The organism is Arthrobacter sp. zg.Y820 (assembly GCF_030125555.1).
GTDB lineage: Bacteria > Actinomycetota > Actinomycetes > Actinomycetales > Micrococcaceae > Arthrobacter_B.
Genome location: NZ_JASKLX010000012.1, coordinates 173015 through 287231, shown reverse-complemented (window position 1 = coordinate 287231; position 114217 = coordinate 173015). Strand labels below are relative to the sequence as shown.

The 114217-nt window shown below is 67.4% G+C and carries 100 protein-coding genes, 4 tRNA genes, 1 pseudogene and 1 riboswitch (2 of these 106 cut by a window edge); of the genes and pseudogenes, 20 read left to right on the top strand and 85 right to left on the bottom strand.

Translation table 11 applies throughout. From position 1 onward, the window contains the following. The 7 genes from QNN99_RS15105 to truB form a co-directional block, all read right to left on the bottom strand. A protein-coding gene (locus QNN99_RS15105) for a polyribonucleotide nucleotidyltransferase (protein WP_229967547.1) crosses the window boundary here: on the bottom strand, positions 1 to 1612 show its 5' portion. It extends 614 nt beyond the left edge of the window; only the first 1612 of its 2226 coding nucleotides appear in the window; the start codon lies at positions 1610 to 1612; its stop codon lies off the left edge, out of view. A 327-nt stretch (positions 1613 to 1939) separates the two neighbouring features. Then, on the bottom strand, positions 1940 to 2209 hold the full coding sequence (rpsO, locus tag QNN99_RS15100) for a 30S ribosomal protein S15 (RefSeq protein WP_229967546.1): 270 nt from the start codon (positions 2207 to 2209) through the stop codon (positions 1940 to 1942). 135 nt (positions 2210 to 2344) lie between these two features. Continuing rightward, positions 2345 to 3334: a bifunctional riboflavin kinase/FAD synthetase gene (locus QNN99_RS15095; RefSeq protein WP_229967543.1), complete on the bottom strand. Its 990-nt coding sequence runs from the start codon at positions 3332 to 3334 to the stop codon at positions 2345 to 2347. A 114-nt stretch (positions 3335 to 3448) separates the two neighbouring features. Then, a complete protein-coding gene (locus tag QNN99_RS15090) occupies positions 3449 to 4162 on the bottom strand; it encodes a DUF4345 family protein (protein ID WP_229967541.1) in 714 nt (237 codons plus the stop codon). A gap of 137 nt (positions 4163 to 4299) precedes the next feature. Further along, a complete protein-coding gene (locus QNN99_RS15085) occupies positions 4300 to 4749 on the bottom strand; it encodes a hypothetical protein (protein WP_229967591.1) in 450 nt (149 codons plus the stop codon). 2 nt (positions 4750 to 4751) lie between these two features. Then, a complete protein-coding gene (locus tag QNN99_RS15080; protein WP_229967539.1) occupies positions 4752 to 5126 on the bottom strand; it encodes a hypothetical protein in 375 nt (124 codons plus the stop codon). After that, the gene (truB, locus tag QNN99_RS15075; protein WP_442860540.1) at positions 5127 to 6077 is read right to left on the bottom strand and encodes a tRNA pseudouridine(55) synthase TruB; all 951 of its coding nucleotides are present in this window, start codon (positions 6075 to 6077) and stop codon (positions 5127 to 5129) included. Positions 6078 to 6271: 194 nt separating this feature from the next. Here truB and QNN99_RS15070 point away from each other — a divergent pair, with 194 nt between their 5' ends. Next, the gene (locus QNN99_RS15070; protein WP_229967535.1) at positions 6272 to 7444 is read left to right on the top strand and encodes a pyridoxal phosphate-dependent aminotransferase; all 1173 of its coding nucleotides are present in this window, start codon (positions 6272 to 6274) and stop codon (positions 7442 to 7444) included. 220 nt (positions 7445 to 7664) lie between these two features. Then, positions 7665 to 8942 carry a ScyD/ScyE family protein gene (locus tag QNN99_RS15065; protein WP_229967533.1) on the top strand — a complete coding sequence of 426 codons (1278 nt, stop codon included), beginning with the start codon at positions 7665 to 7667 and terminating at the stop codon, positions 8940 to 8942. An 82-nt stretch (positions 8943 to 9024) separates the two neighbouring features. Here the strand turns inward: QNN99_RS15065 and rbfA are convergent, their stop codons facing one another. From rbfA to rimP, 5 genes are all read right to left on the bottom strand, one after another. Then, a complete protein-coding gene (gene rbfA, locus QNN99_RS15060) occupies positions 9025 to 9495 on the bottom strand; it encodes a 30S ribosome-binding factor RbfA (protein WP_229967531.1) in 471 nt (156 codons plus the stop codon). A 204-nt stretch (positions 9496 to 9699) separates the two neighbouring features. After that, a complete protein-coding gene (infB, locus tag QNN99_RS15055) occupies positions 9700 to 12663 on the bottom strand; it encodes a translation initiation factor IF-2 (RefSeq protein ID WP_229967529.1) in 2964 nt (987 codons plus the stop codon). A 129-nt stretch (positions 12664 to 12792) separates the two neighbouring features. Continuing rightward, the gene (locus QNN99_RS15050; RefSeq protein WP_269439239.1) at positions 12793 to 13170 is read right to left on the bottom strand and encodes a YlxR family protein; all 378 of its coding nucleotides are present in this window, start codon (positions 13168 to 13170) and stop codon (positions 12793 to 12795) included. A gap of 49 nt (positions 13171 to 13219) precedes the next feature. Continuing rightward, a complete protein-coding gene (gene nusA, locus QNN99_RS15045; protein WP_229967527.1) occupies positions 13220 to 14191 on the bottom strand; it encodes a transcription termination factor NusA in 972 nt (323 codons plus the stop codon). Beyond that, entirely contained in the window at positions 14192 to 14821 is a 630-nt protein-coding gene (gene rimP, locus QNN99_RS15040) for a ribosome maturation factor RimP (protein WP_331461792.1), read from the bottom strand. An 87-nt stretch (positions 14822 to 14908) separates the two neighbouring features. Here rimP and QNN99_RS15035 point away from each other — a divergent pair, with 87 nt between their 5' ends. Together QNN99_RS15035 and QNN99_RS15030 are read left to right on the top strand one after the other, a co-directional pair. Beyond that, the gene (locus QNN99_RS15035; protein ID WP_269439231.1) at positions 14909 to 16156 is read left to right on the top strand and encodes a DUF4439 domain-containing protein; all 1248 of its coding nucleotides are present in this window, start codon (positions 14909 to 14911) and stop codon (positions 16154 to 16156) included. A 9-nt stretch (positions 16157 to 16165) separates the two neighbouring features. Then, positions 16166 to 17131, top strand: coding sequence for an aminoglycoside phosphotransferase family protein (locus QNN99_RS15030; protein ID WP_229967525.1), 966 nt, complete (start codon positions 16166 to 16168; stop codon positions 17129 to 17131). 36 nt (positions 17132 to 17167) lie between these two features. Here QNN99_RS15030 and QNN99_RS15025 read toward each other — a convergent pair whose 3' ends face one another. The 17 genes from QNN99_RS15025 to QNN99_RS14945 all read right to left on the bottom strand — a co-directional run bounded on the left by QNN99_RS15025 (position 17168) and on the right by QNN99_RS14945 (position 35366). Next, positions 17168 to 17965 carry a sulfite exporter TauE/SafE family protein gene (locus QNN99_RS15025; RefSeq protein WP_229967523.1) on the bottom strand — a complete coding sequence of 266 codons (798 nt, stop codon included), beginning with the start codon at positions 17963 to 17965 and terminating at the stop codon, positions 17168 to 17170. Between the two features lie 6 nt (positions 17966 to 17971). Continuing rightward, complete coding sequence (locus QNN99_RS15020; RefSeq protein ID WP_229967514.1) at positions 17972 to 19771, bottom strand: proline--tRNA ligase; 1800 nt, start codon at positions 19769 to 19771, stop codon at positions 17972 to 17974. A 144-nt stretch (positions 19772 to 19915) separates the two neighbouring features. Beyond that, a complete protein-coding gene (locus QNN99_RS15015) occupies positions 19916 to 20821 on the bottom strand; it encodes a GNAT family N-acetyltransferase (RefSeq protein WP_331461791.1) in 906 nt (301 codons plus the stop codon). Next, positions 20796 to 21962, bottom strand: a complete 1167-nt coding sequence (gene ispG / locus QNN99_RS15010; RefSeq protein WP_229967512.1) for a flavodoxin-dependent (E)-4-hydroxy-3-methylbut-2-enyl-diphosphate synthase — start codon at positions 21960 to 21962, stop codon at positions 20796 to 20798. The genes QNN99_RS15015 and ispG overlap by 26 nt, the downstream gene beginning before the upstream one ends. Before the next feature lie 110 nt (positions 21963 to 22072). Then, positions 22073 to 22363, bottom strand: coding sequence for a YciI family protein (locus QNN99_RS15005; RefSeq protein WP_229967510.1), 291 nt, complete (start codon positions 22361 to 22363; stop codon positions 22073 to 22075). Between the two features lie 25 nt (positions 22364 to 22388). Next, positions 22389 to 22892 carry a hypothetical protein gene (locus tag QNN99_RS15000; RefSeq protein WP_229967508.1) on the bottom strand — a complete coding sequence of 168 codons (504 nt, stop codon included), beginning with the start codon at positions 22890 to 22892 and terminating at the stop codon, positions 22389 to 22391. Further along, positions 22892 to 23509 carry a SatD family protein gene (locus QNN99_RS14995; RefSeq protein ID WP_229967506.1) on the bottom strand — a complete coding sequence of 206 codons (618 nt, stop codon included), beginning with the start codon at positions 23507 to 23509 and terminating at the stop codon, positions 22892 to 22894. Before QNN99_RS14995 ends, QNN99_RS15000 begins: the two co-directional genes overlap by 1 nt. 114 nt (positions 23510 to 23623) lie before the next feature. Beyond that, on the bottom strand, positions 23624 to 24970 hold the full coding sequence (locus QNN99_RS14990; protein ID WP_229967499.1) for a M50 family metallopeptidase: 1347 nt from the start codon (positions 24968 to 24970) through the stop codon (positions 23624 to 23626). Between the two features lie 40 nt (positions 24971 to 25010). After that, complete coding sequence (gene dxr, locus QNN99_RS14985) at positions 25011 to 26258, bottom strand: 1-deoxy-D-xylulose-5-phosphate reductoisomerase (protein WP_229967497.1); 1248 nt, start codon at positions 26256 to 26258, stop codon at positions 25011 to 25013. A gap of 524 nt (positions 26259 to 26782) precedes the next feature. Beyond that, a complete protein-coding gene (locus tag QNN99_RS14980) occupies positions 26783 to 27457 on the bottom strand; it encodes an SDR family oxidoreductase (protein ID WP_229967495.1) in 675 nt (224 codons plus the stop codon). 106 nt (positions 27458 to 27563) lie between these two features. After that, the gene (locus QNN99_RS14975) at positions 27564 to 28361 is read right to left on the bottom strand and encodes an HpcH/HpaI aldolase/citrate lyase family protein (protein ID WP_229967585.1); all 798 of its coding nucleotides are present in this window, start codon (positions 28359 to 28361) and stop codon (positions 27564 to 27566) included. 53 nt (positions 28362 to 28414) lie between these two features. Continuing rightward, the gene (locus tag QNN99_RS14970) at positions 28415 to 28900 is read right to left on the bottom strand and encodes a MaoC family dehydratase (RefSeq protein WP_229967584.1); all 486 of its coding nucleotides are present in this window, start codon (positions 28898 to 28900) and stop codon (positions 28415 to 28417) included. Between the two features lie 31 nt (positions 28901 to 28931). Then, entirely contained in the window at positions 28932 to 29573 is a 642-nt protein-coding gene (locus QNN99_RS14965; protein WP_229967493.1) for a CoA transferase subunit B, read from the bottom strand. A gap of 1 nt (position 29574) precedes the next feature. Further along, positions 29575 to 30372, bottom strand: coding sequence for a CoA transferase subunit A (locus QNN99_RS14960; protein WP_229967491.1), 798 nt, complete (start codon positions 30370 to 30372; stop codon positions 29575 to 29577). A gap of 99 nt (positions 30373 to 30471) precedes the next feature. After that, on the bottom strand, positions 30472 to 31647 hold the full coding sequence (locus tag QNN99_RS14955; RefSeq protein ID WP_229967488.1) for an acyl-CoA dehydrogenase family protein: 1176 nt from the start codon (positions 31645 to 31647) through the stop codon (positions 30472 to 30474). Next, entirely contained in the window at positions 31634 to 33754 is a 2121-nt protein-coding gene (locus tag QNN99_RS14950) for an acetyl/propionyl/methylcrotonyl-CoA carboxylase subunit alpha (protein WP_229967486.1), read from the bottom strand. The genes QNN99_RS14955 and QNN99_RS14950 overlap by 14 nt, the downstream gene beginning before the upstream one ends. Positions 33755 to 33761: 7 nt before the next feature. Next, positions 33762 to 35366: a carboxyl transferase domain-containing protein gene (locus QNN99_RS14945; protein ID WP_229967484.1), complete on the bottom strand. Its 1605-nt coding sequence runs from the start codon at positions 35364 to 35366 to the stop codon at positions 33762 to 33764. Positions 35367 to 35518: 152 nt separating this feature from the next. Between QNN99_RS14945 and QNN99_RS14940 the strand changes: the two genes are divergently transcribed. Both QNN99_RS14940 and QNN99_RS14935 read left to right on the top strand, forming a co-directional pair. Next, complete coding sequence (locus QNN99_RS14940) at positions 35519 to 36172, top strand: TetR/AcrR family transcriptional regulator (protein ID WP_269439230.1); 654 nt, start codon at positions 35519 to 35521, stop codon at positions 36170 to 36172. A gap of 37 nt (positions 36173 to 36209) precedes the next feature. Next, positions 36210 to 36677: a GNAT family N-acetyltransferase gene (locus QNN99_RS14935; protein WP_229967482.1), complete on the top strand. Its 468-nt coding sequence runs from the start codon at positions 36210 to 36212 to the stop codon at positions 36675 to 36677. A gap of 68 nt (positions 36678 to 36745) precedes the next feature. Here QNN99_RS14935 and QNN99_RS14930 read toward each other — a convergent pair whose 3' ends face one another. The 3 genes from QNN99_RS14930 to pdhA are packed head-to-tail and all read right to left on the bottom strand — an operon-like array spanning position 36746 to position 40517. Then, a complete protein-coding gene (locus QNN99_RS14930) occupies positions 36746 to 38260 on the bottom strand; it encodes a dihydrolipoamide acetyltransferase family protein (protein WP_229967480.1) in 1515 nt (504 codons plus the stop codon). Then, positions 38257 to 39303, bottom strand: coding sequence for an alpha-ketoacid dehydrogenase subunit beta (locus tag QNN99_RS14925; protein WP_229967478.1), 1047 nt, complete (start codon positions 39301 to 39303; stop codon positions 38257 to 38259). Before QNN99_RS14925 ends, QNN99_RS14930 begins: the two co-directional genes overlap by 4 nt. Continuing rightward, positions 39300 to 40517: a pyruvate dehydrogenase (acetyl-transferring) E1 component subunit alpha gene (gene pdhA, locus QNN99_RS14920; protein WP_442860535.1), complete on the bottom strand. Its 1218-nt coding sequence runs from the start codon at positions 40515 to 40517 to the stop codon at positions 39300 to 39302. Before pdhA ends, QNN99_RS14925 begins: the two co-directional genes overlap by 4 nt. A gap of 166 nt (positions 40518 to 40683) precedes the next feature. On the opposite strand from pdhA, the gene QNN99_RS14915 reads away from it, so the two are divergent. Then, complete coding sequence (locus tag QNN99_RS14915) at positions 40684 to 41163, top strand: Lrp/AsnC family transcriptional regulator (RefSeq protein ID WP_229967476.1); 480 nt, start codon at positions 40684 to 40686, stop codon at positions 41161 to 41163. Positions 41164 to 41251: 88 nt separating this feature from the next. Here QNN99_RS14915 and QNN99_RS14910 read toward each other — a convergent pair whose 3' ends face one another. After that, on the bottom strand, positions 41252 to 42880 hold the full coding sequence (locus QNN99_RS14910) for a monocarboxylic acid transporter (RefSeq protein ID WP_229967474.1): 1629 nt from the start codon (positions 42878 to 42880) through the stop codon (positions 41252 to 41254). Further along, positions 42877 to 43251, bottom strand: coding sequence for a DUF485 domain-containing protein (locus tag QNN99_RS14905; RefSeq protein ID WP_229967472.1), 375 nt, complete (start codon positions 43249 to 43251; stop codon positions 42877 to 42879). Before QNN99_RS14905 ends, QNN99_RS14910 begins: the two co-directional genes overlap by 4 nt. Positions 43252 to 43470: 219 nt before the next feature. Between QNN99_RS14905 and QNN99_RS14900 the strand changes: the two genes are divergently transcribed. The 4 genes from QNN99_RS14900 to QNN99_RS14885 are packed head-to-tail and all read left to right on the top strand — an operon-like array spanning position 43471 to position 47364. Further along, entirely contained in the window at positions 43471 to 44676 is a 1206-nt protein-coding gene (locus QNN99_RS14900; RefSeq protein ID WP_229967470.1) for a sensor histidine kinase, read from the top strand. Between the two features lie 19 nt (positions 44677 to 44695). Then, a complete protein-coding gene (locus QNN99_RS14895; protein ID WP_229967467.1) occupies positions 44696 to 45454 on the top strand; it encodes a LytR/AlgR family response regulator transcription factor in 759 nt (252 codons plus the stop codon). Continuing rightward, entirely contained in the window at positions 45451 to 45882 is a 432-nt protein-coding gene (locus tag QNN99_RS14890; RefSeq protein WP_229967465.1) for a DUF485 domain-containing protein, read from the top strand. The genes QNN99_RS14895 and QNN99_RS14890 overlap by 4 nt, the downstream gene beginning before the upstream one ends. 15 nt (positions 45883 to 45897) lie before the next feature. Continuing rightward, on the top strand, positions 45898 to 47364 hold the full coding sequence (locus tag QNN99_RS14885) for a sodium/solute symporter (RefSeq protein WP_229967463.1): 1467 nt from the start codon (positions 45898 to 45900) through the stop codon (positions 47362 to 47364). A 50-nt stretch (positions 47365 to 47414) separates the two neighbouring features. Here QNN99_RS14885 and QNN99_RS14880 read toward each other — a convergent pair whose 3' ends face one another. From QNN99_RS14880 to rpsB, 6 genes are all read right to left on the bottom strand, one after another. Next, positions 47415 to 47993 carry a DivIVA domain-containing protein gene (locus QNN99_RS14880; protein ID WP_229967462.1) on the bottom strand — a complete coding sequence of 193 codons (579 nt, stop codon included), beginning with the start codon at positions 47991 to 47993 and terminating at the stop codon, positions 47415 to 47417. Between the two features lie 161 nt (positions 47994 to 48154). Then, a complete protein-coding gene (locus QNN99_RS14875) occupies positions 48155 to 49057 on the bottom strand; it encodes a phosphatidate cytidylyltransferase (protein WP_229967460.1) in 903 nt (300 codons plus the stop codon). Between the two features lie 74 nt (positions 49058 to 49131). Beyond that, a complete protein-coding gene (gene frr / locus QNN99_RS14870) occupies positions 49132 to 49689 on the bottom strand; it encodes a ribosome recycling factor (RefSeq protein WP_229967458.1) in 558 nt (185 codons plus the stop codon). A gap of 282 nt (positions 49690 to 49971) precedes the next feature. Next, a complete protein-coding gene (gene pyrH / locus QNN99_RS14865; protein ID WP_229967456.1) occupies positions 49972 to 50703 on the bottom strand; it encodes a UMP kinase in 732 nt (243 codons plus the stop codon). Between the two features lie 138 nt (positions 50704 to 50841). After that, a complete protein-coding gene (gene tsf, locus QNN99_RS14860; RefSeq protein ID WP_229967454.1) occupies positions 50842 to 51681 on the bottom strand; it encodes a translation elongation factor Ts in 840 nt (279 codons plus the stop codon). Between the two features lie 135 nt (positions 51682 to 51816). Next, positions 51817 to 52707, bottom strand: a complete 891-nt coding sequence (gene rpsB, locus QNN99_RS14855; protein ID WP_229967452.1) for a 30S ribosomal protein S2 — start codon at positions 52705 to 52707, stop codon at positions 51817 to 51819. Between the two features lie 429 nt (positions 52708 to 53136). On the opposite strand from rpsB, the gene QNN99_RS14850 reads away from it, so the two are divergent. Beyond that, on the top strand, positions 53137 to 53760 hold the full coding sequence (locus tag QNN99_RS14850) for a murein hydrolase activator EnvC family protein (protein WP_229967443.1): 624 nt from the start codon (positions 53137 to 53139) through the stop codon (positions 53758 to 53760). A 161-nt stretch (positions 53761 to 53921) separates the two neighbouring features. Here QNN99_RS14850 and QNN99_RS14845 read toward each other — a convergent pair whose 3' ends face one another. The 18 genes and pseudogenes from QNN99_RS14845 to QNN99_RS14760 all read right to left on the bottom strand — a co-directional run bounded on the left by QNN99_RS14845 (position 53922) and on the right by QNN99_RS14760 (position 77306). Beyond that, positions 53922 to 55106, bottom strand: coding sequence for an acyl-CoA dehydrogenase family protein (locus tag QNN99_RS14845; protein ID WP_229967441.1), 1185 nt, complete (start codon positions 55104 to 55106; stop codon positions 53922 to 53924). A 534-nt stretch (positions 55107 to 55640) separates the two neighbouring features. Next, positions 55641 to 55714: transfer RNA gene (locus QNN99_RS14840), tRNA-Ile, on the bottom strand. 143 nt (positions 55715 to 55857) lie between these two features. Then, complete coding sequence (locus tag QNN99_RS14835; protein ID WP_229967439.1) at positions 55858 to 57054, bottom strand: glycosyltransferase; 1197 nt, start codon at positions 57052 to 57054, stop codon at positions 55858 to 55860. Then, positions 57051 to 57992: a DMT family transporter gene (locus tag QNN99_RS14830; protein WP_229967437.1), complete on the bottom strand. Its 942-nt coding sequence runs from the start codon at positions 57990 to 57992 to the stop codon at positions 57051 to 57053. Before QNN99_RS14830 ends, QNN99_RS14835 begins: the two co-directional genes overlap by 4 nt. Beyond that, positions 57992 to 58612 (bottom strand): CDP-alcohol phosphatidyltransferase family protein, encoded by a 621-nt coding sequence (locus QNN99_RS14825; protein WP_229967435.1) that lies wholly within the window; start codon positions 58610 to 58612, stop codon positions 57992 to 57994. The genes QNN99_RS14830 and QNN99_RS14825 overlap by 1 nt, the downstream gene beginning before the upstream one ends. A gap of 31 nt (positions 58613 to 58643) precedes the next feature. Beyond that, positions 58644 to 59435, bottom strand: a complete 792-nt coding sequence (locus QNN99_RS14820; RefSeq protein WP_229967433.1) for a phage holin family protein — start codon at positions 59433 to 59435, stop codon at positions 58644 to 58646. Between the two features lie 98 nt (positions 59436 to 59533). Next, complete coding sequence (locus tag QNN99_RS14815; protein ID WP_229967431.1) at positions 59534 to 60970, bottom strand: sugar porter family MFS transporter; 1437 nt, start codon at positions 60968 to 60970, stop codon at positions 59534 to 59536. A 406-nt stretch (positions 60971 to 61376) separates the two neighbouring features. After that, positions 61377 to 61449 (bottom strand) — tRNA-Asn (locus tag QNN99_RS14810). A 333-nt stretch (positions 61450 to 61782) separates the two neighbouring features. Continuing rightward, a tRNA-Asn gene (locus QNN99_RS14805) sits at positions 61783 to 61855 on the bottom strand. An 85-nt stretch (positions 61856 to 61940) separates the two neighbouring features. Then, complete coding sequence (gene dnaG / locus QNN99_RS14800) at positions 61941 to 64016, bottom strand: DNA primase (protein ID WP_229967429.1); 2076 nt, start codon at positions 64014 to 64016, stop codon at positions 61941 to 61943. Positions 64017 to 64128: 112 nt separating this feature from the next. Next, a complete protein-coding gene (locus QNN99_RS14795) occupies positions 64129 to 67107 on the bottom strand; it encodes a thioester domain-containing protein (RefSeq protein WP_229967427.1) in 2979 nt (992 codons plus the stop codon). 229 nt (positions 67108 to 67336) lie between these two features. Next, on the bottom strand, positions 67337 to 68620 hold the full coding sequence (locus tag QNN99_RS14790) for a deoxyguanosinetriphosphate triphosphohydrolase (protein WP_229967425.1): 1284 nt from the start codon (positions 68618 to 68620) through the stop codon (positions 67337 to 67339). A gap of 6 nt (positions 68621 to 68626) precedes the next feature. Further along, on the bottom strand, positions 68627 to 69799 hold the full coding sequence (dusB, locus tag QNN99_RS14785; RefSeq protein ID WP_229967423.1) for a tRNA dihydrouridine synthase DusB: 1173 nt from the start codon (positions 69797 to 69799) through the stop codon (positions 68627 to 68629). A 681-nt stretch (positions 69800 to 70480) separates the two neighbouring features. Continuing rightward, positions 70481 to 71997, bottom strand: a pseudogene (locus tag QNN99_RS14780) (YibE/F family protein). An 814-nt stretch (positions 71998 to 72811) separates the two neighbouring features. Next, complete coding sequence (locus QNN99_RS14775; RefSeq protein WP_229967421.1) at positions 72812 to 73720, bottom strand: GNAT family N-acetyltransferase; 909 nt, start codon at positions 73718 to 73720, stop codon at positions 72812 to 72814. Then, entirely contained in the window at positions 73720 to 75108 is a 1389-nt protein-coding gene (locus QNN99_RS14770; RefSeq protein WP_229967420.1) for a glycine--tRNA ligase, read from the bottom strand. The genes QNN99_RS14775 and QNN99_RS14770 overlap by 1 nt, the downstream gene beginning before the upstream one ends. A gap of 154 nt (positions 75109 to 75262) precedes the next feature. Continuing rightward, positions 75263 to 76225, bottom strand: a complete 963-nt coding sequence (locus QNN99_RS14765) for a DMT family transporter (RefSeq protein WP_229967577.1) — start codon at positions 76223 to 76225, stop codon at positions 75263 to 75265. Between the two features lie 109 nt (positions 76226 to 76334). Beyond that, positions 76335 to 77306 (bottom strand): DMT family transporter, encoded by a 972-nt coding sequence (locus QNN99_RS14760; protein ID WP_229967417.1) that lies wholly within the window; start codon positions 77304 to 77306, stop codon positions 76335 to 76337. Positions 77307 to 77376: 70 nt separating this feature from the next. Here QNN99_RS14760 and QNN99_RS14755 point away from each other — a divergent pair, with 70 nt between their 5' ends. After that, entirely contained in the window at positions 77377 to 77607 is a 231-nt protein-coding gene (locus tag QNN99_RS14755) for an RNA-binding S4 domain-containing protein (RefSeq protein ID WP_229967416.1), read from the top strand. Positions 77608 to 77650: 43 nt separating this feature from the next. Here the strand turns inward: QNN99_RS14755 and QNN99_RS14750 are convergent, their stop codons facing one another. Then, a complete protein-coding gene (locus tag QNN99_RS14750; protein ID WP_229967414.1) occupies positions 77651 to 78301 on the bottom strand; it encodes an alpha/beta hydrolase in 651 nt (216 codons plus the stop codon). 164 nt (positions 78302 to 78465) lie between these two features. Between QNN99_RS14750 and QNN99_RS14745 the strand changes: the two genes are divergently transcribed. Further along, on the top strand, positions 78466 to 79311 hold the full coding sequence (locus tag QNN99_RS14745; RefSeq protein ID WP_442860539.1) for an SGNH/GDSL hydrolase family protein: 846 nt from the start codon (positions 78466 to 78468) through the stop codon (positions 79309 to 79311). Positions 79312 to 79475: 164 nt separating this feature from the next. On the opposite strand, the gene QNN99_RS14740 is transcribed toward QNN99_RS14745, so the two are convergent. From QNN99_RS14740 to QNN99_RS14720, 5 genes are all read right to left on the bottom strand, one after another. Next, positions 79476 to 80021, bottom strand: coding sequence for a hypothetical protein (locus QNN99_RS14740; RefSeq protein ID WP_229967412.1), 546 nt, complete (start codon positions 80019 to 80021; stop codon positions 79476 to 79478). A 433-nt stretch (positions 80022 to 80454) separates the two neighbouring features. Further along, positions 80455 to 80551, bottom strand: a tRNA-OTHER gene (locus QNN99_RS14735). A 106-nt stretch (positions 80552 to 80657) separates the two neighbouring features. Continuing rightward, on the bottom strand, positions 80658 to 81194 hold the full coding sequence (locus QNN99_RS14730) for an SRPBCC family protein (protein WP_229967410.1): 537 nt from the start codon (positions 81192 to 81194) through the stop codon (positions 80658 to 80660). A 73-nt stretch (positions 81195 to 81267) separates the two neighbouring features. After that, positions 81268 to 82395 carry a homoserine O-acetyltransferase MetX gene (gene metX / locus QNN99_RS14725; RefSeq protein WP_442860538.1) on the bottom strand — a complete coding sequence of 376 codons (1128 nt, stop codon included), beginning with the start codon at positions 82393 to 82395 and terminating at the stop codon, positions 81268 to 81270. A 74-nt stretch (positions 82396 to 82469) separates the two neighbouring features. Further along, entirely contained in the window at positions 82470 to 83786 is a 1317-nt protein-coding gene (locus QNN99_RS14720; protein ID WP_229967408.1) for a bifunctional o-acetylhomoserine/o-acetylserine sulfhydrylase, read from the bottom strand. 67 nt (positions 83787 to 83853) lie between these two features. Beyond that, positions 83854 to 83969, bottom strand: a riboswitch (SAM riboswitch). Positions 83970 to 84219: 250 nt separating this feature from the next. Here QNN99_RS14720 and QNN99_RS14715 point away from each other — a divergent pair. Continuing rightward, positions 84220 to 84870, top strand: coding sequence for a VOC family protein (locus tag QNN99_RS14715; protein WP_229967572.1), 651 nt, complete (start codon positions 84220 to 84222; stop codon positions 84868 to 84870). A gap of 357 nt (positions 84871 to 85227) precedes the next feature. Further along, a complete protein-coding gene (locus QNN99_RS14710) occupies positions 85228 to 85923 on the top strand; it encodes a putative endonuclease domain-containing protein (protein ID WP_229967407.1) in 696 nt (231 codons plus the stop codon). Positions 85924 to 86027: 104 nt separating this feature from the next. On the opposite strand, the gene QNN99_RS14705 is transcribed toward QNN99_RS14710, so the two are convergent. From QNN99_RS14705 to hutU, 8 genes are all read right to left on the bottom strand, one after another. Further along, positions 86028 to 88025: a glycoside hydrolase family 2 protein gene (locus QNN99_RS14705; protein WP_229967405.1), complete on the bottom strand. Its 1998-nt coding sequence runs from the start codon at positions 88023 to 88025 to the stop codon at positions 86028 to 86030. Beyond that, positions 88022 to 88663 carry a GNAT family N-acetyltransferase gene (locus QNN99_RS14700; RefSeq protein WP_229967403.1) on the bottom strand — a complete coding sequence of 214 codons (642 nt, stop codon included), beginning with the start codon at positions 88661 to 88663 and terminating at the stop codon, positions 88022 to 88024. The genes QNN99_RS14705 and QNN99_RS14700 overlap by 4 nt, the downstream gene beginning before the upstream one ends. 49 nt (positions 88664 to 88712) lie before the next feature. Then, entirely contained in the window at positions 88713 to 89501 is a 789-nt protein-coding gene (locus tag QNN99_RS14695) for a CPBP family intramembrane glutamic endopeptidase (RefSeq protein WP_229967401.1), read from the bottom strand. 33 nt (positions 89502 to 89534) lie between these two features. Next, positions 89535 to 90101 carry a dihydrofolate reductase family protein gene (locus QNN99_RS14690; protein ID WP_229967399.1) on the bottom strand — a complete coding sequence of 189 codons (567 nt, stop codon included), beginning with the start codon at positions 90099 to 90101 and terminating at the stop codon, positions 89535 to 89537. Between the two features lie 109 nt (positions 90102 to 90210). Next, positions 90211 to 91476, bottom strand: a complete 1266-nt coding sequence (locus tag QNN99_RS14685; RefSeq protein ID WP_229967397.1) for an amidohydrolase family protein — start codon at positions 91474 to 91476, stop codon at positions 90211 to 90213. Further along, entirely contained in the window at positions 91473 to 92861 is a 1389-nt protein-coding gene (locus QNN99_RS14680) for a formimidoylglutamate deiminase (protein WP_229967395.1), read from the bottom strand. The genes QNN99_RS14685 and QNN99_RS14680 overlap by 4 nt, the downstream gene beginning before the upstream one ends. Further along, positions 92858 to 94138: an allantoate amidohydrolase gene (locus QNN99_RS14675; protein ID WP_229967393.1), complete on the bottom strand. Its 1281-nt coding sequence runs from the start codon at positions 94136 to 94138 to the stop codon at positions 92858 to 92860. The genes QNN99_RS14680 and QNN99_RS14675 overlap by 4 nt, the downstream gene beginning before the upstream one ends. Positions 94139 to 94165: 27 nt before the next feature. Then, the gene (gene hutU / locus QNN99_RS14670) at positions 94166 to 95872 is read right to left on the bottom strand and encodes a urocanate hydratase (RefSeq protein WP_229967391.1); all 1707 of its coding nucleotides are present in this window, start codon (positions 95870 to 95872) and stop codon (positions 94166 to 94168) included. Positions 95873 to 96032: 160 nt separating this feature from the next. Here hutU and hutH point away from each other — a divergent pair, with 160 nt between their 5' ends. Beyond that, positions 96033 to 97607, top strand: coding sequence for a histidine ammonia-lyase (gene hutH / locus QNN99_RS14665; protein WP_442860534.1), 1575 nt, complete (start codon positions 96033 to 96035; stop codon positions 97605 to 97607). A gap of 4 nt (positions 97608 to 97611) precedes the next feature. Further along, on the top strand, positions 97612 to 97941 hold the full coding sequence (locus QNN99_RS14660) for an acylphosphatase (RefSeq protein WP_229967387.1): 330 nt from the start codon (positions 97612 to 97614) through the stop codon (positions 97939 to 97941). A 44-nt stretch (positions 97942 to 97985) separates the two neighbouring features. On the opposite strand, the gene QNN99_RS14655 is transcribed toward QNN99_RS14660, so the two are convergent. The 8 genes from QNN99_RS14655 to gatC form a co-directional block, all read right to left on the bottom strand. Next, positions 97986 to 98534, bottom strand: a complete 549-nt coding sequence (locus QNN99_RS14655) for a GNAT family N-acetyltransferase (protein ID WP_229967385.1) — start codon at positions 98532 to 98534, stop codon at positions 97986 to 97988. Between the two features lie 70 nt (positions 98535 to 98604). Further along, the gene (locus QNN99_RS14650) at positions 98605 to 99927 is read right to left on the bottom strand and encodes an alpha-amylase family protein (protein WP_229967383.1); all 1323 of its coding nucleotides are present in this window, start codon (positions 99925 to 99927) and stop codon (positions 98605 to 98607) included. A gap of 417 nt (positions 99928 to 100344) precedes the next feature. After that, positions 100345 to 101088, bottom strand: coding sequence for a hypothetical protein (locus QNN99_RS14645; protein WP_229967380.1), 744 nt, complete (start codon positions 101086 to 101088; stop codon positions 100345 to 100347). A gap of 252 nt (positions 101089 to 101340) precedes the next feature. Then, positions 101341 to 102486: an NAD(P)/FAD-dependent oxidoreductase gene (locus QNN99_RS14640; protein WP_229967379.1), complete on the bottom strand. Its 1146-nt coding sequence runs from the start codon at positions 102484 to 102486 to the stop codon at positions 101341 to 101343. A 31-nt stretch (positions 102487 to 102517) separates the two neighbouring features. Further along, on the bottom strand, positions 102518 to 103420 hold the full coding sequence (locus tag QNN99_RS14635) for an aminoglycoside phosphotransferase family protein (RefSeq protein ID WP_229967377.1): 903 nt from the start codon (positions 103418 to 103420) through the stop codon (positions 102518 to 102520). Positions 103421 to 103552: 132 nt separating this feature from the next. Further along, entirely contained in the window at positions 103553 to 105070 is a 1518-nt protein-coding gene (gatB, locus tag QNN99_RS14630; RefSeq protein WP_229967375.1) for an Asp-tRNA(Asn)/Glu-tRNA(Gln) amidotransferase subunit GatB, read from the bottom strand. Further along, positions 105070 to 106572 carry an Asp-tRNA(Asn)/Glu-tRNA(Gln) amidotransferase subunit GatA gene (gatA, locus tag QNN99_RS14625; protein WP_229967373.1) on the bottom strand — a complete coding sequence of 501 codons (1503 nt, stop codon included), beginning with the start codon at positions 106570 to 106572 and terminating at the stop codon, positions 105070 to 105072. Before gatA ends, gatB begins: the two co-directional genes overlap by 1 nt. A gap of 8 nt (positions 106573 to 106580) precedes the next feature. After that, a complete protein-coding gene (gene gatC / locus QNN99_RS14620; RefSeq protein ID WP_152221910.1) occupies positions 106581 to 106877 on the bottom strand; it encodes an Asp-tRNA(Asn)/Glu-tRNA(Gln) amidotransferase subunit GatC in 297 nt (98 codons plus the stop codon). Between the two features lie 591 nt (positions 106878 to 107468). On the opposite strand from gatC, the gene QNN99_RS14615 reads away from it, so the two are divergent. Beyond that, on the top strand, positions 107469 to 108095 hold the full coding sequence (locus QNN99_RS14615; protein ID WP_229967361.1) for a chloramphenicol phosphotransferase CPT family protein: 627 nt from the start codon (positions 107469 to 107471) through the stop codon (positions 108093 to 108095). Here QNN99_RS14615 and QNN99_RS14610 read toward each other — a convergent pair. Then, positions 108092 to 108586 (bottom strand): GNAT family N-acetyltransferase, encoded by a 495-nt coding sequence (locus tag QNN99_RS14610; protein ID WP_229967359.1) that lies wholly within the window; start codon positions 108584 to 108586, stop codon positions 108092 to 108094. The two genes, QNN99_RS14615 and QNN99_RS14610, sit on opposite strands and share 4 nt — an antisense overlap. A gap of 160 nt (positions 108587 to 108746) precedes the next feature. Next, positions 108747 to 109193, bottom strand: a complete 447-nt coding sequence (locus QNN99_RS14605; protein WP_229967357.1) for a TraR/DksA family transcriptional regulator — start codon at positions 109191 to 109193, stop codon at positions 108747 to 108749. Positions 109194 to 109392: 199 nt separating this feature from the next. Between QNN99_RS14605 and QNN99_RS14600 the strand changes: the two genes are divergently transcribed. Further along, complete coding sequence (locus QNN99_RS14600; RefSeq protein ID WP_229967355.1) at positions 109393 to 110154, top strand: class I SAM-dependent methyltransferase; 762 nt, start codon at positions 109393 to 109395, stop codon at positions 110152 to 110154. A 34-nt stretch (positions 110155 to 110188) separates the two neighbouring features. Here the strand turns inward: QNN99_RS14600 and QNN99_RS14595 are convergent, their stop codons facing one another. From QNN99_RS14595 to QNN99_RS14585, 3 genes are all read right to left on the bottom strand, one after another. Continuing rightward, positions 110189 to 110998: an inositol monophosphatase family protein gene (locus QNN99_RS14595; protein WP_229967353.1), complete on the bottom strand. Its 810-nt coding sequence runs from the start codon at positions 110996 to 110998 to the stop codon at positions 110189 to 110191. Further along, positions 110995 to 113157 (bottom strand): NAD-dependent DNA ligase LigA, encoded by a 2163-nt coding sequence (ligA, locus tag QNN99_RS14590; protein WP_442860537.1) that lies wholly within the window; start codon positions 113155 to 113157, stop codon positions 110995 to 110997. Before ligA ends, QNN99_RS14595 begins: the two co-directional genes overlap by 4 nt. Before the next feature lie 246 nt (positions 113158 to 113403). Further along, positions 113404 to 114217 carry the 3' portion of a hypothetical protein gene (locus QNN99_RS14585; protein WP_229967351.1) on the bottom strand. 71 nt of this gene lie beyond the right edge of the window, so 814 of the gene's 885 nt are visible here — the last part of the coding sequence; the start codon falls outside the window, past its right edge — the gene reads right to left on this strand; its stop codon occupies positions 113404 to 113406.

The window sequence follows — 114217 nt, the reverse complement described above, 5'->3', positions numbered from 1 at the left end:
TGTCCAGCTGGATGGCCGTGACGAACTCGGAGGTACCGGCAACCTTGAAGTCCATGTCGCCGAAGGCATCTTCGGCGCCAAGGATGTCGGTCAGGGCGGCGTAGCGGGTTTCGCCGTCAACCTGGTCGGAGACCAGGCCCATGGCGATGCCGGCAACCGGAGCGCGCAGCGGAACACCGGCGTTGAGCATGGACAGCGTCGAGGCGCAGACCGAACCCATCGAGGTGGAGCCGTTGGAGCTCAGGGCCTCGGAGACCTGGCGGATGGCGTACGGGAATTCTTCGCGCGTCGGCAGCACCGGCATGAGCGCACGCTCGGCCAGGGCGCCGTGGCCGATTTCGCGGCGCTTGGGCGAACCCACGCGGCCGGTTTCACCGGTGGAGTACGGCGGGAAGTTGTAGTTGTGCATGTAGCGCTTGCGCGTTACCGGCGACAGCGAGTCAATCTGCTGTTCCATCTTCAGCATGTTCAGCGTGGTGACGCCCAGGATCTGGGTTTCGCCGCGCTCGAAGATGGCCGAACCGTGCACGCGGGGCAGAACCTCCACCTCGGCGGTCAGCTGGCGGATGTCCGTCAGGCCGCGGCCGTCGATGCGGACCTGGTCCTTCAGGATGCGCTGGCGCACAACCTGCTTGGTGACGGAGCGGAAGGCTGCGGAGAGTTCCTTCTCGCGGCCTTCGAACTTCTCGGCGAGCGAAGCGGTGACTTCGTCCTTGAGTTCGTCGGCGGCAATGTCGCGCTCCTGCTTGTCAGCGATCGAGAAGACCTTGGCCAGCTTGTCAGCGGCTGCGGCTTCCACGGCTTCGTAGACGTCGTCCTGGTAGTCCAGGAAGATCGGGAACTCGACGGTCGGCTTGGCGGCGCGGGCTGCCAGGTCGGCCTGTGCCTCGCACAGGGCCTTGATGAACGGCTTCGAGGCTTCGAGGCCTTCAGCAACAACCTCTTCGGTCGGGGCGGTGGCGCCCTCGTCCTTGATCAGGTTCCAGGCGGCGTCGGTGGCTTCTGCTTCCACCATCATGATGGCGACGTCGTCACCGGCAATGCGGCCGGCAACCACCATGGAGAAGACTGCGCGCTCCAGCTCGGAGTGCTTCGGGAAGGCAACCCACTGGTCGTCGATCAGGGCAACGCGGACGCCGCCGATCGGACCGGAGAACGGCAGGCCGCTCAGCTGGGTGGACATGGAGGAAGCGTTGATCGCGACGACGTCGTACAGCACGTCGGGGTTGATCGCCAGGACGGTGACCACGATCTGGACCTCGTTGCGCAGGCCCTTGACGAAGGCGGGGCGCAGCGGGCGGTCCATCAGGCGGCAGGCCAGGATGGCTTCGGTGGACGGGCGGCCTTCGCGGCGGAAGAACGAGCCCGGGATGCGGCCGGCGGCGTACATGCGCTCTTCGACGTCGACGGTCAGCGGGAAGAAGTCAAAGCCTTCGCGCGGGGACTTGCCGGCGGACGTTGCCGACAGCAGGACGGTGTCATCGTCGATGTAGACAGTGGCTGCGCCTGCAGCCTGCTGGGCCAAGCGGCCGGTTTCGAAGCGGATGACGCGCTGGCCGTACTTGCCGTTGTCAATGACGGCTTCTGCGAACTGAATTTCGGGACCCTCCATAGAGAGTCACCTCCGTTTCTTCGTTGGCGGAGGCATCCAGCATCGTTCCAATAAACGCGAGCACCGCTGTGAAGCGGTTCGGTTCAACACCCGGTCTTCGATCGAGGTCCACGGGCACAAACTCCCGGGGACCACTACCGAGGACCGCGAATGCTGCGATGCTGGCTGACTCCTGTTGATGTTTCTTCGGTGCTGCGGTGCTGCTGTTTACTGCTGTGCCGCGGATGTACCGCAAAGGCGGGTGCGCTTCCGGTCCAAGCCGGTGTCCATGCCCGCCTGAAAAAGGGCGGCTCCCCGCGAGAACGCAGGGGCCACCCTCTTCAAAGACTACTTGCGCAGGCCGAGGCGCTCGATGAGCTCGCGGTAGCGGGTGATGTCAGTCTCTTTGAGGTACGAAAGCATACGACGACGGCGACCAACCAGGGCCATCAGGCCGCGGCGGGTGTGGTGGTCATGCTTGTGCGTCTTCAGGTGTTCGGTCAGGTCGAGGATGCGGCGTGACAGCACAGCAACCTGAACCTCGGGCGAACCGGTGTCGCCTTCGGCCCGAGCGAACGCCGTGATGATTTCCTGCTTGACTACGGGGTCAAGTGCCAATGTAACTCTCCTACAGTTGTGCCGTGAGGCCCGAGTCAGCAGTTCGCTGCCGGGAATCTTGGCGCCGGCGGGACGAATCCGAACCGGCACAAAGAAATTCAGCCGCCACGGACCGCAGCCGAATTTGATTTCAGTTTACCTGTCCGCGCCGCTATCTGTCGAAAGGACGTCGCGGGTGCGCGCCACGTCAAGGCCCATCTGCGTAATCAGGGCTTCGGGCCCGGTATAGGCCACCATGCCGCGGAGCCGTTCCACGAACTCCACCACCACCTGCTGGCCGTAGAGGTCGAAGTCGGTGATCTTCTCGTTCGGGCGGTCGATCACGTGGGCCTCCACCTGCCGGCTGACGCCGTCGAACGTGGGATTGGACCCCACGGAGATGGCTGCCGGCCAGCGGGTGCCGGCTTCATCGACCAGCCATCCGGCATAGATTCCGTCAGCGGGGACCAGGCCGCTGGCGTCGGGGGCCAGGTTGGCGGTGGGAAAGCCCAGCTCGCGGCCGCGGGCGGCGCCGTGGACAACCTCGCCGCGCATGCGGTGGGTGCGCCCGAGCAGGCGCGCCGCGGTGCGCACGTCTCCGCTGCGCAGGGCCTCCCGGATCCAGGTCGAGGAGCAGCGGCGCCCCTCGGGAGCGGCGGGGTCGTCGGGCAGGGCGCCGAAGTCCTCGACGGCCTGCACCTCAAAGCCCAGCTGCCGGCCCAGTTCCCGCATGGTCTGGAGATCCCCGGCGTTGCCGCGGCCGAAGCGCACGTCGTGGCCGATGACGACGGCGCAGACCCGCAGTCCCTCCACGAAGACCCGGCGCACGAATTCCTCGGGGGTCAGCGCGGCGAGCTGCAGGTCGTAGTGCATCATGAGCAGCCCGTCCAAGCCGGTGGCCGCCAGGGCTTCGCGGCGGTCCAGCTGTCCCATGATGAGCTCGGGAGCCGCCTCGGGGCGGTGCACTTGGGCCGGATGCGGATCGAAGGAAATGGCCACCGCTGCCGCGTCCTTCTCGCGTGCCACCTTCACGAGGCGGTCCAGCACATGCTGGTGCCCCAGGTGGACGCCGTCGAAGTTGCCGATCGTGACTACTGTCGGACCGATGCCGGCAGGAACCTCCGCCAGGCCATTCCAGTAGTACACACAGGCTCCTTATAACAGGTGGTTCGGGTCGCGGCGGTGCCGCTGGTGGGCCGGAACAGCGCATGGCTGCTACCGGACCTAACTATTATGGCCGAAAATGCTGCCGGGAAAGACTCAGCCCTGCGTGCCGCCTGCAGCGGCACCGTCAGCGCGGCCGGCGGTGCCCTCACTGTATTCACGCTTCAGCTCGCTGGTCTTGGCAATGAACCGGTGCCAGACCAGCAGGGCCGGCGGGAAGGCCAGCTCCAGGATCATCAGGATGATCATGGTGTAGTGGGGCGTTCCGCTGAAGGCCCAGGACAGCACGCGTCCGATACCGCCGAGGAAGACCATCAGGCAGACCAGCCACAGCATGTTGGCCCACTGGAACTTCACCGCGATGGCGATGAACGCCGCCCCCACGCCGACCATCATGGCCGAGAAGAACCGGAACTGGGATTCCAGCGACGCGTTGATTTCGCCTCCGCCGGTATCCGCCACACCGGCCGTTCCGGTGGCGAGGTAGTAAACACCCACGCCGGCCACCAGGATGCCCACGCCAATGACGACGGCGCGGAAGACGCCCCAGTCATCGCTGCTCTTGTAGGGCTTGGCCTTGGGCTTGGACTGCTTGCCGCTTCGGCCCGTGGCGCCCGCCTGCTTGGCTGCGGGCGGAATATTCAGCTTCTCCGTCGGCCGGACGCTCTGTCCGGCCGCGGGGACGTTCGGTTTCCTCGCCGCGGCAGGCTGCTCCCCGGGTGCCAAGGAGGACTGCGTGGGCGGCTGGGCGGGCTGCGCCGGGCCATTCCCGCCCTGGTGCTCGCTGGGTGTTGAAGCCGGGTTGCTCATTAGTTCCCCCTGAAGGAATGGAAAACCTGCTTGGTGTGATGCATTCTCCTGCCATCGTCTCACGCAGCGCAGCGTCGGAGCGCACGCTGCCGCCGGCGGGTTTGGCGCCCGCCGCGGGGCTCCCCCGGAGTGGAAGCCTAGGAGCGTGCGGCATCCCCACGGTGGCGGTAGAGCCACCACAGTCCCAGCGCCGGCAGGAGCAGCGGAACATAGCCGTAGCCGGACCCGAAGCCGGACCAGACCGTGTCATCGGGCAGGAGGCCGGGGTTGACCAGGCCGAGGATGCCCACGGCCAGCACGCCCAGCATCTCGATGCTCACTGCAGCGACCGACACCAGATAGGCCCGCGGCCCGGACCTTGCCAGCCCGACCGTGGCGACAATGTAGACCACTGCCGCAAAAGCGGACAGCAGATAGGCCACCGGCGCGTGGTCGAACTTGGTGGCAATCTGGAAGCCCGCGCGTGCGGTGGCGGCCAGGGCGAAAACAGCATAAACGGCCACCAGCAGCCGGCCGGGTCCGGCGTTGCGGGCCGCCGGCTGGGCGGCCGCTGATCCGGCGGGATTGCCGTGCTCGGGGGTGTTCATGTTCACGCGGGGGTTACTCCGTCCCAGATCTGTTCCATTCGGAACAGCATGACAAATACAGTGATGCCCACGGCACCAAGAACCAGGTTGCTCCAGCGGCTGCGGTCCATCAGCGACCACCAGATGGCACCGACGGGAATGATCAGGGCCGTGAAGAGGTAGCCCCAGAACTCCCAGAGTTCACCCGCCACGCCTTCCCCGCCCACCTGGCGGATGACACCTGCCACGCCGTAGACCAGCAGGAACAGCTCCACGGCGGCAACGGACAGGATGGTGAGGTCGTTGGGGCCGTGCTTCAGGATGGCCGCCCCGAAGCACAGCACCACGGAGACGGCGCAGACCAGGGTGCCAACGATGAACAGCGGATCGACAACCACTTAGGCGGCCTCGTTCCCCGGTGCGAAGACCAGCAGGGCCTTGGCGTAGGCGGCCGGGAAGTCCGCCCCGGCCGGGCCGCGGTTTTCCAGCAGCGCGACCAGCGTTCCGCCGGGGGCAAAGGCAGCCACGGGCGCACCGGCGGCTGCTTCCCCGATGTCCGACGGCGGCACCCGGCGGCCGTGCGAAAGATCCGTCGCTTCCGCAGCACTGAGCTCACGGACCGGGAACAGGGCCCGGGCGGCGTCGTCGAGGTCCAAGACCCGCAGGTCCGCGGCCAACTGTTCCAGGGTCGCTGCCTGCTGCACGCTGTACGGGCCCACGCAGGTGCGCCGGAGCGCAGTCAGGTGCCCGCCCACACCCAGGGCGGCACCGAGGTCCCGGGCCAGGGCGCGAATGTAGGTGCCCGAGGAACACTCAACGGTCACATCGATGTCGCGCAGCTTGCCGCCGCTCTCCCGGCGGATGCCGTGAACCTCAAAGCGGGAGACCGTCACGGGGCGGGACGGAAGGATGACCTCTCCCCCGGCACGCACGCGGGCGTAGGAGCGCTCGCCGTTGACCTTGATGGCACTGACGCTGCTGGGCACCTGCTGGATGTCCCCGGTCAGGTCCGCGACGGCGGCCATGATCTCTTCGTCGGTTACCGCGGCGGCGATGGTCTCGGCGGTGATTTCGCCTTCGGCGTCGTCAGTGACGGTGGACTGGCCCAGCCTGATGGTGGCCTCGTACGTCTTGGAAGTACCCACAATGTAGGTCAGGAGCCGGGTGGCCTTGTTGATGCCGACCACCAGCACTCCGGTGGCCATCGGGTCCAGTGTTCCCGCATGCCCCACTTTTCGGGTTCCCGCTAGTTTCCGCAGGCGGCCAACCACATCGTGGCTGGTCCATCCCTGCGGCTTGTCCACAATAATCAGCCCTGAACGGACCTGCCCGGAATTCACGCCTTTCAGTATATGCGGCCCTGGCCTGCGGTTCCTGACACCCGGCCAGCCGGCGGGCTTGTCTGCGGACCTGCCGGCGGGTTGGCCGGCGGACCTGCCGTCGGGTTCTCCCCGGGTTCTCCCCGGGTCGCGCCGGTCATCGCGGGTCGCAGCGGGTCGCAGCGGGTCGCCCCGGGTGCCGCGGCGGCGATAGCATGCGGGGTATGCCTGAGCTCTCGCCCCATGTCCGGAATGCCGCTGCCAACCAGATCCGCGAAATCACCCAGGCAGCGTGGGCCCAGCCCGGCTCGATCGTGCTCAGCATCGGCGAGCCGGGATTCCCCACCCCGCCCCACATCCTCGAGGCAGCGCAGGCCACGCTGGGCCGGGATGAGACCGGTTACACGCCCAATGCCGGTATCGCCCCGCTGCGTGCCGCGTTTGCCGACCGCATCAGCCGGCAGACCGGCGTCGAGGTGGCTCCGGGCCGGGCGTTTGTCACCGCCGGCGCGCAGCAGGGCCTGCACCTGGCCATGAGCATGCTTCTGGATGCCGGCGACGAAATCCTGATTCCGAATCCCGGCTACCCCACGTTTGCCATGACTGCCCGGCTGCTTCACGCCGAGCCGGTGGAGTATCCGCTCTATCCCGAACACGACTTCCAGCCGCGCATCGCGGACATCGAGGCCCTGATCACCGACCGGACCCGGGTCCTGCTCCTGAACTCGCCTTCCAATCCCCTGGGCGCCGTGTTTGGCCCGGACCTGGTCCGCGACCTGGTGGAGCTGGCCCGCCGCCGGGACCTGTGGATCGTTTCGGACGAATGCTATGAGGCCTTCACCTACGATGTCCCCCATGTGAGCCCGCTGGCCCACGACGGCGCCGACGGCGGGGACCGGGTGATCGTTTCGGTCACCCTGTCGAAGACGTACGGCCTGACCGGACTGCGGATCGGCGCCCTGATCACCCCCGCCGGCCTGGAAACCCAGATGAGCACGGTGATGGAATCGATCGTCTCCTGCGTGGCGTCGCCGTCGCAGTATGCCGCCCTGGCCGCCCTGACCGGACCTCAGGACTATGTCAGCGCTGCTGCCGCCCACTATCGCGTCAACCGGGATGCGGCGGCGGCCGTGCTGGATCAAAAGAACATTCCGTACCTGAAGGCACAGGGGGCGTTCTACCTCTGGGCTGACCTGTCCCACGCCACTGAGGGCCACGTCAGGGCGTGGACGCAGAAGTTCCTCGCGGAGCAGGGTGTCGCCGTGGCGCCGGGCACCGCGTTCGGTTCCATCGGCGAAGGCTGGGTTCGGATCGCCCTGTGCGGGGACACCGCAGACCTGGTCACGGGGCTGGAACGTTTTCCGGAGCGCGCGTCCGGTGCAGCAGCCTGCCGGTGACCTACCCGCGGCCGGCCTCGGCCACCACGCCCCCGTTTGGGCGGGATACTCAGTACTCGGATGCACCCCGCTGGGACCGCCCAGCGGCGCATCAGCCTGACGTTTACCCGTGGAAACCCCGGCCGTAGGCTGTGAGGGCTTCCCCCGGGGGCGTGGCTGGGAACCGCGGAGGCGTGGAGGCAAGTCTCGCATTGCACCCCATCAATGCTGAGGAGTCACCGTGAAAAGAACATCCCCCGCCCTCGCCGCCCTGGCCGCTGTCGCGGCCCTGGGCCTGGCCGCCTCGCCTGCTTCCGCCGGCGGCCGGCACCCCGCCCCACCCGACGCACCCCCGACCGCAGGAAAGGTCACCACCGTCGCCGAAGGACTGGTGGGACCCCTGAGTCTGGCTGTGGGCCGCGGACCAACGATCGACGTGGCGCAGTCCTTCGCCGGAGTGCTTACCCGGATCGGGCGGGACGGCAGCACCGAAACGCTTGACGCCGGGCCGCTGGGATACGGCTACGGCGGTGTGTCACGCTCCCGCGGCACCACGTACTACACCGCCAGCATCGGAGCTATGACCCATGACCCGACGCAGAATTTCACCCAGCTGAAGTCCGTCGACCGGTACGGAAGCGTGGAAACGGTGGCCGACATCGCCACCTACGAGTACACGGAAAACCCGGACGGCATCAACACCTATGGGTTCCAGGGCCTCGATCCTGCCTGCGCGGCACAGCTGCCGCCCACCGGCCTCTTCTCCAACAGCTACACCGGTTTGAAGGACTCAAACCCCTACGCGACCCTCCCCTCCGGGCGCGGAAGCGTCCTGGTCTCCGATGCCGGGATGAACGCCGTTATTGAAGTGGATCTGGCGGACGGGAGCATTTCCACGCTGGCGGTCCTGCCGCCCATCCCGGTGACGGTGACAGCCGAGGAGGCCCTCCGGGTAGGTCTCCCGGCCTGCACCGTGGGCAACACGTACAACGTGGAACCGGTTCCGACAGGCCTCGAAGCCGGACCCGGCGGGGATCTGCTGGTCGCGTCGCTGCCGGGCGGCGTGCCGGGAGCGGGGCTGGCCCAGGGCTCGGTGTTCAGGGTGGATCCCGACGACGGCAGCTCGGAACTGGTGGCCACCGGTTTCAGCGGCACCACCGGGATGGCGGTGAATGACAACGGAGACATTTTCGTGGCCGAGCTGTTCGGCAACCGGATCTCCGTGATTCCGGCCGGAACCAACACACCCGAGCTGTTCCTCGAAGTTAACCAGCCCGGCGATCTGGCGCTGCGGGGATCCGCCCTCTACGCGACTGTGGACGTTCTGGCCGGGGCACCTGCGGAGGAAGGGGCAGCGCCCCCGGCTGCCGCTCCGCCGGCTGAGCCGGCCCCCACCTCAGGCAGCGTTGTCCGGATCGAGCTCAACGACAACTGCCGCGACGACCACCGCGGCCACGGCGGCCACAAGGGCCGCGGCCATCACCACGGCGGAACGTTCGACAACGGATCCCGGGACTGACCCGGAATTAACAGCCAAGAGGGACGGCTCCTTTTCGGAACCGTCCCTCTTGGCAACTACTGGTTGGACTGCTGGCTGAGACCTACTTGGCGTCGGAGCCGGAAGCGGCTTCGTCGTCGTCCTCATCGTCGAAGTCCTCGTCCTTGCGGTACGGGTCGGCGTCGCCGGCGTACGTGGCGCCTTCCTTGAGGGCTTCAAGCTCAGCGTCGCGCTTCTTGGCGGCGCGGATGAGTTCCTCGAGGTGGCTGGCGTTCACGGGAATTTCGTCGGGAACGAATTCCAGCGTGGGCGTCAGGCGCACGGTGATGTTCTTGCCGACCTCGGCGCGCAGGACTCCGCGTGCGGACTCCAGGGCGGCCTTGGTGTCGGCCTGCTGGGCTTCGTCGCCGAAGACCGTGTAGTACACCGTGGCGTGCTGCAGGTCGTTGGTGACGCGTGCGTCGGTGAGGGTCACAAACCCCAGCCGGGGATCCTTGATCCGCCGTTCCAGCGCCTGGGCAACTACAACCTTGATTCGGTCAGCGAGCTTCGCAGCGCGTGCTGGATCTGCCATTACCTCTCCTTAACTAAATTTTGGGGATCGTACAACGACGGCGGCGCAGGCCGGCACATCGTGTTACGTCAGGGTCCGGGGCCGGTGCCTGCACTGCAGGACCGGCCGCCGGAGGGGCCGAAGCGAAGGGGCCGGCAACATGCAGGTGCCGGCCCTCCCGCTTGGAGTGGGGCCGCCGGAAACCGACGGCCCCACCGGGTACTGCTAGACGCGCGGCTTTTCGCGCATTTCGAACGTCTCGATGATGTCGCCCGTGTTGACGTCGTTGAACGAGCCCAGGCCGATACCGCACTCGAAGTCCGTGCGGACCTCGGTGGCGTCGTCCTTGAACCGCTTGAGCGACTCAACGGTGAGGTTGTCACCGATGACCTTGCCGTCACGGGTGACCCGTGCCTTGGCGTTGCGTCGGATGACACCGGAGCGAACGATCGAGCCGGCGATGTTTCCGAACTTGGAGGAACGGAAGACTTCGCGGACCTCGGCGGTGCCGAGCTGGACTTCTTCGTACTCGGGCTTGAGCATGCCCTTGAGGGCGAGCTCAATGTCATCAATTGCTGCGTAGATGACCGAGTAGAAGCGCATGTCCACGCCTTCGCGCTCTGCCAGGTCGGCAACGCGCTCGGCCGGCTTGACGTTGAAGCCGATGATGACGGCGTTGTCCACCGTCGCCAGGTTGACGTCGTTCTGCGTGATGGCACCGACGCCGCGGTGGATGACGCGCAGCTGCACGCCTTCGCCAACGTCGATCTTGAGCAGCGAGTCTTCCAGGGCTTCAACGGCACCGGAAACGTCACCCTTGAGGATGAGGTTAAGGGTGTCAACCTTGCCGTCAGCAACGGCCTGGTCGAAGTCCTCGAGGCTGATGCGCTTGCGGCGCTTCGCCAGGGCGGCGTTGCGGTCCGCAGCTTCACGCTTCTCAGCGATCTGGCGGGCGGTGCGCTCGTCGTCGGTCACGAAGAACGTGTCACCGGCGCGGGGAACGTTGGACAGACCCAGCACCTGGACCGGACGGGAAGGTCCGGCCTCGGAGACGGTTTCGCCGTTCTCGTTGAACATTGCGCGGACGCGGCCGTGGGCCGTACCGGCAACGATCGTGTCGCCGACCTTCAGCGTTCCGGACTGGACCAGGACGGTGGCAACTGCACCGCGGCCCTTGTCCAGGTTGGCTTCGATCGCGATACCGCGGGCGTCCTTGTTCGGGTTGGCGCGCATGTCCAGGGCTGCGTCTGCGGTAAGCAGCACGGCCTCGAGCAGGGCGTCAATGTTGAGGTTCTGACGGGCAGAGACCTCCACGAACATGGTGTCGCCACCGTATTCCTCGGGAACCAGACCGTATTCGGTCAGCTGGCCGCGGACCTTCTCCGGGTTGGCGCCTTCCTTGTCGATCTTGTTCACTGCGACCACGATCGGCACATTGGCTGCCTGGGCGTGGTTCAGCGCTTCAATCGTCTGCGGCATGACGCCGTCGTCGGCTGCGACAACCAGGACCGCGATGTCGGTCACCTTGGCACCACGTGCACGCATGGCGGTGAACGCCTCGTGGCCCGGGGTGTCAATGAAGGTGATCGGACGCGTGGTGCCCTCGTGGTCGAACTGGATCTGGTAGGCACCGATGTGCTGGGTGATGCCGCCGGCTTCACCTTCAACCACCTTGGTGTTGCGGATGGCATCCAGCAGACGCGTCTTACCGTGGTCAACGTGACCCATGATGGTGACTACCGGAGGACGTGCCTCGAGGTCGTCGTCGCCTTCGGCTTCCAGCTCGGCATCGAAGTCGATGTCGAACGTGCTCAGCAGTTCGCGCTCTTCGTCTTCCGGCGAGACAACCTGGATCTTGTAACCCAGTTCGGCGCCCAGGATGTCGAACGTGCCTTCATCCAGGGACTGCGTGGCCGTTGCCATTTCACCGAGGTGGAACAGAACGGTCACCAGTGCTGCCGGGTTGGCCTCAATCTTGTCGGCGAAGTCCGTGATGGACGCGCCGCGGCGCAGACGGACAACAGTGTTGCCGTCGCCGCGGGGTACCGAAACGCCACCCAGCGACGGAGCTGACATCTGCTCCAGTTCCTGACGCTTTGCACGCTTCGACTTGCGCTGCTTGCCGCGTCCTGCGCCGCCCTTGCCGAAAGCACCGGCAGTGCCGCCGCGTCCGCGGCCGCCCTTGCCGAAGCCGCCGCCAACGGGTGCGCCGCCGCCTGCACCGGGTGCTCCGCCGGGTGCGCCGCCGGGGCCCCTGCGGGGTCCTCCGCCGGCACCGCCGCGGGCCGGGGCTGCCGGCCGCTCGGTGCGGTTGGGCATCATGCCCGGTGTGGGACGAGGACCGCCGGGACCGGCGGGTCGTGCCGATGCCGGACGCGGTGCGCCCGGACGGGGTGCACCGGGGCGCGGAGCGCCCGGACGCGGACCGCCGGAGCCGGCTGCCGGACGGGGACCGCCGGCGCCTGCTGCTGCGGGACGTTCGGTGTTCTCGTCACGGCGTCCCGGACGGGGCATGCCCTGGGACGGTGCAAACGGGTTGTTGCCGGGACGCGGTGCGCCCTGGCCCCGCTCGCCTTCGCCGCGGCCACGGGGACGCGGCATGCCCTGGGAAGGCGCGAAGGGGTTGTTGCCCGGACGGGGGCTTCCGGCGCCGGGACGCGGAGCGCCCGGACGGGGAGCATTTCCGCGGCTGCCGCTTTCGGCGGAAGCAGCGGGCTTTTCGGCTTCGGCAGCCTTGGGGGCCGGACGCGCGCCGGGCTTGGCGCCCGACGGTGCAGCCGGCTTGTCAGCGGCCGGGGCCGGAGACGTTTCTGCGGCGGGTGCCGGAGCAGCCGGAGCAGCCGGAGCCGTCGGCTTCTCTGCAGCGGGCGCCGGAGCGGCCGGAGCTGCTGCGACGGGTGCTGCCGGTGCCGGGGTCGGGGTCGGTGCCGACGCCGTCGGTGCTGCGGGGGCAGCGGACGGGCGCGGTCCGGGGGTTCCGGCCGGCTTGGACGCCGGCTTGGAATCCGTCGTGGATTCGGGCTTGGATTCGGACGCCGGGAAGGCGCCACGAAGTTTCTTGACTACGGGTGCCTCAATCGTTGATGAGGCGGAACGGACGAATTCGCCCAGTTCCTGCAGTTTTGCAACTGCATCCTTCGAGGTGATGCCGAGCTCTTTGGCGAGCTCGTGTACGCGGACCTTGGCCACATTTCTCCTGTCTCGGTCCGCACCGAGCCAGGTACGAACCGTCTATTTCCTGCGGGCTTCCACTGCAGTCACAGCAGAGCCCTTCACAGAGCACAAAGTACTCATCGCTGGGTACTCATCGGGTTTCCATCAGATTTCTGACCCGCTTCCAGGTTGGACGGTTTCGAGTCTGCTCCCGGTCGGAGCATCCTCAAGAGCCTTGAACCAAGCCTCCGCGTCTGTGGTGTCCACCTGACCCCGAAAGGCCCGGTGAAACGCACGTCGCCGAAGCGCTGCTGCAAAGCATGCTGTCCCGCGGTGCACCCAGGCACCGCGGCCAGACATACGGCGGTGTTCGTCGACCTGAACGGCAATACTGCCTTCAGTGACCACAGCTACCAGCCGCATCAGAACAGCCTGGTCATCCGTTTTCCTGCACCCAATGCATGTCCTCAGCGGGACATGAGCTGCAGCGCCTGAGGCTGCAGGGGACGAAAGGAAAGCGGACGGCGACCCGGCCTCATTCATTCTAACGCGTTTCTCTCCCTGTGCCGCATCCACCCAAAGACCCGGCTGCTTAGGCAGTCTTGGCGTCGGAAACGATATCGATCCGCCACCCTGTCAGCTTGGCTGCCAGACGGGCATTCTGCCCCTCCTTGCCGATTGCCAGCGACAGCTGGTAATCGGGAACGACAACCTGAGCCGACCGGGTGTCTTCGTCGGTGATGGTAACGGAATTCACGCGCGACGGCGACAGGGCGTTGGCGATGAAGGTGGCCGGATCCTCGCTGAAATCCACGATGTCAATCTTCTCATCGTGAAGCTCGGTCATGACCGCGCGGACACGCGAGCCCATCTCGCCGATGCAGGCACCCTTGGCGTTGATGCCGGAGATGTTGCCCTTGACGGCGATCTTGGTCCGGTGGCCGGCTTCACGGGCCAGCGCCACAATCTCGACACTGCCGTCGGCAATCTCGGGAACTTCCAGTTCGAAGAGCTTCCGGACCAGGCCCGGGTGGGACCGGGACAGCGTGATGGACGGGCCCTTGAAGCCGCGGCGCACGTCAACGACGAAGGCGCGCAGCCGGGAACCGTGGGTGTACTTCTCGCCCGGGACCTGCTCCGTGGGAGGCAGCAATGCCTCCACGGCGCCGAGGTTGACCTGGATCATGTGCGGGTTGTTGCCCTGCTGGATCTGGCCGGAGACGATTTCTCCCTCACGGCCCTTGAACTCGCCAACGATGGCGTCATCTTCGACGTCGCGCAGCCGCTGCAGGATAATCTGGCGGGCCGTGCTCGCGGCAATGCGGCCGAAACCGGTGGGGGTGTCGTCGAACTCGCCCACGGCCTCGCCGTCGTCGTCCAGTTCAGTGGCCCAAATGGTGACGTGCCCATTCTTGCGGTCCAGCTCTGCGCGGGCCTTGTCCTGTGCACCGGCGGTCTTGTGATAAGCCACCAGAAGCGCCTGCTCAATGGTCGGAATCAGCAGATCCAGGGGGATCTCCCGTTCGCGTTCCAGCAGCCTCAGCGCACTCATATCTATTTCCATCTAGGCCTCCTCAGCTGTGGTTTTTTCATCACTGTCGGCGACGCCGTCCAGTGGTTCGTCGTCAAGATGCGCGAATTCGACTTCGACGCGCCCCTTGCGGATGTTGCTAAAGGGCAGCGTGGTCTGCTCGCCCTGCTTCGCCTTCATGCCTTTTTTGACCGGCAGTTCCGGGATGAACGTGATGCCGTCGTCCTCAACGGAGACCAGGCGGCCTTTGACGTCGTCGCCGGTCAGGACGTTGACGCTGACCATGCGGCCGACGTTGCGGCGCCAGTGGCGCGGCTCCGTCAGCGGGCGCGACACACCCGGAGAGGAAACCTCCAGGCTGTACGGACGGCCGTCGTCGTGCGGGTCTGAATCCATCGCCTCGGAAAGCGCATGCGCGACGTCGGAGATGCGGTCGAGGCTGACGCCGCCCGCTTCTCCTTCGGGAAGGTCCACGATGACGTGTACGGTGCGGTTGGCACCGGCCATTTTGATCTCGATGTCCTCGAGGAAAAGCTGCTGCTGTTCAACCGTGGGAGCAAGGAAGTTTTTGAGCCGCTGGGTTTCAGCGGCAATCTCTGCGTGCATGGCCTTCTTGCGGTAATCCGATGACGTGTCTTTTTTGGGGCTGGGCCGAACCGCCATAGGTGCCTCCCACTAGATGATGTTGTACCTACTAGCGTACCGACTTTCCTGAGTCCCATCGGCATCGCAGCAGACGAGGGCCCGTTCATGGCATCATCGGATGTAGTGAAAAAGCCCCCGTCCCGCAGAACGCCCGCGGCCGGCCGCGCCGGACGGGCGATGGCGGTCCTGGGCGGCGTGAGGCGTACCACTCTGTTGCTGGTCCTGGCCGCAGTGGTATTGAGCCTGGGGCTGGTCGCCGGAAACGGTGCCGGCGATGACCGGCCGGCCAGTTACTCGGAAATCGCCCAGACCGACGCGCGGGCAGCGTCCCTTGAACTTGCCCGGCAGGCCGGCGAGCTGGCTAATGCCGAAGGCACCGGCAGGCTGGCTGCCGAACTCACCCGGCAGGCCGATGTCCTGGCTGAACAGTCAGCGCTCCTGATCCGCCCCGGCAGCCTCCGCCGCGGCGTCCCGCCGTTTGAGGTCCCCACCGCCGACGCCGGTCCCGCCTCGGGCGCCTCCGGCGCTGACGGCACTTCCGGCACTTCCCCCACCGACGCTGGGTATGCCGCCCGGTATGTCCAGTCGATGGCTGCAGCTGCCCACGCCAGTCTGGACGCCGCCATGCGCGCCGATGCCGGAACGGCGCGGCTGCTGGCGGCCACCGGTGCCACCCAGCAGGTCCTCGCGGTCCGCGCCGCCGTCGCCGCCGGCCTGAACCCGCCGCAGGCTTGGGAGCCGGTCGCGCCGGCCGGCTCCGACGCCCGCTGCGTGCCGGAGACCTCGGCCACCGACTCCGGACTGACGGGTGCGCCGTCTTCCGCCCCGTCGGGCGCGGCCTCCTCCGTCCCTTCGGGTGCGGCCTCCTCCGTCCCGTCGGGTGCGGCCTCCGGCACCGGCGGATCCGCCCCGGATGCCGCGGCGGCGCTGAAGGGCGCGATCGACGCGGAATACGGTGCGGCGTACGCCTACGAGGTCGCCATGGCCCGCGCCTCCGGCGTTTCCGCCCGCACTGAACTGGACGAAGCCCGGGACAGTCATCTGGCCGCCGGCGCCCAGGGGGTGCTGCTGCTGCCCGAGGTCTGCCTCCCGGCACTGACCCGTGCCCCGGCGTACTCCCTGCCGCCGTCGTTCCAGCAGGATCCCTCCGGTGCCCTTGAAGACCTTGAGACGTCCCTGCCCGCCGTTTACGCGGACCTCGCGGCGCTGGGAAGCGGAGCTGTCCGCGCCTGGGCGGTGGAGCGGCTGGCTGAGCTGAGCACCGAGCTGTACACCGGCCAGCGCGCTGTTCCGGCAGCACCCGGACTCGGGCTTGAGACCGAGGGGCTGCCGCGGTCCCCCGGCACCGCTTAGCCTGTACTCATGCCCCAACTCCCCCTGACCATTCCCGAGGCACTCCACCAGCGGTACAGCCGCGACCGTTCCGGCCGGACCTGGCTGGCCGCCCTGCCGCTGCTCGTGGCAGAGGCCATGGAGCGCTGGGACCTGGCCCTTGATCTGCCCGCGGACACCGGCCTCTGGTCCGGACACGGTGCGCTGGTCCTGCCGGTCATGTCCGCCTCGGGTGCGGCTGTGCTGAAGGTCGCCTATCCGCACGACGAAGCCCTGACCGAACCTGCCGCCCTGGGCCTGTGGGCCGGGCACGGCGCCGTGCAGCTGTACGCCAGCCATACCGACAGCGGAACCCTGCTGCTGGAACGGCTGAACGCCGACCGGAGCCTCTGTGACGTCCCGATGGACGCCGCCGTCGAGGTGTGGGGCGGGCTGGTGCGCAGGCTCTCGCTGCCGGCCGCCGACTCCCCCGCCTGGGCCGGTGTCCCCTCGCTCGCCGAACGGACGGAGCAGCTGTCCGACGAGCTGCCGGCCGACTGGGAAGAGCTGGGCCGGCCCTGCGAACGGCGTCTGCTCGAGGCGGCGCTGGAGGTCTGCCAGACGCGCGGAGCGGTGGGTCGGCGCAGCAACAACGACGTCCTGGTCCATACCGACCTGCATTTCGGCAACATTCTCTACCGCGGCAGGGACGGCGACGGCGGTTCTTCCGAGGCCTGCGGGTTTGTGGCCATCGACCCGCAGGCGATGGTTGGGGAAGCCGAGTTCGCCGCAGCCCCGATGCTCTGGAACCGGACCGAGGAGCTGGGCAGCGTCCGGCCGGAGGCGGCGCTGCGCGGGCGGCTGGCCCGGCTCTGCGCCGCGGGCGGCCTGGACCCCGAGGCCGCCCGTCAGTGGAGCGTCCTGCGGGAAGTCGCCAATGCCCTGGAGTACACCCGGGCGGGACAGCGGAAGAATGCGGCACGCTCGGTCTGGGTGGCGACAGCGATCGCGGGCTGACCGGTTCCCCTGCCATTGCGGGAGAAAGAGACAGGCTCAGCCCCGGATGTTCTCCACCCACACGTCGTAGCCAAGCTTGCAGATCAGGGCTCCAACCACCACCAGGAACACCACGCGGATGAACTTGCTGCCCTGCTTCACGGCCATCCGCGCGCCGATGTAGCCGCCGATCATGTTGGCGAAGCCCAGGATCAGCCCGATCCCCCACAGCAGCGCGCCGTTCGGCAGGAAGAACGCCAGCGCGCCGAGGTTGGTGGCCATGTTCACGATCTTGGCCTTGGCGCTGGCCGCGAGGAAGTTGTAGCCGAGGAAGGTGACCATGGAGATGATCAGGAAGGAGCCGGTTCCCGGACCGATCAGCCCGTCATAGAACCCGATCACCAGGCCGATGCCCGCGGCCGTCCCGTAGTGCCGGCGGCCCTGGTGGCGCAGCTTGGTCAGCTCACCGACCGTCGGCTGGGTCGCGGTGAACACCGCCACGACAATCAGCGCCACCACGATGATCGGCTTGAACACCGAGGACGGCAGCGACGTCGCGAGCACCGCTCCCCCGAAGCTGCCCGCCAGTGCGACGCCGGCCATGGGCAGGGCGGTGCGCAGGTCCGGATGTGCGCGCCGGTAGTAGGTGATGGCGCTGGTGGTGGTGCCGAAGATGGACCCCATCTTGTTCGTCGCCAGCGCCTGCACCGGCGTGATCCCCGGAATCAGCAGCAGGGCCGGCAGCTGCAGCAGCCCGCCGCCGCCCACCACCGCGTCCACCCAGCCGGCGGCCAGGCCCGCCACCACCACAAGGAGGATGGTGGCGAGCTGAATCTCCTCGAGACCGGAGATCACTGGGTGCTACAGCGCTGCTGCGCCGCGCACGTACTCCACCGCTTCCGCCACCGGCACGTTTTCGGCAACGCCGCTGGCGCGGTCCTTGACCTCGACGACGCCGTCGGCCAGGCCGCGGCCGACCACGAGGATCGTCGGCACGCCGATGAGCTCGGCGTCGCCGAACTTCACGCCGGGTGAGACCTTGGGACGGTCGTCATAGATGACTTCCAGTCCGGCGGCTTCGAGGTCCTCGGACAGCTTGGCTGCCGCTGCGAAGATCTCCTCGCCGCGGCCGGTGGCCACCACGTGGACATCGGCCGGGGCGACGGCGCGCGGCCAGACAATGCCCTTCTCGTCGTGGTTGGACTCGGCCAGCGCCGCGACCGCGCGGGTGACGCCCACGCCGTAGGAGCCCATGGTCACCGTGACGAGCTTGCCGTTCTTGTCCAGGACCTTCACGCCCAGGGCCTCGGCGTACTTGCGGCCAAGCTGGAAGATGTGGCCCATTTCGATGCCGCGGGCGGCTTCGAGCGGACCGGATCCGTCCGGAGCTTCGTCGCCCTCGCGCACCTCGACGGCTTCAATGACGCCGTCCCAGGTGAAGTCGCGGCCGGCAACGAGGCCGATCACGTGTTTGCCCGGGGCGTTCGCACCGGTGATCCAGCTGGTGCCGGAGACCACGCGGGGGTCCACCAGGTACAGCAGGCCGGTGGCGGATTCGGTGCCCAGCACCGGCTCGTCAACGGACAGGCCCGGGCCAATGTAGCCCTTGACCAGGCCGGGGTGCTTCTTGATGTCTTCGTCGGTGGCGGCGTCGACTTCCAGTTCGCCGCCGATCTCCACGTGGGCGGCGATGTTGGCTTCGATGCGCTTGAGGTCCACGGCGCGGTCGCCGGGAACGCCGACGACGACGATCCGGCGTTCGCCGGTGGGCAGCGTGACGGCCAGGACGACGTTCTTCAGCGTGTCAGCGGCGGTCCATTCCCCGGATTCGCGGGCAAAGCGGGCATTGACGTCGGCGACCAGGGTGTCGATCGTCGGGGTGTCCGGGGTGTCCACGACCTTCGCTTCGGGAGCGCCGGCGAAGTCGATCTCGGCGGGCGGAACGGTGCTGACGGCTTCCACATTGGCCGCATAACCGCCGGCGGAACGCACGTAAGTGTCCTCGCCGACCGGCGTCGGATGCAGGAACTCTTCGCTCTTGGAGCCGCCCATGGCGCCGGAGACTGCCGATACCACAACGATCTCCAGGCCGAGGCGCTCGAAGATGCGCAGGTAGGCGCCGCGGTGCGCCTGGTAGCTGGCCTCCAGGCCGTCGTCGTCGATGTCGAAGGAGTAGGAGTCCTTCATGATGAATTCGCGGCCGCGCAGCAGGCCGGCGCGCGGCCGGGCCTCGTCGCGGTACTTGTTCTGGATCTGGAACAGCGAGACCGGCAGGTCCTTGTACGAGTTGTACAGGTCCTTGACCAGCAGCGCGAACATTTCCTCGTGCGTGGGGGCCAGCAGGTAGTCGTTGCCCTTGCGGTCCTGCAGGCGGAACAGGTTGTCGCCGTACTCGGTCCAGCGGTTGGTGGCCTCGTAGGGTTCACGCGGCAGCAGGGCCGGGAAGTGCACTTCCTGGGCGCCGATGGCTGCCATTTCCTCGCGGATAATGGTCTCGACCTTGCCCAGGACGCGCAGCCCCAGGGGCAGCCAGGAATAGATCCCGGGGGCGGCACGGCGGATGTACCCGGCACGCACCAGCAGGCGGTGGCTGGCGACGTCGGCGTCGGAGGGGTCTTCGCGCAAAGTGCGCAGGAAAAGAGTGGAGAGTCGAAGGACCACGCTGGGTATCCGTTTCTGCAGCCGGGGCTGCATTCAAGCTGGGACAAAAGGGAAATAACGCTCCCCTCTAATCTAGCGCGTGCTGCCGCTGCCGCCGGACAGGTTGAGGGTGCCTGCTGCTGAGGCGGTTGCCGTCACAGGAAGTCAGAACAGGATGGTGGCGAAGGTGCCCACCTGCTCGAAGCCCACGGTTTCGTAGGTGGCCCGCGCCGGGGCGTTGTAGGAATTGACGTACAGGCTGACCACCGGGGCAACCTGCCGGGCAGCCTCCACTACGGCTGACATGTACGGGGCGCTGAGGCCGCGGCCGCGGTACGCCGGGTTCATCCAGACGCCCTGGATCTGGACGGCGCTGCTGGAAACGGTGCCGAGCTCGGCCTTGAACACCACCTGGCCGGAGGCGTCGAAGTCCACCAGGGACTGCTGCCGGGCGATCAGGGATTTGACCCGCTGCCGGTAGTGGTGGCTGCCGCCCGAGACGGGCGAGTACCCCACCTCCTCCTCGAACATGGCGGCGCAGGCGGGCAGCAGGACGTCGAGTTCCGAGGGCTGGGCGTAACGCAGCCCGGGAGCCGGCTGCACCTGAGAAACCCCGGTCATCTGCAGCAGCGGCTGGTCGCTGCGCACGTCAAAGGGCTGGGGGCTGGAGTACTGCAGCTGGGACCAGATGGACAGCACTGCCTCGGCGGGTCCGAAAATGGACGAGTAGCGGCGTCCGGACCGTGCCAGGTAAGCGCCGATTTCCGGGCCGGTGTCCGCCGTGACGCCCACGGGCACCACATTGACCCCGGCCCAGCAGGCGGCGGTGAGTTCCCCGCCGTCGAAAACGCCGACGACCCGCCCGCCGGCCGGCGTGGGCGCAGCGCTGCGGGTCGTCTCGAGCTGGGAGAGCAGGAAGATATTGGCAACCGGGTCAGCCTCGGCCAGGGCCCAGAGGGCAGCCGTGTCTTCCGCGTCCAGGACGCGGAGCGTCCCGGAATGGCCGCCGCGGACATCCTGCCCGCTGCGTGAAGTGGCGCCGGTCCTAGCCGACAGTAACCATGGGGCCACCCGTGCCAGCATTTTCGCCATCGGACTCCCCCATACTTTCTGCGATCTTCATAGCCTCTTCAATGAGGGTCTCAACGATCTGGTCTTCGGGAACAGTCTTAATGACCTCTCCCTTCACAAAGATCTGGCCTTTGCCGTTGCCGGAGGCCACGCCGAGGTCAGCTTCACGGGCTTCACCGGGTCCGTTGACGACGCAGCCCATGACGGCGACGCGAAGCGGAACGTCCATGCCTTCGAGCCCGGCGGTTACCTGCTCTGCGAGAGTGTACACGTCAACCTGCGCGCGGCCGCAGGAGGGGCAGGACACAATTTCCAGCTTGCGCGGCCGCAGGTTCAGCGACTGCAGGATCTGGTTGCCCACCTTGATTTCCTCCACGGGAGGAGCGGACAGCGAGACGCGGATGGTATCGCCGATGCCCTTCGCCAGCAGCGCACCGAAGGCGGTGGCGGACTTGATGGTCCCCTGGAACGCCGGACCGGCTTCGGTGACGCCCAGGTGCAGCGGCCAGTCCCCGCGTTCGGCGAGGAGCTCGTAGGCGCGGACCATGACCACGGGGTCGTTGTGCTTCACGGAGATCTTGAAGTCATGGAAGTCGTGTTCCTCGAACAGGGACGCTTCCCAGACAGCGGATTCCACCAGGGCCTCGGGGGTGGCCTTGCCGTATTTGGCGAGCAGGCGCGGATCCAGCGACCCGGCGTTGACGCCGATCCGGATGGAGGTGCCGTGGTCCTTGGCGGCCTGCGCGATTTCCTTGATCTGGTCGTCGAACTTCCGGATGTTGCCCGGGTTCACCCGGACCGCGGCGCAGCCGGCCTCAATAGCGGCGAAGACGTACTTCGGCTGGAAGTGGATGTCAGCGATCACGGGGATCTGCGACTTCTTGGCGATGATCGGCAGCGCTGCTGCGTCATCGGCACTGGGGCAGGCCACCCGGACAATGTCGCAGCCGGAGGCCGTCAGCTCGGCAATCTGCTGCAGGGTGGCGTTGATGTCCGTGGTGGGCGTGGTCGTCATGGACTGGACGCTGATGGGGAAATCGGATCCAACCCCCACTGACCCCACTTTGATCTGGCGGGTTTTGCGCCGCGGTGCAAGGGTGGGCGGCGGTGCTGCTGGCATTCCAAGGTTGACCGAGGTCAAAACGTCCTCCATGTGCCTTATCGGCAGTTATTCGGCTAAAGCGCACTGCGGATGCGCTAATCCATTATCCACCCCGCACCGGTGCGGGGTGTACGGATATCGTTCAGGGCTTAGACGAGATGGGCGAAGGCGCCCACTGCCGGCTCCCATTCGGTGGTCTTCATGCCCGAAATGGCGCCCACGGCGGCGAAGGGATCCTGCATGAGGAGGTTGGAAAGATCAACTTCGTCCTCGGCGGTGAAAATCAGCAGCGCGCCGGCGCCGTCAGTAAACGGACCCGAGGCCAGCAGGCGTCCCTGGTCCACCAGGCCGGACAGCCACTGGCGGTGGGTGGGGCGGTGCTCATCACGGATGGAGGCGGAATCGGCGTCGTACACGTACTCAACTGCAAAAATACTCATGGCTCCAGCGTACGGGATCGTCGACTCAGAGCAGGAAGGCCCGTGCCGCGGCAGCCACGCCCGCCGCCCACAGCATGGAGGCCAGGGTCCCGATAATGAAGCGCTCAGCAGCCGCCGGTGTGTCTTTAAGCTCGGCGTAGCGGCCCAGGCCCTTGATGGCCACGACGTACGCAATGGCCACGGGTTCGGAGGCCAGCACCGAAGCCGCCACGGCCAGCCGCTCGAGGACGCCGATCACCAGCCCGCCGCGGAGCACCGATCCCGGGGCCGGACTGCTGCCCGGCCGGGAACCCGCGGCTGCCGGCGGGCGGGCAGGCGGGTCGGGCAGGGCCGGCAGGGCCCGGCCCGCGGGGATCCGCGCACCGCGGCCGAATTCGGCGTCCAGATCCTGATCAGCCGCGGGATCGGCCTCGGCAAAGGGCGGACCGGAGTCTTCCACGGCGCGCGCCAGCCGCAGCACCCCGGCCGTGACCGGCCAGCCGAGGACGGCGGCCACCAGCAGCGTCAGGACAATCCAGACGAACTCCATCAGAGGTGCTCCGTTTCCCCGGCGGCGGGTGTTTCATCGGCGCGGGCGAGCAGGACGGATGCGGCGGGACGGGCCGCCCACTCCTCCTGCCAGCCGGCGCGGGCTATGGTCTTGCCCACGGATTGCGGGCTGATCCCGAGCTTACGGGCGGCAGCGCTCTGGGCTCCCCAGATGCCTGGTTCAACCTGCTCCAGTATCCGCCACTGCTCGGCGGTCCGGTCGCGGATCAGCCGCCCAATCAGCACGAGCACGGCTTCCGCCTCCGCGGCGCCGGCAGGCCCGGTCACGGCGACGGGCGGGCGGTCACCGGTTTTTTTGGCGCGGTCCACGGCGTCCCGGGCCGCGAAGAAGGCGGGGCCGGATGCCTCGCGGGTGCCGGCGGGCAGCGGCGTGTCCACCGGGCCGACGCCGATGCCCACCGACCAGTGCCCGTCCCGCAGGGCGCGCAGCGCGGCTTCCACCGCCACGTCCGCCTGCGCGGTGACGCCCTGGACTTCGTCGCCCACCGAGCGTTCGAAGGGCAACTCCATGCGCAGGTCGCCGAGGAGCGCCAGCAGGTCCGGGACCCGGTCCCGGCTGCTGCGGCTCCCCTTTTGGTCGATGGTCAGGACGAACATTTCACGCCGGATCGGCAGCAGGGCTTCTTCATGTTGAAACCGTATCCGGTTGTAATTGGAATCACAACCAGATTCGGCTTCAAATGGAGCAGGTCCCCGGCACCGCGGCGTGCCCTAGTTGAAGAGGCTCACCGGTTTCACAATGTCCGCATAGATGAGCAGGGCACTCATGCCCATGAGCAGGATCGCCACGACGTAGGTCACCGGCAGCATCTTGGCCAGGTCGAAGTGCCCGGGGTCCGGGCGCTTGAAGAGCTTGGCAACGCGCCGGCGCAGCCCCTCCCAGAGGGCCCCGGCCACGTGGCCGCCGTCGAGCGGGAGCAGCGGAATGAGGTTGAAGACGAAGAGTGCCAGGTTGACGCTGGCCACCAGGCCCAGCAGCGTGGCGACCCGGCTTTCCATCGGCACCTCTTCCATCGAGGAGATCTCCCCGGCGATGCGGCCCACACCAACCACGCTGATCGGACCGTTGGGATCCCGCTCTTCGGAGGAGAACGCCGCCTGGGCGACGTCGACCACGCGCTGCGGCAGATTGATCACCACGCCGGCGATGCTCTGCAGGTTCTCCCCGACCGTTGGCAGCACCTCGGCCCCGGGCTGGCGGACCAGCTCGGTGGAGGCGGCGACGCCGATGAAGCCGACTTCCCGGGTCACGGCGTTGCCGGCGTCGTCCACGGCGGGGGCGCCGTCGTCGTCGGCCACGGGACGTTCGGTCAGCAGCGGGGTGATGACGGTGTCCTGCTCGACGCCGTCGCGCACGTAGGTGATGGGCACCGACTGGCCGGCCGCGTCCCGGATCCGGGAGGACAGATCCTCCCAGGAGTCGACCGGGCTGCCGTTGAACGCGGTGATGGTGTCACCGGGCAGCAGCCCCGCTTCGTATGCGGGGGCGGCCGGATCCTCCGCGGTGCATTCGGTCTGCCCCTCGGCGGCCTGGTCGGAGGTGATGACGCACTGGTTGACTTCGGCCAGCGTGGTGGTGCTCTGCGCGGTGCCGAAGCCCATGAGCAGGACGGCGAACAGCACCACGCCGATCAGCAGGTTCATGAACGGGCCGCCGAGCATGATGATGATGCGCTTCCAGATCGGCAGGTTGTAGAACACCCGCTTTTCGTCGCCGGGCTGCAGCTGTTCGGCAGCGGCGGCGCGGGCATCCGTGGCCAGCTGCGAGAACATGCCGGTGCTGGAGCTGCGGACGGTGCCCTCGGCGTCGTCGGCCTTGTTCGGCGGGTACATCCCGACCATGGACACGTAACCGCCCAGCGGCAGGGCCTTGACACCGTATTCGGTCTCCCCGCGGCGGCGCGAGAACACTGTCGGGCCGAACCCGATCATGTACTGCGTCACCCGCACCTTGAAGGCCTTGGCCGGCACCAGGTGGCCCACCTCGTGCAGGGCGATGGACGCGGCGATTCCCACCGCCACGAACAGGACGCCCAGGATGAAGAGGAGAACGGTCAACGGATTTCCTTCGGGTCAAGAGGGCTGCGCGGTTGCATGGTCAGCGTCCGCAGCGTTTCCGGGCGGCGGCGCGGGCCCAGTCTTCCGCGGCCAGCACCGACTCCAGCGTCAGCGGCGCGGTGTCGGTGTGCTCAGCCAGTACGGCGGCGATCGTATCAACGATGTCTGTGAATCCGATGAGACCGTCGTGGAACGCGTCAACGGCTTCTTCATTGGCTGCGTTGTAAACGGCCATGCCCGTGCCGCCGGCCGCGGCGGTGCGCTTGGCCAGCGCGACGGCGGGGAACGCTTCCTCGTCCAGCGGTTCGAAGGTCCACTCGGAGGCGGTGGTCCAGTCGAAGGGCTTCGAGGCTCCGGGAACGCGGTGCGGCCAGCCCATGCCCAGGGCAATTGGCAGGCGCATGTCCGGCGGTGAGGCCTGGGCGATGGTGGAGCCGTCCACGAACTGGACCATGGAATGCACCATGGACTGCGGATGCACGACGACGTCGATCCGATCCAGCGGCACGTCGAAGAGCAGGTGGGCCTCGATCACTTCCAGTGCCTTGTTGACCATGGAGGCGGAGTTGGTGGTGACCATCCGGCCCATCTTCCAGGTGGGATGCGCCAGCGCCTGGTCGGGCGTGACGTTCTCCAGTTCGCTGCGTTTCATGCCGCGGAACGGGCCGCCGGAGGCCGTGACGATCAGTCGGTCCACTTCCTGCTGCGTTCCGGAGCGCAGGGCCTGGGCCAGGGCGGAGTGTTCGGAGTCCACCGGAACCAGCTGCCCGGGGGCCGCGGCACGCTTGACCAGCTCGCCGCCGACGATCAGGGATTCCTTGTTGGCCAGGGCCAGCAGGTGGCCGGCGGCCAGTGCGGCGAGCGTGGGTTCGAGGCCGATGGAGCCGGTGATGCCGTTGAGGACCACTTCGGCTTCGGGCCAGGCGGCGACGGCGGTGGCGGCGGACGGACCGGTGAAGAGTTCCGGATCATAATCGGTGACGCCGGCCTCGCGGGCGGCGTCCTGCACGGCGGCGTGCAGGGTGGCGGTATCCACCGAGGCGCAGCCGACGGCGTTGGCCCGGGTGTGGACGGCCTGCCGGGCGAGCAGTTCCAGGTTGGATCCGCCCGCGGCCAGCGCGACGATCGTGAAGCGGTCCGGGGCGGCGTCGGCCACGTCTATGGCCTGCGTGCCGATTGACCCGGTGGAACCCAGGAGCACCACCCGGCGCGGAACGCCCTCAGTGCTGCCAAAGGGCCGGTCGGTTGCTGCTGCGGATGGGATGCCGGAAGAACCTGGAAGCTGCATGCTTCCAGTATCGCGCACGTATGGCGCATCGCGGGGGTGAATGGAGTGGCGGCGCCGTCGCTGCACTCTCGGCGTCCTGGCCGCACTCGCACCCGCCATAGCTGCACACTCGGCGCCCCGGCAGCGCACGAACCCGCCATAGCTGCACACTCGGCGCCCCGGTCCCGGCGAGAGCGCAGGTCTGGTCGTTTTACGGGCGAAGCCGGCCGTCGAGAGTGCACGTCTGGTGACTTGGCCCCGAGCAAACCCGCCATAGCTGCACATTCGGCACCCCGGCAGCGCTCAAACCCGCCAAAGCTGCACACTCGGCGCCCCGGTCGCGGCGAGAGTGCAGATCTGGTCGCTTACGGCCAGACGCGGCACGCCGGCCGAGCACTGGTTCCCACCCTTTGGGGCAGGTGTGGCGCGTGAGATCCCACCAGCCCCGGAAGTGAACACACAGTGGGATCCCGTGCTGGAGGGAAGGCGGAAGCCCGCCGCCGGCGACCGATATTTGGGAAGCCAGAGAAAGGCCCGGGCCGGAGTTAGAGCGTGATGGGCAGTGCCGACACGGCGTCCGGAATGCTGTCGTCGCCGGAAACCACGGACAGGGCCTGCCGGCTGCCGCGGCCGGTGTTGACCAGCTCCGCGAGCACGGCGGCGACGTCGTGCCGGGGAATGCTGCCCGGCACCTCCGACGGGCCAAGGTTCACCAGGCCCACGGCTTGGTCATCGGTGAGCCGGCCCGGCCGGAGAATGGTCCAGTCCAGGTCGCGCGTCATGAGGTCCTCCTCGGCAGCGAGCTTCGCCGTGAGGTAGGCGTACATGATGTCGTCGAGGCCGTCCGGCCGGCTGCCCCCTCGGACGGCATCCAGCCCGGCGGAGGAGATCTGCACAAACCGGGTCACGCCGGCCTGCTCGGCGCCCTCGGCCAGCAGCACGGCGGCGCCGCGGTCGACACTGTCCTTGCGGGCCGCGCCGCTGCCCGGTCCGGAACCAGCAGCAAAAATGGCCACGTCCGCACCGGTGAGGACCTGAATGACGTCGTCGCTAATGCTGTTTTCCAGGTCGATGACAACCGGGGCGACGCCGTCGTCCTCCAGATCGGAGATCTGGTCCGGGTTCCGGATCAGGCCGGCGACATCGTGACCGTGGGCGGCCAGCAGCCGGCCCAGTTCGCGGGCAATCTGTCCATGGGCTCCTGCTATGACTATGCGCATCTTATGAAGGTAGCGCAGCCCGCGCGCAGATGCCCGGGAAGTTCCCGGATTGGGGCCGTTCCCCGCTTGTCCCGCCCGCAGCCTCAGCGACCCGCGCGGCTCAGCCTCAGCGACCGGCGCGGCTCAGCGTCTGGCGTGCCTGCTTCAGCAGCGGGCCGTCGATCATCTCGCCGCGGAAGCTGAACACCCCGCCGTGGTTGGCGGCCTCGGCGATGACGTCCGTTGCGTAGGCGACCTCGTCGGCGGAGGGCGCATAGGCCGCGCGGACCGCCGCCACCTGTCCGGGGTGAATGCAGGCCTTGGCCGCGAAACCGGAGGCTGCGCCGTCGCGCGCCTCATCCTCAAGCCCCCGGGTGTCCGGGATGTTCCCGTAAATCGAGTCAATTGCCCCCTTGCCGAAGGCACCGCCAGCGAGCAGCACGGCGGCCCGGGCATGCTGTGCCACGCCGCGGTAGCTGCCGTCGGCAAAACGGCTGGATTCCCCGCCGAGGGAAGCCATCAGGTCCTCAGCACCCCACATCAGGGCGGTTACGCAGGGCACCTGGGCTATCTCCGGCGCGCGGACCACGCCCAGGGCGGTTTCCACGAGGGCGACGACGGCGAAGTCCGCGAGCGCTGCACCGATGGCTGAGGGGTCTTCGGCCTTGGCGACCATCAGCGTCCGGTACGGCGTCTGCCGGATGGCGGCCAGGTCCTGCTCAAAATCGGCGGTTCCCACCGGGTTCACCCGCACGATGGTGGTTGCCGGATCCAGATCCGAGGCCACCAGGTTCCGGCGGGCGGCGTCCTTGTCGGCCGGGGCGACGGCGTCCTCCAGGTCCAGGATGACCGCGTCGGCCCGGTCGGCCGCCTTCGCGAACCGCTCGGGGCGGTCCGCCGGGCAGAAAAGCAGGGCGGGGCCCATGGGGAATGTCGTCACTGTGGGGGTCTCCTTCGGGTTCCGGTTCTTGTCCTAACCTATCCCTCCCCGCCGCCTGCCTGCGTCCACATCAGGGCGCTGCGGGTGCACCGCGCCACGACCTCGCCGGACTGGTTCCGCCCGGTGTGGGCCAGCGTGACGATGCCCTGGCCGGGCCGGGAGGAGGACAGCCGCTTGTCCACCACCTCGGTCTCGGTGTAGAGGGTGTCTCCGTGGAAGAGCGGATGCGGAAAGCTGATCTCCCCCAGTCCCAGCTGCGCCACCAGGGTGCCCTGGGTCAGCTGTCCCACCGACTGGCCCACCATGGTGGCCAGGGTCAGCATGGAATTCACCAGCCGCTGCCCGAACGGCTGCCCCTCGCTGTAAGCGGCGTCCAGGTGCAGCCCCTGGGTGTTCATGGTCAGCGTGGTGAACAGGACGTTGTCCGCCTCGGTGAGGGTGCGGCCGGGCCGGTGCCGGTACACCACCCCGGGCTGGAACTCCTCAAACCAGAGGCCGCGCTGTTCAATCACCCGGGGTGCCATCGCCACTTCCTCGGTGCCGGCGTCGGGCTCCTCATACGTCAAGGTCCACCTCCAGCGGTGCGCCGGTGGCCGCGACCACTTCGTCGACAGTGACGCCGGGCGCGGTTTCGCGCAGGATCAGCCCGTCCGGCCCCACCTCGATGACGGCAAGGTCCGTCACGATCAGGTCCACGCAGGTGCGCCCGGTCAGCGGCAGGGAGCACTCGGGAACAATTTTCGGGTTCCCGCCGCGGTCGGTGTGGTCCATCATCACGATCACGCGCTTGGCACCGAACACCAGGTCCATGGCCCCGCCCATGCCCTTGACCATCTTCCCTGGAATCATCCAGTTGGCCAGGTCTCCGTTGGCCGCCACCTCCATTGCCCCCAGCACGGCGACGTCGACGTGCCCGCCGCGGACCATGCCGAAGGAGGCAGCCGAGTCGAAGAACGACGCGCCGGCGTTCACCGTCACGGTCTCCTTCCCGGCGTTGATCAGGTCCGGGTTCAGTTCCGCTTCGGTGGGATAGGGCCCGACGCCGAGGACGCCGTTTTCGGAGTGCAGCACCACTTCCACACCCTCGGGGATGTAGTTCGGAATCAGCGTGGGCATGCCGATGCCGAGGTTGACGTACTGTCCGTTCTCCAGCTCGCGGGCCACCCGGGCGGCGAGTTCGTTTCGGGTCAGGGCCATGTCAGGACTCCTTTCCGGAAGGTGCCGACGACGACGATGGCTCAGCCGGTGCCAGCGTCACCGTCCTCTTCTCAATCCGCTTCTCCCCCGGCCCGACCGGAACCACCCGCTGCACGAAGATCCCCGGAACGTGCACCGCGGCCGGGTCCAGCTCGCCCGGTTCCACCAGTTCCTCCACCTCGGCGATGGTGATCCGTCCGGCCATGGCGCAAAGCGGATTGAAGTTCATGGCGGTGGCGGAGAAGACCAGGTTGCCGTGCCGGTCCCCCTTCCAGGCGTGCACGAGGGCGTAATCAGGAGTCAGGGATTCCTCCAGCACGTATTCCGCGTCCCGGAAGGTGCGCACCTCCTTGGGCTCCGAGGCCTGCAGGACCGAGCCGTCGCCGTCGTACTTCTGCGGCAGGCCGCCCTCGCTGACCTGGGTGCCCACCCCTGCACTGGTATAGAAGGCGGGAATTCCGGCGCCGCCGGCCCGCAGCTTTTCCGCCAGCGTGCCCTGCGGGGTGAGGATCACTTCCAGCTCGCCGGCGAGGAACTGGCGGGCGAACTCCTTGTTCTCCCCCACATAGGAACTGACCGTCCGGCGGATGCGGTGGTCCGCCAGCAGCCGGCCCAGACCCCAGTCATCCACGCCGCAGTTGTTGCTCACGGTTTCCAAATCCGTCGCGCCGGCGTCATGCAGGGCGTCAATCAGCGCCACCGGAATGCCGCACAGGCCAAAGCCGCCCACCGCGAGGGACGCTCCGTCCGGGATGTCGGCCACCGCGTCGGCGGCCGTTGCCATCACCTTGTTAATCATCGCTTCATCCGTTCGTTCGTCTCCATTGACCAACCTGCCGGGCTCCGGGCGCCCCGCCGCACACGCCGGCGGCGCCGATTCCGGACCGGTCCGCCCATCCTAGAGCCCCAGCTCCCTGGCAATCAGCATCAGCTGGACCTCGGTGGTGCCCTCGCCCACCTCCAGGATCTTCGAATCCCGGTAGTGGCGGGCCACCCGGAACTCGTTCATGAAGCCGTAGCCGCCGAAAATCTGCGTGGCGTCGCGGGCGTTGTCCATCGCGGCCTCACCGGCCACCAGCTTCGCCATGGCAGCCTGCGTCTTGAACGGCTTGCCCGCCAGCATCCGGGCCGCGGCGTCGTAGTACGCCAGGCGGGCAGTGTGCGCGCGGGTCTGCATCCGGGCGATCTTAAAGGAGATGGCCTGGTTGGTGCCGATGGCGGCGCCGAAGGCCTGGCGTTCCTTGGCGTAGCGCAGGGCCTCCTCGACGCAGCCCTGCGCCGCTCCCGTGGCCAGGGCTGCGATGGCGATGCGGCCCTCGTCGAGGATCTGCAGGAAGTTGGCGAATCCGCGTCCCTCGGCGCCCAGCAGGTTGGCCTCCGGCACCCGGACGTTGTCCAGGGTGAGCGGATGGGTGTCCGAGGCGTTCCAGCCCACCTTGTTGTACGCCTTTTCAGCGGTGAACCCCGGGGTGTCGGCGGGCACCAGGAAGGTGGAAATCTGCTTCTTGGTGGTGGTGCCGCCGCTGCCGTCCGGCACTTCGGCGGTTCCGGTGACCGCCGTGACGGTGACCAGCGCGGTGATGTCGGTGCCGGAGTTGGTGATGAATTCCTTGGTGCCGTTGATGACCCACTGCCCGTCCTCGCGGTGCGCGCGGGTCCGGGTGCCGCCGGCATCGGAGCCGGCTTCGCTTTCGGTCAGCCCGAAACCGGCGAGCGCCGTGCCGGAGGCGAGCATCGGCAGCCACTGCTGTTTCTGTTCCTCCGTGCCGAACCGGTAGACGGGCATGGCGCCCAGCGAGACGCCCGCCTCCAGGGTGATCGCCACCGATTGGTCCACCCGGGCCAGCTGCTCCAGTGCCAGGGCCAGCGCGAAGTAGTCTCCGCCCATGCCGCCGTACTCCTCCGGAAACGGCAGCCCGAACAGGCCCATCTCCCCCATCTGCGCGACCACCTTGTAGGGGAAGCTGTGCTCGGCGTCGTGCTGGGCGGACACCGGTGCGACGACGGTGTCCGCGAATTCGCGGACCGTGTCCACCAGGTCCTGATGGTCAGCGCTGAGTTCAAAGTCCGGCATGTCCTGCTCCTTCAGACGGTGTTGCATCGGATTCGGGCGTTGCATCGGGGTCCGGCGTCACTACGGCCAGCACCTGGTCAGCCTTGACCAGGTCTCCCGGGGAAAGGCTCAGGGCAACGGTGCCGGCCACGGGAGCGACGAGCTGGTGTTCCATCTTCATGGCTTCCACGCTGAGCAGCGGCTGGCCCGCGGTGACCCGGTCGCCGTCGGCCACCGCCACCGCCACCACGGTGCCGGGCATCGGCGAGCGCAGCACCGGGTCGGCGGCGCCCTCGGCCCGGCCGGCCGCGGCACGGGCAGCGGCCAGCAGCTCGGCCCGGGTCCGCAGCCGCAGCGCGGCAGTGTAGCCGGCGTCCGCGATCCACACGGTGCATTCCCCCGTGCGCTCCCCCGTGCGCTCCCCCGGTGCCCCGGACACCGGAACCACGGTCAGCGGGTGCACGACGCCGTCGAGTGTCACCAGGGCGCGGTCCCCGTCCCGCAGCAGCGAGGCCCGGCGGTCCGGTCCCCCGTTGACGCTGACGGTTTTCCCGCCCCGGACGCTTCGGACGGTCACGACGTCGTCGGACGCCTGCGGTGAGGCGGCGGCGAAGACGAGGCTCAGCGGCCGGGGCGCACCGATCCGCCACCCGTCGGCGCGCCGCCAGGGCGACGGTTCCGTGCCGGAGGTTTCCGGGTCCGCCAGGTCCTCCGCCTGCAGCAGTGCCGCGGCGGCCAGTTCCGCTTCGGAGGGGCTGCGGAACGCCAGCTCGGGAAGCCTGCGCTCGATCAGGGTGGTGTCCAGCCGGCCGGCCCGAACCTCCGGATCGTTGATCAGCAGGCGCAGGTATTCGATGTTGGTGCCGATGCCCAGGATGAGTGTCCGTGCCAGCGCGGCGTCCAGCCGGTCCAGCGCGGTGTTCCGGTCCGGGCCCCAGGCGATGATCTTGGCGAGCATCGGGTCGTAGCTGGAGGACGCCGCGAGGCCCGGCAGCAGGGAGGAGTCCACCCGGATTCCCTCCCCGGTGGGCTCGTGCAGGATGAGCACCTGCCCCGACGTGGGCAGGAAGTCGCGGGCGGGATTTTCCGCGTAGACCCGGGCCTCCACGGCATGGCCAACCAGGCGGACATCGGACTGGGCGAGCTGCAGCTTTTCCCCGGCGGCGATGCGGATCTGCTCCTCCACCAGGTCCAGTCCGGTGACCATCTCCGTCACGGGATGCTCCACCTGCAGCCGGGTGTTCATCTCCATGAAGAAGAACTCCCCGGGCGACGCGTCGGAGACCAGGAACTCCACCGTTCCGGCCCCGGTGTAGTCCACCGACCGGGCCGCCTCGCAGGCCGCCTCGCCGATCCGGGCGCGGGTGGCCTCGTCCAGGAGCACTGACGGTGCTTCCTCGATGACTTTCTGGTGCCGGCGCTGCAAGGAGCACTCCCGTTCCCCCAGGTGGATGACGTTGCCGTGCGTGTCCGCCAAGATCTGCACCTCGATGTGCCGCGGCACCGCGATCAGCCGTTCCAGGAAGAGGGTGTCGTCGCCGAAGGCCGACGCCGCGACCCGGCGGGCGGTGGGCAGCACGGCGGGCAGGTCCTGCGGGCGGTCCACCGCGTGCATCCCCTTGCCGCCACCGCCGGCGGAGGGCTTGATCAGCAGCGGAAAGCCCACGGCGGCGGCGGCTTCGATCAGCTGCTCATCGGTCAAACCGGGTTCGGCGATGCCGGGCACCACGGGCACCCCGTGCGAGGAGACATGGTTTTTGGAGCAGATCTTGTCCCCCATCAGCTCCAGCGCCCGCACCCCGGGGCCGATGAAGACAATGCCCGCCGCGTCCAGGGCGCGGGCAAAGTCGGCGCTTTCGCTGAGGAAGCCGTAGCCCGGGTGCACGGCCTGCGCCCCGGACAGCCGGCAGGCGGCGAGGATGGCGTCAATGTTGAGGTAGCTCTCCCGGGGCGCGGCCGGACCCAGCCGCACCGCGACGTCCGCCTCGCGCACATGCCGGGCGCCGGCGTCGTCGTCGCTGTAGACCGCGGCCGAGCGGATCCCCAGCCGGCGCAGGGTCGCAATGATGCGGCAGGCGATTTCGCCGCGGTTGGCCACCAGCACGGTGTCGAAAAGAGCAGCGGTCATTTCTGCCTCACATCCGGAACAGGCCGAAGGAGGTCTCCGGCAGCGGGGCGTTGGCGCACACGTCCAGGGCCAGGCCCAAAACGGTGCGGGTGTCCGCCGGGTCGATGACGCCGTCGTCCCACAGCCGGGCCGTGGAGTAGTACGGGCTGCCCTGGGCCTCGTAGGTGTCGCGGATGGGCGCCCTGAACGCCTCTTCGGCGTCGGCGCTCCAGTCCTCGCCGCGGGCTTCGAGCTGGTCGCGCTTGACCGTGGCCAGGACCGAGGAGGCCTGGGCCCCGCCCATCACGGAGATCCGCGCCGCGGGCCACATCCAGAGGAAGCGCGGGCTGTACGCCCGGCCGCACATGGAGTAGTTACCGGCGCCGAAGGATCCGCCCACGATCACTGTCAGCTTCGGCACCCGGGCGGTGGCCACGGCAGTGACCATCTTGGCGCCGTTCTTGGCGATGCCGCCGGCCTCATAGTCCCGGCCCACCATGAAGCCGGAGATGTTCTGCAGGAAGATCAGCGGAATGCCGCGCTGGTCGCAGAGCTCAATGAAATGGGCTCCCTTGAGCGCGGATTCGGAGAACAGGACGCCGTTGTTCGCGACGATGCCCACCCGGTGGCCGTGCAGCCGGGCGAAGCCGGTGACCAGGGTGGCGCCGTACTCCTTCTTGAATTCGGCAAATTCGCTGCCGTCCACCAGCCGGGCGATCAGCTCGCGCACGTCGTACGGGGTCTGCAGGTCAGCGGGCACGGTGCCGTAGATTTCCTCCGCGGCGTACGACGGCGGCCGGCCGGGCAGCGGCTGCCAGGCCGGGGCGGACTCGGGAAAGGTCTCCACGATGGTCCGGACGATCTCCAGGGCGTGCGCATCGTTCTCCGCCAGATGGTCGGTGACGCCGCTGATCCGTGAGTGCAGGTCTCCTCCGCCCAGCTCCTCGGCGGTGACGATTTCCCCGATGGCTGCCTTCACCAGCGGCGGGCCGCCCAGGAAGATGGTGCCCTGGTTGCGCACAATCACGGTTTCGTCGCTCATGGCCGGAACATAGGCGCCGCCGGCGGTGCAGGAGCCCAGCACGGCGGCGATCTGCGGAATTTTCCGGGCCGACATCTGCGCCTGGTTGAAGAAGATCCGGCCGAAGTGCTCCCGGTCCGGAAAGACGTCGTCCTGCCGGGGCAGGAAGGCGCCGCCGGAGTCCACCAGGTAGATGCACGGCAGCCGGTTTTCCAGCGCGATTTCCTGCGCCCGCAGGTGCTTCTTGACCGTCATCGGATAGTAGGTGCCGCCCTTGACGGTGGCGTCGTTGGACAGCACCATGACATGCCGGCCCTGGACCAGCCCGATGCCGGCGATCAGACCGGCGCCGGGGCACTCGTCGTCGTACATGCCGGTGGCGGCCAGCGGTGAGATCTCCAGGAAGGGGCTGCCCTCGTCGAGCAGCCGGTCCACGCGTTCGCGCGGCAGCAGCTTGCCGCGGGCCGTGTGCCGTTCCCGGGACCGTTCCGGCCCGCCGAGTGCGGCGTCGGCGAGGCGCTTGCGCAGTTCGCCGGCCAGCGCGCTCTGGGCGGCGGCATTGCGGGTGTACTCGGGTGATGCAGGATCCAGCCGGGCAACAAGGGTCTCCATTGACGTCTCTTTTCTCGGCGGGCTGCCGCCGACGGGATCCGAAGGCCAATCCAGTTAATGATTGCTAACTCAAATCAGGTTATTGGTTATTAACTCAGCTGTCCACCACAATGGAAGCTGCTCGTGGAATAAAAACTGCCGGAAAGGTTTGCATGGACGCAGCGAAAAAAGAAGCACCGGCAGCCCCGCCCCACCGGGAAAGGCCGCAGCCGGCCGCGCGCGCAACCGGACGCAGCCTGGCCAAGGCTTCCCGCCGGGCCGCAATGCTCGGCGCCGCCGCGAGCCTCTTCGCCGAACGCGGCTACAAGGGCGTCTCCATTGAGGAACTCGGCGCAGCCGCCGGAGTCAGCGGCCCTGCGGTGTACCGGCATTTCAGCGGAAAGCCCGCTGTCCTTTCGGCCCTGCTGGTCGGGGTGAGCGAAGACCTGCTCGACGGCGGAAAGGCCGTGGTCACGGAATCCACCACGGCTGATGCGGCACTGCGCGGACTGGTGGAGTTCCATGTGGACTTCGCCTTGCACCAGTCCGATGTCATCCGGGTTCAGGACCGCGATCTGAACAGCCTGCCCGAGGACGACAAACGCGCAGTGCGGACGCTTCAGCGCCAGTACGTGGAGGTGTGGGTTGACGCCCTCTCCGCCCTGCATCCGGATTGCAGCCTCCCGCTGCTGCGCCACCGTGCGCAGGCGGTCTTCGGACTGATCAACTCCACATCCCATACCCTGCACGGAAATATGAAGGCCCGCGAGACGGCACGGCTGCGGTCGCTGCTCGAAACAATGGCGTGGGCCGCCCTGAATGCCTAGTAACCTGAACCAAACCCCTCGAGCAGAAAGACCTGCTGTGATTGAGCTTCGTGCCGTAGTTCCCGCCGATTTGGATGAGTTCTTTTCCCATCAGCTGGATCCAAGCGCCAACCAAATGGCCGCTTTTGCCGCCAAAAACCCCTCTGACCGCGGTGTGTTTGATCACCACTGGCAGAACATCCTGAATGATCCCACCATTACGGTGCGCACGATCGTGGCCGACGGCGACGTGGTCGGCAGCATCCTGGCATACCGCGAAGGCGGCGTTCCGGAGATCAGCTACTGGGTGGACACCGCCCGCTGGGGCCAGGGCATCACCACCGCCGCAGTGGGACAGTTCCTGGAGGAATTCTCCGAACGCCCCATCCGCGCCCGGGCCGTGGCCGACAACGCCAGTTCCATTGCAATTCTGGAGAAATACGGCTTCACCGTGGTGGGCGAGACGCAGGGCTTCGCGAACGCCCGCGGCGCCGTGGTGCGCGAACTTGAGCTTGAGCTGAGCTAGCCGAGCCAACAACTGAACAAGTCAGGCGAAACCCGCTGCACCGAACATCGGCTGCAGCGGGTTTCGTCTTAGACCAGGGCGAGCGCCATGGCCGGCTCGGCCAGGATCATTCCCACCTCGCTGAGGAACCGGGCGCCCTGTTCGCCGTCCACCAGCCGGTGGTCGAAGGACAGGCTCAGGGTCATCACCTGGCGGAGGGCAACAGCGCCTTCGTAGGCCCAGGGCTGTTCGCGGACAGCGCCGAGCGCCAGAATCGCCGCCTCGCCCGGATTCAGGATGGGCGTTCCGGCATCGACCCCGAAGGCCCCCACGTTGGAAATCGAGAAGGTTCCGCCCGCGAGGTCCGCCGGAGTGGTCTTGCCGGCCCGCGCCGTCTGCGCCAGGGTTCCCAGCGCCGCAGCCAGCTCGCGAAGCCCCAGCGCCGCAGCGTCCTTGACGTTGGGAACCATCAGTCCGCGCGGCGTGGCGGCTGCGATGCCCAGGTTCACGTAGCGGTACTGCACAATCTCCCGGGCCGCCTCATCCCAGCGGGAATTCAGCGACGGATGCCGCTGGAGTGCGAGGCAGACCGCCTTGGCGGCCAGCGTCAGCGGCGTCAGCTTCAGGCCGTCGAACGCCTGCTGCCGGCGCAGCCGTGCCAGCAGATCAATCGACGGAGTCACATCAACGGTCAGGAAAACGGTCACGTGCGGCGCCGTGAACGCGCTGGCCACCATGGCGGCGGCCGTGTGCTTGCGCATTCCGGCGATCGGAATCCGCTCCTCCCTCGCGTCCGGGGCACTGTGGGACGGCGCCGTTCCAACGCCCGACGACGACGGCGCCATCGGTTGGTACTCGCGCGCCGGCTCCGGCTGCGGGTCCCGGCTGCCCTGCTGGTTTTGGCTGCCCGGCTGCTGAACCTGACTGCCCGGCTGCGCGGTGGATTCCGCGGCGCCGGTGACATCCGCGCGGATGATCAGCCCGTCGGGGCCGGTTCCCTGCAGCTGTTCCAGATCGATGCCCAGATCCCGGGCCAGTTTCCGGACCGGAGGCGTTGACCGCGGACGTTCCTGCGATTCCTGGCCGGACGGCGCAGCAGCCTTCCGGGTTTCGGGAGCCTCCGGCTGCCCGGCGGCTGCGGCAGGAGCGGATGTGGCAGGAGCGGCGGGAGCGGTGATCCAGCGCCGCCGGGCCGGACGCCCGGCCTTCTCCGGGACGGCACCGTAGCCCACCAGGTTGGGCGTGCGCTTCAGGGACTCGCCCGGAACCGGCAGCGCACCAGCGGACAGGAGGCCTTCGGCCGTGCCGGCCGTACCGGCCGTTCCGCCGGCGGCCGTCCCGCCGACAGCAGGACCGTCCGGCTCTCCCCCGACATCAAAGGACACGATGGGCGCGCCGACCTCCACCACGGAGCCGGCCGCTTCATGGAGCCGGGCCACGGTGCCCGCATACGGTGAGGGCAGCTCCACCACGGCTTTCGCGGTTTCAACTTCGGCGATGACCTGGTTCAGGGTGACGCTGTCCCCCACGGCCACGTGCCAGGAAACGATCTCCGACTCGGTCAGCCCCTCGCCCAAATCCGGCAGCCGGAATTCCCGGATCACAGACCCGCTCCTTCCAGCGCCGTTGCCGAGGTGCTGTGCGCAGCCGGGAAGTTGCTGAGCGAGTTGGGACGGCGCAGTGCGCGGTCCACGCCGTCGAGGATCCGGTCCAGGTCCGGCAGGTGGTGGTGTTCCAGCTTGGAGGGCGGATACGGAATGTCGAAGCCGGTGACCCGCACGGGTGCGTGCTCCAGATAGTCGAAGCAGCGTTCGGTGATGCTGGCGGAGATTTCAGCGCCGACGCCGCCGGATTTTCCGGCCTCGTGGGTGATCACCAGGCGCCCGGTCTTGCGGACCGACGCTTCGACCGTGGCATAGTCCACCGGTGACAGCGAGCGCAGGTCGATCACCTCCACGGACACCCCTTCATCGGACGCGGCAATCGCGGCGTCGGCGGCGGTCATCACCAGCGGCCCGTACGTCACCAGCGTGACGTCGGTGCCCTCGGCGACGACGCGGGCCCGGCCCAGCGGCAGCGCTCCGTCGAGGGTTTCCTGCACCTCGCCCTTGACGTGGTAGCGGCGCTTGGGCTCGAAATACAGCACGGGGTCATCACTCGCAATGGCCTGCCGGATCATCGTGTAGGCATCCTGCGGGTTGGACACGCTCACCACCCGCAGCCCGGAGGTATGGGTGAAGTAGGCTTCCGGGGACTCCGAGTGGTGTTCGGGCGAACCGATGCCTCCGCCGAACGGCACCCGGATGGTCAGCGGCATGTTCACGGCGCCGCGGGTGCGGTAGTGCATCTTCGCCACCTGGGAGACGATCTGGTCGAAGGCCGGATAGATGAATCCGTCGAACTGGATTTCCACCACGGGCCGGTACCCGCGGAAGGCGAGCCCGACGGCGGTGCCCATGATGCCGGATTCGGCCAGCGGGGTGTCTATCACCCGGGTGGCGCCGAAGTCCTTTTTCAATCCGTCAGTGATGCGGAAGACTCCGCCGAGGGTGCCGATGTCCTCCCCCATCAGGACCACTTTGGGATCGGCGTCCATTGCGGCGCGCAGCCCGGTGTTGATCGCCCGGCCCAAGGTCATGGTGCTCATGCCCGGTCCCCCGCTTCCCGAGGACCCGTGGAAGCGGAACCCACCGGGTCGGTGCCGTGCACCTGAACCGGGTGGCCGGCGTCGTCCGCCGTGCCGTACATCGCCAGGTAGCGCGCGTATTCCTCCTGCTGGTTCTCCAGCCAGGAGTTCGGCTCGGCGTACACATGCGCAAAAATGTCCAGGGCCGGCGGCGGGGGCATCGAGATGCAGGAGGAGCGGAGCTCGGCGGCCACGGCGTCGGCACGGGCGGCGACGGCGGTGCCGAACTCATCGGTAAACAGGCCCTCGGCGCGGAGCAGGGCCTCGACCCTGCTGATCGGATCCTTGGCCCGCCACTCTTCCAGTTCCGCGGCATCGCGGTAGCGGGTGGGATCATCCGCGGTGGTGTGCGGGCCCATCCGGTAGGTGACGGCCTCGATGAAGCTGGGGCCTCCCCCGCTGCGCGCCCGGTCCAGGGCTTCCCTGGTCACGGCCATGACGGCCAGGACATCGTTGCCGTCCACCCGGACGGAGGGGATCCCGAAGCCCGGAGCCCGGTTCGCGATTGGCACCTGGGCCTGCAGCCCCACGGGCTCGGAAATGGCCCACTGGTTGTTGGAGCAGAAGAACACGACGGGCGCGTGGAAGCTGGCGGCGAAGACCATGGCCTCGTTGACGTCGCCCTGGCTGGTGGCGCCGTCGCCGAAGTAGGTGATGACGGCGTCGTCGGTCCCGTCGGTCACCACGCCCATGCCGTAGCCGGCGGCGTGCAGCGCCTGGGCGCCGATGATCACCTGGGCGGGGGCCATGTTCACCGTGGCGGGATCCCAGCCGGCCGCCGCGTTGCCGCGCCACACCCGCATCAGGGATTCGGGGTCGACGCCGCGGCACCACGCCACGCCGTTCTCCCGGTAACTGCCGAACACGAAGTCGCTGTCCCGGAGGGTGCGGGCGGAGCCGATCTGCGCTGCTTCCTGGCCCAGCAGCGGCGGCCAGAGACCCAGCTCGCCCTGGCGCTGCAGCGCGGTGGCCTCGGTGTCGATCCGGCGGATCACCACCATGTCCTCGTAGAGGCTGCGCAACTGGTCCGGGTCGACGTCCTCCACCCAATGATCGTAGGAGGAGGCCACGCGGGAACCGTCGGGACGGACCAGCTGGACGTAGGGGCCGGCTGCGGTGGCGCCGGTCTCGTGCGGTGGGCGAACAGGAGTATGCAGAGACACGTTGGTACGCATCCTTCCGTGTTGGGCCCCCGGGGTGGCGGGGCCGAACCGATGCCCGGGCACCCTTGCCCGGCTACCTGTGACCCTACTCACACCAAACATGCGGCACAACCATGAGGCGTACAGCTGAGCATTGTGCCCTATCAACAGCAATTCCACCGTGCTAATCTTTCGCACTATGCGCCCCCTGGACAGGACCGATACCCGGCTGCTCCTCGCTTTGGCCCGCGATCCGCAGCGAACGGTGGTGGCCTTGGCCGGAGTCCTGGGCATCTCCCGCAACACGGTGCAGGCCCGGCTGGGGCAGCTGGAGAAGAAGCTGGTGTTCCTGCCCTTCGAGCGCCGGATCAGCCCGGCTGCGCTGGGCTACCCGCTGATGGCCTTTGCCCGCGTGCACGTCCAGCAGCAGCGGCTGGCCGAGATCACGTCGGAACTCGCCCTGATCCCCGAGGTGGTGGAGGCGCACGGGCTGACCGGGGACGCGGACATCCTGCTGCGCGTGGTGGCCGCCGACGCCGAGGATCTGTTCCGGGTCGCCAAGATTGTCCTGGCCGTCTCCGGCGTCGAGCGCTGTGACACCAACCTGGCCATCGGCGAGCTCATCCCGTTCCGGGTTTCTCCCCTGCTGGAACGCGACGGGACCGCCGCCACACACTGAAGCGCTAAAGGGCAGAAGGTGCGTCTCTCAGACCTGAGAGACGCACCTTCTGCCATTTCGGCGGGGAGCGGGAACCGGCTGGTGCGGACTAGTGGTCCACGGCCTTCTCTGCGCCGACGCCGGTGAGCGAGCGGACTTCCATCTCCGCCTGCTTCTGCGGCGATTCGTCGTCCTTGCCCACCACGGTTCCCAGCCAGCCCAGGAAGAAGGCGAGCGGGATGGAGACCAGGCCCGGGTTGCTCAGCGGGAAGACCGAGATGTCGATGGCGGAAACCATTGACGTTTCGGACCCGGAGAACACCGGCGAGAGCAGGATCAGCAGGATGGCCGAGCCGAGTCCGCCGTACATGCTCCAGATGGCGCCCTGGGTGTTGAAGCGGCGCCAGTACAGCGAGTACAGGATGGTCGGCAGGTTGGCGCTGGCCGCCACCGCGAAGGCCAGGGCCACCAGGAAGGCAACGTTCTGCCCCTGCGCCCCGATGCCGCCGAGGATGGAGACGACGCCGATCACGATTACCGTGCGGCGGGCCACCTTGACCTCACCGTCGGCATCCACCTTGCCCTTGCGGATGACGTTGGCGTAAATGTCATGGGCGAAGGAAGCGGCAGCCGTGATGGTCAGGCCGGCAACAACGGCCAGGATGGTCGCGAAGGCCACCGCGGAGATCAGTCCCAGCAGGACCGGGCCGCCCAGGGCGAAGGCCAGCAGCGGAGCCGCGGAGTTCACGCCGCCCGGAGCCGAGGTGATGGTCTCCTTCGGGATCAGCGCAGCAGCGCCGTAGCCCAGGATCAGGGTGAACAGGTAGAAGATGCCGATCAGCCAGATGGCCCAGACCACTGAGCGCCGGGCTTCCTTGGCGGTGGGAACGGTGTAGAAGCGCATCAGCACGTGCGGCAGGGCCGCGGTGCCGAGCACCAGGGCCATGCCCAGCGAGATGAAGTCCAGCCTGGAGGTGTCGGTCTTGCCGTACTGCAGGCCCGGGTTCAGGAGTTCGGGGTTGCCGGACATTTCAACGGCGCTGCCGAGCAGCTCGGAGAGGTTGAAGCCGTGCAGGGCCAGGACCCAGACCGTCATGATGGCAGCGCCGGCAATAAGCAGGACGGCCTTGATGATCTGCACCCAGGTGGTGCCCTTCATGCCGCCGATCAGTACGTAAATGATCATCAGGCCGCCGACGACGGTAATGACCAGGGACTGGCCGATCTTGCCGTCGATGCCCATCAGCAGCGAGACGAGTCCGCCGGCGCCGGCCATCTGGGCCAGCAGGTAGAAGAAGCAGACCGCCAGGGTGGTGATGGCCGCGGCAATGCGGACCGGGCGCTGCTTCAGCCGGAACGAGAGGACGTCGGCCATGGTGAACTTGCCGGTGTTGCGCAGCATTTCCGCCACCAGCAGCAGGGCCACCAGCCAGGCGACCAGGAAGCCGATGGAGTACAGGAAGCCGTCATAGCCGTTGATGGCAATGGCGCCGACGATGCCCAGGAAGGAAGCGGCCGAGAGGTAGTCGCCGGCGATGGCAGTGCCGTTCTGCGGGCCGGTGAAGGACCGGCCGGCGGCGTAATAGTCAGCCGCGGTCTTGTTGTTGCGGCTGGCCCGCAGCACGACCACCAGGGTGACTGCCACGAAAAGCCCGAAGATGAGCATGTTCAGCCAGCCGGTTTCCTTGACGGCCTCGGCGGTCACCTCAGTGGCAGCCACAATGTTGACGGTGCTCATTTGCTCTCCTCCGGACGCCGGACGCCCTTGGCCTCAAGTTTCTCGCGCAGGCCCGCAGCGATGGGGTCCATCCGGCGGTTGGCGTAGCTGACGTACCACATGGTGATGCCGAAGGTGCTGACGAACTGGAGCAGGCCCAGGATCAGCCCGACGTTGATGTTGCCCCAGACCGGGGTGGACATGAAGTCGTGGGCGTAGTCGGCCAGGAGCACGTAGGCGAAGTACCACAGCAGGAACACCAGGGCCATCGGGAAAATAAAGCTGCGCTGGCGTTTGCGCAGCTCCTGCAGTTCGGGTGATTTTTGGACCTCAGTGAAGTCCACCGGTGCAGCGGCATGCGCACCGGTTCCTTGGGGCTTTTGTGAAGCCATCGCTCCTCCTTGAGTTGGGCTCGTCCGCACGCCGCTGCCCGCCGTTGACCGGTCGGGCCGGCTTCGGACACCACACACGCACAAACTGTGATCCCCATCACCCTGCTATGGACGGCTCCGTGGCACCAGTTTCGACACCCGCGCCTCGCCGAGCGGTCATTCCCCTGCGGTAAACGGTGCCCCGCGCCCGCCGTCGGGCGCTGCCGCTAGGGTAGTGGGATGTTCAGCCCCGCCGTCGACATTGCCATGGTGTGCACCATCGCCGTTCTTACCGTGGCCCTGGTGGCAGCCCTGGGACACCGCCTGAGCCGGTCCCAGCGCGACCTGGGATCCGACCGGGAACGGGCCGTCTACTCGGCCCTCCACACCGCGAGCCTGGCGTCGCGCCACCTGCGCGCCGGCCTCACCCCCTCGGGCGCCAGCAAGGCCGGGCGCCACCTCCGGGCACTGCTCGGCTGCGACACCCTGGCACTGGCCGATGCCGCGGCGGTCCTGGCCTGGGAGGGATCGCTGCCGGACACGCCCCGCTCCCGCGCCCGGCTGCTCGAGGCCTCCCGCACGGTCCTGGACAGCGGGCGGACCAAGGTGTTCCGCGGCGCTTCACTGCGTTCCCTGGGGCTCGACGACGACGGCGGACGCGAGTTGCTGGTGTGCCCGCTGCAGGTCAACCGGAAAACGGTGGGCACCCTTGCCGTTTTCACGCCCTCGGTCAGCGCCGGCCTGGTCCGGGCGGCCAACGACGTCGCCGCCTGGGTGGCCGCGCAGATCGAGCTGGCCGAGCTGGACACATCCCGCACCATGCTGATGGAGGCCGAGGTCCGCGCCCTGCGCGCCCAGATCAGCCCGCACTTCATCTACAACTCCCTCAACGCCATCGCCTCGTACATCACGACGGATCCGGTGCGGGCCCGGGAACTGGTGGTCGAGTTCGCCGACTTCACCCGCTACACCTTCCGGCGCAGCGGCAACTTCACCACTGTGGCCGAGGAGCTGCAGGCCATCGACCGGTACCTGCTGCTGGAGCGGGCACGCTTCGGCGACCGCCTGAAGATCAGCCTGCAGATCGGCCCCGAGGTCCTGGGCACCGTCATTCCGTTCCTTTCGCTGCAGCCGCTGGTCGAAAACTCGGTGCGGCACGGGCTGGAAGCCGCCGACGGCGAGGGCCACATCACCATCACGGCCGCCGACGCCGGCGCGCAGGCCGTCATCACTGTCGAGGACAACGGTGCGGGCATGGATCCCGAATATCTGCGCGCCGTGCTGGCCGGCCACGCGGAAGGCGACCATGTGGGCCTGCGGAACGTCGACGTCCGGCTGCGCCAGGTCTACGGTGAGGACCACGGGCTGATCATTGACACCGCTCCGGGCGCCGGAACCCTGATCACCATGCACATACCCAAGTCGCAGCCGGGACACCGCACCTGAGTCTTGTAACCTGATTCACATGTCAGCATCAGGTAAACCGGCTTCCCGGCAGATCTCCGTGGTGGTGGTCGACGACGAGCTGCCCGCCGTGAACGAGCTGGCCTTCCTGCTTGGCCGGGACGCCCGGGTGGGCGAGGTGCACCGGGCATCCAGCGGCGCCCAGGCCCTGCTCGCCATCGAAGGAAATTCAGTGGACGCGGTGTTCCTGGACATCCACATGCCGGCAATGTCAGGGCTGGACATCGCCCGCGTCCTGGGCAGCCGGGAGCGCCCGCCGGCCCTCGTGTTCGTGACCGCCGACGAGGAACAGGCCCTCGCGGCCTTCGACCTGGCGGCCGTGGATTACCTACTGAAGCCCGTCCGCCCGGAACGGCTGGCCGAATCAGTCCGGCGCATCTGCGACCTCGCCGCCGAGGCGGCCGACAGCGACGGCGACAGCGACGTCGTCACCGTGGTCCAGGGCGGCACCACCCGCCTGATCCGCCGCGACGACATCCGGTACGTGCAGGCGCAGGGCGACTACGCCCGGCTGCACACCGCCGAGTCCTCCTACCTGATCCGGGTTCCGCTGACGGACCTGGAGGAGCAGTGGGCGGAGGCGGGCTTTGTCCGCATCCACCGCTCCTATTTGGTGTCCCGCTCGCACATCCGGCAGGTGCGGGTGGCCGGCGGCCGCGCCAGCATCAGCGTCGGCACGGCGGAGCTGCCCGTCAGCCGCCGGCACCTGCCCGGGGTGCGCAGCACGCTCGCCGCCAACCGGATCCGGCCCCGCGCATGAGCCCCGATGCTGGCCAGGCGGCGGCATCACCGGACGCCGCGCCGGCGGCCGGACCGGCGGCCGCGGGGCAGGAACGGGTGCGGGTCACCGCCCCGCGCACCGCTCCGGCTTCCGCGGACCCCTACACCGTGTCGCGGGAGCTGGATGAGCAGACCGAGGTGGGTGAGCTGTTCATTGGCTCCCTGATCCGCTCCCAGCTGCGCCTGGCCCTGGTGGTCACCGGTGGCTTCCTGCTGATCCTGCTGGGCGTTCCGGTACTCCTGGCGTTCCTGCCGGTCATCGCCACCCTCACGCTGTTCACCGTTCCGGCGCCCTGGATCCTGCTGGGCGTCGGCGTCTATCCCCTGGTCATCATCTGCGGTGCCCTGTATGTGCGCAGCGCCGACCGCAACGAACAGCGCTTCCTGGACCTGGTCGATGATGCCTAGCTCCGAGGTGCCGGCATGAACCCGGTCGCCGGCTACGCCGCACTGGCCGCCGTCACCGCCGCCACGCTGCTGATCGGCGTGTACGGGCTGCGCATCTCCCGGACCACCGGAGATTTCTATGTGGCCTCCCGGACCGTGCGGCCGTGGTGGAATGCCTCGGCGATCGGCGGGGAATACCTGTCCGCCGCCAGCTTCCTGGGAGTGGCCGGGCTGATCCTCGTGTCCGGCGTGGACGCCCTGTGGTTTCCCATCGGCTACACGGCCGGCTACCTGATGCTGCTGCTCTTCGTGGCCGCTCCCCTGCGCCGGTCCGGCGCGTACACCATCCCGGATTTCGCGGAGGCCCGGCTGGAATCCCTGGCCGTCCGCCGGGTCACCGGCCTGCTGGTGATCGCCGTCGGCTGGCTGTACATCGTGCCGCAGCTGCACGGGGCGGCGCTGACCATCGGCATCACCACCGGGCTGCCGGGCTGGGTGGGCTCGGTGGCCGTGGTGGTGGTCGTCTGCCTGAACGTGGTCACCGGCGGTATGCGGTCCATCACCTTTGTGCAGGCTTTCCAGTACTGGCTCAAGCTCGTGGCCATTGCCGTGCCGGTGCTCTTCGTGCTGTTTCGGCTCTCCCGGGAGGGCCTGCCCTGGACCGACGGCGGCGCGGTGTTCGCCGCGGCGCTGAACCCCGAGACCAGCGCCTCCCTGTACCGGAACATCTCGCTGAGCATTGCGCTGCTCTGCGGAACCCTCGGCCTGCCGCACGTGCTGGTGCGGTTCTACACAAATCCGGACGGCGCCTCGGCCCGGCGGACCACATTGATTGTGCTGGGGCTGCTGTCGCTGTTTTACATCTTTCCCATCATCTACGGCGTGCTGGGCCGCATCTACACGCCCGAGCTGGCCGCCGGAGGAGCGGACTCGACGGTCCTGCTGCTGCCCGGGCGGGTGTTCGACGGAGCACTGGGTGATTTGCTCTCGGCGCTCGTGACGGCCGGAGCCTTCGCCGCCTTCCTGTCCACCACCGGCGGGCTGGTGGTCTCCCTGGCCGGCGTCGTCAGCCAGCAGTTCTTCCGCGGCAGCGTGGGCGGGTTCCGGCTCTCAGCCGTCCTGGCCGCCGTCGTGCCCCTGGGCCTGGCGCTGCTGACGAGCTCGCAGGCGCTGGCCGGCAGTGTGGGCATGGTGTTCGCTTTCACCGCCTCGACGCTCTGTCCGCTGCTGGTGCTCGGCATCTGGTGGCGGGGGCTCACCTCCCGGGGCGCGGTGTCCGGAATGGTGACCGGCGCGGTGCTGTGCGGCGGCGCGATGGTCGCCGGCGGCGTGTTGGCCACCGCAGGAAAGAGTTCGCCGGCGTGGCTGGAACTGCCCGCCGCGTGGACCGTGCCGGCCGCCTTTGCGGTGACGGTGGCCGTGTCCCGGCTGTGGCCGGGCCTGGCGCCGGCCGGGGCCGCCAAGATCCTGGCCCGGCTGCACACACCGGAACGGCGGCGCTGAGCCGGCGGCGTCGAGCGGTCCGGCGCTGAGCCGGGGCCGTCGAGCCGTACTTAGTCGATCGAGGCCATGAGCTCGACAACGCGGTCCAGGAACGCGTCCACCTGGGTTTCCTCGTAGCCCTCGGCGCCCTTGGCTTCGCGGAAGACCGCGCGGCGGACCACGTCCACGCTCAGCGGCTTGTCGTTCTCGAAGTAGTCCAGCAGTTCATTGCAGAGCGCGTCCACGTCTTCAACGTTGTAGCTGGGCACCTTGCGCTTGCTGGGGCGGCGGAACCGTTCACCGGGCTTGCGGTGCAGCCGGGCACGCAAAACGGCGGAGCTGCGGCCAATCTGCAGCAGCCAGGCTTCTTCGCCCTTGTCCTGGATGAGCTGGTCTCTTTCACGCTGGGCAAAAACGTCTTCCAGCCGGTCCAGTGCGGCGTCAACGGCCTGCGGTTCGTAGCCGGCCTTGGCCGGGTCAAACGCCATCGAACGGACGTTGCGGCTGGTGATGGCCTTCGTGGACGTGCTTTCGGAGTTGTAGTAGCTGCGCGCCTTTGCCAGGAACTCATCAACCTGGCGCGTGTTGTAGCCGTATTCCCGTCGCCCCACACGCTCAAAAGGGGCGTTGGCCTGCCGCGCTTCGTCCATGTCTAAATTGTTCCTCTGTGGTCATGCCGCTTTGTGCCGAGACTCTTTGGAAAACCTGTGCATATCTTACGTTGTCGCTTGTCCGGCTCCGGTTCGGCATGACCAAGGCACTGTTCCGCCGCTCCGCCGCCCGCTGAAGGTGCTCCGGGCGACCCCGCCCGCTAGGCTCGAGCCAGCAGCACCGAGAGCATGAACACCACGGGTGAGGCAAAGACCACCGAATCCAGCCGGTCCATGATTCCGCCGTGTCCGGGCAGCAGATTGGACATGTCCTTGACGCCAAGCTCCCGCTTGATCATGGACTCCGAGAAGTCGCCGGCCGTGGCTGCGGCAACGGTGGCTACAGCCAGCACGAGGCCAAACCACCACGGCTGGTCCAGGAAGAAGATGGCCGCCACGATCCCGACAACTGTGGCGCCTGCCGCCGACCCGGCGAACCCCTCCCAGGATTTCTTGGGGCTGATCTTCGGCGCCATGGGGTGCTTGCCGAAGATGGCTCCCACCATGTAGCCGAAGGTGTCGTTGGATACCACCAGGAGCAGCAGGACAGCGACGCCGATCTGACCGTCGGGTTCGCCCAGCAGGAGCAGCGCAAAGCTCAGCAGGAACGGCACCCACAGCACCACGAAGATGCCGGCGAAGATGCTGCGGACCGCGTCTTCGGCGGTATCAATCGCCCGCCAGAGCAGGATCGCCACCACCGTCGCCACGAGGGCAAAAGCCAGTGATTCGCTGCCGCCGAAATACGCCGCGAACGGCAGCGCCACGGTGCCCACAAGCACCGGAACCAGCGGCACCTTGATTCCGCGCACTTCCAGGGCACGGCTGACTTCCCACACGCCGACGGCGGCAAACACCGTGGCAATGGCAACGATCGCAAAGGGGAAGAACAGCAGGCCGGCCAGAAGCGCACCAAGCAGGGTGACGCCGACGGCGATGGCCGCCGGCAGGTTCCGGCCGGCCTTCGAAGGCTTGGCCGGCGCCTTGGGCGTTCCGGTCACGCGGGAAAAGCGCCGGGACGCTGTTCCCTTCCGGGCAGGCCCGGCTCCGTCGGTTGCACTCATATCCGTGGCCTTTGCTGCCGGATCAGTCTCAAGGGACGTACCGCCAGCCTTGCTGGGAGGCTGGTCGTTCGTCATCAGACCTCGAGCAGCTCGGCTTCCTTGCGCTTGAGCAGATCGTCGATGGCCTCGGTGTGGGCCTTCGTCTGCGCGTCGAGGTCCTTTTCGGCGCGGGCGCCGTCGTCCTCGCCGATCTCGCCGTCCTTGACCAGGCGGTCCAGGGCATCCTTGGCCTTGCGGCGGATGTTCCGGACCGAGACCTTGGCATCCTCGCCCTTGGTCTTCACGATCTTGACGTATTCCTTGCGGCGGTCCTGCGTCAGCTCGGGCATGATCACGCGGATGACCTTGCCGTCGTTGGAGGGGTTCGCGCCGACCTCGGAATCGCTCAGCGCGCGCTCGATGGCCCGCAGTGCGGAAACATCGTAGGGCGTGATCAGCAGGGTGCGTGCGTCCGGCGTGCCGAACGACGCGAGCTGCTGGAGCTGGGTCGGAGAACCGTAGTAGTCCACCAGGACCTTGGAGAACAGTGCGGGGGTGGCGCGGCCGGTGCGGATGGTCGCGAAGTCCTCTTTGGCTACTTCCACCGCCTTGTCCATTTTGTCGGTTGCCTCTGCCAGCGTTTCTTCAATCACGGGTGTCTCCTAACACACAAAAAATGTCCACTCAGATGGTGGCTGGGCTCTCTTATTCATCCTAAGCCAAAAGGGTCGGGGTTCCCTGCACCGAGCTCTTGCGAGGTGGAGGGGGGACCCTCTTGGCGCACGGGCCTCCACCGCAGCTGGCGGGGCACGCCCGCACCGGAGGGCCTGGAGGAAGGCGGCTTTATTATTCCGGAGGCCGTCCGCGGCCGAGGGAATATCGTTGCCGCCGTTCCAGGCCCGCAGGCGCGGACCCGGAACGGTGAGGCGGTAAGCCTAGTTGGAAACGATGGTGCCGATCTTCTCGCCGCGGATGGCGCGGGTGACGTTGCCTTCGCCCTCCATGCCAAAGACCACCATGTTGAGGTCATTGTCCTTGCACATCGTCATCGCCGTCTGGTCCATGACGCGGATGTCCTGGCGCAGGGCGTCGTCGTACGTGAGGGTTTCGAGCCGTACCGCGCTGGGATCCTTGTTGGGGTCGGCGGTGTAGACGCCGTCGACGCCGCTCTTGGCCATGAGTACCTCGTCGGCGTGCACCTCGAGGGCGCGCTGGGCGGCGACGGTGTCAGTTGAGAAGTAGGGCAGTCCGGCGCCGGCGCCGAAGATGACCACGCGGCCCTTTTCCAGGTGGCGGATGGCGCGCCGCGGAATGTACGCCTCGGCGACCTGCCCCATGGTGATGGCGCTCTGGACGCGGGTCTCGACGCCGGCCTGTTCCAGGAAGTCCTGCAGGGCCAGGCAGTTCATCACGGTGCCCAGCATGCCCATGTAGTCGGCCCGGGAGCGGTCCATCCCGCTCTGGGACAGTTCGGCGCCGCGGAAGAAGTTTCCGCCGCCCACCACGATCGCGACCTCGACCTCACCGACGGTCGCGGCAATCTGCTTGGCGACGGCGCGCACCGTATCCGGGTCCACGCCGAGCTTTCCTCCGCCGAAGACTTCGCCGGAGAGCTTGAGCAGCACGCGTCGGCGCGCCAAAGCGGTTTCTTTCAGGACGTGGGCCATGGTGGTGCCTCCCGGGGCATAGGACGTGCTTGGTTTATAGAGTAGAGAGCAGTTTTGGGCAGACAAAAGGGGCGGTCACCTTGGTGACCACCCCAGTTGTTCATAATGACGCTTCCGTCAGGTCCAGTGCCTTGGAGGCTAGGCGCCTACGCGGAAACGGGCGAAGCCGGACGGTGCGGTACCGGCTTCTTCGAGTACCTTTGCCACGGTCTTCTTGGCGTCCTTCGCGAACGGCTGGTCCAGCAGCACGATTTCCTTGTAGAAACCGGTCATGCGGCCTTCGACGATCTTGGTCAGCGCGGCTTCGGGCTTGCCCTCGGCGCGTGCCGTCTCGTCAGCGATGCGGCGTTCGTTTTCCACGGTCTCGGCGGGAACTTCTTCGCGCGTGAGGTACGTGGGAGCGTAAGCGGCGGTGTGCACTGCGATGTCGTGTGCAGCGGTCTTTGCCTCGTCGCTGTCACCATCCACAGCGAACAGCACGCCAACCTGGGCCGGAAGGTCCTTGGAGGTCTTGTGCAGGTAGGCATCAACGGTCTTGCCTTCGAGGCGTGCAACCCGGCGGACGACAACCTTCTCGCCCAGGATGGCGCCTTCTTCGACGATGACGTCGGAGAGCGGCTTGCCGTCAACGTTGTAGGCCAGAAGCGTCTCGGCGTCAGCAGCAGCGGACTCCACGGCGGCGTCCAGAACCTTGGCGGCCAGTTCAATGAACTTGGGCGACTTGGCAACGAAGTCGGTTTCGCAGTTGAGCTCGATCATGACGCCGGCGGTGCCATCGATGACCTTGGCAGCAACCAGGCCCTCGGCGGTGGAACGGCCTTCGCGCTTGGTGGCGCCCTTCAGGCCCTTGATGCGGATGAGCTCCATGGCCTTGTCGGCATCGCCGTTGGCCTCGTCAAGAGCCTTCTTCACATCCATCATGCCGGCGCCTGTGCGCTCGCGCAGAGCCTTGATATCAGCAGCGGTGTAGTTCGCCATTTGGACTCCAGTCCTCCCGTTGTAAGTTTGGTGAGATTCCGCCAGAGCGGCTGGCCGGAAAATTCCGGCCAGCCGCGCCAGCAGATACCCTCGGGTCGCCGCGGCCTCAGCAGCGGTGACCCAAGGAACTTCTATTTACTTCTCTGTTGCTTCCGCGGCCGGAGCCTCGGCAGCGGCTTCGGCCGGAGCCTCTACTGCTGCTTCAGCTTCGACGGCCTCTTCGGCAGCCGGAGCTGCGTCAGCGGCGGGAGCAGCTTCAGCGGCAGGAGCCTCGAGGAGCTCGCGCTCCCACTCGGCCAGCGGCTCGGCCGGTGCTTCCGTGTTGCCGGACTTGTTGTGGCGGACGATCAGGCCCTCAGCAACGGCGTCGGCGATAACGCGGGTCAGCAGGTTGACGGAGCGGATGGCGTCGTCGTTACCCGGGATCGGGAAGTCGACGTCGTCGGGATCGCAGTTGCTGTCCAGGATGGCAACAACCGGGATGTTCAGCTTCTTGGCCTCGTCAATGGCGAGGTGTTCCTTCTGGGTATCAACGATCCAGACCACGGACGGAGCCTTGGTCAGGTTGCGGATGCCGCCGAGGTTGGTCTGCAGCTTGGTGAGCTCGCGCTTCAGCAGCAGCAGTTCCTTCTTGGTGTGGCCGGAACCGGCAACATCGTCGAAGTCGATCTCTTCGAGTTCCTTCAGACGCTGGATGCGCTTGGCAACGGTCTGGAAGTTGGTGAGCATACCGCCGAGCCAGCGCTGGTTCACGTAGGGCTGGCCAACACGGGTGGCCTGCTCTGCGATGGCTTCCTGGGCCTGCTTCTTGGTACCGACGAACAGTACGGTTCCGCCGTGGGCAACGGTGGCCTTGACGAACTCGTAGGCGCGGTCGATGTAGGACAGCGACTGCTGCAGATCGATGATGTAGATGCCGTTGCGCTCGGTGAAGATGAAACGCTTCATCTTCGGGTTCCAGCGACGGGTCTGGTGTCCAAAGTGGACGCCGCTGTCGAGCAGCTGGCGCATTGTAACGACGGGCATGTCGTCACTCCTTCCGGCAGCAGACGGCGTGCCGAAGCACGGAAGTCCTGCTGCCAATTGACGGTTTATAGCTGTACACCCGGGCGGGCGAAGCTCCTGGTGCCCATCAGCTGAAGGTCAGCATGCCCTCCCTGCCGGCTTACCGGACCGATGGAAGAGCACCCGCGGCTTCTCCGAGGAAAGGCCGGGATAATTGGGACACGCGTAGTCAGAATTCCGTGCGACCTCCGCTCGGGTTTCGGTGAAATCCCGGGCGGCGTCCTCCCTGCGGGCAGGGAACATGGCACAGCAAACTGCTTCGTCAACTATACACCAGCGCCGTGGAGCTTTTGTCCTCCCCAGGACCGGTTCAGAAGTCCACCGGGGCAAGTTGTCCACAGCCGGCGCGGAGGGCCCGCGCCGGCCAAGAAGCCGGGGCAGACTCCGGACATGGGAAAAACGTGGACCCGAGAAGAACCCGGCCGCACCATGCCGGCGGTGTCCGGCCCCGGCCCCGGACACCCCCGGTCCCGGCTGCGGCCCCTCGCCTTGGCCGGAGTCCTGGCGGCGATGATTCTGGCGGTGGCCGTCCCCGCGGTTGGCTGGGACGAGCAGGCCAAGGCGCCGCTGCAATCCGCTGCCGGGTTTCAGCCTCCGTGGAGCTGGCCCCTCTCCCCCGAACCCGCTGTGCTCAGCACCTTCCAGGCGCCTGGTCAGCGCTGGCTTGCCGGGCACCGCGGAGTCGATCTGGAGGCATTGCCGGGGGCACCGGTTCTCAGTCCGGCGTCGGGGACAGTGGTGTTTGCCGGCTGGGTGGTGAACCGCCCGGTCCTGACGGTGGATCTCGGCGGCGGCCTGCTCGCAAGCTTCGAGCCGGTGCACGCGGAAAAGATGGCCGGCGACAGCGTGGCCGAGGGCGAGGTGCTGGGCCATCTGGCTGATCCTGCGTCGGCGGTTCCGGGCCATTGCGCAGCCTCATGCCTGCACTGGGGCGTGCGACTCAATCAGGACTACGTCAATCCGCTGAACTACGTCACGGATCGGAGGCCGTCCGTGTTGTTGCCGCTCCGCTGAAGAGTGCCTCCCGGACACCATGCGACCAGACGGAAACAGGTGTGGCCGGCCCCTGAGAGGACCGGCCACACCCGTGCATCGCTTGTCTTGCTCTGCGCTTCTCCTGCTCTGCGCTTGTCTTGCCCGGGAACAGCTTCAGCTGCCTCCGCAGGCAAAACGTCCTAGACGAACGCCGCCACGCCGGTGATGGCGCGGCCGGTGACGAGGGTGTTGATCTCGTAGGTGCCTTCGTAGGAGTAAATTGCCTCGGCATCGGAGAAGATCTTGGCCATGCCGTAGTCGGTGACGATTCCGTTGCCGCCGAGGATGCTGCGGCCCATGGCCACGGATTCGCGCATGCGGGCGGTGGTGAAGGCCTTGGCCAGGGCGGACTGCTCATCCTTGGCCTGGCCGAGGTCCTCAAGCTGCGCGAGGCGGACCATCATGCCCATCGAGCTGACGGTGTTGCCCAGGATCTGGACCAGCTGGTCCTGCACCAACTGGAAGGAAGCCAGCGGCTTGCCGAACTGATGGCGCTCCACGGCGTACTTGCGGGCCACGTCAAAGGCAGCCATCTGCTGGCCCACTGCCTGCCAGGCAACGGAGAGCCGGGTGACCTTGAGGACCTTGTTGGTGTCCTTGAAGCTGTTGGCGCCCTTGAGGTGGAAGTCGTCGCTGACCACCACGTTGTCCAGCACGATGTCGGCGTTCTGCACGGTGCGCAGGGCAATCTTGTTTTCAATCTTGGTGGCGCTGTAGCCCTTGGTCTTGGTGTCGACCAGGAAGCCCTTCACCTGGTTGTCTGCCACGTCGCGGGCGTAAATGACCACCCAGTCGGAGAACGTGGCGTTGCCGATCCAGCGCTTTTCGCCATTGAGGATCCAGTTGTCCCCGTCGCGGCGGGCGGTGGTGCGGGTTCCGCCGGCCACGTCGGAGCCGCCGAGCGGTTCGGTCAGGCCGAAGGCTCCGATTTTCTTCAGCGAGTAGATGTCCGGCAGCCACGCGGCCTTCTGCTCTTCGGACGCCAGCGCCTCAATGGAGCCGGTGAACAGTCCGTCATGGACGCCCAGGAAGGTGGCGAACGAGGTGTCCGCGCGGGTGAACTCGGCGTGGCAGAGGCCGGCAAAGAGGTTCGAGTGACCCTGGCGGTAGACCGGGCTCATGACGTCCAGCTCGGCAATCTTCGGGATCATGTGGTGCGGGAATTCCCCCGCGTTCCACCAGTCGGCCGCGAAAGGCGTGACCTCGGTCTTCAGCCAGGCGCGGATCTCATGGAGCCGGTCCCGCTCCTTGTCCGAGAGCAGGTCCTCGAATGCGTAGAAGTCGCCGTCCGCGTAGGGAAGATTGTCGACGTCGATAATTGCCATGAAAAATGTCCTTCGCTGCTGGTCATCAGTGACCCGGGCTGTGAAGCCGGTCTCACTGATGTTACCCGCGAGTAATATCTCGCACAACATCGCGTGCGGCCGAGCAGAAAAGGCTGAGCGGCCAGCCCCGGCGCACTCTCCGAATGGGCCAGGTCGCCATATCTGCACACTGGGCACGCGGCCCTCTCCGAGAGTGCACCTATGGTGGGTTTCGCCGCCGGCCGCACGCCGAAAGCGCACATATGGCGGATTCCAAAGCCGTGAGGTCGCCATATCTGCACACTGAGCGGGCCATCCTCGCCCTGAAGTCGCCATATCTGCACACTGGGCGCCCGCCGCACGCCGAGAGTGCACCTACGGGGGGCGCCACCGGCCGCACGCCGAGAGCGCACCTACGGTGGGTTTGAGTCGTCGCCGGTCGCTCTTTCCGTGCACCGGCTGCTGCCAGGCAAAAGAAAACACCCCGGTCCGAAGACCGGGGTGTTACCTGAGTCGTGACTCATCCGTAAACGCTGTCTCGACTCATCACAAGGGTAGGGCTGGTGGGGCTTGAACCCACGACCCACGGATTATGAGTCCGCTGCTCTGACCAGCTGAGCTACAGCCCCAAGACGCTCCTCTGCGCGCAAACACCGAGGAGCACAATAGAAACATCCTAGTGGCAGCCGCGCCCGTGCCGCCAATTGGCGGCACGGGAAGACGCGGGGGAAGACACGGGGGATGACACGGGAAGGCTCGGGGAAACAGCGACCTAGATGGTTCCCTGCGTGACCGGCCGTCCGTGGTACAAATCCTCGAAGGTCTGCAGGGTGGCGTCCAGGCTGTGCCGTTCCACCATGGCCCTGCTGCGGGCACCCATCTCGGCGCGTGCCTCGGTGTCCAGCTGCAGGATCTCGGTGAGCCGTTCGCTGAGCTCATCGCTGTTGCCCGGAGCGAACAGGTAGCCGTTCTTACCCGGATCCACCAGGTGCGGCAGGGCCATGGCATCGGCCAGCAGCACCGGAGTGGACGCGGACATGGCTTCCAGCGTCACCAGGGACTGCAGTTCGGCGGTTCCCGGCATCACGAACACGTCGGCCCGCTGATAGGCCCGGCGCAGTTCCTCGTCGGACACCAGGCCGCGGAAAACGACGCGGTCGGCCAGGCCGAGCCGCTTCACCTGCGCCTGCAGGCTGGCCTTGACTTCGCCGCCGCCGATGATTTCGGCGTGAACGTTCAGGTGCGCCGGCGCCTTGGCCACGGCGTCGATCATTACGTCCACGTGCTTCTCTTCGGCCAGGCGGCCGACGAACAGGACCGTCGGATGGTCGTGCCGTTCGTCGGACTCGCCCGGCTGCAGTTCGTAGACCGAGGCGTCGATGCCGTTGGACAGCGGCAGGACATCGGGCAGGAAGGCATGGGCGTGCATGGCCTTCGCGGCCAGCGGCGTGGGCGTGGTGACCACGGCCGCGCGGCCCATGACCTTGCCCATGTCCTTCCAGGAGTTCTTGGCCACGATGTCCTTCAGCCACCGGGGAAACGGCAGGAAGGGATCCAGGTTTGCGGGCATGAAGTGGTTCGTGGCGATGACCCGGATGCCGCGCTTCTCGGCCTCGTACAGGGTGTACTCCCCCACCATGTAGTGGCACTGGATGTGCACGACGTCGGGCTGCACCCGGTCAAAGAGCAGGCTGATTTCCTTCTTGATCTCCCACGGCAGGCAGATGCGCCAGTAGTCGTGGGTCGGCACGCCGTGCGACCGCAGGCGGTGCACCGGCCACTCGCCGTCGAGGTCGGAGCGGCTGCCGCCGTCGACGTCGTTGGGTGCCAGCACGTGCACGTCATGGCCCCGCCCGTTCATTCCCCGCGCCAGCCGGTAGCCGAACTGCGCCGCCCCGTTCAGGTGCGGCGGATAGGTGTCGCAGGCAATGAGGATCGTCAGCGGTTTATCGGCCGTTGCGTCGGTCACAGGGAGTCCCTCTTTTGGTCTTTAGACGTTTTCTCGGCGGCCTGCTTTTGCCGGTGCCGTGCCTCTGCCCGCCGCTGGATAACATCCGGGTGATAACGGGAGAGCGCAACGACCCCCACGATAGCAATCAAAGCTGCCACCCCCATGGCAACTGCCGCCACGGCGGGTACATCCGGCCGCAGCTCGTGGAGGACGCCGATGCCGATGGCGATGCCGACCATCGGATCGATCACGGTCAGACCGGCGATCACCAGATCGGGCGGACCGCTGGAGTAGGCGCTTTGAACGAACCAGGCGCCCAGTCCCGCGGCCACCACTATGCCGACGACGGTGTACCAGGGGACATTGAGCAGGAAGCGGCCGTTGGGGTTCAGCAGGTCGCCGGTGATGACTTTGGTCAGGACCGCGACGAACCCGTAGAGGACCCCGGCACCCACGATGAATCCGATGGCACCGATTTTCCGCCCGAAGAGGACGTTGAGTGTGCCGAAGAACACCACCACAACGGCCAGAATCAGGACGATGGTCAGTTCCTGCGCCGGCTGGACCTCGCCGGGATCACGCGTAACGCCGACGGCGAGGGAGACAAAGAGCGCGCTGCCGAGGACGCAGGCCACGATGGAGACGACGGTGATGCGGTTCATCCGCAGGCCCTGGTCCCGGGAATTGACGATGGTGGTGATGACCAGGGCGATGGAGCCGATCGGCTGCACCACAGTCAGCGGAGCCATGGCCAGCGCCGCCACGTTCAGGGCCATGCCCACCGCGAGCAGGAGAAGTCCCAGCAGCCAGCGCGGATTGCGCAGCAGCCGCAGCAGCTGCGACGAATTGAGGTCCAGCCCGCCGGTGTCGGCACTGACCGCGCTCCCCTGGCGCTGGGCCCCGAAGGCCAGGAACACCGCGCTGGCCAGGGCGCAGACAATGGCTAAACCAACCATCAGCCGTTCCCGGCCGCACTGCGCAGCCGGGCATGTTTATGCCACAAGGCCCGCAGATATCCGACCGCTGCAATGATGTGCCCCGCGCAGCCCAGCAGCAGCACGGCGTTTCCTGCGGTGAACAGCCAGGCATAGTCGAATCCGGGCACCCGCTGCAGCAGCAGGAGCGGCGCCCCCAGCAGCAGCAGCGCCGTCCGGATTTTCCCGACGTTGCTGACCGGAAGGTTGGGGTTGCCGTGAAAGAGCACCAGCGCGTTGAGGATCAGAATGGCATCGGGAATCACGATGGTCAGGACCAGCCATGCCGGTGCGATGCCCTGCACCACGAAGGTCACCGCGACGACGATCAGGGCCAACCGGTCCGCGACCGGATCCAGCCACTGCCCCACCCGGGACACCTGGTCCAAGCGGCGGGCCAGGTAGCCGTCCACCCAGTCGGTGGAACCCACGATCACGAGGGTGAGGAAGGCCGGGCCGTAGTCCTCCCGAAGGATGAACGCCAGGAAGAGCGGGACCCCCAGAAAACGGAGGACCGTGATCAGGTTGGGAATCGTCCAGAAAGTGTCCAGGACCGTTAGCTCACGGCCCGGACGTGTTCCTGCACCGATCAACCTGATCACGGTCCACTCCCCCTGTCAGCGATGGCGGGACCTACTTGGAGGCGAGCCTGCGGATCATGATGGCCATGGCCAGCAGCGAGGCCGCCAGGACGGTCAGGGGCTGCCACCGCTCCTTGATCATGGCCAGGATGTCGTCGGCCGCGGAGGGCCCGTCACCCTGCCCTGCGGTGTCCGAGGTGCGCTGCTGGCGGGCCCGGCGGGCCTTGAGCTCGTTGATCTGCGTCTTGACGTCAACTTTTTCGCCCAGCCCGTCGCGGACGGCGGCGATGTGTTCGCGCCGCTGCCGGGCGCGGGTCCGCAGCTCCTCGGGCGTTGCCGGCTTCGGCCCGTCCTCCGCCTGCTCTTTCTTCTTCTTGTCTTTGTCCTTGTCCTTCGGCTCCTTCGGCTTCTTCTCCAGCGTTGCCGGATCAAAGCTGCGGCCTTCCTTCAGGACACCGAGGTCGTAGCGCAGCCCGTAGATGGCTTCCTCGGGCAGCAGCGGCAGTGTCTTCTTGAACCGGTTGACGCCGATCAAGCCTCCCACTGCGGCGATAACCAGGAACAGCAGGGCCACCAGCAGGGCAGCAAGCCAACCCGGCATCACGGTGGCCAAACCCAGGATCGCGGCGACAATCAGCGCGATGGCCAGGCCTGCGATAAAGAGCAGTGCAACGACGAGAAACGCCGCAGCGACCCCCGCCTTGATGCCCTTCTGCTTCATCTCGGCAGTGGCCAGCGCGAATTCGTCATTCAGCTGGCGGGGGGTCAACCGGGCCATCACCTTCGCCAGGCCCACCAATGACGAATTCCCTGCGGTCCTTCGTGTGCTAGCGGAGCGATTCATGCGCCCTGCCTCCATCCCCTGATTACTGTTCGCCGTTGCCATTATCCAAAATTACCATTCTCCTCACGTTTCACACTGTGAACAGGTGTACCGGGCCGCTACGGGGTTTCCAGGCCTTCGCGGTCCTCCAGTGCGCGCCCGGAGAATTCGGGCAGTTTGGTCTTGACGAACCAGAAGGAAAGCACGGAGAAGATCGTGAAGATGGCGTACATGATCCAGACTCCGAAGTTATCGCTCACCCACGGGAAGGACAGGGTGACGATGAAATTGAAAATCCAGTTGACCATCGCACCCAGGCCCAGGGCCAGGGAGCGGATGTTGTTCGGGAAAACCTCGCCCAGGGTGACCCACATGACCGGACCCCACGTCGCGGCGAAGAAGATCACGAACAGGTTTGCGCCGACCAGGGCAACCGGGCCCCAGATGCCGGGCAGCGCGACGTCGTCGCCCATGCCCTCGGCCTGCGAGAACGAGACCGTCGCCATCAGCAGGCCCACGAACATCCCCGCCGAGCCGATCATGAGCAGCTTGCGGCGGCCGATCCGGTCGACGAAGGCAATGGCCACGATGGTCATGAGCACGTTGATGATCGAGGTGATGACCGACGTCGTGAACGAGTCGCTTTCGCTGAAGCCCACCGACTGCCACAGCGTGGTGGAGTAGTAGAAGATCGCGTTGATGCCGACGAGCTGCTGGAAGGCGGCAATGGCCATGCCCACCCACAGGATGGGCTGCAGGCCGAACTTCGGGCCGCGCAGGTCCTTGAACGTGGGCTTTTTGCTCTTGAAGCTCTCGCGGATCTGGCGGATCTTCAGGTCGGTGTCCACCACGCCGGAGACGGTGCGGAGCACCTTGGCGGCATCTTCATCACGGTTCTGGCGGACCAGATACTGCGGAGACTCCGGGATGGTGAGCGCCAGGACACCGTAAACGATGGCCGGGAACACGCCGACCAGGAGCATCCAGCGCCATGCGGCCAGCCCCCACCACAGCTCGCCCAGGGCGCTGCCGGCAGAATTGGCCAGGAACGCGTCGGAGAGCAGCGCTGCAAAGATGCCCAGGGTAATCGCCAACTGCTGGACGGACCCCAGGGCGCCGCGCCATTTGTTGGGCGCGACTTCGGCAATGTACCCCGGGGCGATCACCGACGCGGTTCCGATGGCGAGGCCGCCGACCAGACGCCACCACATCAGGTCCCACTCGCTGAAGGCGTAGGCCGACCCGATCGAGTTGGCGGCGAACAGCACCGCGGCGCCGACCATGACTTTCTTGCGGCCCAGGCGGTCGGCGAGTTGCCCGGCGAACCAGGCGCCGACGGCGCAGCCCAGCAGGGTGATGGCGACGGTGAAGCCCAGCACGCCGGGAGTAAGCGTAAATTCTTCGCCAATGGCGTCCACTGCGCCGTTGATGACGGCAGTGTCAAAGCCGAAGAGCAGACCGCCCACAGCCGCCGCAACGGTGACTGCAATCACCTTGAATGGATGGGCCACCTTCTCGGACTCGCCCGGATTAGGCCTTGGTTGGCTCGCGCCCATGGAAGGATCCTCTGTCTCTCGTTGGTTATTTGAAAGTTCCGCCCCAAACCTAGTAATCCTACGCATAACCCTAGGCACGACGGGCGGCGGAGGGAACACGTAAGCCGGGGAGCAGACAAGAGGGGCTGGAAAGAAACAGCAGGCCTGCGCCGGATTGCGGGCGGAGGCCTGCTGCCAGCCGTTGCTGCGCCGCCAGTTCGCGGCGGCGGGCTGCGTCCGGGCGGCGCGCCTGGCGCACGACGGCGGCAGCCATCGCTGCAGCGGGCGCCGCACCTGCGTGTCGGTCAGCGCGCTTCCGCGGTGTCACGGGAGTGCCGGACGTCACTCGGATGCCGGGCGTGCCGCCGGAAAAAGGTCAAAAAAAGACTCCCCGGCCAGCAGTGATGCTGGCCGGGGAGCCTGTTTGCTCCTCCGACTGGACTTGAACCAGTAACCCTTCGATTAACAGTCGAATGCTCTGCCAATTGAGCTACGGAGGAAAGCGCGAGTTCTACTATACAGGCTTTTCGGAGTGCCCGCGCACGGTTTCCATGTGTTCAGGCTCTCACTTTCGGCCCGCCACTCCGCGGCCCCGCGGCACACGCTGGTCCCTGCGGGTTTTGAAATTTCCGCCGCCGCTTCGGGATTCCGCCGCCGCTTCGGGATTTCTGCCGCCTCTTTGGGATTCTGCTGCCGGTCCGCAGTGGCAGGGATTTCCCACAACGGTCGATTCCTCCCGGAACGGCGCCGGATGAGCACCCGAGACGGGCTTGGCCCGGGAAACAAATGAGGCCCTGACCGGCATAATGCCAAGTCAGAGCCTCATTCTTTTGCTCCTCCGACTGGACTTGAACCAGTAACCCTTCGATTAACAGTCGAATGCTCTGCCAATTGAGCTACGGAGGAAAGCGCGTGTCCTACTCTACAGAGGTTTCGCAGGGAAGCGAAATCGGTGCGCCGGCGGGGATTTTTTCCCGCCCCGCGGCCGCGCCTACTGGTCCCCCCGCAGTGCCCGGCGCTGCATCTCCAGCTCCATCAGGTCACGGTTCAGCTGTTGGAACAGGGCCGGATCGGCGTTGGGGTCCAGGCGCTGCAGCTGGCCCAGCTTCTCGGCCTTCAAATGGGTCACCTGCAGTTCAAAGAGCCGATTCAGGATGTCCCGGCAGTAGCGCGCCAGGGCGTCGTTGTCGCGGGCATGCAGCGGAGTCACCGCGAGCTCGCTGACGAAATCCCGCAGCGTGTCAGGCAGCTCCTGGCGGACCTGTTCCACCCACTGCGCCGGTGCGGTGCCGGCGTGGCCGGCGGCAATGATCGCGTTGTGCACCGCCAGGTAGGCCGGCACGGAGAAGCGGGCGGCCTTGAAGCGCTCCCACTGCCCCTCATCCAGCAGGCCCGGCTGCTGCAGCGCCACCTCCAGCGCCTGCCGTTCCATCCGTGCGGCGGGATCCCGCGGGTCCGGCCGGGAGAACGCCGGCGGCTCGAGAGTGGGTTCCGGCACCTGCTGCTGGTAACCGGCCTGCGAGCCCTGCTGCTGGCTTCCCTGCGGCTGCCCGTATCCGCCGCGGGACTCCTGCTGCGAACCGCGGCCTCCGTGCTGGCCTCCCCGCTGGCCCTGGCTTCCCTGCTGGCCAGTGTCCCGGTAGCCGCGCTGGGAGCCGCGTCCGTCGTCGTGCGCTGCCGTCCCGGACCCGGTCTTGCCGTGCCCGGATTTGCCGTGCGCGGCACCTTCGCGCAGCCGTTTGGCGGCTCCGGCGACGGCTCGGGTGACGTCGTCGACGTCGGTCCCCAGCCAGCCGGCGAGCTCGCGGGCGTAGGCCGGACGCATGGCCGGGTCGCGGATCTCGGCCACCACAGGGGCTGCGGCGCGCAGTGCCTGCACCCGGCCTTCGACGGTGTTCAGATCGAATTTGCGCAGCGTGGAGCGGATCGCGAATTCAAACAGCGGCCGGCGCGAGCGGATCAGTTCGACGACGGCTGAGTCGCCGTGCTTTTGCCGGATGTCACAGGGATCCATACCCTCCGGATCCACCGCCACGTACGTCTGCGCAGTGAAGCGCTGGTCCTCCTCAAAGGCGCGCAGTGCGGCCTTCTGGCCCGCGGCGTCGCCGTCGAAGGTGAAGATCACTTCTCCCCCGGTGCCGTCGTCGGAGAGCAGCCGGCGGGCAATCTTGATGTGGTCCTCGCCGAAGGCCGTGCCGCAGGTGGCGACGGCGGTGGTGATGCCCGCCAAGTGGCAGGCCATCACGTCGGTGTAGCCTTCGACGACTACGATCTGCCGGTCCTTGGCGATCGAGCGCTTGGCCAGGTCGATTCCGTACAGCACCTGGGACTTCTTGTAGAGCTGCGTTTCGGGAGTGTTCAGGTACTTCGGGCCCTGGTCGTCCTCGTAGAGCTTGCGCGCACCGAAGCCGATCACGGCGCCGGTCAGGTCGCGGATGGGCCAGATCAGCCGGCCGCGGAAGCGGTCGTAGAACCGGGAGGCGTCCGAGCCGGTGGAGAACATGCCGGTGCCGGCGAGCTCGTCACGGGTGAAGCCCTTGTCGGTGAGGTGCTTGAGCAGCGAGTCCCAGCCCTGCGGGGCGTAGCCGACGCCGAAGTGGGCCGCGGCCGCCGGGTCGAAGCCGCGTTCCTGCAGGAAGTCCCGGGCGGCCTGCGCTCCGGGGGTGCGCAGCTGGGCGGCGAAGAACTCGGCGGCGATCTTGTGGGCGTCGAGCAGGCGCTGCCGCTTGCCGACGTCCTCGCGGCGGGGTCCGGTGCCGCCGTCCTCGTAGTGCAGTTCGTAGCCGAGCCGGGCGGCGAGCTTCTCCACCGTTTCGGAGAACGTGCCGTGATCCATTTTCTGCACGAAGGAGATGACGTCGCCGCTCTCGCCGCAGCCGAAGCAGTGGTAGCTGCCCACCTGCGGCCGGACGTGGAAGGACGGTGAACGCTCGTCGTGGAAGGGGCACAGCCCCTTGTAGGAGCCGATGCCTGCGGACTTCAGCGTCACGTAGCCGTCGATCACGGCCTTGATGTCGGTGCGGGAACGTACTTCGTCAATGTCTTCGCGTTTAATCAAACCGGCCATGCAACCCAGTCTATTCTTCCCCGCCAAACCGGCGCCGGGAGGCATAGCAGCGGGGGCGTCCCTGCCGTCCGAAGCCGGCCGGGGAACGCCCCCACTGTTGTGTCCCTATCCGTTACTCCTCTGCCTGCCGACGGCGGCTGAGGTACATTCCCAGTCCCCCGCTTAGGAGCAGCCCGGCAGCCAGGGCCAGAGGACCTGCAACCGAGGTGGCACCGGTATCCGGCAGGTCCGGACGGGCGGGCTGCGGCTCGGGACGGGCGGGCTGCGGCTCGGGACGAACGGGTGCGGGCTGGGCAGCGAATTCGTAGCTGTTGGTGACCACAGCCGTCACAGTGTCACTGGCCGGTACCGTCACCGGTGCGGGCAGCGTGGATTCCACCTCCACTGTTGAGGTGGCACCCGTGCTGGTCTCAGTAACGGTGCATTCGGTGCCGGCGGCAAGGCCCGCAAACTCGGTGGTCACCTCTCCGGTGGTGCCGCCAGGGATGGTTACCGTCTCGTCCAGGGCGGACCCGTCTGTGCCGCACCGGACTTCCAGGACGACTTCACCCTGTTCGCCCGCGGCAGCCCCGGTGATGACCTTGGTGACCACCAGGACACCCGGAAGGAAGCTGTAGGTATTCGTCACCGTGGTGTCGACGGTATCGCCGGCGAGAATTTCGATGTCAGCGGGCAATTCGGTGGTCACGGTGACCGCGGCGGTGGCCCCGGTCACCGGTTCGGTAATGGAGCAGGAGGCACCTGCCGGGATATTCGAGAACACCGCGCCCACGTCTTCGGTGGTCCCGGCCGGAACCTGGGAAACCTCCTCGAACACCGTCACCCCGTCGAGGGTGCACAGGACATCGACCTCCACGGATTCCTGGTTTCCTGCCGCCTCACCGGCAATAACTTTGGTGACGACCAAGGAGCCGGGATTCACCTCGTAAGTGTTGATGACGCTAGCCTCCGCAGTTTCCCCAGCGGCTATGGTCACGTCTTCGGGCAGTTCCACGGTGACACCCACCGCGGGGGTTTCACCCGTTCCGGGTTCGGTGACGCCGCAGCTCGCACCTTCCGGGATTCCGCTGACCGTGCCGGGAACGGTGCCTCCGGCGCCTGCTTCAATGGTGATGTCCTGGCGTATCACCTCTACTCCGTCTACGGTGCAGATGACCTCGACCGTGATGGGACCCTGCTCCCGGGCTGCCGGGCCTGCGATCACCTTGTCAACGGTCAGGGCACCGGGGTTCACCGTGTACGTGTCCGTGAAAACCACTTCCACGCCAACGCCGGCAGGAATCGTTACCGTTCCACCCGCAGGATCAACGACGGTTTCCACACTGACCTCGGTGGTGGCGCCGTCGGCGGTCTCGGTGACCGTGCAGCTGGCGCCCGCGGGCAGGTCCTCGAACTCCTCGGTGGTCGGTTCAGTGGTGCCGGCCGCAACGGTCACCGTCTCGTTCAGGACCGTCGCGCCTGAAGCGGTGCAGGTCACCTGCAGCGTGACGACGCCCTGCCGTCCGGCCCCGGTTCCGGCGATGTCCTTTCGGACGGCGAGGGTTCCGGTGGTGAAGGTGTAGTCGTTGGTCAGTGCCGCAGTAACGCTGCCCGCGGCGGGAACCGTTACGGTCCCTTCCCCGGTCACGGTGACGGCCACGGCGGCGCTTGAACCGTTCACGGTTTCCGTCACCGTGCAGCTGGTGCCGGCGTCAAGGTCGGGGAATTCGGCCGCTTCCGGGGTAATGGTTCCCTCCGGAATGGTCACCGTGGTGTCCAGCACTGTGGTTCCGTTCAGGGTGCAGACGACGGAGATCGTCACCGCGCCCTGGGCGCCGGCGGCCTCCCCCGTGTTGGTTTTGGTCACCACCAGCGTTCCCGGCGTAAAGGTATAGGTGTCAGTTACTGCCGCCGTCGCCGTCGTGCCGGAGACGATCGTGACGGCGCCGGGCAGGATGGTGCTCACTTCGACGCTGTCGCTGGCGCCGGTGGTCGGTTCGGTAACGGTGCAGGTGGAACCGGCGGGAATGTCGTTGAAGGTCTCCGATTGCGTCCCGGTGGCCTCCGCGTCAATGGTGAAGGTGAACTGGTTCCCGGTGCCGCAGTCGATGTTGATGACTACGGTGCCCTGGCTGCCGGCGGCCGGACCGGCGATCGACTTCGTGACGGTCAGGGAGCCCACTTCGGTGAAGGCTGCGGCCGCCGTCGCATTGGAGCTGAGCTCCCGCGTAACCGCCAGGATCAGCTTCTGGGCGTTGTCCACCCCCGGTGTTGCCGCGTCGTAAAGATAGACGCTGCCCGTGGGTACGGTGACCGCGGCCCGGGCCGTAAGGTTTGCCGGTCCCGTAGCACCCGTATCGCTCCGCACCCAGACCTGCGTTCCGCTCGGCACTGGACTGTTCAACGGAACCGTTCCCTCGGCATCCGCGTAGAGGCTGAAGCCTTCATCGACCGTCACTTCAATTTCGTCCGCCTCGGACGTCACCGTATGCGGCCCGGCGACTCCGGTCACGGGTGCTCCGGTGGTGGGCGGTGTGATGGCAATGGCCGGCGGGTCGGGCTCCTCCAGCGGCCCGGCGTCAATGGTGGCATTCACGATGGAAGCGACGGTCGGGTAGAGGGAACTCGTGCGATTGACCACGTAGCCGTCAGTGAAGAACCAGATGGCTGCCTGCACTGCGGCCGCCTTGGTGTTGTTGTTTACGCCGGCAGGGAGATTCGTGCTCGGGTAGTACGTATTCAGAATCCGGTTGACGTATCCGATATTCGGGACGTTGGATTCATCCCAGCTGCCGTTTTCGTAACCGATGCTCACCCTAGTGGAGGTGCGCAGGTCGATGCAGTACATCTCGGCGGTGGTGGTGCCGCTGGCGTCCTGGGTGTTGATGATGCCGGCAAAGCTGACGTTTTCCGTCTGGTACCCGGCCGGCACACCGGCGGGATAGGCGTCAATGGGCCAGGTTTGCCCCAGGGGCGGCAACCCTCCCGAAACGTTTCTCCCGGCACCCAGCGAGGTGACCACGATGTCCGTATTCGTCGCGTCGGCAGGAGGCGCACCCAGAACAGGCCCGGGATCCGGGGCGGCCTGCGCGGGCAGCCCCAGCGGCAACATCGCCAGGCCTAGCAGGAAAACCAGGAGGCTCCGAGAGTGGAACCGTCGGCTTCCGTTCCTGACGCGGCGTAGCTGGCGGGAACGGGTTGTCTGCTCAGTGCTCATAGCGGTCCTCTGGTGCGCGTGTCCGGCCGACCGCCCGGCGATAGTGAATCGCCGGACGCTGAACCACCCCGCGCCAGAGGCTAACGGTTCAGCCGCCGGTTCACCAGAGAGCCGGCCACATTCCCTACCAGAGCGCAGGAACCGGGCCCACCAGCCGTTCGTGGAGGGCGAGTGCCGAACCGTCCGTCAGCGAGGCGACCTGGTCGACGACGACGCGCAGCCGGGCGCCGTCGTCGTCCGCGTCCCGCCAGTCCGCGGCGAACATCGGCTCCAGGTGCCGGTCCCCGGTGGCCGACAGCTGCGCCACGAGGGCGGTGAGGATTTCGCGCTGCCGTTCGTAGAGCGGCTGGCGCTGGTCGGTGGTCATCACGAACGTGGTGGCCAGGCCCTTCATGACGGCGATTTCGAGCTGGGTTTCCTCGGGCACCACCATCTCGGCGTGGTAGCGGGTGAGCGGGTCGGTGCCGTAAATGCCGCGGGTGGCTTCCAGGGCGCTGTTGCAGAACCGGCCGATCAGCTGGCTGGTCATGTCCTTCAGCGCTGCCATCGCCTTGCGGCTGCCGTCGGATTCGCGGACCCAGACCGGATCCGCCTCGAGCCGCTTCAGCGCCTCCTCGATCGCGGCGCCGTCGGTGCCGGGCAGGTACCACTGCTGGGTGTAGCCGACCACGCGGGCGCGCTGGTCCGGGTTGTCCAGCCACTTGAGCTGCACGTGGCCGGCGACGATGGCGTCTTCGACGTCGTGCACGGAGTAGGAAATGTCATCGGCCAGGTCCATGACCTGCGCCTCGAGGCAGGAGCGGCCGGCGGGGGCGCCGTCGCGCAGCCAGGTGAAGACCGGCATGTCGTCCTCGTAGACCCCGAACTTGGTGGTGCGGTGCCCGTTGACGAGCGGGGCGTCGGCCATCCGCCACGGATATTTGCAGGAGGCGTCCAGGGAGGCGCGGGTCAGGTTCAGGCCGGCCGGCCCGCCGTCGGGCGCAATGATCTTGGGCTCGAGCCGGGTCAGCAGCCGCAGCGTCTGCGCGTTGCCCTCAAAGCCGCCGATGGCGTGGGCGATGTCGTTCAGCGCGGTCTCGCCGTTGTGCCCGAACGGCGGGTGCCCCAGGTCATGCGAAAGGCAGGCGGCGTCGACGACGTCGGGATCGCAGCCCAGCGCGTTGCCCAGCTCGCGGCCCACCTGCGCCACCTCGAGGGAGTGGGTCAGCCGGGTCCGGACGAAGTCGTCGGTGTCCGGGGCGACCACCTGGGTCTTGGCGCCCAGCCGGCGCAGCGCCGAGGAGTGCAGGACCCGGGCGCGGTCGCGGCCGAACTGGGTGCGGTTGGTGTTTTTCGCAGGCTCGGTGACCCAGCGGGCAAGGTCAACGTCGGTATAGCCTGCGGTTTGGAAAGCCTGCGGAAAGGTCATGGGTGTTTAGCCACCTGAAATGTTGAGTTCGGCTGCGGAAATGACTGACTTTTGCGCGGCGTTGAGCTCGCGCGATTCCAGCCAGTTTTCCGGCAGTGCTGTCTTCTTGGGTGATCCGGCGCGCCCGCGCGGACCTTCGGCGTCGACGCCCGGGTACGGGGCCTCGGGGTCGAGCTGGTCCAGCAGCTCGCGCAGCACTTCCAGCGTGGGCACTGTGGCCAGCTGCGCGCGGAGGTCTCCGCCCACCACGTAGCCCTTGAAGTACCAGGCCATGTGCTTGCGGATGTCGCGCAGCGCCATCATTTCCCCGCCGAAGGTCTCCACCAGCAGTTCGGCGTGCCGGTAAACGCTCTCGGAGACTTCCTTGAGTCCCGGGCGGTGGCGCACGTCGCTGCCCTCGAAGGCGGCCTGCAGGTCGCCGAACAGCCAGGGCCGGCCCTGGCAGCCGCGGCCGATGACGACGCCGTCGACGCCGGTTTCGCGCACCATGGCGATGGCGTCCTCGGCGGACCAGATGTCGCCGTTGCCCAGCACCGGAATGTCCGGCAGTGCTTCGCGGAGTTCGGCGATGGCCGACCAGTCGGCCTTGCCGGAGTAGAACTGGGACGCGGTGCGCCCGTGCAGGGCGACGGCGGCGACGCCGGAGTCGCGGGCAATCCGGCCGGCGTCGAGGAAGGTCAGGTGGTCCTCGTCGATGCCCTTGCGCATTTTGATGGTCAGCGGAACATTGCCCTTGGAGGCTTCCTTCACCGCGGTCTGCACGATGGCCTTGAACAGGTCCAGCTTCCAGGGCAGGGCCGAGCCGCCGCCCTTGCGGGTGACCTTGGGGACGGGGCAGCCGAAGTTCAGGTCAATGTGGTCGGCGCGGTCTTCCTCGACGAGGATGCGGATGGCTGCACCGACGGTCACGGGATCCACGCCGTACAGCTGGACGGAGCGGACCTTTTCGTCGTCGTCGTGCTCGATGATGCGCAGCGACTCCGGCGAGCGCTCAACGAGGGCCCGCGAGGTGACCATCTCCGTCACGAACAGGCCGCCGCCGTATTCGCGGCAGAGGCGGCGGAAGGCCTTGTTGGTGATGCCGGCCATGGGTGCCAGGATCACCGGCGTGTCCACGGTGATGGGACCCAGCTGCAGCGGCGGCAGCTCGAGCTTGAGTTCAGGGGATAAAACAGTCACACCCCCATTCTCGCAAGTGGATGCAAATCCTGCTTGCGGTGTGGGGTTCGGGGTGTGGAGTGAGGTTGGGGTGGGCGTTGGGGTGGGGTGTTGGGGTGGGGGTGTTGGCGGGGTGGATCGCACGATTCGGACCGGGCTCGAGGTGACGGCCACCTGTCAGGATTCCTTTGTGCAGATAATGCACTCCCCCAGCCCCTCTCTGGATCCTTCGTGCAGATAATGCACTCCCGGACCGCCTTTTGGCGTTTCAGACAGCCGGATCTGCACGAGAGATTTCCCGAGGCAGCATTATCTGCACGAAAGATCCCGCGAAAGCCCCTGTTCTGCACGACGGTTGACCTCAAGCCCCCGGAGCCGATCCATAGTGCAGATAACGGGCCCAAAAGCCGGTTTTCGGGCCTTTTCAGCCCCTGATCTGCACGATAGATTTCCCGAAGCCCCATTATCTGCACGTGAGATCCCGTTCCAGCACCGAGAGCGCAGATCCAGCGGGTCTTGGCGGGTTTCCAGCACCGAGAGCGCAGATCCGGCGGGATCCACCGCGCCAAAGCCACCAGACATGCACTCTCGACGGGAACCGACGCGCCAAAACCAGCACATCTGCAGTCTCGGTAGCCATAAACGCCCTTCCAACACCGAGAGTGCAGATCCGGCGGTCTTGGCGGGTTCCAGTCCCCGGCTCTAGCCTTCCGCGTCCCTAGCCGTCGGGAGCTGCGTCCGGCTGCTCAGTGACCGGCGAGTGGGCAGGTCAGGGGTGCTGCCGTCGGCCGGATCCTGGGGCTCGTCCGCCTCGGCGGTTCCCCCGGGAACATGCGGACGGACACCGGCAACTACCGCGGCAGAGCTGTCCCGGCCGTGCGGCTTAACGCCGCCTACGCCAACGCCGCCCACGCCCCTGCCGTCGGGCCCCGCCCCATTCGCAAGCCCGCCCGCAACCGCGGCAGGATTCCGGGGCGGGCCCTCCGCCCCAACGCCCTTGATCCCGACCGCCTTGACCACCAGCACGGCGATCGCCGTGGTCACCGGGATGGCCAGCACGAGGCCGACGGATCCCACGAGCGTGCGGATCACTTCCTCGGCCAGCTCCCCGCTGGTGATGCTGTCCAGGAAGGGGCGGTCGTACAGGGACACCAGGATCAGCACGGGCAGGGCAGCGCCGGCGTAGGCGAAGGCGATGGTGTAGACGGTGGAGGCAATGTGGTCCCGGCCCACCCGCATCGCCCCGGAGAAGAGCGTTTCGCGCTGGCGCCAGGAGCCAGCTCGTACATTTCCCAGACCGCCGAGGACTGGGTGATGGTGACGTCGTTGAGCACCCCCAACCCGGAAATGATCAGCCCGCACAGGATGATGCCCGAAACGGAGATGCTCTCGGACGAGTTGATGAGCGTGTAGGCGTTTTCGTCGTCGACCCCCACCAAGTGGGCGGCATCGGTGGCCCACGCCGCCAGGCACGCCGTGATCGACAGTCCGAACAGGGTACCGAGCAGCGCCGTGGAGGTCCGGGCGGTGAAGCCGTGCGCAAAGTAGAGCACCCCGAACATGATCACGCTTGAACCAATCAGCCCCAGCAGCAGCGGCGGCTTGCCCTCCACCAGCCCCGGCAGGATGAACCCGGCGAGCACGGCATAGGCCCCGACCAACCCCACCAGCGCACGCAGTCCCCGCCAGCGCGCGACGGCGATCACCACTCCCGCGTACAGCACGGTCAGCGCCGCCATCGGGACGGAGCGGACGAAGTCCACGAAGACATACGGCGGAGCTCCCCCGCCGCCCTGCATCACGGCCTCGAGGTTGAGGTAGCGGATGGTGTCGCCGGCCTCGATGACCTCGCCCTTGGCGACCTCCGGCGGCACCTCGATCTGGATGGTCGGACCGCCGGCGTTCGGAACGGTGTAGGCAACCAGGCACTGCTGGGCGGTGCCGCCGGCCTCCACGAGCGCCTGCGACGACGGGCAGTCCTCCTCGCTGACACGCTGCACCTCGCCGGTGTCGAATTTGACCCCGTCGGCGGTGGCGTACGGATCGGAGACGGTGATGCTGCTGCGGTCCCCCGACGGCCACATCAGGACCATTCCGACCACAGCCAGCAGCCCCAGCGGCACCAGGATCCAGGTCAGCAGCCAGTTCGCCCGGCGCCGGGCGGCCAGCGCAGCCGGCGACGGCGGCTCGTCGGAGTGCGGAGAATGGCTGTGTCCCATCGGGGTCCTTCGGCGTCGGCACGGAGCTGCGGCCCACCGGAACGGACGCAGGAAACACGGTTCGGCATCATTGTCGCAAGTCAGGACGGTCTCTGCGAATTCACCCGCCCGCGGGTCGCCGGCGGGAGGCGACGACGGCGGGAGCGGCGGGTCAGGCTGGCGGGTACCCGGCCACGACGCGCGCGGCCGGGACTGGCCACGAGTGTGCAGCTATGGCGACTTTGCGCCAGCGAGTGCACCTCGGCGTCTCGGCTCCTCCCGCGGCGGCCCGCGGCGGCCCGCGACGGCCCTCGGTGGCCGCGGCGGCCGGTTCCGCGCATTGGTTCCCACTCTTTGTTACCTGGTGAGGCAGGTGGGACCCCGGGAGTGCTCACGCGCCACAAAGACTGGGAACCCGTGCCGGCACCACCCGGCCACCCGGTCATCACACGCCGGCCGGCATCCGAAGGCCCCAGCCCGCGCCGAGTGTGCCGAGCGGAGCCCCAGGTGCACAGCCTCGGGGCAGCCCGGTCATGCGTCGATCGTTCGAAGTACAGATAACGGGCTTCTCAGCCCGGAATAGGCCCGTTATCTGTACTACGGATGGGTCGGAGACTTGGGAAAGGCCCGTTATCTGTACTCTGGGCGCGCATCCGAAGGGCAGGCACCCGGATTGGGCCCGTCATCTGTACTACCGAGGGACCTGAGCCGCGGGCCGCTACCCCGCAAGCACAACGACGGCGGGCGCCGGCTCCCGAAGGAACCGGCACCCGCCGTCGTCGTTGTTTCAGGCCTGCGGCAGCTCCGAAATCCAGCCGCCGCGATGAAACCCGGCCTAGGTGCTGACGATCTCCGTCGCCGGGCCGACTTCGCGGGCGGCACCCTTGTGCAGCAGTGCCTGGACAATCCGGGCCACGGGCCGCATGGACTCGTCGACCTCCAGCTGCACCGGGTACTTGTAGGTCAGCAGCGCCAGCAGCGATTCCAGCGCCGCCTCCTGCTCTGACTGCTCCAGCTCGGGATCGTAGCCGAGGAACACATCGGCCGGCTCGTCCGTGCGGTTCTTCGTATAGCTCACGGCAAAGGCGGCGATCTTCCCGCCCTGCGCCTTGGGCGCATCCCGCAGCACGACGGCGCCGGCGGCACCGGTGGCGTCGTTGAGCAGCATCTGCTGCGCGCGCCCCAGCGTCATCTCGGACCGGTCCCAGCCGTGCACGGCGTTGTAGAACGCCACCACGGCCTGCGTCAGTTCCACCGAGCCGGTGGCCGCCTCGTCCAGCTGCGGACCGGAGTCGTCGTTGAACACGGGCAGGCTGATCCGGCCCGGCTCCACTACGACCACGCGGGAGCGCTGGATCCGGGAGAAACCGGCCGCCGCGGCAAACGCGGCGCCGGACGAGCCCGGCTCCACCTTCGCGCGCATGGCGGTGACGCCCGACGGCGCCATTTCGGCTTCACCCCGCAGCATGGCCAGCAGGGTGGAGCCGAGGCCGGCGCGCCGGTTCTCCCGGGCCACCTCCACGTACACCCACAGCCGGTCCGGATGCAGCGAGGTTTCGTAGACGACGCCGGCAGCCACCGGAATGTCGTCGTCCTCGGCCACGATGCACCGGCTCCACGGCTCGTCCGAGGACGGGCGGAGCACGGCACGGAACTGTCCGGCCTGCACGGTTTCCGGGTCGCCCCAGAGCTCGTTCAGGGCCAGGTCGTCATCTTCACGCCAGGGGCGGAACGTCAATGCCATTACGCGCCAATCAGCCTTTCCGCGAGGTAGCCCTCGACCTTGTCCAGACTCACCCGCTCCTGCGCCATGGAGTCGCGCTCGCGCACGGTCACGGCCTGGTCTTCGAGGGTGTCGAAGTCCACGGTGATGCAGAACGGGGTGCCGATTTCGTCCTGGCGGCGGTAGCGGCGGCCAATGGCGCCGGCGTCGTCGAAGTCGATGTTCCAGCTGCGGCGCAGCTGCGCGGCGAGGTCCTTGGCCTTCGGCGAGAGGTCCTCGTTGCGGCTCAGCGGCAGGACGGCGGCCTTGACCGGGGCCAGGCGCGGATCCAGCTTCAGGACCGTGCGCTTGTCGACGCCGCCCTTGGCGTTGGGGGCCTCGTCCTCGGTGTAGGAATCCACCAGGAACGCCATGAAGGAACGGGTCAGGCCGGCGGCGGGCTCAATCACGTACGGCGTGAAGCGCTCGTTGGTGGCCTGGTTGAAGTAGCTCAGGTCGGTGCCGGAGTGCTTGGAGTGCGTGCCGAGGTCGAAGTCGGTGCGGTTGGCGACGCCCTCCAGCTCGCCCCACTCGGAACCGGCGAAGCCGAAGCGGTATTCAACGTCGGTGGTGCCCTTGGAGTAGTGGCTCAGCTTTTCCTTCGGGTGTTCGAAGAGGCGCAGGTTTTCCGGATCGATGCCCAGGCCGGTGTACCAGTTGAACCGGTTTTCGATCCAGTACTTGTGCCATTCCTCGTCGGTGCCCGGCTCGACGAAGAACTCCATTTCCATCTGCTCGAACTCGCGGGTGCGGAAGATGAAGTTGCCCGGCGTGATTTCGTTGCGGAAGCTCTTGCCGATCTGGCCGATGCCGAACGGCGGCTTCTTGCGCGAGGTGGTCAGCACGTTGTTGAAGTTCACGAAGATGCCCTGAGCGGTTTCCGGGCGCAGGTAGTGCATGCCCTCTTCGTTGGCGACCGGACCCAGGAAGGTCTTGAGCAGGCCGGAGAATTCCTGCGGCTCGGTCCACTGGCCCTTGGTCCCGCAGTTGACGCAGGCAATGTCGGCCAGGCCGTTTTCCGGCGCGTGGCCCTTCTTCTCCTCGTAGGCCTCTTCGAGGTGGTCTGCGCGGTAGCGCTTGTGGCAGCTCAGGCACTCGACCAGCGGGTCGGAGAAGACCTCGACGTGGCCGGAGGCCTCCCAGACCTGGCGCGGCAGGATGACGGCGGAATCCAGCCCGACGACGTCGTCGCGGCCGCGGACCATGTGCTGCCACCACTGCTTCTTGATGTTTTCCTTGAGCTCGACGCCGAGGGGTCCGTAGTCCCAAGCGGAGCGGGACCCGCCGTAAATCTCACCCGACTGGAAGACGAACCCCCGGCGCTTGGCGAGGGAGATGATCGGATCCAGCTTGGATTTGGTCGAAGCCATGGAATGGTACCGCCGTTCTTTCGTGTTTACAGGGCCGCTGGGTGCGGTCCGCTCATGGTCCCGTCCGCGGTATGCACCGGCAGGTTGCACGGTGAGGGACTGCGGAGGGCAAAAGCTACAACTACCAGCTTAAGGTGAGCGCGGCGAAAGCCGGCTATCGGCGCACTTTGCGCCGGCTCCACGGCAGGGTGGCCAGCACCATGGCGGCCAGGGTCAGGGCGGTCCCGGCGATGGTGGCGGCGCCGACGCCGGATCCCGCCGCGGGCAGCACCGCGTCCAGCAGCAGCGAGCCGATCAGCTGCCCGCAGATCATGCCCAGGCCGGTCAGCAGCACCCCCAGATGGCGGACCAGCATGGCGCCCAGCCCGACATAGCAAACGCCCAGCGGGCCGCCCAGGTACAGATACCATTCCGTCGGCAGGGCACCGCCGAAACCCCACAGGGCCGACTTGACCAGCCAGCAGATCAGGAGGACCGCGGTGCCGACCACCAGGTTCACCAGAGTGGCGGTCAGCGAAGTGCCGTACTGAACGCTGGTGGTGCCGTTCATCGCCTGCTGGAAACTGATCAGCATTCCTGCGGTCAGGGGCAGCAGGACCGGGAGCAGCAGGTCAGCCGGCGATCCGCCGTCGAGCTTCGGGCTCAGCGCCCAGGCGACGGCGGCGATGGTCAGGACCGCGCCCGCCGCGCGCGCCGCAGTCACCGGTTTGCGCCCGGCCGGGCCCATGCCGATCCGGTCCACCAGCAGCCCGGTCAGGGTCTGCCCCGCCACGGTGGCGACGGTGAAGACAGCAACGCCCAGCAGGCCCACCGTCAGGGACTGGGTGAGGACGAAGTAGCCGCCAATGCCGCCGGCGAGGACATACCAGCGGGGAAAACGGCGCTCGCGCAGGGCCGGAAGGAACTGGCGGGCACCGGCCCGGCCGGAGGGCAGCAGGACGGTCACCAGCCCGATACAGACCAGCCCGACGGCGATGCTGGCCAGGGCGGCCCCCAGGCTGTCATTCATCCGGGCGCCGAGCGCGCCGTTGGCGCGGGCCTGCACGGGCACGGCCAGACCGGCCAGCAGGGCCAGCAGCAGGCCGGCGGCCAGGGGCAGACGGGAGGCTCCGGCCATCCGGGGCAGCGTTGCGGCAGTCACGCCATCAGCCTAGGGGTGAGCCGCACCGAAGCCGCATTGTTGCGGGCCGTCCGGGCGCAGCGGCGGCCGCCTCAGCGGCGGCGCCTCAGCGGCGGCGCAGGACGCCCGGCATGTTCCAGGGCAGGGTGGCGATCACGATTGCGGCCAGTGTCAGCAGGGTGCCCAGGACGGTGGCCGCCACCACCACGCTGCCGGGCGCGGGCAGGAAAATATCGAGCAGGAGTGACCCGACCAGCTGGCCGCCGATCATGCCCAGACTGGTCAGCAGCACACCCAGGCTGCGCACCAGCAGGGCACTCAGCCCGATGAACACGCAGCCCAGCGGTCCGCCCAGATACAGGTACCACTCCCCCGGCAGCGGCTCACCGAAACCGGACACTGCCACCTTGGCCAGCCAGAACAGCAGCAGGACCGCGGAACCGGCGATGAAGTTGACCAGGGTGGCGGTGATGGGCGTGCCGTAGTGCATGCCGGTGGTGCCGTTCATCGCCTGCTGGAAGCTCATCAGCATGCCGGCCGTCAGCGGCAGCAGCACCGGGAGCAGCAGCTCCGAGGCCGCCGAGGCTCCGCTGAGTTTGGGGCTCACCGCCCAGGCGACGGCGGCTATGGTCAGCACCGCGCCGACCACGCGCATCACCGTCAGCGCCTTCTTTCCGGCCGGGCCGATGCCCAGGCGGTCCACCACCAGCCCGGTCATGGTCTGGCCGGCGACGGCGGCCACCGTGAAGACGGCAACCCCCAGGACGGCGACGGTCAGGGTCTGGGAGAGCACAAAGTAGCCGCCGATGGCACCGGCCAGCACGTAGTAGCGCGGAAAGCGCCGCTCCCGCAGGGCCGGGAGCAGCTGGGCGGCGCCGGCGCGTCCGCGCGGCAGCACCGCGGAAATGATGATCATGACCACCAACCCCACGGTGAAGCTGACCAGGGCGGCGGCCAGCCCGTCGTTGAGTTCCTCGCGCAGGGCACCGTTCACCCGGGCCTGGGCAGGAATGGCCGTCCCGGCCAGGACAGCGAGGGGAAGACCGATCAGGGGATTGATTCGCACAGCATTTGGCACGCACCAACCCTACGGCAGGACCAAGCCGCTGCCGGAATCGGCGACGGACATTGTCGGGCAGAATGGAGGTATGAGTTCTATTGACCCCCAAGACCTTCCCATCCGCGACGACATGATCCGCCTGGGGCAGCTGCTCAAGCTGGCCAGCCTGGCCGAAGACGGCATCCAGGCCAAGCAATTCATCGAAGACGGCCTGGTGAAAGTCAACGACGCGATCGAGGAACGCCGCGGCCGCCAGCTGCACCCCGGCGACATCGTCTCGGTCAACGGTGAAGCGATCCGCATCGTTAAAGAGGGCTGATTACCGCCGTCTGAGCGGGTTGAGGCTCGGGCCGGCGGAAGCCTCAGCCCTTGAGCACCAGATGGGTGAGGAACTCCTTCACATGCCCGAGTTCCTGCATGTTGATCCCGTGCCCCATGTTCGAGTACAGAATCTTGGTCAGCGCGGTGTGCTCGTTGAGCCAGGCGTGGGTGAACTCGATGCGCGGCGCATCGATCACCGGATCGGCCTGGTCCCGGCCCCAGAAGAACGGCACGCCGCCGGCGGCGAGGTCGTCGTCGGAGAAGAACGGATTGCCCTCCGACGGCACCACGAACCCGGAAAGCCCGACGACGGCGGCAAAGTCGGCGGGGCGGTGCCGCAGCAGCGTGCTCGCCACTGCCATGCCCATCGAGAAGCCCAGCAGCGAGACGCTGCTGTGCTCGCCCCGGACACTGTCCAGCCAGTCGGAGACATCGCGCACGGCATCCACCACGCGCTGCACGGAGAAATCACCGTCGCTCATGAGCGGGAACCAGGTGTAACCCGGGCCCTGGGCCTGCGGTGCACGGACCGAGACGATCGTGAACTCGGAGGGCAGATAGTCCGCCAACCCCATCAAGTCTTCCTCGTTGGCGAGGTAGCCGTGGAAGAGGACGAGCAGCGGCGTTCCGGCACGCTCGGCTTCCGGCTTGGACCAAAGGACAGTGGGATTCCAGGGAGCTGTTGTAGGCATGACATTCATTTTGGCACGGCCGCTTCCGGAACCTACGGTCGCGTAGCCGGGGTCCCGCTTGGCAGGATGGAGCCGTGACTTCTCCATCGCATCCTCAGGACAGCTTCCTTCCCTCGTCGACGGCAGCCGCCGCGGCCGCCATTGCAGCAGCGCCAAGCGCCCGGGTGAACGATCCCGGAACTGATCCGCTGAGCGTAGCCGAAGCTGATTCGCCGCACCCGTGGCACCGGTTTGTTGCCCTCGGAGATTCCTTCACCGAAGGGATTGGCGACCCGAATCCGGACAGCCCCGGCGGACATCGCGGCTGGGCTGACCGGGTGGCCGAGGAGCTGGCGCGCGACCGGGACAACTTCGCCTACGCCAACCTTGCCATCCGCGGACGGCTGCTGAACAAGATCATTGAAGAACAGCTGCAACCGGCGCTGGACCTGCGGCCGGACCTGGTGACCATCTGCGCCGGCGGCAACGACGTGATCCGCCCCGGCGGCGATCCGGACAAGCTCGCCGAAAAGATGGACGCGGCAATCGCCCGGCTGGCCGGCAGCGGGGCCACGGTGGTCCTCTTCACCGGCCCGGACCTGGGCACCACCCCGGTGCTCGGCAGCGTCCGGGCACGGGTGGCCGTCTACAACGAAAACCTCCGGACCATCGCCGCCCGCCGCGACGTCGTGATCGCGGACATGTGGGCGCTGCGTGAGCTGAGCAACCGGGAAATGTGGGCACCGGACCGGCTGCACTTTTCACCGCTGGGCCATCACACCATTGCGATGATGGTGCTGGACACGCTCGCCGTCGCGCACACCCTGGAGCCCTCGGAACCGAAACCGCTGCAGGCCAAGAACTGGCGGACGGCCCGCACCGAGGATCTTTCTTGGGCCCGCGAGTACTTCATGCCGTGGGTGGTGCGCCGGGTCCGCCACCGGTCCTCCGGCGACGGAATTGCCGCCAAGCGTCCCGACGCCGGACCGATGTTCGGCGGGCAGGGCATGCCGCCGGGTTCGGCGGACTGACCGGCCTCGGCCAGGATCAAAACCGACGAGGGCGTCGTCAGCTAATACTGGACCGATCCACTTGCAGCCGACGAAGCAGGCGGCAGCCAGCCAGTTCGGCACTCGCTGTTGGGCTGAGCCTTCAAAAGTCGGAAGAGTGACTCAAAGGTTGAGAGGAAGGCTAACTACTCCCCTACCTCATCTATTTCAACAAATCGTTTGAAGACTTCGGCAGGGCTGAGAATGACGAGTTCATCCAATAACTGGACGGACGTGCCATTCGAATCTCCGTCCCGCACGGGGGCCATACCGCCGTTCAGGCCCACCTGAATTAGGGCAGAAGCACGACGAGAAGACTGCCTACCATCAGACGCGGTGGAGTCTTGCTTACCCCAGATATTCTGAACACGGGTTATGCGCGTTCCAGATCGTTTGACCTGGTCATCAACATCTTCGGCCCTAACATAGCCCACAATAAGTTGCTGGAGATAGGCGTCCATATCCATCCCATCTATGAGTTTCTCATCAAGATCTTGAATAAGACGGTGCGCAGCACGAATAAGAGCGGTTATCTCCTTGAAGGTCGGCGCCTCGGGTTCTGCCTTTTCTGCATGCTCGATCAGGCGAACAACATCAAGGCCCTGATACCCTTCACGTATTGACTCCGCGTCTTTCATCAACGCTTTCACGTGGAGGGATGCAACGCGATTTCTTGGCTTGTAGTGCGTCACACGGTTTCGCCAGACAAGGGCTACCTGAGTGAGATAGTACGCGTCGCTCTCAGATAGATTTGCGTGTTGCGAAACTATCTGCAACCTGTCACTGACGCCAGTCTTGTCGTTACTTCGTGCTGACTCGATCTTGTCACGCAAAGACTGCGGGAACAGAGAAGGCTCCTCCAGCCCAGTTCGTAAGTAAGCATCAACAGCGTCACAAAGCCAGATAAGCGTCGCCTTTATCGCAAAATCTCGACTCCGACGACTAGATGCCTGCTTATCCTTTGGGCTCCACGACGTCCGAAATTTGCCGGGCAACGTGGCTACGCCCCGCTCAACGGCGTCGAGCCCTACACAGATCGTAATCAGAAAGTGGTTATTTTGACCAACCATCATCTTAAACAACTTGCGTCCGCGACTGCTCCTCAGAACTAACCCCATAGACATGTGCGCCAGGTGCGAGTTGAACGCACTTCTCCCGCTCTAAAGAGGCTCTTCAAAAATGCCGTTTGAAGGCGGGCGTCTTACCAATTGACCTCTGGCGCTATCGGTATCTTACACTGTCTCAAGCGCGAGGTGAGGTGCCCTGAAATCTGCAAAATTTCTCCGTCAAAATGTTTGCATCGAAAATAGGTAGAAGTCCTTGCCAGTTCAGCCCGCTACTGCTTCTTCGGCCAGCCGGATGAGGGCGGCGAGATGGTCGGCCCAGTCCTCCGTGTGGATCCGGGCCACCTCCTCGCCGGCTGTCAGGATGCCGAGGCCGCTTTCGGTGATCACGACATCGGTGTAGTCCGTTTCCGCGTCCGGCCCGGGTACGGCATCGAGCAGGAAGCTCACGACGGTGTGGGCGTTCCAGCCGGGTTTGGTCCAGCGGAAGGACAGAAGCCGATCCCGGGCCACGGCCAGCACAGTTCCCGTCGCCCGCTGCTCGGCCCCGGGGACGCCGCCCCCGACGCCGGCAACGCCGCCACCAACGAAGCCGCCGCCGTCGTCGTCATCGCCGCCGCCACCACCGCCGTCGTACCCGGCGCCGTGCGGGTGCTCCGCCGGACGCTCGGTGAGCGGAGCTCCGGGGCTGGCGGTGAAGTCCATTTCCGGCCACCACACGGCCCGGTTGTCCACCAGCGCGTGCCAGAGGTCCGCCGGGGCACACTGGGCCTGGGCCGACACCCGGATCGAATCACCCATGACGTTGCTCTTCCATGACACCCTGTTCTGCCATGGCCGGCCCGGCTTGGCAAGAGCAGTGCGCCCCGCGGGATCAGGCCGGCCCGAAGAACCGCTGGCGCAGCGGCACTCCAAGCTGCTCGACGTCGGTCAGGAACCCGTCGTGGCCGATGGGAGCGGAAATCATGTGCACCGTTGTGTCTCCGGGCAAGGCCGCGGCCAGAACCTCGGATTGCTGCGGAAAGTAGAGCCGGTCCGAGTCCACGGCGGCAATGAAGAACTCGGCGGTGACGCCGGCCAGGGCCTGCTCCAGCGGTCCGCGGCCGCGGGCGACGTCGTGGCTCATCAGTGCTTCGGTCAGCACCAGGTAGCTGTTGGCGTCGAACCGGTCCACGAGCTTCCGGGCCTGATGGTCCAGGTAGCTCTCCACGGCATAGCGTCCCCGGCCCGCCGACAGGGCAGATCCCAACGGATCCTCCTGCGGCTGCGGTTCATGCCCGAAACGGTATTCCAGTTCCGGCTCCGAGCGGTAGGTGATGTGCGCGATGCGCCGGGCCAGGCCCAGCCCGGCCGCCGGCGTCCTGCCGTTGTAGTAATCACCGCCGTTGAAATGCGGATCCAGCCGGATGGCTTCGAGCTGCGCCTGGCCAAAGGCAATCTGTTCCGCGGAGCTGGCCGCCGTGCACGCGATCACGGCGCAGCGCCGCACCCGGGCGGGTTCGGTGACGGCCCACTCCAGGGCCCGCGCCCCGCCGAGCGAGCCGCCCAGCACCGTGTGCCAGCTCCGGATGCCGAGCAGGTCCGCCAGCCGCGCCTCGGCGCGGACCGAGTCGCGGACCGTGACAAACGGAAAGCGCGAGCCCCAGGGCAGGCCCTGCGGATCAGCCGAGGACGGCCCGGTGGATCCGTAACAGCCGCCGAGCATGTTGATCGAGACGACGTAAAACCGGTTGGTGTCGACGGTTTTTCCGGGACCCACCAGGGTGTCCCACCAGCCGTCCTCCTCGGAATCCCCCCGGGCCACGTGGGTGCTGCCGGTGAGGGCGTGGCAGATCAGGACGGCGTTGGAGGCGTCGTCGTTCAGCTGCCCCCACGTCTCATAGGCGAGGGAAACCTGGGGCAGGCGCCCGCCGGTTTCCAGCTCCAGGCTACCGATCTTGGCGTGGAGCAGCACCCCGTCCGGGGCCGGGGTGGGGTGCTGCGGCGCCGTCGGAACGCTCAACGGCGCAGCCGAATCGGACGCGGTGGAACCGGAAAGGACGGTGTTCCGGGGTGAAGGCACTGCCACGCTAACCGCTACGCTCCCTTGGCGGCGCGGAAGCCGGCGTCGAGGTCGGCGATGATGTCATCAACGTGCTCAATCCCCACCGACAGCCGGACCAGTCCGGGGCTGACACCGGCAGCGAGCTGCGCCTCGGCCCCGAGCTGGCTGTGCGTGGTCGACGCCGGATGGATCACCAACGAGCGCACGTCGCCCACGTTGGCCACATGGGAGTGCAGCTCGAGGGCATCCACGAAGCGCTTCCCCGCCTCAATGCCGCCGGTGATGTCGAAGGAAACAATGGCACCGGTGCCGCGCGGCCCGTACTTGCGCCCGCGTTCGTACCACGGGCTGGATTCCAGGCCGGCGTACGCGACGGAGATGACGTCGTCGTGCGCTTCGAGCCAGTTCGCGACGGCCACGGCGTTGGCGACGTGACGGTCCATCCGCAGGCTCAGCGTCTCCAGGCCCTGGGCAATCAGGAACGCGTTGAACGGGGAGACGGCCGGTCCGAGGTCGCGGAGCAGCTGCACCCGGGCCTTGAGGATGTAGGCGAGGTTGGCGCCCAAAAGGCCGTTGGCGCCGAGGTCGCGGGCGTAGACCAGCCCGTTGTAGCTCTCATCCGGGGTGTTGAAGCCGGGGAATTTCTCCGGATCGGCGCCGAAGTCGAAGTTGCCCGAATCCACGATGACGCCGGCGATCGAGTTGCCGTGCCCGCCCAGGTACTTCGTGGCCGAGTGCACCACGATGTCCGCACCCCATTCGATGGGCCGGATCAGGTAGGGCGTGGAGAGCGTGTTGTCCACGATCAGCGGCACTCCGGCCTCGTGCGCGACGGCGCTGATGCCTTCGAGGTCCAGCACGTCCTGGCGCGGGTTGGAGACCACTTCCCCGAAGAAGGCCTTGGTGTTGGGCTGCACGGCGGCGCGCCACTGCTCCAGGTTGTCCGGATCCGCCACGAACGTCACGGCGATGCCGAACTTTTTCAGGGTGTGCTTGAACAGGTTGTAGGTGCCGCCGTACAGGCTGGGGCTGGCGACGATGTGGTCTCCGGCCTCGGCCAGATTGAGGATCGCGACGGTCTCCGCGGCCTGCCCGGACGCGAGCAGCAGCGCCCCGAGCCCACCCTCCAGGGAAGCGATGCGCTTTTCCACCGCTTCCTGGGTGGGGTTGCCGATGCGGGTGTAGATCGGCTCCAGCTCAGCCAGCGCAAACCGGTTGGCCGCAGCCTCGGCGCTGGGAAAGACGAACGAGGTGGTTTGGTAGATGGGCAGCGCGCGGGCGCCGGTGACGGCGTCGGGCTCCTGTCCCACATGGATCTGACGGGTTTCGAATGACCAGTTTCCTGACATGGCGTGCTCCCTATACCAGGGGCCGCACCGAGACTTCCGGCCCCGAAGGTAGCCGGCAGCCACGTGTGACCCGCGCTTGCCGTACGTCCTCTGACGTACAGCCAGGTCTTCACCCGGGGCACCCCACCGCGGTTGGAGGGTTGCCGGCCAGCAAGCCGGGGCTATCTGCTGGCACTCATGACCTATTCCCCCAATGAAAACGGATAACCCCGAAGCCCGCAACCTCTGTGACGGATCATTTCCCTGCGGGTTCGGGTGGCCGTGCCGGATGCGGGACAGGATCAAGAATTAGGGCATCCGCAGCACTCCCGTGGTCCGGCACCGGGCGCAGGATGAGGCCGCCGGCGGAACATCTGCAGCTCAAACCTGCCCATTTGACGACTTAGGCCAGCCTTGGTCGTGAGGTCGGTCACAACGTGCCATTATGGGCCGCATGCGCTTGGACCATGTTTCTTATGCCTGTGAATCCGACGGTCTTTTGGCCACTACCGAGAGGATTGCTTCCGCTCTGGGAGCGGACTTCGTCAAGGGCGGTGTGCATCCTCGCTTCGGCACCCGCAACATGATTCTCCCCCTGGCCAACCACCAATATGTCGAGGTGGTCGAGGCCCTGAACCATCCGGTGTCGGACAAGGCGCCCTTCGGCCAGGCCGTGCGCCAGCGCTCCGAATGCGGCGGCGGCTGGATGGGCTGGTGCGTAGCCGTGGACGACCTTTCACCCTTTGAAGCGCGTCTGGGCCGCGAGTCGGTGCCCGGAAACCGGAAGTTTCCCGACGGCCAGGAACTGACCTGGCAGCAGATCGGCATCAACGGCCTGATCGCCGACCCCCAGGTGCCGTACATGCTGCGCTGGGACGACGGCACCGAGCCGCTGCACCCTTCGGCCGCCCTGCCCGGCATGCCGGGCTCCGTGAAGCTGGACTCGCTGACCATCGCCGGGTCGGCCGAGCGCGTGACCCAGTGGCTGGGCACCCCGGTCGAGGAACCGCTGGAAAATGTGGGCGTGACCTGGATTTCGCCCAAGGGAACCCCCGGCATCATGTCCGTCACCTTCAACACGGCCAACGGTTCAGTCGAGATCTAGTTCTCCTGATCCCTCCGCTGCGCAATGGCGGGATTCTCCCTAACCGGAGGGTTGTCCACAACGGGGAGTCCTGCCCTCGCGGGCCGTCCGCCGCCCGTCCAGCCTTGAGGCATGGACCCTGCACTCATATTCTCAGCCGCTGCCGCAGCCCACGGTACGGACCGGCGTTCCCTGGCGCTGAGGTGCCGATCGGGCAAACTTGTCCGACTCCGGCCCGGTGTCTACATTCAGGCGGACGACTGGCTGAACCTGCCTCCTTGGGAGCGGGAGCGGGCACGTATCCGGGCCGCCGTGGAACAGGTACCGGGGCAGCGCATCCTTATCCAACAATCCGCGGCAGTTATTTGGGGATTGCCCGTGATTGGGAAATCGCCCGAAGTACTGTTGCTGGCCGTTCATCCCACGCATGGCAGGCGCCGCGGGGATCTCCGCTGGGCTGAGCGCCGGCTGCTGGAACCTGTCACCACGTGGGACGGGGTCCCCCTGACGTCCCGAGCACACACCGTCCTGGACATGGCTGCCTATCTGAACTTTGAACGTGCAGTCCCGGCCATGGACCATGTGCTGCGGCCGGATCCCGTTCGCAGTCTTCCCGGTCTGAGGAAAGAGCACCTTCGGGAGTTGGCGGAGCAGCTGCCTGGCCGCACCAAACGGCTCCGGGCTCAGCGGGTTATCGACTTCGCGCAGGTGCTCTCCGAGTCAGCCGGTGAGTCCTATTCGCGGGCTGTGCTGCATCTGCATGGTTTCCCGGAGCCTGAGCTCCAGCACGGATTCGACACCTCGTCAGGCCGGTTCCGTACCGACTTCTACTGGCCCGAGCACAGGCTCGCCGGGGAGTTCGACGGCGCAGTGAAATACGGACGCGGCAAAGAGAGCCGTGCACCGGCGTGGGACACGCTCGTCCGGGAGAAACGCCGGGAAGACGCTATTCGGGCCACCGGCGTGGGATTTGTCCGCTGGTCTTGGAATGACATCACCCGGCCACCCCAACACCCGGAGGGTTTGGTGCAGCGTCTGGTCCGGGCTGGACTGCCCCAATCCCGCCACCGCTGATTCCCTCCGCTTTGTGGCATTCCCTCCGCTGCGCAGCGGAGGGAACGCCACAGGCCGGAGGGTTTCGTCCGAGGCCCGGATCTCCCGCCCGCCGATCCGGCCGGCTAGCCCCGACCGGCCCCAGCAGCCCCAGCCGCCCTGATCAGCCGCTCGTTGAGCCCGCGGACCGTTCCGGCGTCGATCTTCACCACGCGCCGGTCATAGGTGAGCAGCCCGTTCACCTCGTCCTCCACATCGGTGAGCTGGGTGTACACGGTGGCGGCCAGGCCCTCTTCCACCGCGGGTTCGATCTGCTTCCGGTGCAGCTTTGCGTAGGCCTTCCGCAGGGCGTCCCGGGTCTTGAACCGCCGGTAGCCGAACTCCTTGTCGTTGAAGGTGTGGCCCGGCACGCGCAGACTGTATCCGCCGTATTCGGAGAGCACGACGGCGCGTCCGTCCCGCAGCCAGCCCTTGCGCAGCCGAAACGGCACAAAGTACACGTGCACGCTCTTGAGGTCTCCCCCGCCCTGGTCATGCCAGCCGCTGGCATGGTCGATGCTCCGCGTGGGATCCAGCCCGCGCAGCAGCTGCGTGGCGGCGTTGGCGTCGAACTGGCCCCAGCCTTCGTTGAACGGCACCCAGACCGCTATTGAGGTGCAGTTGCGCAGCAGTTCAACCGTCCCGCGCAGCTCGGCACGGAACTCCGCCCGGCCCTGCTCATCCGCACGCCCGAAAGCTGCGTAATCGCCGTCGTCGCGGTGCGGCATCCCCACGGCAGGGGCGGTCACGACGGCGTGCCGGTATGAGCGGCCGCCGTTGACCAGGTCCTGCCAGACCAGCATGCCCAGCCGGTCGCAGTGGTAATACCAGCGCAGCGGTTCGATCTTGATGTGCTTGCGCAGCATCGTGAAGCCAAGATCCTTGGCGGCTTCAATGTCGTAGGCCAGTGCCTCGTCGGACGGCGCCGTGTACAGCCCGTCCGGCCAGTACCCCTGGTCCAGCAGCCCGGCGTGGAAGTACGGGCGCCCGTTGAGCAGCAGCCGGGTGTGCCCGGCAGCATCCGGCCCCGTGCCGAAGGTCCGCAGCCCGGTGTAGCTGCGCACGCTGTCGATCTCCGCGCCGCCGGATCCGGCGAGCAGGCGCACCGACACGTCATAGAGAAAGGGATCCTCCGGCGTCCACAGGTGCGGATCCGGCACCGGAATCCGCACCGGCTTTCCGGGCACGACGACGGCGTCCGCCACAGTGCGCCCGCCGGAGGACACGGTGATCGCCGCCCGCAGGTCGCCGTGACCGCTGGACAAGCCGCCGGCTGAGGCGCTGGCTGAGGCGGCGGACGAGGCGCCGGCCGAGGCGCCGGCCGAGGCGCCGGCTGAGGCGCCGGTCCCGGCCGAGCCGGTCCCGCCGCCGTCGAGCAGCACGGTGACCGAGACGGATTCCAGGTCCGGCACCAGGACCAGCTGTGAAATGCTCGTGCGCGGCACCGATTCCAGCCACACCGTCTGCCAGATCCCGGACTGCGCGGTGTACCAAATGCCGCCCCGGTCCAGGGTCTGCTTGCCCCGGCTGGCGTAACCGGTGTCGCTGATGTCCCGGACCCGGACCACGAGCTCGTGTGCGGAATCCCCGGAATGTCCGGAATCCCCGGAATCCCCGGTATCGCCGGTCCCGCCGGAATCCATCGACCCGTCGGCGTCCCCGCTGCCGGCGGCCAGCGCATCGGTGATGTCCAGGGAAAAGGGAAGGTAGCCGCCGTCGTGCCCTCCCACGTCGATCCCGTTGACGGTGACGGTGCAGCTCTGGTCCATGGCCCCGAAATGCAGCAGCACGCGCTCCCCCGCGAAGCCGGCGGGCAGCCGGAGCGTCCGCCGGTACCAAAGGAACTGCTGGGGCTGAAGCTGGCGGTTCACGCCGGAGAGCGGCGCCTCGGGCGAGAACGGAACCAGGATCTCCCCGTCCCATTCGCCGTCGGCCGGCGGCTGTTCGCGGCGTGCCGAGGTGATGGCGTATTGCCAGTAGCCGTTGAGGTTCAGGTAGCTGTCCCGGACCAGCTGGGGACGGGGATAGTCCTGCAGCACGGAGTCCGGATCGAGGTCCGCTCCCCAGCGGGTTGTCAGAGTCACGAAGCGGTTTCTTCCTGCTGGTTGGTGGATGCGCCCACGTCGTCCGGTTCCGGTGCAGCACGGTATTCCTCGGCCAGGAGTCCCATCAGGATCTGGTCCTGGAAGCTGCCGCGGTGGAAGACGGCGGCGCGGCGGCAACCTTCGATGGTGAACCCGAGGGAGGAGTACAGCCGGATTGCCCTGTCGTTGTAGGACCATGTCTGCAATTCCACCTTATGGGCGCCGAGTTCATCGAAGGCCAGGCGGAGAGCCAGCTGCAGCGCTTCCCGGCCGATGCCCCGGCCCTGGAAATCCGGGCCGATGATGATGGCCATGGTGGCGATGCGTTCCGGTACCGACAATCCCCACGCGCTGACGTGCCCGGCCAGTGCGCCGTCCGCATCAATGATGCTGTAGCCGAATCCCGATGGCGCGTCGTTCTTGCTCCAGGCGGCGAACATTGACGCGAGGGCTTCCGGAGGACGCAGAGTTGTCCGCTCCTGCTGCAGCACCGATTGGAACGGGTTGTTCCACCAGGAACACAGTTCCGGAAGGTCGGCGTCCTGCAGTTCGCGGAAACGGATGTGCCGGCCCGAAAACAGGGTGCCCGACCACAACTGCAGGGCGTGGAAGTCAGTTGTCTGCGCCGATTCGCTCATCCGGAGATCCTAGCGCGGCGGGCGGCCCGGGCCCCGGCGGCACGAGGGGTCAGTCGCCGATGCCGATCGCCGAACCGAACAGGGCAAACCCGACAAAGCCGGCGATGTCCACCAGCGCGTGCGCGATCACCAGCGGCATCACCCGTTTCGTTTTGGTGTAGGCGTAGCCGAAGAGCAGTCCCATCAGGAAGTTCCCGATCCCGGGCCCGATCCCCTGGTACAGGTGGTAGCTGGCGCGGATCAGGGCGCTGGTGAGGATGATCGCCGGGGTGCCCCAGCCCAGCTGCCGCAGCCGGATAAAGAGGTAGCCCACCACAATGACCTCCTCCAGCACCGCATGCCGCAGCGCGGAGAGGATCAGCACCGGCAGGGTCCACCAGTAGGTGTCCAGCGCGGCAGGCACCAGCGCCGTGGTGATGCCCAGCGCCCGGCCCGCGGCGTACACGCCCAGGGTTCCGGCGCCGATGACGGCGGCCAGCCCGAAACCCAGCGCGAAGTCGCGCACCGGCTTGGCGAAGGTGAAGCCCAGGCGCCGGAACGCGCTCTTGCCCGGTTCGGTCAGCAGGAACAGCACCAGGGCCACCGGCAGCAGCGAGAAGAAGATCCCCAGCAGCTGATAGGTCAGATCGAACCAGGGGCTCTCGTCCAGCACCGGATTCAGGGTGGTTGTCTGCCCCTCCAGCGGGCCCTTGGAGGCCTTCTCCAGGAGTTCGACGACGGCGTACACCCCGGATCTGCCCAGCGACAGTCCCAGCACAATGAGGATTTCGAAGACGAGCATCTTCCGTGCCCGCGGATCCAGGGCTTCGGCGGGGGCGGAGGGGAAGGCGGCGCGCATGCCTCCCATTGTGCCGGATGCCGCCGGCTGTCCTCAGGAGCGGTCCGTTTCGTAGGTGACCTTGACCATGCCGGTCTTCTCGAAGCGCTGTTCGCGGAGCAGCCGCAGGCTCAGCCGCAGCCCGTCGGGAAACACCCGGGTGCCGGCGCCCACAGTCACGGGATAAATCATCAGGCTCACCATGTCCACCAGCCCCAGCCGGAAGGCGGCTGCGGTCACGGTGGGTCCTTCGATGAGGAGGTCGCCGGCCGTTTCGGCCTTCGCCCGGTCGATGGCTTCCACCGTGAGGTCGCGTTCCAACCGGGTGCGTTCCGTCCAGACGTCCTCCAGCGTCCGGGAAAAGACCACCTTCCGGGCCCGCTTCCAGACCTCGGCAAAGGCAGCCGATTCCGGCGACTGCGCGGCAAGGGAGGGATCGGTTTCCCAGCCCGCCATGCTCTCGTACATCCGCCGCCCGTACAGATGCGTCGTCACGCCGGCCAGGTCCGCGGTGACGTCCGCAACCATGGCTTCGTCCGGAACGGCCCAGGAGATCTCCCCGGAAGCATCATTGATGTACCCGTCCAGGGTGCAGGACAGCATGTAGATGATTTTTCCCATGGCACATTTCAACCCCGCGCTCGGACGGAGAACAAGTGTGGCGGCGTCGGTTGCCGGACCCGTGCGTCGGAATCGGGACCGGACCGCCGCGGCATCAGGTGCACACCGGTCAGCGGCGCACCTGAACCCCGGCCTTCCAGACGCTGCCGGTCAGCGGCATGCCCGGCCGGTAGGCCAGATGCGCGGCCGAGGGGGCGTTGAGCAGCTGCAGATCCGCCCGGTGCCCGACGGCGAGCGAGCCCACCGCCCGCTGTCCGTTCCGGTCCTTGCCGGTGTGCCTGCGAAGCGCCAGTGCACCGCCGAACGTCGCAGCCCGGACGGCTTCCTGCACGGTCAGTCCCATCTGCAGCACGGCGGTGGCGACGCAGAAGTTCATCGAGCTGGTGTTGGAGGTGCCCGGGTTGCAGTTCGAGGCCAGGGCCACCGGCACTCCGGCGTCCAGCAGCCGGCGGGCGTCGGCCAGCGGTGCGCGGGTGGAGAGGTCGCAGGCCGGCAGACAGGTCGCCACCGTGCCGGGCGTTCCGGGCCCGGAGTCCTCGGATCCGGATTCCCCGGCTCCGGCACCCGGATCCCGCCCGGACCAGGTCCCGGCGAGCGCCGCGACGTCGTCGTCGGACAGGTAGTTCACGTGGTCCACGCTGGCCGCTCCGAACTCCACGGCCAGCCGCACGCCGGCACCGTGGCCGAGCTGGTTGCCGTGCACCCGCAGCCCGAGGCCGGCGTCCCGGCAGGCGCGGAGCACCCGGCGTGACTGCTCCTCGGTGAAGGCGCCCTTTTCGCAGAAGACGTCCGCCCACTGCACATAGGGCAGCACGGCGGCGAGCATGTCCGTGCAGACCAGGTCGGTGTAGTCCTCGGCATCCGCGCCGTCGGGCACGAGGTGCGCGCCCAGGAAGGTGACCTGGTCCGCCACGGTGGAGGCGATCCGCGCGTGCCGCCGTTCCTCCTCCACGCTCAGCCCGTACCCGGTTTTGGTCTCCAGATAGGTGGTGCCGCCGGCGGCGGCCTCGGCAACCCGGGCCAGCAGCAGCCGGGTCAGGTCGTAGTCCGAGGCGGCACGCGTGGCCTCGGTGGTCACGGCAATCCCGCCGGCGGCGTAGGACTGCCCGGCCATCCGGGCCTCGAACTCGGCGCCGCGGTCCCCGGCGAAGACCAGGTGCGTGTGCGAATCCACCCAGCCGGGCAGCCCCGCCCGGCCTCCGGCGTCAACCACTGCTTCGGCGGCCGGGGCGTCCCGGGCGGCGCCGATCCAGCTGATCCGCTCCCCCTCGAAGACCACTGCCGCGTCGCGGAGCACGGCGGCCTGATCTCCCCGGGCATAGTCCTGCGTGGAGAGTTCGCCGATGTTGGTGATCAGGGTCGAAACCGGGCTCATGGCTGCGGGATTCCTTCGAAAGTGGTGTCGCGGGCGGCGTCGACCGCGGCGATGGCTGCGCTGAGCAGGGTGGCCGGGTCGCCCAGGGTGGCGTGCTTTCCGTTGCCGGCTATCACGCGCCCGCCGACGACGACGGCGATCACGTCCGCCGCGGTGGCGGTCAGCGCCAGCTGGCCGGGGCGGGAGCCGGCCGTGCGGACGCTGCGCGGATCCACGCTCATGAGGTCACAGACCTTTCCGGCTTCCAGCCCCGGGCTGGTCCGGCCCTGGGCGTGTGCTCCGGCGTCGGACGCTGCGGCGTGCAGGTCGGCGGGGGCGAAGCGGCCGCGCTCCCCCGAAGCCAGCCGCTCGCCGTGCTCCAGCGCGCGCATCTCCAGCCAGGGGTCGACGACGGCGTGCTGGTCGGTGCCCAGCGCGATCCGGGCGCCGGTCGCCCGCAGCCGTGCAGCCGTGCCGATGCCGTCGGCCAGATCGGCCTCGGTGGTGGGACACATGACGATGGTGGTCCCCGCATTCCCGAGGACGGTGATGTCCTCTTCGCTCAGATGGGTGGCGTGCACCGCCGAGAGCCGCGGGCGGATGAGCCCGTGCCGCTGCAGCAGCATGGTGGGCGTCAGGCCGGTGGCCCGCAGGCAGGCTTCGTTCTCGGCGGGTTGTTCGGAGAGGTGGATGTGCAGCGGCAGATCCGCCGGCAGGTTTGCGGCGATCACCGCCAGGTCAGCTTCCGGGACGCCGCGCACTGAGTGCAGCGCCGCCCCCACGCTGACCTGCGCCGGATCGAATTCAGCGGCGACCGCGGTCCGCAGCGACCCGAGCCGGTCCAGCCAAGCCGACGCATCCCGGTCGCCGAAGCGCTGCTGCTCGGCGGTCAGCGGGGTATCGAAGCCGCCTGCAAGGTAGCAGGTGTCCAGCAGGGTCAGCCGGATCCCGGCGGCGACGGCGGCCCGCGCCAGCGCCCGTTCCATGGCGTGCTCCCCGGATCCGTCGGCGCCGTAGGGGCTGCCGTCCGGCCGGTGGTGAACATAGTGGAACTCGGCGACGGAGCTGAACCCGGTGACCACCATCTCGGCAAACACCGCGGTGGCCAGCTGCTCGTACAGCTCCGGCGTCAGGGCGCCGGCCGCCTGGTACATCTGCTCCCGCCAGGTCCAGAAGCTGCCCGCGCCGCCGGCGTGGGTGCGCCCGCGCAGGATCCGGTGGAAGGCGTGCGAGTGCGCGTTCGACGCCGCCGGGAAGGTGACGCCGGGCAGCTGCAGGTCTCCCGGCTGCGGCTCGGTTCCCGGCGTGGCCGAGGTGACCGTGCCGGCGTCGTCAACCTCCAGCCGGACCCCGTCCGCCACGGCAGCGTTCACCCAGCCCTGCTCGCACCACAGGGTCCGGGTCACAGCAGGTCCTGCAGCACGTCGGCCAGGGCTTCCACGCCCAGCTGGGCGTCGCCGTCCTCGACGTACTCCTCCGGCGAATGGCTGATCCCCGACGGGTTCCGGACAAACAGCATGCCGGTCGGCACGCGGGCCGCCAGCACTCCGGCGTCGTGCCCCGCGCCGGTGGCGAGGACCGGAGCTCCGGGAACGGTGCGCGCGACGGACTGCTCGAGGGAACGCTGCAGGGCCGGGTCGAAGTGGACGGTGCCGGAGTAGGATTCCTCAGTCAGCTGTACGCTGCAGCCTTCAAACGCGGCGATCTTCTGGGCCTGGCCGTGGATCTTCTCCACCAGGGCGGCCGTCACGGCGTCGTCCGGGTGGCGGACATCGAGCCAGAGATCCACGCGCGAGGCAATGACGTTGGTGCCTCCGGGTACCGGTTCCAGCCGGCCCACCGTGGCGCGGGCACCGGACTGGGCGGAAGCGGTCTGCCGCACGGCCACGATCAGCTGGGCGGCGGCGACCATGGGGTCGGCGCGGTCTGCCATCAGGGTGGTGCCGGCATGGTTGCCCTGCCCGGAGATGGAAAACCGCCAGCGGCCGTGGCCCAGGACGGACCCGCCCACCGCGACCGCCGGACCGCGCCCGGCGGCGTCGGTGAACTCTTCGGTGTTCAGGCCGCGGCCCTGCTCCACGTGCAGTTCCACAAAATCGCCGATGGTGCCCAGCACGGTGTCGTCGCGGCCCATCGCATCGGGGTCTCTGCCGTTGGCACGGGAGACGTCGGCGAAGGTGTTGCCGTCGGCGTCGCGCAGGGCCAGCGCCTTGCGCGGATCGATCGTTCCGGCGAGCAGCCGGGAGCCGAGGCAGGCGACGCCGAACCGCGAACCTTCCTCCTCCGGGAACACCGCGACGGCGAGCGCACGGTTCCGGAACAGGCTGCCGCTGTTCTCCCGGGCCTGCAGGAGATCCACGGCGGCCAGGGCGCTGGCCACCCCGAGCGGGCCGTCAAAGGCGCCGCCGCCGGGAACGGAGTCAAGGTGGGAGCCGGTGACCAGGGCGCCCCGGCGCTCGGGTGATGTGGGGTCACTGCCGGGCAGGTCCCACCAGGCCCAGAGAATGCCGTTGCGGTCCGTTTCCACGGCCAGGTTCCTGCGGGCCGCCTCTGCGGCGAACCACTCCCGCAGCTCCAGTTCCGCAGCGGAATAGACCGGACGCGAATAGCCGCCGCGGCGGGCATCGCGGCCGGTGTCTTCGATGGCGGACAGGAGGGTGTTGACGCTCGATGTATTCACCATGTCTATGTTCCCACCAGCAGCCGGTTCCTAATCTTCTGCCATCGGATAGCCTTCGGCCATCGGAATGCGGATGCCGCGCTCGGCGGCGACGTCGGTGGCCCGCTGATAGCCGGCGTCGGCGTGGCGGACGACGCCGGTGCCCGGGTCGTTGGTCAGCAGCCGTTCCAGTTTCCGGGCAGCCAGTTCGGTTCCGTCGGCCACTGAAACCTGTCCGGCGTGGATGGAGCGGCCGATGCCGACCCCGCCGCCGTGATGGATGGAGACCCAGGTGGCGCCGGAGGCGGTGTTCAGCATGGCGTTCAGCAGCGGCCAGTCGGCGACGGCGTCGGAGCCGTCGGCCATGGCTTCGGTTTCCCGGTAGGGCGAAGCCACTGAACCGGAGTCCAGGTGGTCGCGGCCAATCACGATCGGCGCGCTAACCTTGCCCTCCGCCACGAGCCGGTTGAACAGCAGTCCGGCCTTGGCGCGGTCGCCGTAGCCCAGCCAGCAGATCCGGGCCGGCAGTCCCTCAAACTCGACGTGCTCGGCGGCGGCGTCGAACCAGCGATGCAGGCGGGCGTTGTCCGGAAAGAGTTCCTTGATGGCGGCGTCGGTGACCGCGATGTCCTGCGGGTCGCCGGAGAGCGCCACCCAGCGGAAGGGGCCCATACCCTCGCAGAACAGGGGGCGGATGTAGGCGGGCACGAAGCCCGGAAAGTCGAACGCACGGTCGTAGCCGCCCTGGCGAGCCTCATCCCGGATCGAGTTGCCGTAGTCGAAGACCTCGGCGCCGGCATCCTGGAAGCCGACCATGGCCGCCACCTGGCGGGCCATCGATTCACGCGCCTGCTTGGTGAATCCTTCGGGGTCGGCCGAGGCTGCCGCCTGCCACTGCTCCACCGGGATGCCTGCCGGCAGGTAGCTCAGCGGGTCGTGGGCGGAGGTCTGGTCGGTGACGATGTCCACGGTGATCTCGCCGGCGTTGTGCCGGCGCAGCAGTTCCTCGAACACCTCGGTGGCGTTGCCCACCAGGCCCACCGAGAGGGCGCGCCTTTCGGCCCGGGCGGCCATGACCTTGGCGACGGCGGTGTCCAGGTCGGTTTCCACCTCGTGCAGGTAGCGCTTGCCGGCGCGGCGGCGCAGGCGGGTCTCGTCGACGTCGACAATCAGCACCGCTCCCCCGTTCAGCGTCACGGCCAGCGGCTGCGCGCCGCCCATGCCGCCGCAGCCGCCGGTCAGCGTCAGGGTGCCGGCCAGGGTGGCGTTTTCGTCGTTGCAGAGTTTGCGGGCGACGGCGCCGAAGGTTTCGTAGGTGCCCTGCAGGATGCCCTGGGTGCCGATGTAGATCCACGAGCCGGCGGTCATCTGCCCGTACATCATGAGGCCCTCGGCCTCGAGCCGCCGGAACTCGGGCCAGGTGGCCCAGTCCCCCACCAGGTTCGAGTTGGCGAGCAGGACCCGCGGCGCCCATTCGTTGGTGCGGAACACGCCCACCGGTTTTCCGGACTGGACGAGCAGCGTCTCGTCATTCTCCAGCGTGGACAGGGTCCGGATGATCGCGTCGTAGGCCTCCCAGCTGCGGGCGGCCCGGCCGGTGCCGCCGTAGACCACCAGGTCCTCGGGGCGCTCGGCGACTTCGGCGTCCAGATTGTTCATCAGCATGCGCAGCGGAGCCTCGGTCTGCCAGCTCTTGGCGGTCAGCGAGGTGCCGCGCGGTGCCCGGATGCTGCGGGAAGGATCGGAGAAAGTAGCCATCTCCAGACCGTAACCGACGGTGTTCCGGAAAAGTGGCAGCGAACACGACGGGAATAGGAGTCGGAGATGCCCAGCGCCCAGGGCACTGTCCGGAACCCGGAACAGGTTGGAACCGGGCGTAGGATCAGCGGTGGCCTGAGAAATCCGCGACAACCGGGAGATGGAACCAACAGTGAGCGCAGAAACGTCAGTAACGCTGGGGACCGGCCCGCTGACCGAAGCGGAACTCGTCGCCGTCGCCCGGCAAGGGGCGGCAGTGGTGCTGTCCGCTGAGAGTGCTGCCGCCATGCAGTCCTCCCGGAGCGTCATCGAGGAACTGGCCGCTGATGACAAGCCCCATTACGGGGTGTCCACCGGGTTCGGTGCGCTGGCGGTGAAGCAGATCATTCCGGAACAGCGCCGGCAGCTGCAGCGCTCGCTGATCCGCAGCCACGCGGCGTCGTCGGGCGCCGAGGTGGACCGCGAGGTGATCCGCGCCCTGATGCTGAACCGGCTCTCCACCCTGGCCACCGGCCGCACGGGCGTCCGGCCCGTCGTCGCCCATGCCTATGCCGGGCTGCTGAATGCCGGGATCACGCCGGTGGTCGGCGAGTACGGCTCGCTGGGCTGCTCGGGCGACCTGGCGCCGCTTTCGCACTGCGCCCTGGCCCTGATGGGTGAGGGCAGCGTGCGCACGGCCGACGGCGAACTGACCCCGGCAGCGCAGGCCCTGGCCGCTGCCGGGCTGGAACCGGTGGAGCTGCAGGAGAAGGAGGGCCTGGCCCTGATCAACGGAACCGACGGCATGCTGGGCATGCTCACCCTGGCCATCGCCGACCTGCGCCGGCTGCTGGCCACCGCGGATCTGGCCGCGGCAATGAGCGTGGAGGGACTGCTGGGTTCCGACGCCGTGTTTGCCGCGGATTTGCAGGCCCTGCGCCCGCAGCCCGGCCAGGCCGAGTCGGCGGCGAACATCCGAGCGGTACTGGCCGGGTCGGTGCTGATCGAAGAACAGAAAACCGGCGGCTTCACCCGGGTGCAGGACGCCTATTCGCTGCGCTGCGCCCCGCAGGTGCACGGCGCCGCGCGGTCAACGCTTCTCCATGCCGAAACCGTTGCGGAGTGTGAGCGGGCCTCCGCCATCGACAACCCGGTGGTGACGCTGGACGGGCGGCTGGAGTCCAACGGCAATTTCCACGGCGCACCGGTCGGTTACGTGCTGGACTTCCTCGCCATCGCCGTCGCCGACGTCGCCTCCATAAGCGAGCGGCGCACCGACCGCTTCCTGGACCGCTCCCGCAGCCACGGCCTCAACGCCTTCCTGGCCTTCGATCCGGGCGTCGATTCGGGGCACATGATCGCCCAGTACACCCAGGCCGGCATCGTTTCCGAACTCAAGCGGCTGGCCGTGCCCGCCTCGGTGGATTCCATTCCGTCCTCGGCGATGCAGGAGGACCACGTGTCGATGGGCTGGGCGGCGGGCCTGAAGCTGCGCCGCGCCGTGGACGGCCTGACCCGGGTCCTGGCCATCGAGCTGCTGACCTCGGCGCGGGCGCTGGACATGCGCGACGGCGGCGTCGCCATCTCCCGCAGCGCTCCCGCGGTCACTGCGGTGCGCTCGGCGCTGCGGGCGATGGTCGCGGGACCGGGTCCGGACCGGTATTTGGCGCCGGAGATTGAGGCGGCACGGGTGCTGGTTGCCGACGGTTCGCTGCTGGCCGCTGCTGACTCGGTGCTGGGCCGGCCGCTACTCTAGGCCTATGACGCCTTCGGATTTCGCTTCTGGTTTCTCCGCTGGTTCCCCCGGTTCTCCGGACCCGGGCCGGCGCCTGACCGCCAGGGTCACCGGCGAGGTGCAGGCGGTGGGCTTCCGCTACCGGACCCTGCAGCAGGCAACCCGGCTGGGGCTGACCGGTGTGGTGTCCAACAGCAGCGACGGGTCAGTGCAGGTGGTGGCCGAAGGGGCGCCGTCGGCGGTTGACGGGCTGCTGGAGTGGCTCCGGTCCCCCGCTGCCCCTGGAATCGTCACCGGGGTCGAGGAGTCGTTCTCCGCTGCCACCGGCGAGTTTCCGGATTTCCGCACGGACTGATTCCGTAGGACTGATTCCGCACCGGCTAAGCGGGCAAGCAGGAATCACTCCGCCCGGCTCAGCTGACGGCTGTGGCGGCGTTCGGCGACGGGCGGATCGAAGCGGGTGTCTTGCATGGTTCCGCCGTCGTCCAGCCATCCCCGCTTTGTGTAGAAGGTGATGGCGCGCTCGTTGGTTGCTTCAACCCACAGACAGGCTCTGTCGTATCCCAGCGAGATCAGCGTTTCTTCGGCGGCGGCAAAAAGGACGCTTCCTATGCCGTTTGCCCACCAGTCGGGATGCAGGTTGATGGCATACACCTGCCCGGTGCCCGGCTCGGGGTTGTCCGTGGCCGGTCCCACAACCGCAAATCCGACGACCTCATCGCCGGCCTGCGCCACCAGGTGAACTGTTCCTTCGCTGGGATTGAGGATGTTCCGACGCCAGTTGTCTGCATACCGGGGGCTGTCCAGCCCGTCGAGGTATTCGTCGGACATCACTCCCCGGTAGGCGGCCCGCCAAGCCGCGATGTGGATTGCGGCCAACCTGTCTGCGTCGCTTTCCACAGGTGGCCGGACAGAGATGTTCCGGACAGGGATGTTTGCAGACGTCATGGTCGGGAATGTACCAATAACGCCGGGCATAACCGCACAACGCAACACGACGGCTCGCGGATCAATCCCGCTAGGCGAGGACGGCCCATCCGTTCGCCGGCACGAGGAAATCGCCGCCGTCGCAGGCGGCACTGCCGGCGACGACGGCGGTCGCACCGGCGCCGGGCAGAAGCTGTGCGGTCGGAGCAAGGTTCAGCAGCGTGACGAGCGCGTCGGCGCTGCTGGCGGCAGTGCGGAAGGCAAGGGTTTCATTCGACGCCACGATGAGGTTCGAGGTGGCGCGGTGGAGCCAGGGGTTCCGGCGACGGAGGCTGATGAGCTCCTGGTGCTCGTGCAGAATTCTGGATGCCTCCGGATCAAGGGCATCCTCCCCCGGAGGTGCGGCGGGGAATGCCGGCCGCACGGCGTCGTCACCGCCGAACCGGTCTTCCTTGACAGCCTTCCAGCCGAACTCGTCTCCCGCGTAGATGGAAGGGACTCCGGCAACGGTGAAGAGAACGGCGAGGGCATGCCCGACATGGTCCGAACCGATGGCGGAGGCTATGCGGGTGACGTCGTGGTTGCCGATGAACGTCGACGGGACGTAGCCGGACAGGAGCAGGCTGTGCCGCTTGAGCGCGTGGCCGAGTTCGTGGAGGTTGCGGTCGGAGATACCGTGCCAGATGCCCTGCCACAGCTCGTATTGGGTGAGCGAGTCCATCGTCGAGGCCTCAATCATCTGCACATCGGCGCCGTGGATGACCTCCCCGGTGAACCACGCCTCGGGATGCCGCTGTCGGACCTTCGGCAGGACCCCGGCCCAAAATTCGGGGGGGACGGCGTAGGCTGCGTCGAGCCTCCAGCCATCAACCCCCCGCTCCAACCAGTAATTCATGACGTCGATCACCAGGTCAGCGACGCGGGGTGATCTGTGGTCCAGCGCGACCAGTCCGTCGTGGCCTTCAAAGACATCAGCTTTAACCGGCTTCCCCGGGCTCCACCCCGCCCAGTCGATGCGGAAGAGGTCCGCGTACGGTGAGGCCTGACCGTTGCGCTCGACATCAGTGAACCAGGGATGTGCCCGCCCCACGTGGTTGAAGACACCGTCCAGGAGGACGCGGATCCCCCGTTCGTGGGCAGCGTTCACCAAATGCACGACGTCGGACTCGTCGCCGAGCCGGTCGTCGACGGCGTAATAGTCGAGGGTGTCGTAGCCATGGGTCATGGAGGAGAAAACCGGGCCAAGGGCGAGGCCGTTCAAGCCCAGGTCAAGGATGTGGTCGAACCAGCGCTCCACCTCCGGAAGGCGGTGGCTGACGCTGCTGTCCCGGTCGTCGGGCCGGATCGGCGCACCCACGAAGCCCAGCGGATACACGTGCCACCACATAACGTGCTCAACCCAGTTGGCGCTCATCAAATCCTGCCCTCGCTGTTGCTCTTACTCTTCCGGTTTGTGTCTTCGTCCCGGGAAGAGTTCGATCCGCACGGTTCCGCGTCAGCATCCCGGCGTCATCCCGGCGTCATCCCGTTGCTTGATTCTTTCATGCACCGGGCGGGCTTTCTTGGAACGGGGCAGTTGAAAGGAATTCGCCGGCGGTACGACGCCAATGCCCGAATTTGATGATTGTGTCCGGACAAAGAAAAGCGCCGGCAGACTATGGGCTGGTTGGGGGGAACAACCCTAGTCTGCCGGCGCCGGATAGGTCACTACTCTATCCATTCATCACTCGCACCCTTATGAGGTACTTCTACAATAATGGACCTGGCTGGGCGGGAACTGTAGGAAAGCTGGCAACTCCCTGAACGCCCGGTCCGGCGGTTTTCCCGCAGGTCAGGACGCCCGCTGCCGGCCGTCCAGGACATGCTGCTGGCGGGGCAGCTGAGGCAGGGCAGTGCTGGCGGCCAGCACCAGCGCCGGACGCGCACCGTTGGCTGTGTTGCAGATTTGCTGGGCAGGGGCCGCCGGGCCGCCGGCGCCGGAGGAGCCGTCCTTCGCGCTGCCCGGCTTGTTGCCCGGCACGCGGTCTCCCGAGCTGTCGGTGCGCTCCGCCGGCGCTGACTTCGATCCGGCGTTGTTGGCGGGGCGGCCTTTTGCCTGAGCCGTTTTGGCCGGCGGGATTTTCGACTGGGTCCTGATCCCCTGAGCCGGGTTCGACGCGGATTTCGTCGGAACGGTCTTTTTCGGCGCAGGCTTGGCCGAGGCGGCAATGTTCTGCCCGTTGGCCGGCTGCTTCTGAGCGGCAGGTTTCGTCGCGGCCGTGTCCGAAGCGGACACCGATGCGGCGGGGCGGACCGTCCGCGGACTGACGGGAGCCGGGTGGGGCCGCCCCGTGGCAGCAGGCGGGCGCAGGGCGGACCGAACTTCTTCGGTCGCCGATCGTGTCGTGCCGAGAAATGCCACGGCGGCGGTGTCTTCCGGCGCCGTTTCTGTCCGCTTGAGCGCCCATTTGTTCACCAGGCGGTAGACGGCGGCAATTACCACAATCAGCGCAGCGCCGGTCCCGTAAAGAAGCACCAGGGACAGGGCCAGAGAAGTTGTCCCGCCGGAAAAGAAACCGAAGTCTGTTATTGCCAATATGAGCCATACGCAGGAAATAACGGTTATAGCTGTTCGTACTTTTACATAGAGGGGACGTTGCTGCGCGCCAACGAGCTGTGGCGGCAATATATCTGGCACTGGGACAGACCTTTCAAGACAAAAAGGCGGATCTAAACGAAGAGGAAGCCGACATGGCTTTGTCCTTCAACTTTAGGCACCGGGGGCAGTGAAAAAGACCATACGCGCCACCTCGGACCGATTCGTTACGCAGTAGTTGTGAGATCTTGGTCACAGCGTTGCGCGAGCTGGATCCAGGGCCTTGGCCGCCGGGGTTTTCGAACTCTCGCCCAGCAGCGGGGCAACCGCCAGTTCAGCAATTCCGGACGAGGTCTGAAAGCCGTAGCCACCCTGCCCGGCGAGCCAGAAGAACCCGGGAACGACGTCGTCGTACCCCACCACCGGCAGGCCGTCGGCAGCTTCGGTGCGCAATCCGGTCCAGGACCGGACCACGTCGGTGATGCCCAGCGTCGTGACGGAATTGACGAGTTTCACCAGCGCCTCGACCTCCTCCGCGCGCGGCCGGGCGTCCACCGGATCGCTCGGCACGGTCTCCGACGGAGAGATCAGCACCTGCTCTCCTTCCGCCCGGTAATAAAAGGACTCATCGGCGTCGGCAACCATTGGCGCGCCCGGTGCCAGCGGGTTTTCCACGACGACGACGGCGGCAGTGCGCCGGTACGGCTGCAGCCCGCGGGTCCGGACACCGTACAGCGAGGCCAACCGGTCGGCCCACGCGCCGGCCGCGTTCACCACCACGCGGGACCGGATGCTCAGCGGCCCGGCCGTGGTCACCCAGCTGCCCGCGTCGTCTGCACCGGGTTCGAACACCGCGCTCCGGACCGGATGGCCGGTCAGGATCCGTCCGCCGCGGTCCAGGATCCGCTGCCGGTGATACTCCATCAGCGCATCGGTGTTGCAGGCAACGGAGGTGGTGTCCAGGCCTGCCGCGGCAAACGCGCCGGGTTTCAGCTCGGGAGCCAGGGCCTGCACTTCGCCGGGTGTGACCGGACGCATGTGGCCGCTGGCCCGGTCCCGGACGGTGCCCTCGGTTCCCACCAGCAGAAAGCTGCGCGGGGTGAGCACCGGTTCCGGCAGATGGACCTCCAGCGCCCGGATCAAGGCGAGCGTCCGGATCGTCAGGTCCTGAATCACGGCCGGGCCGTAACTGGGAATGAGCTGCCGTGCCGAGCGCGAGGAGGTGTGGAAGCCCAGGGTTTCCTCAGCCTCCACCACCAGCACGCTGGTCCGGCCGGCCAGCGCCGAGCCGAGGGACAGTCCGGCGATTCCTCCGCCGACCACCAAGATGTCGACTTCCCCGACGCCGTCAGCTTCCCGGGTGCCGTCGCCTTTCTCGCTGCCGTCGACTTTCCCCATGCCACTGTCCGTTACTTGCCTCCTCGGGCCCTCACGGCCAGTCCGGTCCCTCGGTCAGGATTTCCATCAGGGTCTCCGATCCCAGCAGGTACATGCCCGGATGGTCGTCGGAGTTGGCCAGCAGGCTCGAGGCCATGCAGACTGCCCAGCCCTGCGCCCTCCCCCAGACGTGCGGATCGGCGTCGTACTGGGTGCCCAGGGATTTCCGGAACTCATTACGTCCGGTCCGGTCAAACACCAGCCAGGCGGCGGCGAGGTCAGTGGCCGGATCTCCCGCGGTCAGGTCTCCGAAGTCGATCACGGCCTGCAGCGTGCCGTCCGCCGCGCCGACGAGGTTGGCGGGGTGCAGGTCGCCGTGAATCCACAGCGCCGGTCCGGGCCAGACCGGAAGCTCGAGGCTGGCCTCCCACAGCTCGCGGATCCGGGCCGCGTGCGGCACCATGCCGCTGTCGAGGCGGCCCCGCACGGCGTCGTTTCGGCTGGCGAGCGGAACGCCGCGCACCGGGTTGCGCGGAAAGTCCGGCGGCGCCGGCCGGTGGAAGGCGTTCAGGAACCCGGCCAGCGGGGCGGCCAGTGCCACGTTGCGGTCCCGCGGCTGGAGCGAGACGGCGGTGCCGGGAAACCAGCGCGTGACGTTCCACGGCCAGGGAAATGCCTCGGAGGGGCTGCCGGCGTAGAGCGGAGCGGATGTCGCGACCGTCAGGTCCGCGGTCAGTGCGGGCAGCCAGACCTGTTCGTTGGCGGTCAGCGCCGCTGCCGACAGACGCCGGGGCAGCCGGACGGCATAGTCGGTGCCGAGCCGGAAGATGTAGTTGTCCCAACCGTTGGCCACCGGCCGCAGCGGCCGGTCCGCCAGGTGCGGGTGCTGTTCCTGCAGCAGCCGGCGCACCAGGGACTCATCCACGAAGATCTCTGCGGGAGGGTGATTGGCCATGCCCTGACCCTACCGCCCGCCGGAGTGCTGCGTCTGCCCGCGGAGATGTCCGGCTGCCGCACGGGTTAACGCGGACGCCGGCCCCGGGAATCCCGGGACCGGCGTTCGTTTAGGTCAGATCAGCGGCCGGTGTCAGTTCTGCACGCCGAGGCGTTCGAGGATCAGCTCGCGCACGCGGCCGGCGTCGGCCTGTCCGCGGGTCGCCTTCATGACGCCGCCGACGATGGCGCCGACAGCCTGCACCTTGCCGCCGCGGATCTTGTCCGCGACGTCGGGCTGGGCCGCCAGGGCGGCGTCGATGGCTTCGAGCAGCGGGCCGTCGTCGGACACTACGGCCAGGCCGCGCGCCTCGATGACTTCCTCCGGAGTGCCTTCGCCGGCGAGGACGCCGTCGAGGACCTGCCGGGCCAGCTTGTCGTTGATCTTGCCGGCCTGGATCAGGCGGTCCAGTTCAACGATCAGTTCGGGCGTGACGCCAACCTCGGTCGGATCGACCTCGGCTTCCTTGGCGCGGCGGGAGACTTCGCCCATCCACCACTTGCGGGCCACCTGTGCGGAGGCGCCGGCGGCGATGGTGTCTTCAATGGAGTCCATGACCCCGGCGTTGACGACGTCCCGGAACTCGGCATCCGAGTAGCCCCAGTCGGCCTGCAGCCGCTTGCGGCGCTCGGCCGGCGGCTCGGGCAGGCGGGAGCGCAGCTCTTCGATCCATTCCTTGGAGGTGACCACGGGAACGAGGTCGGGCTCCGGGAAGTAGCGGTAGTCGTCGGCGTCGGACTTGGGCCGGCCCGACGTCGTCGAGCGCGTGTCCTCGTGCCAGTGCCGGGTTTCCTGAACAATCTTGCTGCCGGATTCGAGCACGGCGGCGTGGCGCTGGATTTCGTAGCGGACGGCGCGTTCGACGGCGCGCAGCGAGTTAACGTTCTTGGTTTCCGAGCGCGTGCCGAACTTTTCCTGGCCGTATGGGCGCAGGGACACGTTGGCGTCGCAGCGCACGTTGCCGCGTTCCATCTTGGCGTCGGAGACTCCGAGGTTCTTCACGATCTCGCGGACCGCGGCCACGTAGGCCTTGGCCAGCTCGGGCGCGCGGGAGCCGGCGCCCTCGATCGGCTTGGTGACAATCTCGACCAGCGGAACGCCGGACCGGTTGTAGTCCACCAGCGAGAAGTCGGCGCCCTGGATGCGTCCGGTGGCGCCGCCCATGTGGGTCAGCTTGCCGGCGTCCTCTTCCATGTGGGCGCGTTCGATCTCGACGCGGAACACGGTGCCGTCTTCAAGTTCGATGTCCAGGTAGCCGTCGTACGCGATGGGATCTTCGTACTGCGAGGTCTGGAAGTTCTTGGGCGTGTCCGGGTAGAAGTACTGCTTCCGGGCAAAGGTGCACGACGGCGCGATCTTGCAGTTCAGCGCGAGGCCGATCAGGATCGAGTACTCCACGGCGGTCTTGTTGACCACCGGCAGCACGCCGGGCATGCCCAGGCAGACCGGGGTGACGTTGGTGTTCGGCTCGTCGCCGAAGATGTTGGGCGCATCGGAGAACATCTTGGTGTTGGTGTTGAGTTCCACATGGACCTCGAAACCGAGCACCGGATCGTACTTCTCCATGGCCTCTTCGAAGGACAGGGTGTCGTCCTGGATGTGCACAGACATTACTTCACTCCTCCGAGTACGGGTGCAGAGGCCAGCAGCGGGCCGCCCCACTTCTGTTCCAGCAGGCCTTCGAGGGCCGCGCCGGCGCGGTACAGCCGGGCGTCTTCGCGGACCGGAGCCAGGAACTGGATACCCACGGGCAGTCCATCGGCCAGGCCGCCGGGGATCGAGATGCCCGGGACGCCGGCCAGGTTGGCTGGAATGGTTGCGACGTCGTTCAGGTACATCGCCAGCGGATCGTCGAGCTTTTCGCCGAGCTTGAACGCCGTGTTGGGCGAGGTCGGGGAGATCAGGACGTCCGCCTGGGCGAATGCGGCGTTGAAGTCGCGCTGGATCAGGGTGCGCACCTTCTGGGCCGAGCCGTAGTAGGCGTCGTAGTAACCGGCGGACAGCGCGTAGGTGCCCAGGATGATGCGGCGCTTGACCTCTTCACCGAATCCGGCGGCGCGGGTGGCGCCCATGACGCGTTCGATGGTCATCGGACCGTCGGCGGGCAGGGCACGCAGGCCGTAGCGGACGCCGTCGTACTTGGCCAGGTTCGAGGAAGCCTCGGAGGGCATGATCAGGTAGTAGGCGCCGAGGGCGTACTTGAAGTTGGGGCAGGAGACCTCAACGATTTCCGCTCCGGCATCCTTGAGGAGTTCAAGCGACTCGTTGAAGCGGGCCAGGACGCCGGCTTCGTAGCCTTCGCCCTGCAGTTCCTTGATGACGCCGATGCGCATGCCGGCCACGTTGCCGTTGCGGGCGGCCTCCACGAGGTTGCCCACGGGGTCGGTCAGCGAGGTGGAGTCGCGGGGGTCGTGGCCGCCGATGACTTCCTGCAGCAGTGCCGCATCCAGGACGGTCCGGGAGACCGGGCCGATCTGGTCCAGCGAGGAGGCCATGGCAATGGCTCCGTAGCGGGAAACGCCGCCGTAGGTGGGCTTCACGCCAACCGAACCGGTAACGGCCGCGGGCTGGCGGATGGAACCGCCGGTGTCGGTGCCCAGGGCCAGCGGAGCTTCGAAGGCAGCCACGGCAGCAGCCGAACCGCCGCCGGAGCCGCCGGGAATCCGGTCCAGGTCCCACGGATTGCGGGTGGGTCCGAATGCCGAGTGCTCGGTCGAGGAACCCATGGCGAATTCGTCCAGGTTGGTCTTGCCGAGCATCGGCATGCGCGCGGCGCGGATCTTGGAGATCACCGTCGCGTCGTACGGGCTCATCCAGCCCTCAAGCATCTTGGAGCCGGCCGTGGTGGGCTGGCCCTTCGTGACGATGAGGTCCTTGATGGCGATCGGCACGCCGGCGAGGGTGTGCAGGGTTTCGCCGGCGGCGCGGGCCTTGTCGACGTCGGCCGCGACCTGCAGGGCCTCGTCGGTGTTCACGTGGAGGAAGGCGTTGACGGCGCCGTCGACCTCGGAGATCCGGTCCAGGTGGGCCTGCGTGACTTCTACGGCGGATACCTCGCCGGACGCGAGCTTGTCTGCCAGGACGGCAGCGCTCGAAGTAATCAGTTCATTCATGGAAGTCTTTACTCCTCATCCAGGATGGCAGGGACCTTGAAGCGGCCGGCGGCGTTATCGGGTGCACCGGAAAGCGCTTCTTCATTGGTCAGCGTCTGCCCCACAACGTCTTCGCGGAACACGTTGGTCAGCGGGATCGGGTGGGAGGTGGCCGGGATGTCCTCACCGGCAACTTCGCTTACGGATTTGATCGAATCAACAATGACATCCAGTTCGCCGGCCATTTTGGCCAGTTCGTCCTCGGTCATCTCAATGTGGGCCAGATGCGCCAGATGCGCCACAGCCTCACGATTGATCTCAGACATGAGTCTCCCATGCGTCTTTTACGGATAAATAGGTATCCGTTCCAGTCTACGGCGTTTGCTGGTGCGGTATTCCGTGTCTCGCCCGGGGTGAAACGCTGCCGTGGGTGGTTGCGGGTGCGTGGGGGCCGGCGCGTTGGGGCGGCGTGCCGGTGCTGGTGGGTGGGGTGGCGTGCCGGGGTGGTTCAGATGCGCCGGCGTGCAAGCCGCGGTGGTTTAGCTGCACCGAGCGTGCAGATCTGGCGGATTAACCTGGTCTCAGCCCCTCGAGAGCGCAGCTCCGGCGGGATACAGCGAGCGAAAGCCACCATAGCTGCACTCTGGAGGGCGCGGGCGTCGCCTGAAGCCGCCATATCTGCACACTGGATCGACCGGCCGAATCTCTCGTGCAGATCACGCACGCTAAAGAGCCGTTTCCGTTGTTGTGAGGACCTGATCTGCACGAAGGATGCCGCACAGGCCGCCGGCACCCCTCCCGGCCGGCCGCAACCGACAGCCGAGATGCACGACGAAGCCGATGAGTCCGCCAAACCTCCCGTCAGGGACCGGCTGAGGAAGATGGTCGCTTCCCGGATTCTTGGTTACGCTCGCGGAATGGCTTCGGACCGAAATCCCCAGGTGATCGTGTTGAACGGGGGCTCGAGCTCCGGGAAGTCCTCAATCACTCGAGCTCTCCAGGAACTGCTCCCCGGCATCTGGTTGACCTTCGGCGTGGACACGTTCCTCGACGCACTTCCCGATCGGGGCCGCAGCCCGCGGGCGGGAATCACTTACGAGCAGGACGGCACCATCACCTTTAGCACTGAGCACCGGGCCCTTGAGCGCAGTTGGTACACCGGGTTAGGCAGCATGGCCGGGGCCGGGGCGCACCTGATTCTGGATGAGGTTCTTCTCTCCGGTGGTTCCGGCCAGGAGCGTTTACGGTCAGCGTTCAGCGACGTGAACATGGCGTGGGTGGGCGTGCGCTGCGACCCTGATGTGGCTGCATCCCGCGAAGCACAGCGGGCTGACCGCGTGGAAGGAATGGCGCGACAGCAAGCCCGGGGCGTGCACCGCGGAGTGACCTACGACTTCGAGGTCAACACCACGAAGCGTTCGACCGAAGAATGCGCACACGACATTGAGCGCTGGCTCCAGCTCCCCAACGACAAAACAGGGCCCTTCGACCGCACACCTGTGCACGGCCGAAGGGCCCCCGGATCAGGCAGAAAGCTGGGTTAGAGCTCCAGGGAGAAGACCCAAAGGATGATGTCCTCGTTCGGCACGTACCAGTCACGCTCGGGCACGCGCTTGAAGCCCATGGATTCGTAGAGGGCATGGGCATTGGTCATCGGCGTCATGCTGGTGAGGGTGACGGCGCGGATTCCGTCGAGGCTGCGGGCATAGTCGACGACGGCGGCAACCAGTGCCCGGCCGACGCCGCCGCGCTGCAGCTGGGGGTCCACGGCGAGCATGCGGAACTCCAGCTCGCCCTCGATCGCAATGTCGGTGTACGGCTGGCCGGCGAAGGTGATGGCCGTGGAGGCAGCAACCTTTCCGTCCAGCTCGGCAACCCAGACCACGGCGTTCTTGGCCCGGTCCTCAACGTTCTCGAGTTCCTTGACGTAGGGATTGTCGGCGTCAATGAAACCGGCGTTTAGGTACGCATCACGGGTGATCCGGCGGATGTCGTCAAAGTCTGCCTCGGTGGCCTGCCGAACGGTGATGCTCATGCGTGTTACGAATCCTTACGTGGGTCTTGATTTCCAACGTAGATTCTATCGCGGCGAATTGCCGCCGGCCGCCGGTGGTGACCCCGGGCACGGCAGAGCCCATCGGGGGCATCCGGGCACGGCTCGCGTGGCAATCCGCCGTCGGGCTCACGGCGCCGGGCTACCGCCGTCGGGCAGCGGCGGCGCAGGAGACGCAGAACCGGGCTTCGGGCCGGATGTCCAGCCGCTCCGCCGGGATCGGATTGCCGCAGTTTTCGCACACCCCGTAGGTGCCCTTGTCCAGGCGGACCCGTGCGTCCAGCAGCTCGATCAGTGAGGCCTCGGCAGCGGCCAGCAGCGCCATTTCGTTGTTCCGCTCGACCGAGACGGTGGACCCCTCCGGGTCGTGTTCGTCGTCGGCGGGGGTGTCCTTGGCCGCGAGGGTTACTTCGCGGATGTCCGCCAGCACGGCGTCGATCTTTTCCCGGGCCTCTGCCATGCGTTCATCCAGCAGTTGGGCGAAGTGCGCGGTGTCCAGGTCGGCCGGGGTTGCGTGCTGAGGGGCCGGGGTGCGCGTATCGGCGGCAGCCGAGGGCTTCCGGGGAGCGGCGGTTACTTTGCGGGTCATGGTGGTTCCTCCGGTCCATGAGGGGCACGTTCTCCAAATTATCCGCTCCCACCTGCTCAAACACCCGGCGCCGGAAGCCCGCTTTACTCAGGGCTTAATCGCCGGCCGGCACGCCCGGAATTGCCGGCCGGGCTAGCATTGGCGGAAACAAGGACAAGGCCGTCTCAAGTTAATTCGCCGGCCGCTCAGGGGGACACGAATGGTCGATGCAGGTTACAACGAGCCGCGCCTGGTCGCGCTGTACGACGAGGACAACGCCGGTTCCTGGGACACGGACTTTTATGCCGGCCAGCTTGGCGACGCGCCGCTGCGGGTGGCCGACGTCGGCTGCGGCACCGGCAGCTTCGCGGTGCGGCTGGCGCAGGCCGGCCATGCGGTCACCGGCGTGGACCCGGCGGAGGGAATGCTGGCGGTGGCACGCACGCGCGACGGCGCCGAGCTGGTGACGTGGCTGGACGGGACCGCCGTCGACCTTCCGGTGGGCCCGTTTGATGCCGCGGTCATGACCGGCCACGCGTTCCAGTGCCTGCTCACGGAATCGGAAATCCTCGAGACCCTCAAGGCTGTCCGTTCCCGGCTCGCGCCCGGCGGCACCTTCTATTTCGAGACCCGCAACCCTGCGGCCAAGGCGTGGCTGGAATGGGACAGCTCCGGCGACGTTCCGGCAGTGCAGGAGTCCTCGGCCGGGCCCCTCGAAGTGACGTGGAGGCTGCTTGCTGTGAAGGAACAGCCCGGCGGCGTCCTGGTCACCTTCGAGGACCGCACCGTTTTCCTGGCCGACGGCGCGACGTTTGCCAGCAGCAGCACCCTGAAGTTCACCCGGGCTGACGTGCTGGAGCGGCTGCTGAACGACGCCGGGTTCGCCGAGGTGGACTGGTTCGGCGACTGGCACGGCGGACCGCTGGCTCCGGAAACCAGCCGCGAAATCATCGTGGCCGCCCGGACACCGGCAGCCGGCTGAGGCGCCAACACCGCCGGGCTGCCGGTGTCCGGCGTCAGGCGGTGAGGGCAGCCCCGGCCGCCGTTACGGCGGCAAGCCGTTCGGCGTCGCTGCCGGGCTTTCCGGGCCGGAGCACCGGAACCCCCGCTTCCTCGGCGATCAGCGCACCGGCGGCATAGTCGTATTCGTTCAGTCCGCGCTCGGAATAGCCGTCCAGCGTCCCGTCGGCCACCATGCACAGGTCCAAAGCGGCGGAACCCAGCCGGCGGACGTCCGCATATCCCGCGGCCAGCTCCGGCAGTGCGGCGTACTGCTCCGCGCGGACCCCGGCATCGTAGGAAAAGCCGGTGCCCAGCAGCTTGCCGACCCGTTCCGGGTCCGGGCCGGTGAGCCGGCGGACATTGCCGTGCTCGGCCAGCCAGGCGCCGTGCCCGCGGGCAGCCGAGTACACCCGCACCAGCGCCGGAGCATGCACGACGCCGGCCAGCCAGACGCCGTCGTCGTTCACGGCCGCCACTGAGGTGGCGTAGTAGACGATGTTGCGGATGAAGTTGGTGGTCCCGTCGAGCGGATCGATGGACCAGCGGATGCCGGACGCGTGGACCGGAACGGTGTCCTCGAGTTCCTCGCCCGTGACGGTGTCCTGCGGCCGGCGGCGGCTGAGGACTTCCCGGACGGCCTGCTCCGCCGCGGTGTCGAATGCGGTCACCCAGTCGCCGGCGGCGCTCTTGTTCACTGCGTTGAGCCCCTCGAAGCTGCGCCGCGCCAGCACCGCGGCCCCGGCAGCGGCAGCCTCACGGGCGACGTCGAGCAGTTCCAGCGGATCACCGACGGGTATCGCGGCGGGGTCCGGAAGCGGTGTCATGCCGTGTCCTCCTCGAGCGTCCGGCCCGCCAGCAGGGCACGGAAGCCGTCTTCGTCCAGCACCGGCACGCCGAGGGATTCCGCCTTGTCCAGCTTGGTGCCGGCGTTCTCCCCCGCCACCAGGTAATCAGTTTTCTTCGAGACCGAGCCCGAGGCCTTGCCTCCGCGGGTGATGATGGCTTCCTTGGCCTCGTCGCGGCTGAAGTTCGGCAGCGTGCCGGTCACCACGATGGTCATGCCTTCGAGGGTGCGCGGCACTGACTCGTCGCGTTCGTCTGCCATCCGGACCCCGGCAGCGGCCCAGCGGTCCACGATTTCGCGGTGCCAGTCCTCGGCGAACCATTCGGTCAGGGCCGCGGCGATGGTGGGGCCGACGCCGTCGACGTGCGCCATCTGCTCCTCTGTGGCGGCACGGATGGCGTCCATGGAGCCGAAGGCGGTGGCGAGCGCGCGGGCCGCGGTCGGGCCCACGTGCCGGATGGACAGCGCCACGAGCACCCGCCAGAGCGGCTGGGACTTGGCTTTTTCCAGTTCGGTGAAGAGCTTGCGCGTGGTGGCTGTGGGTTCGGAGGGCTTCTTGGCGGTGCCCTTGGAGTAGAAGTACGGCACGAGTTCGGTGCCGTCCACCACGCCCTTGACGCGCTTGGGCCGTTCGATCCGGACCTCGGCGAGGTCTTGGACGGTCAGGTCGAACAGCCCGGCCTCGCTGGTCAGCGGCGGCACTTCGGGTTCGGTGGGCTGCGTCAGCGCAATCGCCGCCTCCCAGCCGAGCGCCTCGATGTCGAAGGCGCCCCGTCCGGCCAGGTGGAACACGCGTTCGCGCAGCTGCGAGGGGCAGGACTTGGCGTTGGGGCAGCGGATGTCGACGTCGCCCTCCTTGGCCGGCTTCAGCTCGGTGCCGCAGGACGGGCAGTGGGTGGGCATCACGAAGTCGCGTTCGCTGCCGTCCCGGAGTGCGACGACGGGGCCCACGATTTCCGGAATCACGTCACCGGCCTTGCGCAGCACCACCGTGTCGCCGATCTTCACGCCCTTGGCCTTGACCACGTCCTGGTTGTGCAGGGTGGCCATTTCCACGGTGGATCCGGAGACCAGCACCGGCGTCATCATGCCGTACGGGGTGACCCGGCCGGTGCGGCCCACGTTTACGCGGATGTCCAGCAGTTTCGTGTTCACTTCCTCCGGCGGATACTTGTACGCCACGGACCAGCGCGGCACGCGCGAGGTGTGGCCGAGGGCGCGCTGCAGCGCGAAGTCGTCCACCTTGACCACAATGCCGTCGATCTCGTGCGAGAGGTCGTGGCGGTGTTCGCCGTTGACGGCGATGAACTCCAGGACCTCCTCGTAGCTGTCCAGGACCTTGTAATAGGGCGACGTCGGCAGGCCCCACTGCTTGAGCAGCTCGTAGGTCTCGGACTGGCTGGCGGCGCTCAGCCCCTCCCGCAGGCCGATCCCGTGCACGTACATGCTCAGCGGGCGCCGGGCGGTGACCTCGGGGTCCTTCTGCCGCAGCGATCCGGCGGCGGCATTTCGGGGATTCGCGAACGGCGCTTTGCCGGCCTCCACCATGGTCTCGTTCAGGTGCGCGAATTCCTTGGACGGAATGAACACCTCACCGCGGATTTCCATCTCCGCGGGCAGGTTCTCGCCCTTCAGGACCTGCGGGATGGACTTGATGGTCAGCACGTTGTGCGTGATGTCCTCGCCGGTGGTGCCGTCACCGCGGGTGGCCGCCCGGACCAGCTCACCGTTGCGGTAGAGCAGGTTGACGGCCAGGCCGTCGATCTTCAGCTCGGTCAGCCATTTGATTTTCTCGCCCGGGGCGATGTTGGCCACTGATGCCTCGGCCTTGCGGACCCAGGCGTCCAGCTCATCGAGGGAGAACACGTCCTCCAGGCTGTACATGCGCTGCAGGTGCTCCACCGGTGCGAACGCGGCGGACACCTCGCCGCCGACTTCCTGGGTGGGCGAGTCGTTGGTGACCAGTTCCGGATGCAGCGCTTCCAGCTCTTCGAGCCTTCGGTACAGCTCGTCGAACTCCGCATCGGACACCAGCGGGGCGTCGTCGTTGTAGTACGCGAAGCGGTACTTCCTGACCTGGTCCGCAATGCTCTGGTATTCCTCGCGCAGGTCCCCGCTCGGCGGGGTCTCCGTGCTCAGTGACTCGACGGCGGCTTCAGTGTCCGATAGTTCCGGGGATGTCTTGGCTGTGCTCACCTAACCAATCTTGCCCCATTCGTATCTTCTGCGGGAGCCGGAGGGCTGAGCTGCTGCCGTCGGGCTCCGCGCCGGCACCGCGTCAGCCGTCCTGGCGCGCGGCGCACACCCTTCGCTCACGCCCCGCCAGCGGCTAATCGGCATTGCCCTCAGGCTGGCGGATTCGTCCAGGAATACGCCGCGAACCGGCTAGACCCTGCTCGGCACACGGTTCTCGATCATCTGGTGATCCGTAACCTCCTCCTCCGGAACCACCGTCCAATACACCCCGGCATCTCCCTTGTACAGCCCCAGCGCTTCGGCCCGGTCGGCATTGTGCCCGGTGTAAAACAGTCGGACCATTCGTCCGTCCTGCCCCTGGGCAACGTCGGTAATTCGGAACGGTTCACCGCGCCAGGTGCAGGTGGCCAGGAGTTCGAAGAAGTCCTCCACTTCGGCAAACGGAACCGTTGAGCTCCAGCAGCCCTTGGGCGACTGTCGGAACGAGCCGAACTCGGCCGGGGGCTGGGTCGGGGCGGCCAGCACCGCGTTGTCTTCCTCAAGGTCGGCGCGGAACCGCTGTCCCCGCCACACTGCGTTCCAGCCCAGAAGGTGGGAGGGGATATGCCGGCCGGGCTGCCCCGGGCCGGCCGGATCGTCCGTCACGACCATCCAGCCGTCGGCCACCCCCCAATACACCGCCACGCATTCCTTCGGAGCCCCAGCCTTGACCCGCCACACCTCGGCACGCGGAGTAAGGGCGCACTCATCCAAGAAATAGAGCGGAACCAGTCCTTTGGACCAGTGCGCGAAGCCCGTCCCGGTGAACGGCGGACGGTCCACGAACTCGGGTGCCATGGCATCGTGGATGTAGATCGACAGCGGTGCCTTAAAGCGCAGGAGGTGCACGGTTTCCGCCGCCGGGTCCCATGGCGATCCCGGAAACCCCAAACCGTGGACGGCAAAGAGGTCCGCAGGCGTGAGTGCCGCACGGGCGTCCGCTTCCTTCACAGCGAACCCGGAA

Excerpts from the sequence above, each read along its gene's own strand:
- QNN99_RS14755 (WP_229967416.1), top strand. The coding sequence starts at position 77,377 with ATGAGTTCTATTGACCCCCAAGACCTTCCCATCCGCGACGACATGATC.
- QNN99_RS14720 (WP_229967408.1), bottom strand. The coding sequence starts at position 83,786 with ATGTCAGGAAACTGGTCATTCGAAACCCGTCAGATCCATGTGGGACAG.
- gatC (WP_152221910.1), bottom strand. The coding sequence starts at position 106,877 with ATGTCTGAGATCAATCGTGAGGCTGTGGCGCATCTGGCGCATCTGGCC.
- QNN99_RS14610 (WP_229967359.1), bottom strand. The coding sequence starts at position 108,586 with ATGAGCATCACCGTTCGGCAGGCCACCGAGGCAGACTTTGACGACATC.
- QNN99_RS14770 (WP_229967420.1), bottom strand. The coding sequence starts at position 75,108 with ATGGCTTCGACCAAATCCAAGCTGGATCCGATCATCTCCCTCGCCAAG.
- nusA (WP_229967527.1), bottom strand. The coding sequence starts at position 14,191 with ATGGAAATAGATATGAGTGCGCTGAGGCTGCTGGAACGCGAACGGGAG.
- QNN99_RS14775 (WP_229967421.1), bottom strand. The coding sequence starts at position 73,720 with ATGGCATTGACGTTCCGCCCCTGGCGTGAAGATGACGACCTGGCCCTG.
- dnaG (WP_229967429.1), bottom strand. The coding sequence starts at position 64,016 with ATGGCCGGTTTGATTAAACGCGAAGACATTGACGAAGTACGTTCCCGC.
- QNN99_RS14925 (WP_229967478.1), bottom strand. The coding sequence starts at position 39,303 with ATGAGCACCATGACCTTGGGCCGGGCGATCAACACCGGGCTGCGCGCC.
- QNN99_RS14635 (WP_229967377.1), bottom strand. The coding sequence starts at position 103,420 with ATGGCCAATCACCCTCCCGCAGAGATCTTCGTGGATGAGTCCCTGGTG.
- QNN99_RS14845 (WP_229967441.1), bottom strand. The coding sequence starts at position 55,106 with ATGGCAATTATCGACGTCGACAATCTTCCCTACGCGGACGGCGACTTC.
- QNN99_RS15090 (WP_229967541.1), bottom strand. The coding sequence starts at position 4,162 with ATGAGCAACCCGGCTTCAACACCCAGCGAGCACCAGGGCGGGAATGGC.
- QNN99_RS14730 (WP_229967410.1), bottom strand. The coding sequence starts at position 81,194 with ATGGGTGATTCGATCCGGGTGTCGGCCCAGGCCCAGTGTGCCCCGGCG.
- QNN99_RS14940 (WP_269439230.1), top strand. The coding sequence starts at position 35,519 with ATGGACGCAGCGAAAAAAGAAGCACCGGCAGCCCCGCCCCACCGGGAA.
- QNN99_RS14695 (WP_229967401.1), bottom strand. The coding sequence starts at position 89,501 with ATGCGCGCCGCCTTCCCCTCCGCCCCCGCCGAAGCCCTGGATCCGCGG.
- QNN99_RS14970 (WP_229967584.1), bottom strand. The coding sequence starts at position 28,900 with ATGGCACCCCGGGTGATTGAACAGCGCGGCCTCTGGTTTGAGGAGTTC.
- QNN99_RS15050 (WP_269439239.1), bottom strand. The coding sequence starts at position 13,170 with ATGAATGAGGCCGGGTCGCCGTCCGCTTTCCTTTCGTCCCCTGCAGCC.
- QNN99_RS14795 (WP_229967427.1), bottom strand. The coding sequence starts at position 67,107 with ATGTTGCCGCTGGGGCTGCCCGCGCAGGCCGCCCCGGATCCCGGGCCT.
- QNN99_RS14955 (WP_229967488.1), bottom strand. The coding sequence starts at position 31,647 with ATGCCGGACTTTGAACTCAGCGCTGACCATCAGGACCTGGTGGACACG.
- hutU (WP_229967391.1), bottom strand. The coding sequence starts at position 95,872 with ATGGCTACTTTCTCCGATCCTTCCCGCAGCATCCGGGCACCGCGCGGC.
- pyrH (WP_229967456.1), bottom strand. The coding sequence starts at position 50,703 with ATGGCCCACGTCCTGAAAGAAACCGCTTTGGCGCGCCGACGCGTGCTG.
- QNN99_RS14685 (WP_229967397.1), bottom strand. The coding sequence starts at position 91,476 with ATGAGCCCGGTTTCGACCCTGATCACCAACATCGGCGAACTCTCCACG.
- QNN99_RS14895 (WP_229967467.1), top strand. The coding sequence starts at position 44,696 with ATGTCAGCATCAGGTAAACCGGCTTCCCGGCAGATCTCCGTGGTGGTG.
- QNN99_RS14980 (WP_229967495.1), bottom strand. The coding sequence starts at position 27,457 with ATGCGCATAGTCATAGCAGGAGCCCATGGACAGATTGCCCGCGAACTG.
- QNN99_RS14650 (WP_229967383.1), bottom strand. The coding sequence starts at position 99,927 with ATGAGCGCCAACTGGGTTGAGCACGTTATGTGGTGGCACGTGTATCCG.
- QNN99_RS14750 (WP_229967414.1), bottom strand. The coding sequence starts at position 78,301 with ATGCCTACAACAGCTCCCTGGAATCCCACTGTCCTTTGGTCCAAGCCG.
- QNN99_RS14715 (WP_229967572.1), top strand. The coding sequence starts at position 84,220 with ATGCGCTTGGACCATGTTTCTTATGCCTGTGAATCCGACGGTCTTTTG.
- QNN99_RS14910 (WP_229967474.1), bottom strand. The coding sequence starts at position 42,880 with ATGAGCACCGTCAACATTGTGGCTGCCACTGAGGTGACCGCCGAGGCC.
- QNN99_RS14965 (WP_229967493.1), bottom strand. The coding sequence starts at position 29,573 with ATGGCCCTGACCCGAAACGAACTCGCCGCCCGGGTGGCCCGCGAGCTG.
- QNN99_RS14640 (WP_229967379.1), bottom strand. The coding sequence starts at position 102,486 with ATGGGGAAAGTCGACGGCAGCGAGAAAGGCGACGGCACCCGGGAAGCT.
- gatA (WP_229967373.1), bottom strand. The coding sequence starts at position 106,572 with ATGAATGAACTGATTACTTCGAGCGCTGCCGTCCTGGCAGACAAGCTC.
- QNN99_RS15035 (WP_269439231.1), top strand. The coding sequence starts at position 14,909 with ATGGCATCATCGGATGTAGTGAAAAAGCCCCCGTCCCGCAGAACGCCC.
- QNN99_RS14675 (WP_229967393.1), bottom strand. The coding sequence starts at position 94,138 with ATGGTGAATACATCGAGCGTCAACACCCTCCTGTCCGCCATCGAAGAC.
- QNN99_RS14960 (WP_229967491.1), bottom strand. The coding sequence starts at position 30,372 with ATGATTAACAAGGTGATGGCAACGGCCGCCGACGCGGTGGCCGACATC.
- QNN99_RS14600 (WP_229967355.1), top strand. The coding sequence starts at position 109,393 with ATGGTCGATGCAGGTTACAACGAGCCGCGCCTGGTCGCGCTGTACGAC.
- QNN99_RS14765 (WP_229967577.1), bottom strand. The coding sequence starts at position 76,225 with ATGGCCGGAGCCTCCCGTCTGCCCCTGGCCGCCGGCCTGCTGCTGGCC.
- QNN99_RS14995 (WP_229967506.1), bottom strand. The coding sequence starts at position 23,509 with ATGTTCGTCCTGACCATCGACCAAAAGGGGAGCCGCAGCAGCCGGGAC.
- QNN99_RS14885 (WP_229967463.1), top strand. The coding sequence starts at position 45,898 with ATGAACCCGGTCGCCGGCTACGCCGCACTGGCCGCCGTCACCGCCGCC.
- hutH (WP_442860534.1), top strand. The coding sequence starts at position 96,033 with ATGGAACCAACAGTGAGCGCAGAAACGTCAGTAACGCTGGGGACCGGC.
- QNN99_RS14830 (WP_229967437.1), bottom strand. The coding sequence starts at position 57,992 with ATGGTTGGTTTAGCCATTGTCTGCGCCCTGGCCAGCGCGGTGTTCCTG.
- QNN99_RS15000 (WP_229967508.1), bottom strand. The coding sequence starts at position 22,892 with ATGGAGTTCGTCTGGATTGTCCTGACGCTGCTGGTGGCCGCCGTCCTC.
- QNN99_RS14660 (WP_229967387.1), top strand. The coding sequence starts at position 97,612 with ATGACGCCTTCGGATTTCGCTTCTGGTTTCTCCGCTGGTTCCCCCGGT.
- QNN99_RS14875 (WP_229967460.1), bottom strand. The coding sequence starts at position 49,057 with ATGAGTGCAACCGACGGAGCCGGGCCTGCCCGGAAGGGAACAGCGTCC.
- QNN99_RS14915 (WP_229967476.1), top strand. The coding sequence starts at position 40,684 with ATGCGCCCCCTGGACAGGACCGATACCCGGCTGCTCCTCGCTTTGGCC.
- QNN99_RS15085 (WP_229967591.1), bottom strand. The coding sequence starts at position 4,749 with ATGAACACCCCCGAGCACGGCAATCCCGCCGGATCAGCGGCCGCCCAG.
- QNN99_RS15070 (WP_229967535.1), top strand. The coding sequence starts at position 6,272 with ATGCCTGAGCTCTCGCCCCATGTCCGGAATGCCGCTGCCAACCAGATC.
- rbfA (WP_229967531.1), bottom strand. The coding sequence starts at position 9,495 with ATGGCAGATCCAGCACGCGCTGCGAAGCTCGCTGACCGAATCAAGGTT.
- gatB (WP_229967375.1), bottom strand. The coding sequence starts at position 105,070 with ATGTCTGTGCACATCCAGGACGACACCCTGTCCTTCGAAGAGGCCATG.
- QNN99_RS14820 (WP_229967433.1), bottom strand. The coding sequence starts at position 59,435 with ATGAATCGCTCCGCTAGCACACGAAGGACCGCAGGGAATTCGTCATTG.
- QNN99_RS14655 (WP_229967385.1), bottom strand. The coding sequence starts at position 98,534 with ATGACGTCTGCAAACATCCCTGTCCGGAACATCTCTGTCCGGCCACCT.
- QNN99_RS14945 (WP_229967484.1), bottom strand. The coding sequence starts at position 35,366 with ATGGAGACCCTTGTTGCCCGGCTGGATCCTGCATCACCCGAGTACACC.
- QNN99_RS14950 (WP_229967486.1), bottom strand. The coding sequence starts at position 33,754 with ATGACCGCTGCTCTTTTCGACACCGTGCTGGTGGCCAACCGCGGCGAA.
- QNN99_RS15005 (WP_229967510.1), bottom strand. The coding sequence starts at position 22,363 with ATGAGTATTTTTGCAGTTGAGTACGTGTACGACGCCGATTCCGCCTCC.
- dxr (WP_229967497.1), bottom strand. The coding sequence starts at position 26,258 with ATGCAGCTTCCAGGTTCTTCCGGCATCCCATCCGCAGCAGCAACCGAC.
- QNN99_RS14850 (WP_229967443.1), top strand. The coding sequence starts at position 53,137 with ATGGGAAAAACGTGGACCCGAGAAGAACCCGGCCGCACCATGCCGGCG.
- QNN99_RS14815 (WP_229967431.1), bottom strand. The coding sequence starts at position 60,970 with ATGGGCGCGAGCCAACCAAGGCCTAATCCGGGCGAGTCCGAGAAGGTG.
- QNN99_RS14605 (WP_229967357.1), bottom strand. The coding sequence starts at position 109,193 with ATGACCCGCAAAGTAACCGCCGCTCCCCGGAAGCCCTCGGCTGCCGCC.
- QNN99_RS14700 (WP_229967403.1), bottom strand. The coding sequence starts at position 88,663 with ATGAGCGAATCGGCGCAGACAACTGACTTCCACGCCCTGCAGTTGTGG.
- QNN99_RS14690 (WP_229967399.1), bottom strand. The coding sequence starts at position 90,101 with ATGGGAAAAATCATCTACATGCTGTCCTGCACCCTGGACGGGTACATC.
- QNN99_RS14790 (WP_229967425.1), bottom strand. The coding sequence starts at position 68,620 with ATGACCTTTCCGCAGGCTTTCCAAACCGCAGGCTATACCGACGTTGAC.
- QNN99_RS14905 (WP_229967472.1), bottom strand. The coding sequence starts at position 43,251 with ATGGCTTCACAAAAGCCCCAAGGAACCGGTGCGCATGCCGCTGCACCG.
- tsf (WP_229967454.1), bottom strand. The coding sequence starts at position 51,681 with ATGGCGAACTACACCGCTGCTGATATCAAGGCTCTGCGCGAGCGCACA.
- rimP (WP_331461792.1), bottom strand. The coding sequence starts at position 14,821 with ATGGCGGTTCGGCCCAGCCCCAAAAAAGACACGTCATCGGATTACCGC.
- QNN99_RS14890 (WP_229967465.1), top strand. The coding sequence starts at position 45,451 with ATGAGCCCCGATGCTGGCCAGGCGGCGGCATCACCGGACGCCGCGCCG.
- QNN99_RS14975 (WP_229967585.1), bottom strand. The coding sequence starts at position 28,361 with ATGGGCCCCGCCCTGCTTTTCTGCCCGGCGGACCGCCCCGAGCGGTTC.
- rpsB (WP_229967452.1), bottom strand. The coding sequence starts at position 52,707 with ATGCCCGTCGTTACAATGCGCCAGCTGCTCGACAGCGGCGTCCACTTT.
- QNN99_RS14880 (WP_229967462.1), bottom strand. The coding sequence starts at position 47,993 with ATGGACGAAGCGCGGCAGGCCAACGCCCCTTTTGAGCGTGTGGGGCGA.
- pdhA (WP_442860535.1), bottom strand. The coding sequence starts at position 40,517 with ATGCGTACCAACGTGTCTCTGCATACTCCTGTTCGCCCACCGCACGAG.
- QNN99_RS14900 (WP_229967470.1), top strand. The coding sequence starts at position 43,471 with ATGTTCAGCCCCGCCGTCGACATTGCCATGGTGTGCACCATCGCCGTT.
- QNN99_RS14615 (WP_229967361.1), top strand. The coding sequence starts at position 107,469 with ATGGCTTCGGACCGAAATCCCCAGGTGATCGTGTTGAACGGGGGCTCG.
- QNN99_RS14595 (WP_229967353.1), bottom strand. The coding sequence starts at position 110,998 with ATGACACCGCTTCCGGACCCCGCCGCGATACCCGTCGGTGATCCGCTG.
- QNN99_RS15030 (WP_229967525.1), top strand. The coding sequence starts at position 16,166 with ATGCCCCAACTCCCCCTGACCATTCCCGAGGCACTCCACCAGCGGTAC.